The following is a 114,098-nucleotide window of genomic DNA, read 5'->3' on the forward strand; positions in this document are numbered from 1 at the left end:
TGCTCGCTGCGCTGCGCGTGCTCCACGTTGACACCTCCCACGCACACGCTGTCACCGCGTCAATCGAGGGAAATGCCGTTCAGGGTCTATCAGCTACGGACGGGCGGTCTCCCACGCGACGGTGTCGTCGGCGGCGGCGAGTGTGCGCGCTGCCGCTGCGGCCGGCGGGGTGTCGGCGGTCAGGTTGAGCCCGGGCTTGCGGTCCTCGATGGTGAACTGCGAGCGGGTGAAGACCTCGGCGTCCTTCGTCTGCACCTTGCGGACGGTGCGGAAGTCGGCGACCAGGGACTGGCGGGTGATCGTGGTGTTCACGTAACCGCGGAGGTTGTTCTGGAACCGCAGGTGCGGGTTCCACTCGAACCACGGGTGCGAGCCGGTCGCCGAGTCCGCGCCGTCGCCGCCGCTGGTGATCGACGAGCAGACCAGCTCCGACCCCACCGTCCGCGACGTCGGGTCGTCGTAGTCCAGCTTCAGGTCCGCGGCCCAGTGCGCGTGCACGTCACCGGTGAGTACGACGGGGTTGCGCACGCGCGCGTCGACCCAGCCACGGGTGATCCGGTCGCGGGAGGCGACGTACCCGTCCCACGAGTCCATCGAGGTCACCTTCAGCGGCCCCGAGTTGTTGTCTCGCTGGGCGAAGAACACCTGCTGACCGATGATGTCCCACCGTGCCTCCGAACGCCGGAAGCCGTCGATCAGCCACTTCTCCTGCCGCTCGCCGGTGATCGAGCGCTTCGGGTCGACCGCGGCCGGGCAGTCCTTGTAGCCGTCGCCGCAGCCCTGGTCGTCACGGTACTGCCGGGTGTCGAGCATGTGGAACGTTGCCAGCTCACCCCACTTGACCCGCCGGAACAGCTGCAGGTCGATCCCCCGCGGCTTCGACGACGCGCGCAGCGGCATGTTCTCGTAGTACGCCTGGAACGCAGCCGCGCGGCGGGCGAGGAAGCCGTCCTCGGGCTTCTCCGGTGTCTCGTTCGCCCAGTTGTTGTCGAGCTCGTGGTCGTCCCAGACCACCAGCCACGGCGCGACCGCGTGGGCCGCCTGCAGGTCGGCGTCGGTCTTGTACTGCGCGTGCCGCTGCCGGTACGACGCCAGGTCGGTGGTCTCCGGTCCGTCGTGATCGCGGACGTTTCCACCCGGAGCGACGTACGCGCCCTTCGTGTACTCGTACTGGTAGTCGCCGAGGTGGAGCACCAGGTCCGGGTGGTCCTCGGCCAGCCGCCGGTACGCCGTGAACCAGCCGTGCTCGAACTGGGAGCACGAGACGAACGACATCGACAGCTCGCGCGGCGTGGTGCCTCGGGCGGGTGCGGTCAGAGTCCGGCCGGTGCGGGACACGTGGCCCTCGGCGCGGAAGCGGTAGTAGTACTCGCGGCCGGGCTGCAGCCCCTGCACGGTGACGTGGATCGCGTGCGCGTGCTCCGGCCGGGCGACGGCGACACCGGCGCGTACGACGTGATGGAAGTGCGAGTCGGTGGCGACTTGCCACTGGACGGCGTACGCGCGACTCGGCATGCCGCCGAGGCCGTCCGGTGCGACCGGGTCGACAGCGAGGCGGGTCCACAGCACGAACCCGTCGGGCCACGGGTCGCCGCTGGCGATGCCGAGAGTGAACGGGTTCTGCCGGATTGGCGTGGCCGCGGCGGTGGTCGGAGTGCTCAGGACGGTGGTCAGGCCGGCGACGGCCGCAGTGGAAGCCAGACCGGCTTTCAGGACGGATCTACGGGAAGTCTCCATGCGCCCGACCGTTCCCGTTACTGATGTGCGGCGGCTGACATCCAGATGGCCAATGGATGACACAACTGGCTGCGGCGGCGGCCACCTCAGCGGAAGCTGCGGTCGAGGCGGGTTTCCAACCGGTCGAGGGCCTTCTCGGCGGCGGCGCGGACGGTGTGGTCGGGGTCGTCGAGGAGGTCCAGCAAGGCCTCGGCGTGCTCAGCCTCTCCGGCGGCTCCGACGGCTCGGGCGGTGGTGGCACGGACTCGGGGCAGCTCGTAGGTCAGGCCCGGGAGCAGCGCGTCGACGAGTTGGCCGAGCTCGCGTTGCGCGGTGACGCGGGCGACGTGCTCGCGAACGCGCCAGGCCGGGTCGTCGGCGGCTCTGCCGAGTGCATCGACCGCATCCTCGCGCCAGACGTAGAGGAAGATCCGGGCCGCCCAGACGCGGGCCCAGTAGAAGTTGACCGGATCGAGCTTGGCCCATCCCCCGACGATCGGGCCGACCAGCCATTTCAGCTTCTCGACCTCCGTGGTGAACGCCACCTCCGCACTCACCTCGCCGGTCAGTACGGCGATCGCGAAATCGATCACCGCATCCTTGCCGTGCTTCGCACACGACTCGAGGACGATCTCGCGCGGTGGCTGCCGATCGGTCACGGGATCAGTAAACCCCGCCCCACCGACAGTCCCGGCTGACCCGGCACGAGCAATACCAGGCCCGTATCCTGCTACGCGGCCACCGGCAGACACGCCGGCGGCGCACACGCTTGAATCAGCCGGCCACCACGGCCAACTGCGGATGAGCCGGAAAGGAGGATGCGCTTGATGAGTCAAGCGTTCTACTCGCACGCGAGGCTGTACGACCTGATGTTCCCGGGCGGCGGGCCCGCAGTCGACTTCTACCGGGCCGACGCCGATCGGCAAGGCGGGCGCGTATTGGAACTCGGGTGCGGCACCGGGCACAAGCTGATCCCCATCGCGTCCGACGGGCATCCGTGCGTCGGCCTGGACTTCTCGTCAGACATGCTGGCTGAGGCTCAGCGTAAGGCGAACGAGCGCGGTGTAGCGGTGGAATGGATGCAGGGCGACATGCGGGCCTTCGATCTGGACCGCACCTTCGACTTCGTGTTCATCACAGCCAATTCCCTCCTGCATCTGCAGGAGGCTGAGGATCTGGTGAGCTGCTTCCGGTCGGTTCGAAGACACCTGGCACCCGGAGCACGGTTCGTCTTCGATGTATTCAACCCGAGCGTGCGCCTCCTTGCCGAAGCCGATGGCGTGCGGCGCACCCGGGAGTCGTTGTCGTTCATCGACCCTGACCGTGGCAACGTCAGCGTCGATGTCGCTGAGATCTACGACGCGCCCGCGCAAGTTACCCGCGGGACGTGGTACCTCTCGACTGACTCCGAGCCCGACTTCGTCGTCGCACCGCTCGAAATCAGGAGCATCTTCCCGCAGGAGCTGCCGCTGCTCGTCTCGCTCGGCGGCCTTCGGCTCGTCGAGCGCTTCGGCGACTGGTCCGGTCGACCATTTGCCGTGGATACGCCGCTACAACTCTGCATCTGCGAGTCCGCGTGATCGAAGGCGAGAGCACAGTCTCGGTCGCGCGGTTGCGGATCGCGAAGTGCGCTTTCGTGAGCTCTTCGACAGTCATTTCCGCCAACTGCTCGGTTACGCCCTGCGGCGGGTGGGCTCACCCGAGGACGCCCGACCACGTGACCGGCCCCGGCTGCAAGTAGTTCACAGACGAGTACGGCGTACTCCGGTTGAAGGCCGGGGTACGCCGTACTCGTTGGTGTCAGCTGGCGATCAGGGAGCGGAGTACGTACTGCAGGATGCCGCCGTTGCGGTAGTAGTCGGCCTCGCCGGGGGTGTCGATCCGGACCACCGCGTCGAACTCCTTCTCCGACCCGTCGGGCGCGGTCACCTTGACGTGGACTGTGCGCGGGATGGTCCCGTCGTTCAGCTCGGTAACGCCGGTGATGTCGAAGGTCTCCTCACCGGTCAGGCCGAGCGACTCCGCGTTCTCGCCCTCCGGGTACTGCAGCGGCAGCACGCCCATGCCGATCAGGTTCGACCGGTGGATGCGCTCGAAGGACTCGGTGATCACGGCCTTCGCGCCGAGCAACGCCGTACCCTTGGCCGCCCAGTCACGCGACGAACCCGAGCCGTACTCCTTGCCGGCCAGGATCACCAGCGGCGTACCGGCCTCGGCGTACGACTCGGCGGCCTCGTAGATCGAGGTGACCGGCCCGTCGTCCTTGGTGAAGTCGCGGGTGAAGCCGCCCTCGGTGCCGGGCGCGATCTGGTTGCGCAGCCGGATGTTGGCGAACGTGCCCCGGATCATCACCTCGTGGTTGCCGCGGCGGGAACCGTACGAGTTGAAGTCCTTGCGCTCGACCCCGTGCTCGGCCAGGTACTTGCCGGCCGGGCTGTCGGCCTTGATCGAACCGGCCGGGGAGATGTGGTCGGTGGTGACCGAGTCGCCCAGTTTGGCCAGCACCCGGGCACCGGCGATGTCGGTGACCGGCGACGGGTCCTTCGCCATCCCGTCGAAGTACGGAGGCTTGCGCACGTACGTCGACTCCGCGTCCCAGGCGAACGTCTTGCCTTCCGGCGTCGGCAGCGACCGCCAGCGCTCGTCACCGGCGAACACGTCGGCGTAGTCCTTGGTGAACATCTCCTTGTTGATCGAGGAGGCGATCACCTTCTCGACCTCGTCGGCGGCCGGCCAGATGTCCTTCAGGAACACGTCGTTGCCGTCGGTGTCCTTGCCCAGGGCATCGGTCTCGAAGTCGAAGTCCATCGTCCCGGCCAGCGCGTAGGCGATCACCAGCGGCGGGGAGGCGAGGTAGTTCATCTTCACGTCCGGGTTGATCCGGCCCTCGAAGTTGCGGTTGCCGGACAGCACCGACACGACCGCCAGGTCGGCTTCCTGGACGCCGGCCGAGACCTCCTCGGGCAGCGGGCCCGAGTTGCCGATGCAGGTGGTGCAGCCATAACCGACCAGGTGGAAGCCGAGCTTCTCCAGGTACGGCGTGACGCCGGCCTTGTCGTAGTAGTCCGTGACCACCTTCGAGCCGGGCGCGAGCGAGGTCTTCACCCAGGGCTTCGAGGACAGGCCCTTGTCGACGGCGTTCTTCGCCAGCAGTGCGGCGGCGAGCATCACCGACGGGTTCGAGGTGTTGGTGCAGGAGGTGATACTGGCGATCACGACGTGGCCGTGGTCGAGCTCGACCTCCTGGCCGTTCAGGCTGATCATCGTCTTCTTCGACGGCCGGCCATTGGCGCCGTGCGGCACGTGCGGCTCGTCATTCACGTTCCCGTGGCCGTTCGGCGCGTCGCTGGCCGGGAAGCTGCCGATCTCCGACGGGTCGACGTCCAGTTCCTCGGTGGCGTAGTCGGTCAGCTCACCCCGGAACGCCTCCTTCGACTCCGACAGCGCGACGCGGTCCTGCGGCCGCTTCGGACCAGCGATCGACGGTACGACGGTGGACAGGTCCAGCTCGAGGTACTCCGAGAAGCGCGGCTCGACCGACACGTCGTGCCACATGCCCTGCTCCCGGGCGTACGCCTCGACCAGCGCGACGTCGGCGTCGGACCGGCCGGTGAGCCGCAGGTACTCCAGCGTGACGTCGTCGATCGGGAAGATCGCGCAGGTGGAGCCGAACTCCGGGCTCATGTTGCCGATGGTGGCGCGGTTGGCCAGCGGCACCGCCGCCACGCCCTCGCCGTAGAACTCGACGAACTTGCCGACCACACCGTGCTTGCGCAGCTGCTGGGTGATGGTCAGCACCACGTCGGTCGCGGTGGCACCGGCCGGGACCGAGCCGCTCAGCTTGAAGCCGACCACCTTGGGGATCAGCATCGACACCGGCTGGCCGAGCATGGCCGCCTCGGCTTCGATGCCGCCGACGCCCCAGCCCAGCACACCCAGACCATTGACCATCGTGGTGTGGCTGTCCGTGCCCACGCAGGTGTCCGGGTACGCCACGCCGTCGCGAACCATGACCGTCCGGGCCAGGTGCTCGATGTTCACCTGGTGCACGATGCCGGTGCCGGGCGGAACGACCTTGAAGTCGTCGAAGGCGGTCTGGCCCCAGCGGAGGAACTGGTACCGCTCGCCGTTGCGCTGGTACTCGAACTCGACGTTGCGCTCGAACGCATCCTGCCGTCCGAACACGTCGGTGATGACCGAGTGGTCGATGACCAGCTCGGCCGGCGCCAGCGGGTTGATCTTGGTCGGGTCGCCACCCAACTCGGCGACGGCTTCGCGCATGGTGGCCAGGTCGACGACACACGGCACACCGGTGAAGTCCTGCATGATCACCCGGGCCGGGGTGAACTGGATCTCGGTGTCGGGCGCCGCGTTCGGGTCCCAGTTGCCGAGCTTGGTGATGTGCTCGGCGGTGATGTTCGCACCGTCCTCGGTGCGCAGCAGGTTCTCCAGCAGCACCTTGAGCGAGTAGGGCAGCGTCTCCGCTCCCTCGATACCCGCCAACCTGAAGATCTCGTACGACTGTCCGCTGACCTCGAGTGCACCCTTGGCACCGAAGCTGTCGACGCTCGCCATCAACCTGCTCCTCTATCCGGTCCTGTTCCGCTGTGCCCATCCTGCCGAGCGCCCGGCCCGGCCGCGAGGTCAGGTTCCCCTAACCCGCACCCACAAACTCTCTCGACATCAAGATACACGACATCGAGTCACCCCAGCACCCCAATCGACGACCTGTGGACAAACGCCACGGGTCCGGCAGTCACCGCGCGGCGGCCGCGATCCGGGCCGCGAGGTCGTCCAGTTCGTCCAGCAGATCGGCCGCTCCCCAGACCTGATTCCTGGTCCGGTTCGTCAGCGGACGGATCACTCCGGCCTCGTGCAGTCGCTCGATACCGGCGTACACACTGCTGGTCGCACCACCGATCGCCTCCTCGGCCTCGCTCGCCGAGAAGATCGGCGCAGCGATCAGGCCGTCCAGCAAGCGGGACGCCGCACTGCCTCGCCGGGATCCGACCTTCTGCTGCCACGTCGACTGCAACTCGGCGATCCGGGCCGCGGTCACCCGAGACTCGCGCGCGGCGACCGTGGATGCCGCGGTGAACGATCGGATGATCGGCTCGATCCGACCCTCCCGATACGCACCCAGTACGTCGAAGTAGTCGTCGCGTCGTGCCACGAGCGCAGAGGCCAGCGGGACGACCACACGCCGGGTCGCTCCGCGACGACGCAACACGGTGTTGATGAGCGCACGACCGATGCGGCCGTTGCCATCGGTGAACGGGTGCACGGACTCGAACTGGGCGTGCACGACCGCCGCCTGGGCGAGGACCGGCAGATCGGTCCGGTTGGCAAAGACGACCAGGTCGGCCATGTACTCGTCCACGGTCCCCGGTGGCGGCGGCACGTAGACAGCGTTGCGTGGTGAGTGGTCGCTGCCACCGATCCAGTTCTGCATGTCGCGGAAGCGGCCGGCGTACGCATGCTCGTGCGGGTCGTCGACCATCAAGGCGAGGTGGGCCGTCTGGACCATCGCGGTCTCGATGTCGCCACCCTCGTCGACAGAACGGATCAGCGCGGCCAGCGCGGCCGTGGACGCGGCCATCGACGTCGCCGAGGGATTCGACTTGATGCCGTGCAGCGCCCGGGCGAAGTCATCGACCGAAGCATCGATGTGCTCGATCTTCGATGAGGCCACCGACTCGGTCCGCAGCAGGAGCGTCTCCAGCGCCGCGAGCTCGGCACCGTGCGAGTGATCGAGCGCGGCGATCTCGAGCACACACGCTTCCATCGCCCCCACGAGCTCAGGACTCAGTCGTACGTCGCGGTGCCCGATCAGCGGTGGTCGCATCGCAACCACCTCGCTGAGCATGCGGTCCGCCGCCGTACCGCCACGGCTGCGCTGACGCCACGGTCGCACCTCAGGGACGTGCGCCGGCCAGGCCGGATCGACCTCCGCCGGGGAGGTCTGTCCTGAATCCGCTCGGCCGGTCTGCTCGAACTCCACCGTGCTGCCCTCAAGTCGGAACAACGTCGGAGATATTCCGACTTATGCAGTCTAACTCAGAATAACGTCGGGGGTTGTTCCGGGTTGTTCCGACTTGAAGCCTTACTACGACACCTGCGGGAGGACTTCGGCGGCGATGAGGTCGAGGTGGTCGAGGTCTTGGAGGTCCATGATCTGGACGTACTGGCGGGTGGAGCCGACGGCGGCGAACTGACCGAGGCGGTCGACCACCTCGGCGGGGGTGCCGGCAATGGCGCCGGACTTGAGCTCTTCAACGTCGCGGCCGATGGCGGCGGCGCGTTGCTTGACCTGCGCATCGTCCTTGCCGACCACGACGGTGTGGGCAGTGGACAGGGCCAGCGTGTCGGGGTCGCGGTCGATCGCGTCGCAGGCGGCCCGGACGCGCTTGAACAGGGTCTCGGTCTCCTCGACCGAGCGGAAGCCGGCGTTGAACTCGGCCGCGTGCTGTGCGGCGAGGGACGGCGTACGCTTCTTACCCGCGCCGCCGACGATGATCGGCGGGTGCGGCTGCTGGACCGGCTTCGGCAGCGCCGGGGAGTCGGTCAGCTGGTAGTGCGTGCCGTCGAAGTTGTACTTCTCCCCCACCGGCGTGTCCCACAGCCCGGTGATCAGCTCCAACTGCTCGGTGAGCAGGTCGAACCGGCCGGGCGTGTCCGGGAAGTCCAGCCCGTACGCCTTGTGCTCGGCCTCGAACCAGCCGGCCCCGAGCCCGAGCTCCGCGCGGCCGCCGCTCATTTGGTCGACCTGCGCGACGGTGATCGCAAGCACGCCCGGGTTGCGGAACGTCGCGGAACTGACGAGCGTGCCGAGCTTGATCCGCTTGGTCTCACGCGCCAGCCCGGCCAGCGTGACCCACGCGTCGGTGGGTCCGGGCAGACCGTCGTGGTCGCCCATCACCAGGTAGTGGTCCGATCGGAAGAACGCGTCGAACCCGTTCTCTTCGGCTTTGCGTGCCACCGCGAGCTGGTCGTCGTACGAGGCACCTTGCTGGGGTTCGGTGAAGATCCTGAGAAGCATGCGGACAACGCTATCTCGCGGTCGTGTACAGCCTCTCCAGGTACGACGGCTGCCACTCGGGACCGCGGTCGTGCAGTCGCCGGACCAGACCGTGTACGTCGAGCCGCGGCTCCACCGGGTTGTCCCACCAGTCGGGCACCCGGTCGTACCACCGGTCAATCCGCAACGTCCGACCGGCTGCGTCGATCCGGGCGAACAGCCAGCCGCCCTGGTCGGCTGCCGCCTCGCTGATCCAGAGGTCGCCGAGCAGGCCGCTGAGCTTGTCGGCCCCGAACTCCGGGTCGTCCACGTCCGGCGGCTCCAGATCGAACCGGTACGACGGAGCGGCGGGATCAAGCACCTGGACCTGGATGGTGAACCCGGACGGCACCATCGCGGTCCGGGCCCGGCACCACGCGTGCAGAGCCTTGAAAGCGTCGGACTCCTGCGGTCGCGGCCTCGGACGCTCGACCTCGGCCCGCATAGCCTCCTCGATCGACCCCGGCGCCGCCTCGATCCGCGGCCCGTCGGTTCCGACCAGCCCCAACCCAGGGATGGACATCCGCACCGCCGCGGCAACATCTGCGGCCGCCGACAGGTTCACAGGTCCTGGGTGACTCTCCGACTCCCCATCCACCACAGGAATGAAGCTGGTCGGCTCATCGTCGTCAGCATCCGCTGCAAACCGAGCCGCACGCTCGTCATAGGACTCGTACCGCCCCTGTTCCTCGAGCCCAGCCGCGTGCTCCACGGACGTCGCGAAGCGGCTCGGGTCCTCGAACTCGGCCGCGTGCTCCACGGACGTGCCGGAGCGACTCGGGTCCTCAAACTGGGCTGCGTGCTCCACGGTGGGACGGCCCGGGGCGTCGTACCCGAACTCGTCCTCTTCCTGCCCGTCCGGGTGTCCTGGGGAGTCGTAGCCGGTCTCGTCGTCCGCCTGTGGGCCGGGGTGCGCCGGGGCGTCGTACCGGGCCGCGTGCGAAGTGGGCTCGGGGCGAGGCATCGGGTCTGGCTGTGGGGACGGCTCAGGCTCCGGCCAGGGGTTTGGCTCGGGCTCGGGGTGTGGCGCCGGCTGTGGCTCGGGTTCCGGCCATGGCTCGGGCTCCGGCTCCGGAGTGGGCTCTGGGGTGGGTTGAGGGCTCGGCTCGGGCTCGGGCCACGGCCCGGGGTCCGGGCCGGGCATCGGGCCCGGGGTGGGCTCGGGCTCGGGTCCCGGCTGTGGGTACGGGTCGGGGCCCGGCGCGGGCTCGGGGCGGTGCGGGTCGGGCTGGGGCCAGGGGGCCGGGTGCGGCTCGGGTTGGGGCCAAGGCTCGGGGCGGGGTTGCGGCCAGGGCTGAGGTTGAGGGTGAGGCTCAACCTGAGCTTTAGCCGCCGGAGCAGTACCGAAGACCTCGTCCTCCTCGGCGTCCGGATCCACCGGCACGCTGAACCGCAGCGCAGGCGCCGCAGATTCCGCTGCACCCTGCTCCGCTGCACCCTGCTCCGCTGCACCCTGCTCCGCTGCACCCTGCTCCGCTGCACCCTGCTCCGCTGCGCCCTGCTCCGGTGCGCCCTGCTCCGGTGCGCCCTGCTCCGGTGCGCTCTGCTCCGGTGCGCTCTGCTCCGGTGCGCCCTGCTGCGGTGCGCTCTGCTCCGGTGCACCCCGCTCCGATCGGCCCTGCTCGGCACCTGCCACCGGTGCCTCGTCCGACACCACGGGGATCTCCGCAGTGAGGTCGTCCTCAGCGTCATCGAACTGTGCGGCGGTCTCGGCCGCTAAGTCATGGAACCGCCCGGCAGTCGCGGCGGACTCAGCCGCCGACTCGTGGAACCGCCCGGCAGTCGCGGCGGACTCAGCCGCTGACTCGTGGAACCGCCCGGCAGGCGCTCCGGACTCGGCCGCTGTCTCGTCGTCCTGCGCTTCCCGCGCGGCTGCTGCGGTGTTGAACTGCACCGAGGGCTCGGCAGCGGGGTTGTCTCTACGGCGGAGGGGCGGCGGCTGGTCGAAGCGGGCCGCGGGCTCCTGGGGGTGTCTTGGGTGTTCGTCGGACCCGGCGGGGCGCTGGTCGAGGCGGGCGGTCGACTCTTCGAGGTGGGCCAGGCGCTCCTCGACTCCGCCATGGGACTGGTAGGGCCGAGCGGTGTCGAGGCGAGCGGCGGGGGCATCGAACTGGGCAGCCGGGTCGTCACGCCTACCGGGCAGGTTGGCCGGCCCGCCGGCGGGATCGCCGAAGCGAGCGGCTCGCTCCTCGGCGAGAGCGCGAGGTTGGTCGAATCGAGCCGCGGACTCCTCAAGGTGCGCTGGGCCCTCGGCCCCGGCAGGGCTCCGGTCGAACCTGGCGGCGGGCTCTTGAAGGGGTGCTGGGCGCTCGTCGACTCCACCGTGCCGCTGGTGGGGCCGAGCGGCGGGCTCGTCGAAACGAGCGGCTGGTTCCTCGACGCGAGACGGAAAGTGGTCGGGGCGAGGGGCAGGCTCAGCAGGTCGGGTGGTGGGAGGTGCGGGTGGCGGCTGCTGGGCTTCTGGTTGAGCGAAGGGAGCGAACGGGGACGGGCCGGTGAACGATGAGGGCTCGTCTTCTTCGTCGGGTTCGTCGGCGGACTCGGGGTCGAGCACGGCGGCGATCTCGGCGGTCGGGGCGTCGTCGTCCGCGAAGTCGGCGTCCTCGAAATCGGCGTCCGGCGCGGAGGAGGCGGCGCCGGCCTGGTCGACGGATGACTCGGCCGCGAACGACTGGGCCTCGGGCCGGAACGGCTGGCGCTCGGCCTGGAACGCCTGAGCCTCGCTCTGGAACGCCTGGGCCTCGCCCTGGGACGACTGGGCCTCGGGCGGGAACGGCTGGCGCTCGGCCTGGAACGACTCGGGGTCAGCCGGGAACGGCTGGCGGTCGGCCGCGAGCGACTGGGGCTCGGCCGGGAAGGACTGGGGGTCGGGGTGTTCTGGCCGGACGGCGTGGTGGTCGGGGTGGGGGTCGGCTGGGGCGGGGTGGTAGGAGGCGGGGTCTTCGACCCATTCGCCGTTGATCCAGGCGCCGCCTACCCATTCGCGGTCCGGGGTTGCGGGTGAGTCGACCGCGGGCACGACGTCTGCGGTGTCGTCGTCGAACGGGTTGTACTCGCTGGTGGCGTCCTGGTCAGACCACTCCGGTTGTTCGGCGGTTTCCCAGTCCTGCTCCTCGGCAGACGGCGCGTCTTGCTGGTACGCCGCCGCGGCCGGAGCGTCGGCGAACAGGCTCGCGTAGAAGTCCTCCCCCTCGTGCACCCCACCGCCGACACGCGGCGGCTCCGACGAAGGCAGTGCGCCGTACGGCAGACCCCCGCCCATCTCGCCGTCGGGCAGGTACGTGCCCGGCGCAGGACCACCCGGGAACGCATCAACCGAGGGCTCAGGCTCCGGGGCGTCGTCGTGCTTCCGGCGCCGCAGCCAGCCTTGCTTCTTCTCGACCACGCCGTAGTCGTCACTGCGAGCCGGCGGCTCCGCCCGGTACGGCGTCTGCGCATAAGACGCCACCTGAGGCTCCCCAGCAGGCTCAACCGCAGGCTCAGCAGCAGACGCCGCGTAGGGCTCCGGGTAAGGCGCCGCGTTGACCGCCTCGTCTATCGGCTGGCCGGTGAACGGGCTGATGCCGGGCGGGACGACGTACGACTCCTCGTCCTCCGGACCCTCGGATGCTCCAGTCACGACATCTTCAACGACCGAGACCTCGGCTGTGTCAGGTTCGTCAGCCAAAAGTTCCGGGACCGCAACGTTCAGGCTGAAATCCTGCGCCGCGACCACGCCGGCCGGCAGGTCCGGCTGCACTGGCGACCGCGGGTCAATCCCGAACCGGTCGAAGAACTCCCCCAGCACGTCAACGGTGATGTCCCCGGCTCCGGCCGCCCGGATCAGCTGCACCCCGAACGGCACCAACTCGTCCAGCCCGCCGAGGTAGTCGGCCCACTCGGCGACCCACTCGATCATCTCGCCGGCGGCTTCCTCGTCCGACGTGATCCACTGCCCGATCGGCGCGAACCCGTCGTCGACCGGCTGCCACGGATCCCCCTGGTACGACGCCCGCGCCCACGTGCCGTTGAAGGCGCCGTACACGAAGCCCAACTCGCCCCGTGAGATCAGCCGCCGCACGTCCGGCTGCCCGATCCAGTCCGGCGAGCCCGCGAGCAGGTCCGACCCGGCGGTCCGGCTGTGCTGGGTGTGGAACCCGAACAGCACCGACCGCCCGCCCTCGAGCCGGACCATGCGCAGGATGGACGCGGTCTCGTCCTGGTGGTGGTACCCCGACTCGTCGGCGTACCACCGCCGGTCGAACCCGGTGGCATGGGCGACTGCGGCGAGTGCGCACCAGCGGGCGCGCAACTCCTCCGGGTCGTCCAGGTCAACGAGCGGCATCAGGTCTCCAGCGCATCGGAATCCAGGGCCAGAACGCTACCCGAGCCCCCGGACACTCACCACTTCACTGTCCACAGGCTCCAAGATGGCCACGCACTCGATGTGGTGGGTCATCCCGAACAGGTCGAACGCCCGGAGCGACGCGATCCCGTAGCCGAGCGTCCCGAACGTCTTCAGGTCCCGCGCCAGCGCTGCCGGATCACACGCAACGTACGCCACTCGCCGCGGGGTCAGCGCAGCGATCCGCCGTACGACGTCCTTGCCCGCACCCGTCCGCGGCGGGTCCAGCACGACCAGGTCAACGTGCTCCAGCCCCTGCCCGACCGCCGTGTTCAGCACCCGGTCCACGTCCCCCGTCTCCAGCGTCACGTCCGGTAGGTCGTGCAGATTCCGCCGGGCATTGCGAACCGCGTCCTTGTCACCCTCGATGGCCAGCACCGGGCACCCAGCCTCAGCCAGGAAGGCAGCAAACAGCCCGACACCCGAGTACAGGTCCAGCGCCGTCTCCCCCGTCGCAGGCTCCAGTCCACTCAGTACGGCGTCCACCAGCGTCTCCGGAGCGGCAGGGTGCACCTGCCAGAACCCACCGGCCTCAACCCGGAACCGCCGATTGCGCACGACTTCCACCACGCGCCCACCGGGTTCCTCGTCGGTCAGTACGGCGGTCTTGCCCTCGGACGAGACGACAGCCTGCACCGACGTCACGTCCGGCCACCGCTGCCCCAGCACGTCCGGACTGTCCGGGTGCGCGATCAGGCACCTGTCGATCTGGACCAGGTCGTGCGACCGGTGCGCGTACATGCCGGGTCGCCCGTCCACCACGGCGTACCTCATCCGAGTCCGCCAGCCGAGACCGTCGTCGCCCGGGGACTCCATCACCACCGTGCGCTCGATCCCGCCGATCCGCCGCAGCGTGTCCGACACCACGGTGGCCTTCAGCCGCCGCTGCTCCACGATGTTGGAGTGCTGGAAGTCGCAGCCTCCGCACAGCCCCGGCCCGGCGTACGGGCACGGTGGCTCGATCCGCTGCGGTGACGGGGTGAGGACCTGTACGACGTCCGCCCGCAGGTACTTCGCGTTCTGCTCGGTGACGCGCGCGTGGACCAGCTCACCCGGCAACGCGTGCCGGACGAAGACCACCTGCCCCTCATGCCGGGCCACACAGTGTCCCCCGTGCGCTACTGGTCCTACTTCCAGCTCGACTACCGCCCCGACGATGTCCTCGCCTGTCACCGATCTCCTGACGCCTTGCGGGCTCCACGCCGTACCTGGCCTGCCACCCGCTCCTCCCGGTCCTGCCGTTCCTCTGCTGCCTGCGACGAGATCAGCTGGTAAGGAACCGACGTAACCATCACACCAGGTGTGAACAAGAGGCGCCCCTTCAGCCGCAGGGCACTCTGGTTGTGCAGGAGGTGCTCCCACCAGTGGCCGACGACGTACTCGGGGATGTAGACCATCACCACGTCGCGCGGCGACTGCCGCCTGATGTCCCGGACATACTGCAGGATCGGGCGGGTGATCTCCCGGTACGGCGAGGCCAGCCGCTTCAGCGGGATCGGGATACCTCGGGCGTCCCACTCGGCCTGCAGCGTCTCCGACTCCTCCCGGTCGACGTCGACCGTGACCGCCTCGAGCATGTACGGCCGGGCCGCCTTGGCGAAGGCCAGCGCCCGCAGGGTCGGCTTGTGCAGCTTGGACACCAGCACGATCGAGTGCACCCGGGACGGCAGCATCAGCTGCTCGTCACCTTCCGCCGCCATCTGCTTGCTGACCGCGTTGTAGTGCCGGCGGATGCCCTTCATCAGCAGGAACAACACCGCCATCGCGATGATCGCGATGTAGGCGCCGTGGGTGAACTTGGTGAGCAGCACGATCACCAGCACCACGCCGGTCATGGTCAGGCCGATCGCGTTGATCGTCCGGGACCGGTGCATCTGCCGGCGCTTCGCCCCGTCGGTCTCGGTCTTCAGCAACCGGGTCCAGTGCCGGACCATGCCGGTCTGGCTGATCGTGAACGACACGAACACGCCGACGATGTAGAGCTGGATCAGCCGGGTCACCTCGGCGTTGAAGGCAACGATCAGGAGGCTCGCGAACGCGGCCAGGATGATGATGCCGTTGCTGAACGCGAGCCGGTCGCCGCGGGTGTGCAGCTGCCGCGGCAGGTATCCGTCCCGGGCCAGGATCGAGCCGAGCACCGGGAAGCCGTTGAACGCGGTGTTGGCGGCCAGCACCAGGATCACGCCGGTGGCCGCGGCGACCAGGTAGAAGCCTAGTGAGAAGTGGTCGAAGATCCCCTTCGCCAGCTGGCCGATGATCGGGTCCTGGTGGTAGCCGGCCCCGACCGGTACGCCGTCCCGCAGCAGCTGGGTCGCCGGATCCTCGGCGAACCGCACCTTCATCACGTTGGCCAGCGTCACCACGCTGATCACCATCGCGATCGAGATGCAGCCGAGCAGCAGCAGCGTGGTCGCCGCGTTCTTGCTCTTCGGCTTCTTGAACGCGGGCACGCCGTTGCTGATCGCCTCGACACCGGTCAGCGCGGCACACCCGGACGAGAACGCCCGCAGCACCAGGAACCCCATCGCCAGGCCACCCGCCCCGTGCACGAACGGCTCTTCGGCGGCGACGTCGAAGACCGCGGTCTCCGCGTTCGGCAGCGTCCCGAACAGCAGCCGGCCGAACCCGAACGCTGCCATCCCGAGGATCGTGACCATGAAGATGTACGTCGGTACGGCGAAGGCCGCGCCGGACTCGCGGACACCGCGCAGATTCATCGTGGTCAGGAACAGCACCGCGATCACCGCAGCGGTCGCCTGGTGACCCTCCAGCGCCGGGATCGCCGACGCGGCGTACTGGGCGGCCGACGAGATCGACACCGCGACCGTCAGGACGTAGTCGACCAGCAGGGCACTGGCCACCGTCAGACCGGCGGTCGGCCCGAGGTTGACGTTGGCCACCTCGTAGTCGCCGCCACCGGACGGGTAGGCGTGGACGTTCTGCCGGTACGACGCCACCACCACGAGCATCACCAAAGCGACGACGATGGCGACCTTCCACGAGATCGTCAGCGCGGTCAGACCGGCCAGCGACAGGGTCAGGAAGATCTCGTCGGGGGCGTACGCGACCGACGACAGTGCGTCGCTGGCGAAGACCGGCAGAGCGATGCGCTTGGGCAGCAGCGTCTCACCGAGCTGGGTGCTGCGCAGTTTGCGGCCGAGCAGCAGCCTCTTGCCGATATCGCCGAGAGCGGGAGTCACACCGGTGATGTTAGAGGGAGCCCCGGTCCGGTGTAGCGTCTATCCCTGCCGAACCGATGCCAGTGGCCCCACTCGGGGCAAGGAGTGATCACCCAGTGCACGTCGTCATCATGGGCTGCGGCCGCGTCGGGTCGACGCTTGCGAGAACCCTGGAGAAGCGGGGCCACACGGTCGCGATCATCGACCAGGCGGGCGATTCGTTCCGCCGGCTGAGCCCGAACTTCACCGGCCGGACGGTCACCGGTATGGGTTTCGACCGGGAGATCCTGACCGAGGCCGGGATCGAGCAGGCCGAGGCGTTCGCCGCGGTCTCGAACGGCGACAACTCCAACATCCTGGCCGCCCGGGTGGCCCGGGAGACCTTCGGTATCAACAACGTGGTGGCCCGCATCTACGACCCGGGCCGCGCCGAGGTGTACCAGCGGCTCGGCATCCCGACCGTCGGCACCGTGCGCTGGACCGTCGACCAGATGATGCGCCGGCTGCTTCCGGAGGGCTCCGAGCCGGAGTGGCGCGACCCATCCGGCACGGTTCGGCTGGCCGAGGTGCACGTGCACTCCGGATGGGTCGGGCGGGCCGCGTTCGACATCGAGAAGGCCACCGGTGCCCGGGTCGCGTTCCTGACCCGGCTGGGTGAAGGCCTGCTGCCCAAGGCCGACACGGTCATCCAGGAGGGTGACCTGGTCCACGTGGTGATGCTCGAACGGGACGCGGCCGCGATCGAGTCCCAACTCGGCACCAAGCCTGAGGAGCTGTGATGCGGGTAGCCATCGCCGGCGCCGGGAACGTCGGTCGTTCGATCGCCGCCGAGCTGCTGGAGAACGGCCACGAGGTGCTGCTGATCGACAAGGACCCGCGGGCGATCAAGGCCGAGTCGGTGCCGCGGGCCGAGTGGCTGCTCGCCGACGCCTGCGAGCTGTCCTCGCTCGAGGAGGCCGCGCTGCAACGCTGCCAGGTGGCGATCGCCAGCACCGGCGACGACAAGGTCAACCTGGTCGTCTCGCTGCTGGCCAAGACCGAATTCGGCGTTCCCCGGACCGTTGCCCGGGTCAACCATCCGCGGAACGAGTGGATGTTCAACGAGGCCTGGGGTGTGGACGTCTCGGTGTCCACCCCGCGGATCATGTCCGCACTGGTCGAGGAGGCCGTATCGGTCGGCGACCTGGTCCGGCTGTTCACCTTCCGCCAGGGCGACGCGAACCTGGTCGAGCTGACCCTGCCTGAGGACTCCCCGATGATCGGCCTCCGGGTCGGGGACATCGACTGGCCGCTCGACACCGCGCTGGTCGTCATCCTGCGCGAGGGCCGCGTCCTGCGCCCGGACCCGGAAGGCACCCTGGAGCTGAACGACGAACTGTTGTTCGTCGCCGCCGACGAGACCGAGGAACAGCTCGAGGACATGCTCTCGCCGCACCACCGCAAGTAGGAGTAGTCCAAGAAGAGAGCCCGGGCTGTGTGGCCCGGGCTTTCCTATTTCCGGTTCCCGCGGAGCAGGTGGGTGACGTGGTCGCGGGCTTCGTCCCACTTGTCCGGCGGCAGCGATCCACGCAGTACGGCGTACGCGAGCCAGAGTGCGAGTGCGTAGAGCGGCAGGCCCATGCCGACCTTCGCGATGCCGAGGGCGTTCAAGGCGTCGACGAGGTACAGCGGCACCTGGACGATCAGGCGGAGGGCGAAGAGTCCCGCGAACACCAGCGTCGCGCGGGTGAAGCCCTTGAGCATCGCGGGATCCCGGCGCCAGGCCGTGCCGGTCTGGGTGATCACGCCGTACAGGACGCCGAACAGCGGCCAGCGGAACAGCACGGTGAGCGCGTAGAGAGCGAAGTACGCGAGGTTGGTGAAGAAGCCGGGGAGGTAGACGTCCTTGGCGTTGCCGGTGCGGTTCGCGACCCAGGCGGAGATCAGCACGCCGACGAAGCCGCCGGCCACGTTCCGCAGTGGTTGCTTGCGCAGGATCCGCAGTACGGCGACCGCCGCGCCGCACGCGACCGCGACGATCAGCGCGAGACGCAGATCGTGGTCACTGGCGGCATAGACGATCAGGAACGCGATCCAGGGCAGGCCGATGTCGAGCAGCGCCCCCCAGCCACCGAGGGCGTGGAAGAAGTCCTTGTCGGTCGTCTGGGGCTTCGTGGGCTCGGCCGTCTTCGCCCCGTCCGTGTCATCGTCGCCGGTCAGGACGGACTCGGCGGCCTCGACCTCCGGACGCAGCATCTCGACGAGCTTCTCGTCGAGATGTTCGTCCAAGTGGCGGCGCGGGCCATCCTCGGCCTGCGGGTCGTCCTCGACCTCGTCACGGCGCGACGTCGGCTCAGCCATGCGCGGCCTGCGGACGCAGCTCGTAGCGCGGGTTGAACATCACCCGGTCGCCGTCGACCACACCGATTCGCCCCGAGGCAATCAGCTCGGAGCCGGGGTGGATCCCGGCGATCTTGCGCCGGCCGAGCCAGATCAGCTTGACCGTGCCGGTGCCGTCGTACAACTCGCCCTCCAAGGCTGGTACGCCGCCGCGAGGGCTGAACGTGATGGTGCGCAGCGTACCGAACAGCGTGACCATCTCGCGGTCGTGGCAGCCGGTGATCGACCGGGCACCACAGTCCTGCGCGAAGTCCCGGAGAACTTCGGCGTCCTGCTGCTCCCGGTCGCCGGCCAGCCCGCGGAAAGCACGCCGCAACAGGCCCGCGGGTTTGTCGCTACCCATGATTCGAGTGTAGTCCGTCACGCCTCAGCTTCGGCAGCCGGTTCAGCGCCCGGCGGCAGCTGCAACGGCAGCGATTCGCGCACCGCCATCGGCTCGGTCCCGCGGACGACGATGGTGTTGCGCAGCGTCGCCTCCATCGGCGGCGCGGCGTCCGGCTCGACCGCGGCCCGGCCGAGCACAGTGGCCCGAAGCAGCCAGCGCGGACCGTCCACACCGATCACCCGCGAGGTCTGGCTGAAGATCTGGCCGTCCGGGTCCTCGACCGGCACGACGAGCACCAGCTCGGTGCCGAACGGGCCCTCGGTCTCGGTCGCGGTGCCGCCCATCCGGCTCGCCTCGGCGGCGATCTCACGCCGTACCTCGGACCAGATGCCGGTCCGCTTCGGCGCCGCGAACGCGCGCAACTCGAGGGCGGAGTCCTCCAGCACCAGCAGGATCGCCTGCACCTGGCCGGACTGCTCGTCGACCTGCAGCCGCAGCTCCATCCCCGGCTGGCCGGTGATCACGAGGGCACCCAGGTTGATCCGGTCCTCCGCCTCCAGGACGTCGGCGTCAACCTCGGTGGAGTCGAACGGACCGTCGGCCCGCGGTTCCGGCGTACCGGCCTCGTCGGCGAGCGCCTGCTCGTTCTCGACGTCTTCGTTCTTGGCCTTGCGGCGGAAGATCACTGCTCTTGCCCTCTGCTTCTCAAGTGGTCCAGCCTGATTCTTTGACGTACAGCCGCCGTAGTCTCGCGCATCCGTCAGGTCAACGGGCGCACCTGATCAGCGTGTCACATCGCCGAAACCGCCGGTCGAGCCGTGCCCCCCGTCACCGCGGGCCGAGCCCGGCAAGGTGGTCACCTCGACGAACCGCGCCTTCTCCACCTGCTGGATCACCAGCTGCGCGATTCGGTCGCCGCGCCGCAACGTGACCTCGGCATGGGGGTCCAGATTGATCAGGCAGACCTTGATCTCGCCACGGTAGCCCGCATCCACAGTGCCCGGCGCGTTGACGAGCGACACCCCGTGTTTGGCGGCCAGTCCGGAGCGGGGATGCACGAAGGCGGCGTACCCGTCCTGGAGGGCGATCGCGATGCCGGTGCCGACCAGGCCGCGCTCGCCGGGTTTGAGTGTGATGTCACTCGCCGCCACCAGGTCCGCGCCGGCGTCGCCGGGATGGGCGTACGCCGGAAGTGGCAGGTCGGGGTCGAGTCGCTGGATCAGAACCTCGGTCACGAGAGGCGACCTTACCGACGGGCCCGGACCAGCCACATGCCAGGCTGGTCCTGTGGGTACCTATCGCGAAAACCTCAGGGTGCCGGTGTCGTGGTGGATCATCGCCGCCGCCGCGACCGTCACGCTCTTCGTCATCACCGCCGTACCGGTCGGGACGTTCGCCGGCGCCTTGGTCGGCGGCACCGCCCTGCTCCTGCTGGTCCTCTTCTTTCTCCAGTACGGCGGCGCGCGGGTCGAGGTGGACGGTGAGCGGCTCCGGGCCGGGCGGGCCGTGATTGAACGGGCGCACCTGGGCAAGGTCGAGGCGCTGACCGGGGACGACGCGCGGCACGCATTCGGGCGGGACTGCGATCCGAAGGCCTACCTGCTGCTGCGCAGCTACGTCCGGGGCGCGGTCCGGGTCGAGATCACCGATCCGCGCGACCCGGCGCCGTACTGGGTGATCGCCACCCGGCATCCGGACCGGTTGGCAGCAGCGCTGACGGGGAACAGCGTGGCAAGATCCTGACTGTCGGGGACTTGCGTTAGGAGGCTGTTGTGGTCGGAGCGAAGATCGGCTGGAAGCTGGTGCTGGCCGCGTTCACGCTGGTCGTGGGCCTGGTCGCGAACAAGGCGGTCAGTACGGCCTGGAAGGTCGGCTCGGGCGGGAAGCCGCCGAAGGGCGGCCAGGGCGGCTACGCCGAGGTGGTGACCTGGGCGGTCGCGAGCGGGGCCGCGGCGGCGGCCGCCAAGCTGTTCGCCGAGAAGCGCGCGGCGGCGTACTGGCTGAAGTCCACCGGGTACGCACCGCCCGGCTACGAGCAGGACGCCGTCAAGGGCGTCCTGGTCAAGAGCGTCGCCAAGGACAACGACTAAAGACAAAAGCACAACAGCGGGACCGTCCCCAGAAGTCTGGGGGCGGTCCCGCTGCGGTTGATGCCGAAGTAGGGCGCTGGTGTCAGGCTGCGCAATCGCGGCAGATCAGCTGCCCGTTCTTCGTCTCGGCGAGCTGACTGCGGTGGTGAACCAGGAAGCAGCTCGAACAGGTGAACTCGTCGGCCTGGCGCGGGAGGACCCGCACCGCCAGCTCTTCGTGGCTCAGGTCGGCACCGGGCAGCTCGAAGCTCTCCGCGGCCTCGGCCTCGTCCTCGTCGACCTTGCCGGAGTTCTTGTCGTGACGGCGAGTCTTCAGTTCCTCGATCGACTCTTCGGAAGCATCTTCGTCCGTCTTGCGCGGGGCGTCGTAATCAGTCGCCATGGTGTTTCCCTGCCCTCTTCGTACCCGTGGTGTTGCCTGCTGAGCCCTTGAACAGGTACAGCGGCCGAGAAATTCCGCACTGGAATCTTTCGTCCCCCGAAACCCTTGACAGCCAGGCCGGGACCGGCAACAACCGTTCCCGAGGACGGGATTGTGCCCTATGAAGGGCCCTACCCGCGCGTCAGGGTCCACCTTCCGGCCAGCGTGTCGCAACAAATGTCAGGACCGAACACCAGAATGCTCATGGGTGCGCGATACTGCGCACTAATGAGCATACAGGAGCGGTTACGCGCGCAACGGGTCGGTAGCGGCGAGGAGGTCGTGGAGCGGCCCGAACAGCGCCGGGCTGGCCGCGATCGACATTTCCGGCGACACGTCCGCCCCGTTCAGCCCGCCGATGGCCGCGCCGGCCTCGGCGGCGATCAGCGCACCCGCTCCGTAGTCCCACGGATTCAGTCCGCGTTCGTAGACCGCGTCCAGCCGGCCGCAGGCGACGTAGCACAGGTCGATCGCACCGACCCCGATCCGCCGGATGTCGCGGACCTCGGTGATCAACTGCTGGATCACCGCGGCCTGGACCTCCCGCCGGGCCGGGTCGTACCCGAACCCGGTCCCGACCAGGGCCTTGCTCAGCTCGGTGCACCCCGACACTTGGATCGACTTTCCGTCCAGGAACGCGCCGCCGCCCTTGGTCGCGGTGTACACCTCGCCTCTCGGCGCGTCCACGACCACACCGGCCACGGTCTCCCCGTCGTACTCGACCGCGATCGAGACGGCGTACGTCGGGATGTCGTACAGGTAGTTCACCGTGCCGTCGATCGGATCGACCACCCAGCGGACGCCACTGGTGCCGACCACGTCGTCACCCTCCTCGCCGAGGAACGAGTCGTCCGGGCGGGCCTGCAGGACCCGGGCCCGGATCAGCTCCTCCGACTCCCGGTCGACCGCGGTGACCACGTCGGTGACGGTGCTCTTGGTGTCGGCGACCGTGATCGTGCCGCGGCGGCGTTCGACGATCAGCCGCGCCGCCTCCTCCGCCACCTCCACGGCCAGCTTGAGCAGGTCCTGGGGGCTTTCGGTACTCATCCACGTCCTCGCTTCGCTCCGGGCGCGGATGAGGCTCGGAGCGGTCTATGCCTATTGATGAACTCGCTTCGCTCGTTCATGCAGATTCCTTCGCTGGTTGGGTCGGTCGACGCAGGGGTGGGCAGCAGTCGTGACGGCAGTCGTCCCAGGCCGGGCCGAGCTTGCCGACGCAGGGCCGGGCCGGCTCCTCGCCGCGCTCAGCCGCGGCCCGCTCGACGACCAGGTCGCGCAGCATGGCGACGAACTGCGGGTCGGTGCCGGGGGTCGCGGCCCGGGTCATCGGCAGCCGGAGCTTCTCGGCCGTCTGGGCGGCCTCGGTGTCGAGGTCGTAGATGACCTCCATGTGGTCGCTGACGAACCCGATGGGTACGACTGCCACACCCGGTACGCCGTCCGCCGCCAGAGCCTCCAGGTGGTCGTTCACGTCCGGCTCGAGCCACGGCACCTGCGGCGGGCCGGAGCGCGAGCAGTAGACCAGGTCACTCCGGAGGGACTGGCCGGTCCGGCGCTCGATCTCCGTGGTGATCTCCGCCGCCACGTCCAGGTGCCAGTCGACGTACCCGTTGCCGTCCGGTCCGCTGGTCGCGTTCATCGCGGTCGGGATGGAATGCGTCACATAGGCGATCGCCGAGCCCTCGGGCAGCTCGCTGAGCGCCTTCGCGGTCGCCTCGACGAACGAGCCGACGAAGCCGGGGTGGTTCGCGTAGTGCCGAAGCTTGTCGATCCGGGGCGCGTTCGGCACCTGCTTGGCGGCGTCCTCGAGGTTCTCGCGGTACTGCCGGCAGCCCGAGTACGACGGGTAGGCCGAGGTCACGATCACCACGGCCCGGCGGATGCCGTCGTCGGCCATCTGCCGCATGGTGTCGGTCAGGTACGGCGCCCAGTTGCGGTTGCCCCAGTAGATCGGCAGGTCCACCCCGATCTCGTCGAACGACTCCCGCAGCGCCGCGAGCAGGGCGCGGTTCTGGTCGTTGATCGGGCTCTTCCCACCGAACGCGTAGTAGTGCTCCCCGACCTCCTTCAACCGCTCGTCGGGGATCCCCCGGCCCCGCGTCACGTTCTGCAGGAACGGCAGTACGTCGTCCGGCTGCTCGGGCCCCCCGAAGGACAGCAACAGCACCGCGTCGTACGGCGAAGCATCCACTGGCATGCTCCAAGTTTCTCAGTTGAGGCCAGAGCCCGGACCGCCAGGCCATCACAATCGCCCCGGCGCAGCCTGGGTGAGCGCGGGCCGGCGGGTACGCCCGCGGATGTGATGGCGTGGCGGTCCGACCGAATCCCCAGCGGTTAGGGTGTTCCCGGTCCCTCATGCTCAAGCCCTACGTCCATCTCATGCGCCGTCCCGGTGCCAGTGCGTTCTTCACTGCCGGGATCCTCGGGCGTATGCCGATCTCGATGATCGGGCTCGGCATCGTCATCCTGATCGCGCAGGAGAGCGGCTCCTACGGTCTGGCAGGTGCGGTCTCCGGTGTGGCCGTCATCGCGGGCGCGCTGACCGGCCCGATCCAGGGCCGGCTGGTCGACCGGTTCGGGCAGCGCAAGCTGCTGATCATCGGCTCGGTGGTCTGCACGATCGCGCTCGCGGTGTTGCTGGTCGCCGTACGTGCCGACTACGCCACCTGGGTGCTCTACGTGGTGTCGTTCGTTGCCGGTGGCACCCGTCCGCAGGTGGGCTCGTTCGTCCGTGCCCGCTGGACGCACCTCCTCGGCCGTGGCCGGGCGTTGCAGACCGCGTTCGCCCTCGAGGCGGTCGGTGACGAGGTCGTCTTCATCGTAGGCCCGGTGCTGGTCACGGCGCTCGCCACTCAGGTCAGTCCGTACGCCGCTCTGGCCGCAGCCGGCGTACTAGGGCTGGCCGGTGGCATCTGGCTGGCGCTGCTGCGTGCGTCCGACCCACCGGGCCGGGGCAAGTCGGATGGGGCCGAGCAGGCACCACTCCCCTGGGTCTCGATCCTGCTGCTCAGCCTGATCGGTCTCGGCCTCGGCGCGACCCTCGGCGGTGCGGAGGTCGTCACGGTTGCGTTCACCACCGAGAAGGGCCAGGCCAGCATGTCCGGCGTCGTACTGGCCGTGTGGGCGTTCGGCAGCCTGCTGGCGGGTCTCTGGTACGGCTCGGTGCACTGGCGCGCACCGGTCGAGCGCCGCCTGCTGATCGGCACCATCCTGCTCGCGCTGACCCTTGCGCCGCTCCCCTGGGTCGACAGCGTGCTCATGCTGGGCGTCGTCCTGTTCTGCTGCGGGATGACCATCGCGCCGACCATGGTCGCGGTCACCGCCTGTGTCGAGGAGTGGGTGCCGCCGCAGCGCCTCACCGAGGCGATCACCTGGACCGTCACCGGCATCCTCCTCGGTGTGGCCCCTGGCAACGCCGCCGCCGGCCACGCCGTCGACCTGTGGGGTTCGTCCGACGCCTACTGGGTCCCCGTCTGCTTCGGCATCTCCTGCGCCCTGATCGCCGCCGCCTCCATCACCTTCGCCCGCCCGAAGACGAGGTTCGCGCACAACTAGCCTTGTATCTCCTCCGACGGGAGATGTGAGGGTGTGGGCATGGACCACTCGATCGGTGAGCTGGCGCGCCGGGCCGGGGTGACCGTCAAGACGGTGCGGTACTACTCCGACCTCGGCTTGCTGGAGTCACGTCGTACTGCTGCCGGTCACCGCCGGTACGACGCCGGCGCGGTGGCGCGGCTGGAGCTGATCCGGACGTTACGGGGTCTGGGCATCGACCTGGCGATGGTGCGGGCGGTGCTCGAGCAGGAGCGGACGCTCGCCGACGTACTCACGGCACACGCCGAGGCGGTCGCCGTACAGATCCGGACGCTGCAGTTGCAGCACGCGGTGCTGTCAGTGGTCGCCCATCGTCACTCGACGCCAGAGGAGCTCGAACGCATGCATGAACTGACAGCCCGGTCCGCACACGAGCGCCGCGCCTTGATCACGGACTTCCTGACCTCGACCCTCGGCGATGATCCTGACTTCGCCGCGATCCGGCAGAACCTCACGCCCGTGCTCCCCGACGACGCCGAACCTCAGCAGGTCGAGGCTTGGCTGGAGCTGGCGTCGCTGGTCCAGGACGACACCTTCCGCTCCGCCGTACGACGGATGGCCGCCGGGTACCGCACGATCGCAGCGGAAGCCGGTGCGCCGCTCCAGCACGACCCGGAGCTGCGCGACCGGCTGATCGAGCTCCGCCGGACCGAGGCCGGCCCGCGCTGGCACCGCTATCTGGAACTGGTTGCCGTCGTCAACGGCTGGGCCGCGCCGTCACGGATGGCGGGGTAGCGGCGCGTTCCAGCCGCGCCGGATGGCCAGCAGGCGGATGGTGAAGCAGGTGACCGCGCCCACGATCGGCACCCACAGGGCGTCGTAGTCGAGGGCTGCCGCGACGACTACGATGCCGGCGCCGAGGAACGCCGGGGTGGCGTAGATCTCGGCGCGCAGTACGACGGGGACACGGCCGCTGAGGATGTCGCGGATCACGCCGCCGCCGATGGCGGAGATGGTGCCGAGGAGCGCAGCCGAGAGCGGCGACAGACCGTACTCGATCGCTTTCACCGCGCCGGTCACGCAGAACAGCGCGAGGCCGGCCGCGTCGAAGATGTTCACCAGCCGCTCGACCCGGCCGATCCCGGGATGCAGGAAGAACGTGAGCAGCCCGGCCGCGACCGGGACCACCAGGTAGCGCCAGTCCTCCAGCGCGGCCGGCGGGATCGCACCGATCAGCACATCCCGGATGAACCCGCCGCCGAGCCCGGTGACGAGCGCCAGCACCAGGATGCCGAACACGTCGAGCTTCTTGCGTACGCCGACCAGCGCGCCGGTGATCCCGAACACGAAGATCCCGACCAGGTCGAGCGCATGCAGTGCCTCCAGTCCAGTCACAGTCGGCACCGTAAACCACAGGCGACGGGCCGCCCGCGCACTCTATGGTCTGTGGACATGAGTGGAGCGCCCGATGTCGACTACACCGCAACCTCACTGCGACCGGATTGGAACACGCTCCCGCCGATCTTGCACGAATCCCTCGCCGTTGCCCTCGGCAGCGAGGTCGCCGAGGCGGGACCCCCGGTCAGCTCAGGTTTCACCGGCGGGTTCGCCGCACCTGCCCGACTGGCAGACGGTCGCCACGTCTTCATCAAGGCGTCCGACGACACCCTCCACTCCTACCGCGCCTACCAACGCGAAGCCGAGGTAGTCCCCCAGCTGCCAGGTGCCATCCAGGTCCCGGCCATCGTCGCCTCCGCACACGCCAGTGACGGGGACCGTCAGTGGTTCGCCGTCGTGTCCGAGTGGGTGGCGGGCCGCATGCCTGGAGCGCCTTGGACGGCCGGGGACTTCGCGCAGGTGACCGCGACCTGTGAGCGGATCGCGGAGGTGATGGATCCGAGTCCGCTCGACGGACTGCAGAGCTTCCTGAAAGATCTCGACGAGAACGACTCACCGCTGCAGACTCCGGCCCGAATCCTGGCGGACGAGGCACCGCTGCCAACCGGCCTGCAACCGTGGGTGCCGAAGATCCTGCCCGAACTGGTCGACCTGATCCAGCTGGCACCGGAAGCGTTCGCCGGGGAGTCGGCGACGCACGGCGATCTGCGGCCGGACAACATGCTGATCGACGCGGACGGCACCTGCTGGACCTTCGACTGGAACTGGCTCGCCCTCGGGCCACCCTGGATGGACTGGGTCGGTCTGCTGCCGGTCGCACAGCACCACGGCATCGACACGATCGCCGCGATCCACACCAGCCCGCTGACGGACGGCGTACCGGCTGAGTATCTCGATTGCTACATCGCGGCCGTGGCGGCGTACATGATGAAGAACGCCGACGCCCCGCCGCCGTTCGGGTGTACGCCGGCGCTGCGGGAGCACCAGCGGTACTACGCCTGGACCTTCCTCGACTGGCTTGCCGTACGCCGCGGCTGGTGACAGCGCCTACCGTGGACATATGACGAAAGGTCCGACCACGAGGTTCAAGGTCGAGGTGCTGGACGGCGATCGGACGTCCCGGCGTGAGGACGTCGTCGTCACCGAGGAGCCGCTCGAGCTCCGGCTGGAGTGGCCCGGACGGCCGCCCGAGCCGCTGGTGGTGACGATGCGGACGCCCGGCTCCGACTTCGAGCTGGCGGCCGGGTTCTGTCTCGGCGAAGGGTTCGCGGTGCGGCCGGACGCGATCAAGACCGTTGCCTATTGCACCGATGTGAAGCTGACCCGGGAGCAGCAGTTCAACACCGTCACCGTGACGTTCGACGGCCCGCCCGACCGGGAGCCACCACAGCGGTACGGCGTGACGTCGGCAGCGTGCGGGGTCTGCGGTCAGCAAAGCCTGGACGAACTGGCCGAGCGCGACTACGACCCCGTCGACCCGGTGGAAACAAGCGTCGACGTCGTACGACGCCTGCCCGAACTGCTCCGCGAAGGTCAGCCGATGTTCACCCGCACCGGCGGCCTGCACGCGGCCGGCCTGTTCACCGCAGACGGCCGGAAGATCGTGGTGAAGGAAGACGTCGGTCGCCACAACGCCGTCGACAAGGTGGTCGGCTGGACTGTCCTCAACAACCACAGCCGCAAGGGCCTGGTTCTGGTGGTCAGCGGCCGCGCCGGATACGAGATCATCCAGAAAGCAGTCGCCGCTGGGATCGGAATGATCGTGGCGGTGGGCGCACCGTCGAGTCTGGCGGTCGAGCTGGCCCGGCGGTTCAACGTCACGGTGGCCGGCTTCACCCGCGGCGACCGCTGCGTCGTCTACAGCGCGCCGGAGCGGATCACGCGTCCAGCTTGATGAAGGTCGCTTTCGGGACGTACTCGTAGCGGTCCGGCATGCAGGTCAGGATGATGACCTGGCCGTGGTCGCCGGCCCGGCCGAGGAGCGCGCCCATGTCGCGCAGGCGGGCCTTGTCGGACCAGCCGAGGGCGTCGTCGAAGATGACCGGCACACTGTGCTCGCCGGTGCTGACCAGGTGGCTGATCGCCAGCCGGGTGATGATCGCCAACTGCTCCTGCGCACCCGTCGACAGCGCCTCGACCGGCAGCCGCGTGCCATCCAGCTCGCGCTCGGACACGGCGAGGTCGTCGTCCAGCCACACCCGGAACGACGGTCCGTACACACTCCGCCCGAGCGACTCGATCCGGCTCTGCAACGGCTCGGAGTACTTCGTCTGCGCCTCGGACCGATGACGGCTCAACGTCTCGAACACCCGCCGAGCCGCCTCCGCCCGGCGCCGCAGGCTGTCGTGCTCCGACCGTACGGCGGCCAACTCCAGCTCGGCCACGTCGCGTCGCGTCGCCAACCCATCCCGGCCCGACTGCTCCAGCCGCCCCTCGGTCGTCCGCAGCGCGTCACGCAACGTATCCCGCTCGCCCTGCAGCCGCCCAGCCACAGCCAACGCGTCCGCCAACTCACCGGCGACCTGGTCGGCTCCGGCAGCATCGACCTGCTCCTGTACGCCGGTCAGCTCCTCGAGCACCGCCTCGACCTCACTGGTCGCCTCAGCCTCGACTGCGGCGACAGCCTCATCGTCGAGAACACCCCGGGCCACCTCCAACGCCTCAACCGCCGCAGCCAACCGCTCCGCCGCGATTTCCGCCCGCGCCCGCGCGTTCTGCGCCTCCGACCGATCCTCGTCCGCCGCCTTCCGGGCCTGCGCCGCGGCGAACTCCGCGTCGCGCAGCAACCGCTCGGCCTCGGCGAGACCGTCTCGCGCCTCATCGAGCGCGCGCTGCGCGCCGGTCAGATCATCAGGCTCGCTGACCGGAAGCTCGAAGTCGTCGAAGAGCGTGTCGTGCGGCGAGACGAACTCCTCGAACAACGACATCTGACCCGGCACGCCCTCGACCGCGGCCTGCTGGTCCGACAGCTCCTCAGGTTCGTCCGGCCCGAGCCGCGCGGTCAGCACGGCGATCCGCTCCCCCGGATCACCACCAGCCGTCAGCGACCGCTCGGTCCGGCGGGCCTCGTGCAGCTCGGCGGATGCCGTGTCGGCCTTCCGCAGCAGCTCCCTGGCGGCCGCGACATCCTTCACGCCCGCCTTCTTCAGCAGGTCCTTCTCGCGCCGGACCGCGTCGTCCACCCGCGACCGCAGCGTCGCCGCTTCCCCGCCGGCCCGGACCGTCACCTCGACCTGCCCCGGTACGCCGACCACCAACTCACCGGAGACCAGCAGCTCGGCCGATTCGTCGAAGCCCAGTTCCGCCGGTACACCACCCGAGCCCGCATCGAGCCCGGTCCCCGACAACTCGACCGGCTCGGCACCAAGGCGTCGTACCGACACTTCCGGTACGCCGGCCGCCAGCGCGGCGCGGGCCTCGACGACCGCGGCGTGTGCGTCCTCCAACGCGGCGACCAGCGCGTCGTCGACCTTGATCCGGTCCAGGATCGTCCCGGCCGCGGCGATCCGGGCACGTACGTCGACCAGCTCGGTCTGCTGACCGAGCAGTCGGTCCAGCTCGGCGCGGTCCATCAACTCCGAGACGCGGCGTTCCGCTTCCTGGACGTCGGTACGACGGGCGTCCTTGAGCTCGACCACCTCGGCCAGTGCCGCCTCGGCCGCGTGCACCATGTCGGCCGCGGTCTTGGCGACCGTCTCGGCATCGGTACGGCGCTCGATCAGTTCGGCGTCGGTCTTGGTGAACCGTTCGACCTCATCGAGCAGCCGTTCCCGCTCGACCCGGGTCCGGGTGTGGTTCTCCAGCCGGGCGCGGGCAGTCTCGGCGCGGGACTTCACCGAGTCGCGGCGAAGCAGGATCTCGTCGGTCGCCTTCTTGCGTTCGCGCAGTTCCTCGACCGAGGTGAGGTGGTCGGTGAGCCGGTTCGCGACGTCGTCGAGGTCGAGCGCCAGCCGCTCGGCGCGACGGATGTCCTGCTGGACCTCCTCCATCGCCTTCAGCGCCTGGGCCGCAGTGAGCTCGGCGGCGACGACGGCCTTCTCGGACCTGGCGAAATCACCGGTTGCTCGACCGCCGCGCGTCCAGTAGCGCAGGTACTCGTGCTCGACCGCTGTCACGAGCGGCATCGACGCACCGTCGACCGGCGTACCCGACTCCGCTGTCACCGCAGTGATGAGCGGCTCAGCATCCGCGGGTGTGGGCAGCACCAACGACTGGCCCTGGCTGACCATCAGGGTCTGCCACAGCACCGGGTCGACGTGTTGGTGGAAGAGCCGCTCCGCCTCGTTGTGCGCCTCGCGGCCGGTCCACGACATGCGACGGCCGTCGAAGTCGACGACGGTCAGCTCGGTGGAGCGGTTCTTCAGCCAGCTCTTGGTGTAGGTCAGCTCTTTGCTGCCGAGACTGAGCTCGACCGTCACCTCGGGTCCGACGTCCTGGCCGACCGGCTGGATGTCGCGGATCCGGGTCGACTTCGAGTCGTCCGGCAGGTCGAAGATCAGGCCGAACGCCTCGACCAGGCTGGACTTGCCGACCTCGTTGTCGCCGACGACCACGGTGGTGCCGAGGGCGGGCAGCCGAACGGTACGGTCCTTGACGCCGCGGAAGTCCCGCAGCGTCAGACTGTGCAACCTCATCCGGCGTCCCGAGCCAGTCTGTGCATCAACGACAGTGCCGCCCCGGCACCCTCGTCACCGGCGGCCAGCGCCTGCCGCAACTCCTCCATCGCCGCCCGGGCCGGGCCGCTCAACTGCAACGCGTCCAGGTCGGCCGCGTCGGGCGCCGGCCGGACGGTCCAGAACTTCGCCCACCGCTCGACACTGGCGAACACCTCACCCTGCGCGTCGATCATGGCGTCGAGCCGGCTCAGCAACGGCAGCGCCAACGAACCGTCGCCGGCGAGCCGGACATAGGTCCGCTCCTTCTCCGGCAACTCCGCGAACCAATCCTCCAGTCCCTGCAGCGATTCCTCGTCGAACAGTTCGGCGCGATGGTCGACCATGTGCCAGGCGCCGACCCGCACCGGCTCGACCTCGATCTCGCCGCCGCCGACGGTCACCTTGAGCACGTTGCCCGGATCGTCCTCCTCGGGCGACGTGACCTCCTGCGTCCCGGAGAACCAGATCCGCTCGGTCACCTGCGTCGTCGAGTGCCGGTCGCCGAGACCGACGTACTGCAGCCGTCCGTCGGCAACCGCCGCTTCCAGGGCTGCCTGATCGATCGTCGGCACGTCGGACATGCCGCCACTGAGACTGGTCAGCTGACCGTGCGCGAGCAGGATCCGCGTCGTACCGGCTACGGGCTTCAGGTCGGCGTACCCGGGGGCTGCCGGGTCTGACAGCGGGCGCCGCGAACGCCAGGGCGCGCCGACGATCTCGACACCGGGCATGATCTCCAGCGGCGTGGTGTCGGTCAGGACGGTCACATGCTCGGGCGCGTGTGCCTGCCACTGCGCCGACGTCCAGAGCGAGCCGGGCTCGAGGGCGTCGTGGTTGCCCGGCAGCAGGACGACCGGGACCGGGATCCGCTTGAGTGCTTCACAAGCACGCAAGATGGTCTGCCGCTCGACCTGGTTGTGCTCGAACACGTCGCCGGTGACGACCACGAAGGCCGCTCCGGTGCTGGTTGCGACGTCACCGATCCGCGCGACAGCATCCAGCCGGGCCTGACCCCACCGGGCCTGACCGTCCGGCCCCAGGAACCGGCGCATCATCCCCAGCTGCCAGTCCGAACTGTGCAGAAACGTGATCGACTCTTCCATCGCGGTCAGAACGCTAACCTGCGCCACCGACAACCGCCCAACCCAACACACCCCAACCCCCACACCGCCCACACTCCGGACAGCCGGATGAGAGGGTCAGAGGGTGGAGACGGAGCGATTGCGGCTACGCCGGTTCACGGCAGCGGACGCCGGATTACTCGTCGAGCTGGATTCCGATCCCGAGGTGATGCGGTTCCTGACCGGGCAGCCGACGCCACCGGACGAGGTCGAGAAGGTCGTTCTGCCGGCGATCCTGCGGTTGTACGACGAGCATCCGGGCCTGGGCACGTTCGCCGCCGAGCAGAAGTCCGACGGGGCGTTCATCGGGTGGTTCGGCCTCCTGCCGACCGCCGCACCGGCGACCGTGGACGTCGGGTACCGGCTGAATCGGACCGCGTGGGGCAAGGGGTATGCGACCGAAGGCACGAAGGCGCTGATCGACAAGGCGTTCGGGGAGCTCGGGATGGACCACGTGATCGCGGACACGATGGCGGTCAACCACCGGTCCCGGGCGGTGATGCGCCGGTCCGGCCTGCGGTTCGTCCGGATCTTCCACGAACACTTCGACGATCCGCTGCCCGGCACCGAGTTCGGCGAGGTCGAGTACGCCGTCGACCGCCGTACCTGGGAAGCTGGACAACGTGCCTGACGATCAACGCCCGTACGCCGTCCTGGACATCGACGCGACGCTGTCCGACACCAGTGAGCGGATCCACTTCCTGCAGACGCGGCCGAAGGACTGGGACTCGTTCTTCGCGCATGCCAAGGAGGACGCGGTCCTGGACGAAGGGCTCGCGGTCGCGACCACGCTGGCGGCCGACCACGAGATCGTCTACCTGACCGGCCGGCCCGAGCGGCTGCGGCGGGACACGCTGAAGTGGCTGAAGGACAACGGCTTCCCGGACGGGAAGATGTACATGCGCGGGAACACCGACCGGCGCCCGTCGATGACGATGAAACTCGGCCGGCTGAAGCGGCTGGCCGAGGACCGTCCGGTCGCCGTCCTGGTCGACGACGACGTGAAGGTGTGCGCGGCCGCCGAGAAGGCCGGCTACTCGGTGATGAGGGCCGACTGGGGACTCGATGCCGAGACCCAGCCGACCCTCTTCGAGGCCCAGGAGAAAGAGGGCCGTACGTAGCTACTTACTGAGCCCGACGATCAGCACGTTCGGGTACGGCGGGCAACGGCGCCGCCACCGCGATCAGGATCAGCAGGCCCACGATCACGACACCTGCGCGTGCACTCCGATCCCGACGTACCAGGCGCAACGCCTGCCGGGTCGGTGAAACGGTCCCGGCGACCGACGAACTCACAAGCACTCCCGACAGATCGAACCCAGGCAACGCACAGGCAGCCGGCAAACGTTAGGCCGCATCCTCCCACCACCGGAGGACCATCCCGAGTCGTGAGAATTCCAACCCAGGAACTCGGGATTCAGATAGTGAGTACGCTCCGCTCGTGGACCACGAACTGCGGATCGATGACCGAGTGCTGCGCTACTGCCTGTACGGCGATCCGGCGGGCCCGCCGGTGGTGTCCCTTGGCGGTTCCCCGAGCACCCGCTGGAAGCGGCCGGACGCCGTGCGGACCATCGAGGAATCCGGCCTGTGCCTGCTCATCCCCGACCGCCCCGGTTACGGCGGCTCGACCAGACAGCCGGGTCGCACGGTGGCCGATGTGGCCACTGATGTGCAAGCACTGGCCGACGCCCACAACTGGGACCGCTTCGCACTCACCGGCGGATCGGGCGGCGGCCCACACGCTCTGGCCTGTGCGGCCCTTCTCCCCGCTCGCGTCACGCGCTGCGCGGTCAGTGGGGGCATCACGCCGCCGCTCGTGGACGGACCCGAGCCGGGCGAGGACGAGGCGGACCCACGGCGAAACCGCACGTCCTGGTTGGCCGCTCGCGGCGAGGAACACATCCGGCCCCTGTTCGAGGAGGCCACCCGAAGGATCATGTCGGCGGTCGAAGCCGGCGGACCGGAGATTCCGCCCGACCCACACTCCCCTGCGCCGCCGGCACCACCTGCCCGTGACGACGCGGACGCGATGGCCCGGCTCACCGCGACCTTCGTCACGAGCCACGACGGTTGGGTGGACGACAACATCGCCTTCGCGACCGACTGGGGATTCCGCCTCGCCGACGTACGTGTCCCGACCAGCGTCTGGTTCGGTTCCGGCGACGACCGCGCCCAGAGGTACGCCGACCTCCTCGCAGCCGAGCTCCCGCACGCCGAACTCGTGCCGTACGCCGGCGGCCACATCCAGCCCGCCCCCGCCTACCGCAATCTCCTGCTTTGGCTTCAGAGCGGCAACCGATAGCGGCTCACCCAGGTCGGGCCGTCGCTGTCGCGCTGACCGGGAGCGCCGCCGACCGGTACGTCGCCTTGGTGCTGGAACCCTCGCGACTCGTAGTAGGACCTGAGCCGACTGTTGGAACTGACGCAGTCGAGGCGGAGATACCCACACCCGAGGGCACGACTGGTGGCGACGGCCCAGTCGAGCAGAGCCGCACCCAGGCCGGTCGCCGAGCGACGGACGGCCAGCTGACGGCCGGTCCGTCCGGTGACCTCCGCCAACTCGGTCAGGGAGACCTGCTGGCGTTCGCCGGCGACGCACCGCACAGCTACCACACGAAAGACAGCTCGGCTGACGTCACAGTGGTCATCGCTTCGCCTGTCCAGGCCTGAAACCCGCTGGCAGCCCAACGGTCGTTGGCCGGACACTGGGGTGATGGTGAACGACGCGGTAGAGGTCGCACGACAGCTGGTGACAGAGCAGTACCCGGACGCGCGGGCGGCGTGGCTGGGTGGGAGCGTCGTACGGGGTGATGCCTCCGCGACGTCTGATCTGGACATCACTGTGCTGCTCAGTGGCCCACCGGCGCCGATGCGACGGTCGCTCGAGTACGGCGGTTGGCCGGTCGAGCTGTTCGTGCACACCGAGGACTCGGTGGCGCACTTCTGCGCCAAGGACCAGCAGCGCTGGCAGCCGACCATGATGCGCCTCGTCGGCGAGTCGATCGTGCTGGTCGACACCGACGGATCCGGAGCGCGGCTGCAGCAGGAGTGCCTTGCGGTGGTCGCGGCCGGCCCTCGGGCGTTGACGACCGCGGAGCTGGACCTGCTGCGCTACATGATCACCAACCTGCTGGACGACCTCGCTGACGCGTCGACCGACGACGTACGCACAGCCGTCGCGTCAGTGCTCTGGCAGGACGCCGCCAGACTGCTGCTCACCGGCTCGCGGCACTGGTCCGGCACGGGCAAGGGCCTGCTGCGGGAGCTCAACGCGTACGACGAGCAGCACGGGACCGACCACGCTCGGGTGCTGATTGCCGGCTTACGAGACACCGATGTACTGGTCGAGGAGGTGCAAAGCATCCTCGACCAGTACGGCGGGCGACTGTTCGCCGGGTTCGAGCTGGCCGCTCAGCCGGTCTGACACCTCACTCGGCGTCGATCAGCTGCCAGTCGCGGCGCTTGGGTAGCAGGCGGACGGCGATCACTGCGATCACCGCACCGAGCAGGAAGCCCGGGATCGTCCAGCGCCAGCCGGTGAACGCACTGGTCGAGGCAGTCTGAGTCGCAGCGGACTCCGCGGGCGGTTCGGCCGCCTGCGCCGACGGGTCTTCGGCTTGCTGACCGAAGAAGGTCGGCCCGCCCCACGACGGCACACCGTTGCGTTCGGTGTTCAGCAGCCCCAGGGAGCCGAGGAGCTTGACCAGGGTGGCTGAGTCGGTGGCGTGGTGCCAGGTGGGATTCTCCGGCAGCGATGAGCCGTCCATCGATGCTCTGGTGGCGATCCAGGCCCCACCGGGCGCGTCCGGATAGATGATGTCGATGCGCCACACCGACATGTCGTGGATCATCCAGGTGGCACGGACGAACCGGCCGGAATCATGGCTCCCGTCACGGGGCACGTTGCGCGATCCATTGATCTGCGTCAGCCGTTGGAGGGCGGCGTACTGCTGATCCTCGTAGCCGACGGCAATCACCTTCGGCGGGCTGCTGAGGAGCACACTGGTCGGACCGCCGGCGTGGGCGGGGGTGGCGCCGAGGGCGGCGACGGCGAGCAGGGCGACGAACAGAGCAAGAGTACGGCGGACCATGGCAGCTCTCCCTGAGAACGAGGACTCACCCCAGGTACACCGCCGACGGCTACGAGGTTCCCTGCGCGAGTTGCACCGCCCGCGCCTTGTCGGCGACGCCTTCGAGACGGAAGGTGACTCCGGCACGCACCCAGACCAACGTGGGGCCTGCTACGCGTACTCGGCGCTCGACTCCGGCGGTGTCGACCAGCACGAGCTCATGCGGTGTGTCGAACCAGTAGCCGTTGATCTCCGGTACGTGCTCCAGGGTCCGGTAGTACTTCTTGAAGTACAGCGGCGACACCTCGGCCCGGAACTGCTCCAGGCGTACGCCGTCCCACCCGATCGCCACGAACGCCGGTGACGCCTCAACACCCTTCGGCGCACCGAGCTCACTGGGCAGAGCCGGCTTGAACCCAGCGACCCGCTCCGCCTCCTCCAACGACAGCTGACCGGTCACAGCGGGTGGTGCGGGCGCAGTGGTCGGACCAGTCCCGACAGGTTGGGCGCGCACTCCCCCGATGTTGAGCCACTCCGCCACCGTGGCGCGGACAGGTGGTGTCGCCACTGCACCCGCGACCAGGACCAGGAACAGGGCCAGGAACGTCCGCCAGCGGTCCCGTAGCGAGCGCCGTACGGGCAGGTCAGCTACCCGGGTCAGCACTGCAGCCGTCAGGCCCTCGTCGACAGGAGGTACGACGGCAGAACGCCCGAGAGCCCGTAGCTCGTCGTCCAAGCTCATCGCTGCACCTCCTTGTCAGGTAGCGAATCCCGTAGGCGTCCCAGTGCACGGTGCAGGCGGGACTTGACCGTCCCACGCGGCCAGCCGAGCACCACAGCTGTCTCCTGCTCGTCCAGGTCCAACAGGTAGCGGCAGGTCACCACCAGCCGGAAGGTCTCCGGCAACGAGCGCACAGCCTCCAGCAGCTCCCGCCGCCGCTCCAGCGACACAGCGTGCTCCGCAGGGTCCAGTACGACGTCGAGCGGAGCAGCCAACTCCTCACGGTGGGACCGGCGACTGCGCGACCGCAGAACGTTCCGCGTCTCGTTGGCCACGATCCGCAGCAACCAAGGCCGGAAGGCCGCTCCGGTCCGGAAGCTCCCGAGGGCCCGGTACGCCTTCACGAACGACTCCTGCACCACGTCATCGGCGTCCGCACCGGCGCCGAGGAAGACCGCCGTACGCTTCGCCACCTGGGCGTGCAGCACCACCAGCTCGCCGTACGCGGCAGATTCCCCACCACGCACCCGAGCCACGATCGCCGCCTCGTCCGCCTGGCTGATCGCTCCTCCTGTCCGCACTGACGCGTTGCTGACATTGTCACTACACCGCGGGTGATCCGATGGTTCCGTGACATAGGGTCGATTTCGTGCCAGAAGTCGACGCGAGTTTCCTCGCCCTTCCCCGTCATGAGCTTGCCGAAGCCGCCCTGCAGCGGGCCAAGGACCTCGGTGCCACCTTCACCGAGTTCCGGCTCGAGCGGATCCGGTCGGAGTCCATCGCGCTGCGCGACAGCCAGCTGGAGAACGCCAAGGACGACGAGGACCTCGGCCTCGCGGTCCGGGTCATCCACGACGGCACGTGGGGCTTCGCCGCCGGGGTCGCGCTGACCAAGGACGAGGCCGTCCAGGTCGTCGAGCAGGCGGTGAACATGGCCCAGGTGTCCCGGCCGATCAACGCCGAGACCATCGAGCTCGCCGACGAGCCCGTCTACACCGACGTCAGCTGGACCTCGTCGTACGAGATCGACCCGTTCGCCCTGCCGCGGGCCGAGAAGGTCGCGCTGCTGACCGACTACAGCGACCGGCTGCTGCAGGCCGAAGGCGTCGCGCACGTCAGTGTCCACGTCGCCTCGGTCCACGAGTGCAAGTACTACGCGAACTCCGCGGGTACGTCGTACACGCAGCAGCGGGTCCGGATCGGGCCGAAGATCACCGCGTTCGCGGTCGACGCCGAGACCGGGCGGTTCGACTCGATGAGCTCCTGCGCGCCGCCGGCCGGGCGCGGCTGGGAGTACCTGACCGGCACCGGCTGGAACTGGGACGAGGAACTGGCCCAGATCCCCGGCTGGCTGGCCGAGAAGATGGCCGCGCCGACCGTCGACGCCGGCACGTATGACGTCGTCATCGACCCGACCAACCTGTGGCTCACCATCCACGAGTCGATCGGCCACGCCACCGAGCTCGACCGCGCCCTCGGCTACGAGGCGAACTACGCCGGCACCAGCTTCGCCACCACCGACAAGCTCGGCACGCTGAAGTACGGCTCGCCGATCATGCACGTGACCGGCGACCGCACCGCCGAGCACGGCCTGTCCACCGTCGGGTACGACGACGAGGGTGTGGCCGGCCAGCAGTGGGACCTGGTCAAGGACGGCGTCCTGGTCGGCTACCAGGTCGACCGCCGGATGGCGAAGGTCAACGAGGAGCTCCTGGGTACGCCGCGCTCCAACGGCTGTGCGTACGCCGACTCGTCCGGTCACATCCCGATCCAGCGGATGGCGAACGTGTCGCTGCAGCCGGCCGCCGACGGTCCGTCCACCGCGGAGCTGATCTCCCGGGTGGAGGACGGCATCTACATCGTCGGCGACAAGTCCTGGTCGATCGACATGCAGCGGTACAACTTCCAGTTCACCGGCCAGCGGTTCTACAAGATCACCGACGGCAAGCTGGACGGTCAGCTCCGCGATGTCGCCTACCAGGCGACCACCACCGACTTCTGGGGCTCGATGGAGGCCGTCGGCGGTCCGCAGACGTACGTCCTCGGCGGCGCGCTCAACTGCGGCAAGGCCCAGCCCGCGCAGTCCGGGGCCGTCAGCCACGGCTGTCCGTCCGCCCTGTTCCGCAGCGTCCGCATTCTCAACACCACGCAGGAGGCCGGCCGGTGACGACCGCCATTCAGCTCACCCCGCAGGACACCATCGAGCGGGGTCTCGCCCTGGCCGCGGCCGAGGGCGCCGACGGCTGCGTCGTCATCGTCGCCGAGAGCTCCAGCACCAACCTGCGCTGGGCCAACAACACCCTCACCACCAACGGCGCGATGCGCGGCTCCAGCGTGACCGTGATCGCGACGGTCGGAGCCGGCGAGGGTACGGCGGCCGGCGTGGTCGGCCGGTCCTCGGTGACCGACGCGTCGTTGCGCGAGATCGTGTCGGCCGCGGTGGCGACCGCACGGGCGTCGAGCCCGGCCGAGGACGCCCGCCCGCTAGTCGGCGGCGCTGTTGGCACCGACTGGGACGAGGAGCCCGAGGAGACGTCGGTCAGCGTCTACGAGAAGTTCGCACCGGCACTGGGCGAGACGCTCAAGCGGGCCGGCAACGAGAACCGCTGGCTCTACGGCTTCGCCGACCACCAGGTCATCACCCTGTACGTCGGTTCGTCCACCGGACTGCGGTTGCGACAGGCACTCCCCCGCGGGTTCGTCACCGCGACCGGCAAGTCGGGCGACCTGAGCCAGTCCGCATGGGTCGGCGCCGCCACCCGCGACTTCTCCGACATCGACGCGCACGCGATAGACGCCGAACTGACCCGTCGGCTCGGCTGGGCGAGCCGGACCGTCTCCGTCGAGGCCGGCCGGCACGCCACGGTATTGCCACCAGCCGCGGTTGCGGACCTCACGACGTACCTCTTCTGGTGCCTTGACGGGCGGGAAGCGTTCGAGGGGCGCAGCGTCTTCGCCAAACCGCCAGGTGGAACGCGCGTCGGCGAGGTGCTGACGTCGCAGCCGGTCACCCTGCGATCGGATCCGCAACTGCCCGGGCTGGAGACGTTCCCGTTCGCGGTGGCGCGGTCGTCCGGCGGTTCGTCGAGCGTCTTCGACAACGGCCTCACGCTGACCGCGACGGACTGGATCCGTGGCGGCAAGCTCGAGTCGCTGATGACGAGCCGGCACACCGCCGACCTGACCGGCGCCTCGACCGCCACGCCGGACATCGACAACTACATCCTGTCGGTCGACGGCGCGACCGGCACGACCGACGACCTCGTCGCGGGGCTCGACAACGGGCTGCTGCTGACCTGCCTGTGGTACATCCGGATGGTCGACCCGCAGACGCTGCTGCTCACCGGACTCACCCGGGACGGTGTGTACCTGGTCGAGAACGGCGAGGTGACCGGTGCCGTCAACAACTTCCGGTTCAACGAGAGTCCGGTCGACCTGCTGGCCCGATTCACCGCGGCCGGCGCGACGGTGCCGTCGTTCTCGCGCGAGTGGGGTGACGACTTCTCCCGGACCGCGACGCCGCCGCTGCTCGTCCCGGACTTCAACATGTCGAGTGTCAGCCAGGCCAGCTGACCTTTATCCACAGGGCAGCGAAACGCCCCGCGAACCGGCGTTGTTCTCGCCAGGTCCGCGGGGCGTTGGCCTGGATCAGACCGTCGGGTAGCCCGGCTCGGCAGGACCCGCACCCGGCTGGCCGAAGCGCTCCGCGGCCTTCGGGTCGGGACCGTACTGGTTGTCACCGGCCGTGCCCTCCTGGGCAGCGAGCACGATGAACCAGATGAAACCGACACACGGGATCAGGTTGATCAGGATCCACCAGCCGCTGCGGTTGGTGTCGTGCATCCGCCGGATCGCGACACCGATGGACGGCAGCAGCACCGCGAGGCTGTAGATCGTGGACAGCCAGCCACTGCTGCTGCCGCCGCCGAAGTCCGTGCCGATGATCCGGTCCAGGATGCCCAGGATGATCGAGATGATCACGTTGAAGAGTACGAACATCCAGTACTCTTTGCGCCGGGCCCGCCCGTCGAACACGGCGTATTTCTTGAGGACGTCGATGTACCACTGCATTGCTGTTTCTCCGATGGTCGAAGGTGAGACGCGGACTGAGCCTGTCGGAACCGGTCGGGTTCGTCAATGCAACTTTTCGCTTTGGTGACCACACCGCAATCTGCCGCGCCGTAGCTAGAGTGAACTTCACCTTTTCGGAATCGGGTACTTCTAGAGCCGGCTTCAGCTTCCCGGTGGAGAGTACGGAATCAGCTTGCAGGGCTGGGTTTCGCGAGCGCGACCCGCCACAGCCGGCGCGACCCTTCCTGGTACGGCGTCGTGTCGTCGACCCGCCAGCGGTCGGCCAGTTCGTGGATCAGCGCCTCGTCGAAGAACCGGCCGGCGAAACCGTCGTGCACCGACAACCCGTCCGCCAGTTCCTGCCAGTGTCCGGAACACGGATCGTCGGCCGACCACACGGCGTACACGAAGATTCCGCCGGGCCGCAGGACGCGGTGGATCTCGCCGACGAGTGACCGCAGTTCGGCGCGGGAGAAGGCCATGTTGAGCAGGATGTTCGCGAACACCGCGTTGACGGTCGCGTCGGCCGGTGGCAGCGGATCGCGGACATCGTGCAGCGCCGCGGTGACCCGGTCATCGAGTCCTTCACGCTGCGCTTCCAGCCGCAGCTGGTCGAGCGCGGACTCACTGAAGTCGGTGGCGTGCACGCTGAAACCCTGCTGTGCCAGGAAGAACGCGTCACGACCCTGTCCGGCGCCGACCTCGAGAACATCATCGATGCCTGCGGCACCGAATGCCTCGGCCGCCCATCGCGCCGCCGCGGACGGCTCGGTCCCGTGCAGGTGCGGATGGTGCTTGTACGCCGTCTGCCAACGTTCCTGCTGAGCCCTCGCGAGCTCGACATGCCCAGTGTTCATGTTGCTCCCCGTGTTCGTCACGCCGGTCTGGACGACCGGCAGACCCGCAGCAGCCTACGTCACGAATTGAGTAGACGTACTCACGCGGCCACGCGTTCCTGCTCGGGATAGTGAGGTGAGACTCAGGAGGAATGCCATGAACGCGCATGTCACCGCCCCCTTCCAGTGCCCGGCTTGTCACACACTGCTACACCTCTCAGTGCAAGCAGGCCCACAACCTGCGCCGCCACCCCCGTTGCCGCAGGCACCTCCTTTCCCACCACCAGCCCCCGTCTATCCACCGGCACCGGTCTATCCGCCGGCTCCCCCACGCGGCATCTCCGCACCGCCTGGACCTGCTCCTACACCGGCACCTCGGCCGCAGCCGGTCCGCCGGCCAGCTGCGAGCTTCCAGCCTCTCCCGCCGCCACCTCAGCCGGTACGGCGCGCGGCACCGCCGCGCCGTCGCCTGAGTCCGCAGGCGACGCTGCTCAGCCTCGGCGTACTCCTTCTCCTCGCAGCCGGCGTCACCTTCCTCGCGGTCAACTGGGACAGCCTCCCGGTCACCGCACAGGCCGGCATCATCGGCCTGCTCGCCGCCCTGGCCTTCGCCGGCTCGATCCCCGCGAGCCATAGCTCCCTCGCCGCATCGGCCGAAGCCCTCGCCATCCTCGGCTGCGGTCTGCTCACCGTCGACCTGTACGGCGCACGAGCCCTGGGACTCATCTCGAAGGATGCCGTCGACAACCTCACCTACAGCGCGATCGTCTTCGGGACCGTTGCCCTGATCAACCTCCTGATGACCCGGCTGGCGCCGAAGGTGGTCACGTACGGCGTCACCACGGTCATCGCGGGCCAACTGCCACTGCCGCTGATCCTGATCGACCGGGTCAGCCTGCCTTGGCTGCTCGCCGCTCTGCTCGCGCAGGTTGTCGTCACCCTCGTCCTGTCCGCCAAGGGCACGGCGATCGTCCGTCGTACCGGCGCCATCACCTCGGCTGTCGTGTTCTGCGGCATCCTCGTCACCGGCATGCTGCGGACCTTCTCGGGTCTGCTGACCAGGTACTCCGTCGACTACCGCGACTTCACCGCTACATCGTTCACGCACGCGGCACTCATGACCGTGATCGCCACCACCGCGGTCGTCTGCGTCGCCGCAATCACCGGCATCATGATCCTGCGGAAGCGACCACTCCCCTCGTCCATCACACCGGGACTCGGCGAAGCCGTCTGCGCGGCCGCGGCCGGCTTCGTGATTGCCACATGCCTTCCGCAGCTCCCCGGCCCGGGTCGCTGGCTGACCACCGGCCTCGCCACGGCGCTCGCGATCACGGTGATCCTGCGCAACCGCCGTACCGGAATGGTTTCGTTGATCCTGCACGTGGCGACCATCACTGTTGCCTTGGTCAACCTGCTGTTCTGCCTGTGGCGGGCCGACGTACGGCAACTCGGCTTCATCGCCGGCATCGTCGCCGTACTGGCCGTCTTCGCCGCGGTGCGCAAGGCGGTCGATGCGGTCCCGGCCGCCGGGGTCGCGAGCCTGAGCGCGCAGTTCGCGATCGTGCTGTTCACCATCGACGAGTTCATCAGCCTGTGGGCCGGCGCAGTCAGCCTCGCCCTGGTCGGCGCGTGCGGGATCGGTCTCGCCTGCCGGTACGTCGGCCGGCCGCTGGAACGAGTGTTGATGTGCTCGTCGGCGAGCGCCGTACTGGTGGCCGAGATCATCGCGGCGATGGTGTCCGCCGACGCCGGCACCGGTGTCGTCCTCACCATCGCCGCCGCGCCATTGGTTGCGTACGGCATGATTCCGGCCCGCCGCGTGGCGTTGCTGGTGGCCGGGCTGCTGCTGATCGTCGCGAACACCGCGTTCGTCCTGGCGGCCGGCGGGACGACGATCGAGTGGTTCACGGTGCCGCCGGCGATCGTGATGGTCGCGATCGGCGTCCTCGCCTGGCGCGACCAGCCGAGCTGGGTCTACCTCGGCCCGGGCCTGCTGATCGGTCTGGTGCCCTCGGCACTGATTGCCGATGGCAACGACAACTGGATCCGGGTGACGTGCGTGGTGGCCGCCGCGCTGGTGGTGATCGTGCTCGGTGCCCAGCTCGGGCTCCAGGCACCTTTCGTGATCGGCGCCGCCGTCCTGGCGAAGATCGGCATCTGGCAGTTCATCGAGGTCGCACCGTTGATCCCTCGCTGGATCACCCTCGGCGCCGCCGGCACCATCCTCCTCGCCGTAGGAGCAACCTACGAACGCCGCCTAACCCAAGCCAAACAAGCCGCTCGATGGCTGTCGGCGTTGCGGTGACGCGCGCGGACGGTTTCCCCCGCGGCCCCGTGATCCGCATACTTGGGTCGAGGAGACCGCGACCCGGGGGCCGGATGACGAACCGCAGCGACAAGCAGACCGCGGATGTGCTGCTGCTTGCCAGCGTGCTCGAGAAGTTGCGGACCCATGACGGACTGACCATCGCCCGGCTGCACGCCAACCGGAGCGGGATCGCGGCACCGTTGATGGACCTCGCCGCGACCCGCCGGTTCGCCACCGTGCACGAGCTGGATCTCGCCTCCGCCGCCTTCGACCTAGTCGCCAACTGCGTTCGCGACGACCTGCACGGCACCCAACAGATCGTCGCGGACGCGATTCTGGCCCTCGGCCTGCACCGTGACGCGTATCCGCACGCCGGCATCGACAAGCGGATCGCGCAGTCGCTGTACAGCACGTCCCTCGGCCGACGCCGGGAGACTCTGCTCAACCACTGGCACCGTCTGCACCAGGCACTGGGACAGCAGCCGGGCGAGGCCCCGAGCGACCGAGCCCTCCGCGGTACGACGGAGCCAGCCGTACTGCGCGAGCTCGCCAACCAACTCATCCGCCGCGACATCTACTCGGTCGGCTCGAAGACCGTGACGATGATGGACGCGGCCCCGGCCTCCGCTGTTCCATCGGCCGGCCGGGTGATCGTGGTCGGCGGCGCGGTGATGGACGCGACCTTCCGGACCAGGACCTTGCCCGCGCCGGAGACGTCGAGCGAGGCGTACAGCTTCGATCTGTCCCCCGGCGGCAAGGGCTTGAACCAGGCGGTCGCGGCCGCGCGGCTCGGTCTGCAGACGTCGATCATCGCCGCCGTCGCCGACGACAGGTTCGGTGAGGAGATCGTCCAGTACCTGCAGGGTGAAGGCGTCGACACGTCGCTGATCAAGCGAGTGCGCGGCGGCCGTACGCCGTTCACCGGGGTGTTCGAGAAAGAACTCGGTGACAGCATCGCGGTCAACTGGCGAAACCAGGCCGAGGTGTTTCTGGCGCGGGAAGACATCGACGACCGGCGCGAGCAGTTGACCGGGTGCGACGCCTTGCTGATGACGTTCGAGGTTCCGCGCGAGACCATGCAGCACACGCTGGCCGTGGCCCACCGTGATCCGAGCAGCCGGCCGCTGGCGATCGTCACGCCCGGTCAGCCGTACGAGGACGAGCGCATCTCGCGAGACACCTTCGAGCTGATCGACTACCTCGTGGCGCACCCCTGGGAACTGGGGAGCTTCGCCCCGCAAGGGCTCGCTCCGTTCGACCCGGACCCGGTCGCACGGAATCTGCTCTCCTTCGGCGTCGAGACGCTGTGCATGCTGGTCAACGGCGGCTGCACGGTCTACTCCGGCCCTGCGCACGACGTCATCAGCGTGCCGACGATCCCCTCGATCTACAAGGAGTCGTGGGCAGCCCGGGACGCGTTCTGCGCGGCCCTCGCGGCCAAGCTGATCGAGAACGACCGCACATTCTCCGGCTCGGTCGCGATCTGGGCCGCTGCCGCAATGTCCTGTGCCACCGCCGACTTCCCGCTCTCCAACTCCATGCCCGACCGCAAACGCATCGACTCCCTCATCGCCCGCTCGCCGTTCATAGTCAACGGCGGCGTCACATAGAGGCCCTTAACCGAGCCGACTCCTGGCACCGGCGACGCGCGGACATCCAACCTGCCGATGGATCCTCGCACATACTGAAATTCCCGCCTAGCTACTTAAAACGGGGGAACGGATGTCCGATCCACATTCGGCAGGGTCACCAAGCCTCTCACACCTGGCCATGAGCTTCCGTTTCCTGCGGAAGGGCGCGGGTCTTACGCCTGCCCGGATCGACATGCAAGCAGAAGCCGAGCCATTGCTTCGTCTGCCGGCAGTCCGAAGCCACGCGCTCGCGCGGAGCGACCCACCCACGGCCGTCATTCAAGTCATCACGGAATGCGTTCAATTGCTTCCGCACATGACTGACAGGCTCGTCGCGGACACCGTGCTCGGTCTACGGATGTACGCTGCGGTCTACGAGTCGCAGGAGGGGATCACCCAACAGATGATCCGTCGACTCCAGGACGATGCGGTGACCACGCGGCGAAGGGCGTTGCTGCTCCATTGGGCAACTCTTCATCGAGCGTTAGGTGCTGACCCTGCCTATCAGAAGCCGAGTGAGCGCAAGCTCCGGGGCACAATCGAGACCAGGGTTTTCCACGATTTGATCCGGCTCCTGCTGAACCGTTCTCGGGACACCAGATCCCGGCCACCACTGGGTGCTTCACCGTCGGTCGGCAGAGTGGTCGTGATCGGCGGCGTGGCGATCGATCACATCTGGCACGTAGAGCAGATCCCCGAGGCCGAGACGTCGACACTCGCGGAGGGCTACGTACGAGCACCGGGCGGGAAAGGGGTCAGTCAAGCCGTTGCCGCAGCCCGGATGGGACTCGACGTCTCTTTGGTCGCGGCGATCACCAATGACAACGACAGCTATGAAATCCTGGATCATTTGGAGCAGGAGGGGGTCGACACATCGCGGATGCAGCGCATTCCCGACCTGACGACTCCGCAGACCTGCATCAACGAGAAGCCTCGCGGCGACAGCAACGCTGCTGTCTGGCGGAGCAACGTCCAACTGGACCTGAATCATCTTGCGAAGCACGCCGACGCGATGTCCAGTTGCGATGTCCTGATGGTGACATTTGAGATCCCAAAGCCAGTTCTCTATGAGACACTGCAACTCGTGGGGAAGCCTGGGAAACAGTCGCCGATAGCAATCGTAACCCCCGGACAGCCGTACTCTGACGGCTACCTCCCGATCGATAACCTCGGCCAGATCGACTATCTCGTCGCACATTGGTGGGAGTTGCAGAAATTTGCAAACTCTGCCGGGATGGGACGTGATCCGGAGAAATTCAGCAAAGACCTGGTCGGCCGCGGACTCAAGTCATTGTGCCTACTGGAGGGCCGAGACAGCACCATTTACACCGGGACCGCCGTGCGACAGATCTCGGCAGCTTTAACAGGCCATCTCAAGGAGTCCTCCATCGCCCGGGACGTGTTCTGCGCCGCTCTAGCGTTCTGCGCGGTCGGCGAGCGCTATACCCGCGGCGCCGCTCCGGCAGTGTCCACGGCACGTGGCGACTCCGCTATCCGATGGGCGAGTGCGGCGATGGGCGCCTTTGCGAAGGACTACCGTGACCGCGAGAGCCTGATTCCGACCACACCGAAGGTGCCACGGGTGGAGCGGGAGTTGCGAGAGTTATCAGAACGCAACATGAGCTAGGACGCCCACCTCCGTTTGGCTGCCAAAAGGCAGCTGGGTCGGCCTCGGGAGATGCTGAACGGAGACTTCGACCCCAGAAGCTTGGATCGTCGCCGGCCAAAAATCACGGCTGACTCACCAAAAGCCCCGAGGTTCAATCGTCCTGAGATCAAGTTCCAGCACCCACAATGTCGTCGAGCAGCTGGAACCTCGCGACCGATCGGATGTGTGATTCAGGATCGAGGGACGCCATGGCCGGGAACCATGCACTTGTTTTGGCTCTGATTGCCTTTGCCGTCTACAACGTCATCAAGTATCTGAAGCAGATTCTCGTCGCTCTCGCGACTGCTGTGATCGCCTTCGCCGGGTTCGGGGCAGTCAGCTTCTTCGAGACGGTTCACGACGAACTCAAGCCGGCCGCTGCAACGGTCAGTCTTCCAGGATTCGCGGCGCAACCAATGGTCTTGCATCGACACTGACACCGAACCATCGCAATTGCGGCCGATCGGCGCACAGCCGGTCGGCCGCTGGTCTGTTCACCTCAGCTCGACCGGGTCGCAGTGGCGAAGCGCAGGCGAACAGTCGCCAGCGGCGAACTGAGTCGAATCCGGTACTTCAACTTCTTGAACCGTTTCCACACCAGGTCGCGCTTCAGGTCTCCGTAGGACAACTGACTGATGGCCTTGTACTCGATCGATCGACGCTTCAGGCTGTCATGGCTTTCGCAGCGCACGGCCTCGCCCTTGAACACGTCGAACTGATCACAGGTCAGGTCGACGACCCAGCATTCTGGTGATGACGACCCTTTGATCTCCACCCAGCAATGGTCGGCCAATGTCTCGTCGAGAGAGACGACTTCCCCGTAGCAGTAGGTAGCTTCGATCTCGGGCTGCCACTGACGGAGTTTGTGCAGCAACCAGGCCGACGTCACTCCGCACTGCCCCCGCGACACAGGCTTGCCATCGATACGCGTGAACGCGAAGTCGGGGTGGATGGTGCGCGGCGACCAAGCCTTGGAGAGCAGGGTTCGGTACGTGTGCAACAGGTCGTCCGGAATCGGCCACAACGGCACAGTGCGGGACGACTGATCGTCGACCGGGACATGGTCCGCGGTCGCTACAGATGCAGGCACATCGTCGACAAACGTCACGCCACGGGCTCCATCCAGCAGGTCGGCCACCTGCCGACGGCACAGTCTGGCATGAGTGTCGCGCTTAGTGAAAGCATCACTACTTCTCGTGGTCGGCGTGTCGGGCAGGCGAGGGCAACTTGCCGTCACGACTTCGCCAGGCGCAGCTACTCCCCCGAGTCACCTGAACCAGGCCGTGCCGAATGTTCCTATGGTGCATTCCATCGGGTTTCTGCCCCCGTTGGCAAGCGCAACCCCGGCCGGCCGAGCAGAATCTTCGCCTCACTGCGATTCGGCAGTCCGCCCGAGGCTGTAGACCTCGTCGTCCAGAGACTCGAAACGCTGCCAGACCGGCTGTGCCGGCAACTGATCGATCGTCAGACGCTCGATGGCGTCGTACCGAATCCCGCGGCGAGCCAGTGATCGACGGTCCTCGCAAATGTACTTACCTTGTCGCGTCCGGAGAGCCATATCGACGACCAGGCTGCCGCCCTCGCCACCGCCGACTTCCACCCACGAATGGCTTGGCGGGCGCGAGAAGACACGATCCGCGCAAGCGACGTGCCCAGAGCAGTAGACCGCGTGGGCCTGGAACTGACGCTTCAGCTCGCGCACGAGCCAAATGGAACTCGAGGCGCACTGACCATTGCAGCTCATCGACGGGGAGCACTCGGCTGCAGCACAAGCCTGTGCGGTCTGCGGCGACCACACGTTTTCCAGCATCTGTTCCAGATCGTGCAGCGATGATGCGAGCCCCAGGGGCGCAGGCGACAGGACGTCCCCAACGGTGGCACCGGTCTTTCCCCAGTAGTCGTCGTCAGAGATTCGAACGAGGGATTTCACCTCGTTCAAAGAACCTTGGGAGATTCGATCCAGTCCTCGCGCCATGAGAACGTTCGGTGGCGTGTCGACGCGCGACAGCCGCGCGTTCCTGCCGAGCCGCCGGGTTGCGTACTGGCCTCGGTGATCATAGCTATAGGCAACCGGAGCTGTCGCGAACGGACGAAACCCGGACGCGCGATAAACGGACCCGTTGAAGCCGAGGAGCGGATTGTAGGCCGTGAGCATGATGCGGGCTCCGGTCACCCGGCGTACGGACCGGATCAGATGTTTGACCATCATGCTCATGACGTTGGCCGGCAACCCCGGCAGCCCGTACATCCGGGTCAGCACGACGACGTCCTCGAACCGATAGCCGCCGATGAGTCCTTCGAGCATGTACGACCGGTCGCACGGCGACACGGCAATGTAGGCCATCGGCAACTCGGCGTCCGGCAGAAAGACCCCATAGTGGAGGTGAGTGTCGCCTCGGATCGACCGCAGATAATGCAGGGAGGACTGATACTCGTTGCCCACACTCGGTTTGATCCGGTCGACCCGCAGCGGCAGGCTCGGACCGTCGACGGCATCCAGCCGAAGATCCCGCCGGCCTTGGTAGTCGGCCTGATTCAGCAACTTCATGTTCGCGCCGAGAGCAGTGATCCGCTCGTGCAGATCGATCGCAACCGCTCGTTCGAGCGCGGGCTGCAGAATCGACTCAACTGCGTCCGCAGACGTTTCCGGCGTCAATAGCCCAGGGTCGACGGACGGCAGGTGCAGGCGTATTTGCCGCTCCAACTCACCGGATCGGATACCAGCCTCCGCCGCCGTACGACGGATGGCTCCGTCATTCGCCGTGATGCAGTCTTCGAATCGATTGTCTGCTTCCGGTTGGGCCAGCCCTCCGTCTGCTGCAGCAAACGTTTGAGGTGCCGCCGGTCCCGCCGGAAGCTGCACTTGATCATGAGCCATACCCCGCTGCGCCTCCCGCGCCGAGCACTGGCTACTGACACCGAACCGTCGTTTCGGTCAAACGACTGGCTGATGAAATGCTCGGGATTCAAGAATACCGCTTTTTCGGCGGCTACCAGGGACGGAGCGGTGCGACAGGGCTCGCTTCCGACAACGGATTGGGGATGGTGCCGGTGGACGGGATCGGTGGGCGGGTGCCCAGATCGGTGTAGCCGAGGGTTAGGCGGTAGCCGTTCAAGGGGTAGCGGGTGAAGGTTTGGGCTAGGAGGGCGGTGGCCTCGAGGCGGTCGGCGTACTGGGGGTGGTGGTTGGCGTAGAGCTCTACTTCGCCTCGGGTCAGGCCCCAGAACTCTTCGGGGGTGAGGAGGTTGGTTTCGGAGAGGAGGTCGGCCAGGGGGTTGAGGACGCCTAGGAGGAGGGCGTCGACGAGGTACTGGCGGAGGATGTGCCAGGGTTTGCGGGGGAGGACGCGGGCGTGGGAGTCGGGTTCGGGGCCTCGGGCAACTATCTCGTCGGTGGAGATGTTGATGTCGTCTACTAGGTCTTTGATGACTACTCGGGTGGGGAGGCCTTCGGGGTTGCAGATGACGGCTAGGTTTTCGCCGTGGGGGTTTACGGTGATGCCGTAGTGGTGCATCAGGTGGAGTAGGGGGCGGAGTAGGGCGGACAGCAGGTGCGAGACCCACTCGCGGGGTTCGGCGCCGGATTTCTCGATGAGGGTTTGGACGAGTGGACACTCGGGAGTTGTGTGTAGTACGGCGGCCAGCGCCCACGCCGACTCGTTCGGGAGCAGTCGCGGATCGAGGGGATCGCGCCAGATGCAGCCGAGCGTTTCGGTCCACTGATAAGGGATCCCAGGCGCACTCGAGAGCTGTGGATGCCGAACGGTGACGGACGCAACCTCACCAAGGAGTTCGGTGCCGAGCCGGCTGAGCACCTCGTCCCGAGACCACAGGCCGCGCAGCCACTGGGTGATCATCGGCGCCGCCAGCGTGCAGTGCTCGGGGATGCCGCGATACACCGAGGTGTTCAGGATCTTCAGCGGCAGCTTCACCTGGTACCGCAAGGGCTGGGAGATGTTCACCATCGTCCGGATCGACTGTGTCGGCAGATAGTCGTCCGGCCCCTCCCCCAGTACGACGATCTCCCCGCTGGCCAACTCACGCGCCCACTGCGTCCGTACGACGTGGTCCAACTGCCACGGATGACAAGGCAGCCACACATACGAGTCCGGATCGACAAGCTGACCCCGGAAGGCCTCCAACACATCAGGGCCCAGCTCACGCCCGATCACCGAGTGCTCCGACAGGTCCGGCGTACCGCGGAACTCGGCAAGCCCACGACGTGCGGCGAGCCAGACCAGTCGCAACGGTGTGCGTGCCTCAGGCGCATAACGCAAGCTGTCCTCGGCCGAGAACCCCAGCCGGCCCTTGTTTGCCACCAGCAACGGATGCCCGGTCAGGTGCCCTTCCAGCCGACTGTGGTGCAGGCCCAGCAGCTCAGACCGGTCCACAGCGCTAGTAGCCATCCGTACGTCGGCCGCCAACGTGCTGGCCAACTCCGCCACGTACCCGGCCACGGTGGACCCGTCCAGCCCCAGTACGTCGGCCGCGTCGACCAGGAACTGCACCGGGTCAGTCGCGACCTCGCTCTCGTCGTTGCCCAGGATCCCGGCGGTCGTACGGCGTATCGAGTCAGGAGCCACCCGCCAACTCCCGAACGCGCCCCGGGTCGCCGTGAAAGTGTAGGCCACGGCCCCGAGGTCGAGGCGATTGTCGACCGGCTGCAGCAGGTTCTCCGTGCAGAACTGGGAGATGAGCTTCGCCAGCAGCTCGGAGGAGCAGCGAGTCCAGACACTCATCCGGGGATGGCGAAGCTGGTAAACGCCGTGGACTTCGGCAGGCGGAACACCTCACGCCCGGCGACCGCGTTCAGGATCGTGGCGTTGCGGATGGCCCCTATACCGAGGTCTGGTGCCGCGACACCATGACTGTGCAGGTCAGCGTTCGATACGAACAGCCGGCCAGTCAGCCCGTCGTCGGTCTCGACACTGTGGTCCCTGTTGATCACCCAGCGCCCTGCCGCGTCTCGTCGTACGCGATCTTCCAGCGCGGTCATGAAGGGCAGTGGACGGTTGCGGTAACCAGTCGCCGCTACCACCGCGTCGCAGAAGTGCTGGAAGTTCTTGCCGCTGTCCGAGTGGTGCAGCGTCAGTTCGATGCCGTCCGCACGAGCCACAGCAGACACCACGGCTACACCGCACTGCAGCTCCACCGGCGCGACTGATGCAGCACCGAGATCACGCTGGTAGAGAACGTCGTGGATGTCGTCCAGTGTGTCCGACGAGATGCCCTTGTAGTGCCGCCACTGCTCCTTGACCAGCTTGTCGCGTGCCGACTCGTCCAGTGCGTGGAAGTAGTCGACGTACGACGGCGTGGTCATCTCCAGGACCAGCTTCGAGTAGTCCAGCGGCGCGAACGACGGCGTACGCGTCAGCCAGGACACTGCCGGACCACCCTCGGCATTGGCACGCAGCAGGTCGAGTGCGCACTCCGCACCCGACTGCCCCGAGCCGACGACAGTCACTCGTCCTGCGCGCAGGAGGTCGTCCCGCCGGAACAGGTAGTCGGCAGAGTGCAGGAAGCGCTCCTCCGGCAGTCCGGCAAGTGCAGCCGGTACGGCGGGCTCAGTGCCGACTCCGACGACCAGATGGCGGGCTGCAAAGGTCTCAATAGCCTCACCCCGCTCCACGGTCAGCTCGAACACCGAGCCGTCCCAGGACACGTCCCTGACGTGGTGACCGAAGTGCAACGAGTCGAGCTGCGCCGCACACCAGCGCAGGTAGGCCTCGTACTCCCGCCGGGTCGGGTGGAACTTCTCCCGCACGTAGAACTGATACAGCCGGTCGTTGTCGCGCAGGTACGACAGGAACGACAGCGGGTGCGCTGGCTCGACCAAGCTGACCAGGTCGGCCAGGAACGATACCTGCAGCATCGCGTCGTCGAACATCAGGCCGCGGTGCCAGGTGAACTCCGGGCGGCTGTCCAGCACCGCGATGCGAACGTCGTCCACGCCGTCGGCCAGTGCGGCCAGTCCGAGGTTGAACGGCCCGCAGCCGATCGCGATTACGTCATAAGGGGCGGTACTCATGTCATGCCTCCACGGTCCGGGTGCGGACCATCAGTAGTGCGGTCTTCTCGGGGAGCTGTAGCTCCCCCTGCCCGACGAACCCGGCCGCGGCGAACGCGCGGACGGACTGCGTGTTGTCGATGTCGGGCTCGGCGACGACCCGGCGGCAGTCCGGGTCGCTCCCCAGCAAGGCGTCGCTGAGCGCTCGCAGCAGTCGGCGTCCGAGCCCGCGGCCCACCCGCGTGACATCGCCGATGGCGACGTGGACTCCCCAGTCGTTCTCGTCACTCGGGTAGTACTCGGCCAACCGGTCGTGCCTCACCCGGTAGAGCTCGACGTACCCGAAGTCCTCCGCGTCGACCGCGGCCACACAAGGGATCGAGTGCTCCCCCGCGGTCTGCTCGCTGAGCTCCTGCGCCCACCGCTCCACCGACCAGTCCTGATGCCACCACTGGCGGATGTGCGGCTGTGCCATCCACCACGCGATCTTCGCGGCGTCCTCAGCGCGGGCGGGTCGCAGGTCGAAGCCGCTGTCGAGATGCAACATCGGCCCGACCTCACACTGCACGGTCACCTGGCCGGAGTGGGTTGGGGATGTCTATGTAGACCGACTGCGCGTCCAGCGGCGCGATCACCTCGTCGATTCCGCGCAGCCGCGTCAGCATGTTCGCCTTGCACGGCAGTGTGTCGGCTTCGAGCCACCTACGAGCCAGCCGATCACCTTCAGGCCCGGCGGCCTTCAGCAACGGCAGCGCCAGCGTCAGCCGGTCACGCACCACACCAAGCAACGAGTCCTCGTCTGCAATCCCGTCGTAAGCCAGACACCCCACCACGGCCAAGGCTTGGTTGTGCAACAGGTAGTAGGTCAGGCGATCGTCGACAATCGCATCATCGACAACCGCCAACGTCGAATCCCGCAACCCGGTCACAGCCAGCAGCCCACGCAGGTACGACGACGCCAAGTAGTACCCCTGGTTGTCGCGGTAAGCCCCACCCTTGATCCGCCCAGCACCGTCCAGTCGCACCAGCGTGTTCTGCTGGTGTGCTTCCAGGCCGATGCCCGTCTCGGCGTACAGGTGCAGCATCGGCACCAGCACGCTGTCGATGTACGTCGCCACCCAGCCGGCTGGGTCCTCAGCGGCGTACTCACTCAAACGGCTGATCCCACCGGGCCGTGGCGCGACCAGACCGGCCAGACACGCGTAGCTGTCGACGTCGGCGGGCACCTCCCGTACAGCGACGTCCAGGCCGGTCAGCGTCGGACCGCTCTCGTCCAAGGCCACCCACGCCGGATCACGGACGATGGTGAAGCGCGGGTGTGAGGTCGCCGTACCGGCGTTGTACGCGGCATCCAGCAGCCTGTTGATCTCCAGACCGCGGCGCAGCTCGGTCGGCGTCGACTCACGTCGAGAGTTCGTGATGCGCAGACCCAGTGACAGCTTGAGCATCACCGGCAGGTCCGGGTGGTACACGGTTCGCAGACTCGAGGTCGGATACCACTGCGCTCCCTGCGGACCGAGCGCCTTGACGCGACCCGCAGAGATCAGCTCGGCCACCCGCGGGCGCTGGGCCACCGCAGCGGCCTGCCACGGGTGTGCCGGGATCAGCACCCGGCCGGCCGACGGAGTGATGCCGGCCAGCGCGCCCATCAGCTGCAGGGCGTCCAGTCCCTGCAGTGACGGCGCGCCGGCCACCTGGTCCGACGACACCAGCTCGGCGTCGGCTTCGAACCAGTGCACCGCGAAGCGGCCACCGAGCTCCGGCGAGTACGCCGCCAGTTCGTCACCGCTCAGTCCGTCCCGGCTCTTCGGCGCCGGGTGGTTCAGATGACCGAACAGCAGGGCCTGCTCGACCTCCAAGAAGCGACCCGGGCCGCGCTCGCCGTCGGCTTCGGCGACGAAGCGCTCGACGTTGCGCACCGACTCGGCCGTCCGGGCGGCAAGATCCTCGACCTCAGCGGGATCCGCGCCGGTCGACAACAACCTCACCAGGTCCTTCGGCGCCGGCGGCACCCCATCCACCAGTACGTCGGTGAACTGGTGCAGGCCGGTCCGGGAGGCGTGCTCGACCCGCACCGCAACGGTCGACTCGCCGACCCCGAAGGTCAGCGGTCCGACCGCGACGGGGACGGACGACTCCCGGGTGTAGCACCGCAGGATCGCGTTGAGGTGGGCAGCAACCGCTGTCGAGGTCATGGGGCCTCCCGGCCTGGACTGAGGAGCGGAGGGAGCGAAGCGACCGGAGCGACGAGGGAAGGACGGGAGACCAAGCCCCAGGACCACGCCGGCGCCGGAGGCCCGGCCGTATGTACAGTCACGCCGCTCCTTCGCCACTCTCTGCCCGGACGTCGAGGCCGGTGGCCACGACCTGATCGAGCAGGTCCTCGATGTCCGAAGCGGTGGCGTTCGGGTTCAGCAGCGTCAGCTTCAACGCGACCGCCGCCGGGCGACCGCCGCGGGCCGGGAGCTTGGTCCGGCCGATCAGCACCCGCCCGGACGTCAGCAACCGGCGCCGGACCTCACCCTGGACGGCATCGACGTCGGCCGGCTCCAGGCCCTGCCCGGCGACCCGGAACAACACCGTGGTCAGGGTCACCGGCGCCAGCAACTCAAGGTTGCTGTCGGCAACGACTCTGGCCGCGGCGGCGTGCGCGAGCTCGTGGCAGGTGTCGAGCATCTTGCCCAGTCCGGCCCGCCCGTATGCCGTCAAAGTGGTCGCGACTTTCACCGCGTCCGGGCGGCGCGTGGTCTGCAGGCTCCGGCCGAGCAGTCCGTCCAGACCGGAGTCGATGTCGTCGGCCGGGTTGAGGTAGTCGACCGAGCGGCCGAAGGAGGCGAACCGGCGCTTGTCCGCCACCAGCAGCACGCTGGTCGCGGCCGGCTGCCAGCCGATCTTGTGCAGGTCGAGCGTGACCGAGTCCGCATGCGACAGGTCGGCCAGCAGCGGCGCGAGCTGCTCGGAGAACAGCGCACCGAATCCGTACGCCGCGTCCACGTGCACCCAGGCGCCGTGCTGCCGGGCCAGTGCCGCGATCGGCGCGATCGGGTCGACCGATCCGTAGTCCGTCGTACCGGCCGTCGCGACCACCGCGACCGGGGTCCGGCCCGGCTTGGCGAGCTCGTCGGCCAGGACGTCGGTGCGCATCCGGAAGTTCTCGTCGGAGGCGATGGTGACCGCGGCCTCCTCCCCGAGCCCGAGGGCGGCACAGGCTCGCTGAACCGAGAAGTGGGCCAGCTCGGAGCAGAACACGACCGGGTGGTCGAGTCCCTGCAGGCCGTTGCGCCGTACGTCGACACCGAGGGCGGCGGCCGCACTGTCACGGGCGATCAGTACGGCGAGCAAGTTCGAGATCGACCCGCCTGGCGTGAGTACGCCGTCCGCCTCGGGACCGAATCCGGCCAGCCCGGCCAGGGACTTCACCACCCACTGCTCGATCGCCAGCGTCGCCGGACCCGAGTCGTAGGTGTCCATCGACGCGTTGCTCGCGGACGCCAGCGCATCCGCATCCACCGCCACCTGAAGAACCGGCGGTTGCAGATGAGCCGCCGCGTGCGGGTGGCTCAGATCGATCCCGTGCTCCTCGAGCAGCCCGGCGATCAGGTCCAACGCGGCCGATTCGCCGACGCCCGTCGAGGGGATCCGAGGTTCCCCCAGTACGTCAGAGGTCCGCCGCAGCACGTCGGCGGGCGTCCCGGCCGGCAGCGGCCCACGGCCGGGATCAGAAACGGTCGAGGCCATCGGCCACGAGGTGAACGGGCTGCGTGCCGGGGCGGGCAGCGCAGTCAGACGCGCGGGTTGCGGCATCCAGATCTCCCGAAGAAGTTGTTAGGTAAGCCTTAGTAAGGCACGCCTAACTTAGTCTGGGAGCGCAGTACCGTGTCAACTCCGGTGCGTGGCGGTCCAACCACTGGAAAGCCCAACCCCTGCAAGCGAATCAACGATCGACGCCGTCAAGGCCGGTGCAAATGTGGCGAGCTTCACGTACCCAGCACCCGCGCCACTCCCGACCGCGGTATCTTCCCACCCCGATCCCGGCCGAACCCCGGGTCGCAGAGCCGGGGTGGACGAGGTCAGTCGCGCTGGGCCCAGTGCGGGCCGACGGACCAGCCGAGCAGCCGTCGTCCGCCGCCAGACATCCGCCCGGATCCGTCGAAGCGCCCGCCCTCGATGACCGCCTCCAAACCGTCGACGGCCGGCGCGAACCGCGGCCCGAGCACGGCCGCCCGATCGCGAAGCCGCGCCAGCGACTCCCGCTGCACCGCCGGCTCGCAGAAGCTCAGGAAGAAGATCGCCTGCCGCCACGCGTAAGCCGCGTTCTTGATCGTCTGCAAGCCGCTCACCCAGTTGAGCGCAGGCTGCGACATCCGACGTACCAGCCAGACGAACGAACGGTCCGCGAGCTCGCCCCCGGCATCGCGCGCCCAGCCGATCAGCTCCAGCGCATCGACCAGCACCGCAAGGTTCTGGGTGGTGAGGATCTGGCTCTGTTCCAGTACGACGCCATTGCTCGCGACGTAGCCCTTGCCATCCCCGGTCCGCGCCTCCTGGGATCGCCGGACGCACAACTGGGCGAAGTCCTCGGCGGTGGACTTGCGCCAGCGCTTCCGGGTCACACCGGCAGCCGGCCAGTCCTCGGGGAGGTCGTAGTACCCGCCGTACAGCGTGCCGCTCAACACACGGCTGGCGATCGTCGCGGCGTCTCGCCACTTGGTCGTGAATGTCCCCATGAAGATGTCCGCCGCGACCTCCTCGACCAGCGGCAGCCGGAGACCTGCCTGGTTCGTGAGCGCACTCAGCTCCCGCAGCAGCGGATTCGGCAGGATCGCTTGTGGGAACGCCCCGAGTGCGAGGACGGTCGTCTCCCGCAGCGACTGGTCGGCGGCCCGAGCCGCCTGCCCACGTCGTGCGCGGAACGGCGCGACCGCGGCGATCCACGGCAGCTCGTCGAACCGGACCTGGTGCTCGAGGTTGAGCAGCAGGAGGCTCCGGCGTCGCCGGAACGCGGCGTATGCCCGCGCGTACGCCGAGGCCAGTGCGCTGTCGTCGATGTTCGCGGCGATCAACTGGGACGTGATCTGTGGCAGCACCCGCGCGAGCACCTCGCCGGACGGGATCACCCCGCGATCCACCAGCTCACCAACCGGCGCCTCCAAAGCGCGCGCGGCCTTGGCCACCAGGTGGGGCGGAATCGGATACCCCGGCGATGCCACCGACGCTTCGTCCTCGCTGACGTCCGCCGCTATCGGGTCGAGCGACGGAAGCCCGCCGTCATCGGGATAGCTGTCCATCCGAGCGCTCAGCACCCGGGACAGGGCGGCGTACGTCGGCCGAGCGGCCACGGCAGCCTGAGTCGCCCGCAACGCGGCGCGGGTTTGGGATCGCGGTGCACCGTGGGCGGTGATCGTGTTGGCCAGCGCCCGACGGATCCAGCCGACTTCGCGACCGGTCAGCGCCGCACTGTCGTCCGGGCAGCGCTCGAGGGCGGACCGAAGCCGCGTGAAGTTGCTCCTCGCGTGCCGATGCGCGTCCGAGCTGTGATGGCTCTCGGCTGCCGCCCGGTAGTCGTCGAGCCACTGCCGGCGTCGCTCCGACCAGTCTGCCGGCCACACTGTGCACGGCCATCCACCTACGACGGTGGAGCCGGCTACCTCGGGCAGCTCGTCCTCGACCGTCTCGCACCACAGCTCCACAAGCCTGTCGTACAACGGGTTCCAGACTCGCAATGTCTCCAGCATCGCGGCGATCGGAGGCCGCACGGTTGCCTGCCGCAACGAGTCTCTGACCTCGCCGACCGGCTGGAGCCGGACCACCGCACCGGACGGCACCGGCGTCACCTCGAACCGTGGCGTGAACCGCAGCCGATGCATCAGCGGCCGCAGCTCGGCAACCAGGTCGAGAGCTGCCGCGTCACGGCCGTGCTCGAGCAGCCACGCGACCACCAGCAACGCTGCTTCCTCGGGTACGTCGACCCGGTACCGGCCGGTGCGCAACGCGTCGAGAAGCTCGGCCAGTCCGTCATCGCCGAGGTACCAGAGGTTCAGGCGCTCACGATCCGAGTCACCCGGTGCATCGACAGGAACCGACCGAAGCCGCTCGAGCTCGTCGTCCCGCAGCGCCGTCTCGGCGAGGTACCGTCCGGTCGCGAATCCGCCGTGCGCGACCTCCAGAGTCACCCATGCCGGGGTGTCCGCCACCGGCGTACGCGAACCGATCGTGAGGCGTCCGGTCGCGATCCCGTCGAGCACAGCACGCCACATCTCCGCGCGGCCGGCCGCCCGTCGACGTACGCCGGCATCGTCAGCGGCGAGCGCCCGCTGGAATGCACGCTGCAGCTGGCCCACCGCGTAGGCGGGCGACGCCGTTACCTCTGCCTCGTCCGGCACAAGACACCCCGTTCCCTCGACCAGACTTGGACATGGAGGCAGGACTCGAACCTGCGCCCTCCCGGTAAGCAGCCGGGTGATCTACCCCTGATCTACTCCATGCAATGCGCCACAGCGTAACCACGCACCAGCGCACCACGCGACCCTATTCCAGCTCCCTGTGGACAACATTCACGGCGATCCGATGCAACCGGCCGGGCTCGGCGTGCATCTATACGGAAGACGTCGAAGGGGGGACGCAGCATGACGAGTCGGGCGGCGAACCTGCGTGGGATGTACCTCCGCGGAACCGTGCAGATCGGCTTCACCGCTGTCGTCACGGGTGCGATCGGCTGGATCGCGGGGTGGCGGCACGGCCACAGCCTGGTCACCATCGGGCTGGCCGTGTACCTGGCCAGTCTCTTCACCCGCGGCGTCAGCCTGCAGCGTACGTTGGGGACCTTCGAGGCGGTGCGCAGTCGACGGAGCAGCGGCGAGGAAGCCCTGACCCACGCGGCCGGCGCCGTGCACCACTACCGCAAACTCGCGGCCAAACGCCCTGACGAGCGCGAGCGTCTGGCCCAGATGCTCGAGGCCCAGTGGCACCTGCTCAACGAGCTCGGGAAGCACGAGGACGCGTTGCCCGTGGCACGCGAGGCCGTGGAGACGTGCCGTCTGGTCGCGGCGACGGATCCGGGCTACGACGAGCGACTGTCCACGACGCTCCACAATCTCGCCGTCACGTTGGAGAGACTGGAACACACCGACGAGGTGCCTGCTGTCCTGGAGGAAGCGATCGCCGCGAGGCGCCGGGTCATCGCGCGGCACGATCGACTGCTGGCGACGAGTCTCTTCAACCTGGCGCTCATCCACCGTCGGCGCCGTGAATGGCAGTCGGCGCTGCCGCCGGTGGAGGAGGCTGCGGCCATTGGCCGACGGCTGGCTGTGGAGGATCCTGACCAGCACGAGGCGGCCGCGGACAGCGCCCGCAGCCTGACCGGTGTCCTGGATCGCCTGGACCGGCCTGAGGACGCACTCGAGGCGGCTCGGGAATGGGCCGGCCACGAACGCGCGCTGACCAGCGTCCGGGCCGACCGGGCACCCGAGCTCGCCACGGCACTCTTCGCCCTCGGCAGCCTGCTCGTCGACGCGAACCGTCCGGACGAGGCGAGGACCCTGTTGCTGGAGTCGCTCGAGATCCGCCGGCGATTGGCGGCGGAGGACGCGGCGCACCGAGTCACGCTCGCCGAGGAGTGCAGCACGATCGGGCAGCGCCTCGGGGCCATCGCGGACTACGAGGAGGCACTGGCCGTCCTGCGCGAAGGCCTGGACATCCGCCGCGCGCTGGCGGACGCGGATACCGCTCACACCGACGACCTGGCGCGCGAGCTCACGCACTCGGCCCGGTGCGCCAGGTCGTACCACGAACCGGAACTGGCCCGTCAACTCGCCGCCGAGGCTCTGGCTGTCTGCCGCGAACACCCCGACTCGACGACCAGCCACGCCCTCCTCCTAGCTCTGCAGGAGTTGTCGGCCGCACACCAGCACCTCGGCGAGTTCGAACCTGCTGTGGCACTCGGCGAGGAGGTCCTGACGTTGCTGGATGAGCTGATCGCCGACAACCCCAGTTATCTCGCCACCATGCTCACCGAACTGGAGCAGCACGCGGTCCTGCGGCATCGGGTGGGGCGGCCCCAGGACGCACGCCGTACCGAACTGCGCGGCGTCGGGATCTGGGAGCAGCACAACAGTGACGCCGATCGGTGAACCGGCTGATCAGAGGGCGTAGGGAGTCCGGGTCAGGACGAAGGTGGCGATGTTCAGGTGGGTGATCTGGTCGCCGTCGCGGACCACGCGGAGCTTTTCGCCGGCCAGGTAGCCGTCTCGGCCCTGGTAGAGGTCGGGTCCCAGGGGTGAGAGACGGGTGGTGAGGCCGCCGGTGAGGTGGAGGATGCCGCCGGAGACAGTCATGGTGAGCGGCGTGTTGCCCCAGAACCAGTGGCCCAGCAACTCGGTGCCCTGGGCAAGGGTCGGTTCCGGGACCCATTCCTGCGGCAGTACCGGCTCGTGGTCAACCAGGACACGAAGGAGGTCTGGGGGCAGGGAGGCGACGCGGCCGTAGGTGGCGTTGCCCAACGTTACGGCGCCGATCCGCCGGAGTCGGTCAATGAAGAGTCCGGCGAGGAAGCCGGGCATCGATCCGGTGTGACCGATCAGGAGGTAGGGGTCGTCGGCGATCAGGCGGAGGCCGAGACCGTACGACGCGGTCAGCCCTTCCCGTGGATCGGCGGCCGACGGGGCCGCCATCTCCTCGACCGTGTCCCGGCTGAGCACCTCGTAGACCGGGTCGATCCAGAACATCGCGTACTTCGCCAGGTCCTCGATCGTGCTCCACAGCTGGCCGGCCGGCGCCATCGCACCCGCGTCGTACGCCGGCTCCGGGACGAGCTGACCGCTGAACGGATGCACCGAGAACCCCTGCGCTGTCACACCCGACGGGAAGTACGACGTACGCCGCATCTCCAACGGGTCGAGAATGCGCTCCCGCACCAGGTCGAGCCAGGACGCACCGCGCAGCCGGGCGACGAGCTCACCGAGCAACGCGTAGCCGAGGTTCGAGTAGTGGTGCCGGCGATCGGCCGGACCGGCGGCCTGCGACTCGTCCATCGCCGCGGTCAGCTGGTCGAAGGAGACCCCCGGATTGCGTTCCCACCACGGGCCTTCCGGCTCGGCGTTCATCCCGCCGGAGTGCGCGAGCAAGTGCCGGATCGTCCTGTCCCCGAACGCGATCCCGGGCAGATGCTTGCCCACGGCATCGTTCAGCCCGAGCAACCCGTCGTCGCGGCACTGCAGGACCAGGATCGCGGTCAGCGTCTTGGTGATCGACCCGATCCGGTACTGCACGTCCGGACCGGGTGCACTGCCGTCCGCCGTGGCGAACTGCCCGCGCGACCCGGTCCACACCAGCGAACCGTCCCGGACCAGCCCGGCGTTGACCGACGGCAACTTCCATTCGCTCTGCGCCGCCGCGATCTCGGCGTACAGAGCGTCGGCGGTTTCAGGTCGAACTGAAGTCACTCAAAAGCCTCCGGGGACGGGCAGGAGCAGATCAGGTTGCGGTCGCCGTACGCACCGTCGATCCGGCGGACCGGCGGCCAGTACTTCGTCGCGCGGTCGACCGAGCGCGGGAACGCGGCCTCCTCGCGAGTGTAGGCGTGCTCCCACTTGTCGTTGATCACCGACTCGGCAGTGTGCGGCGCGTTCACCAGCGGGTTGTCGGCGGCCGGCCACTCCCCCGCCGCGACCCGGTCGATCTCGTGCCGGATCGCGATCATCGCGTCGCAGAACCGGTCGAGCTCACCGAGATCCTCGGACTCGGTCGGCTCGACCATCAGCGTGCCGGCCACCGGGAACGACATCGTCGGCGCGTGGAAGCCGTAGTCGATCAGCCGCTTCGCGACGTCGTCGACGCTGATCCCGGTCTCCTTCGTCATCGGCCGCAGGTCGAGGATGCACTCGTGCGCGACCAGGCCGTTCTCGCCCGTGTACAGCACCGGGAAGACGTCCTCGAGCCGCTTCGCCACGTAGTTGGCCGTGAGTACGGCGGCCTTGGTGGCGGCCGTCAGACCCTCGGCACCCATCATCCGGATGTACGCCCACGAGATCGCCAGGACACCGGCGGACCCGAACGGCGCCGCGCTGATCGGGCCGACACCGGACTCCGGTCCGGCCTGGTCAAGCAGCGGGTGGTTCGGCAGGTACGGCGCCAGATGCGCGGCCACCGCCACCGGCCCGACGCCCGGACCGCCACCACCGTGCGGGATGCAGAAGGTCTTGTGCAGGTTCAAGTGGCTGACGTCGCCGCCGAACTCACCGGGCTTGGCCAGCCCGAGCAGGGCGTTCAGGTTCGCGCCGTCGACGTACACCTGGCCGCCGTGGTCGTGGACGATCCGGCAGACCTCGGTGACGCTCTCCTCGTACACACCGTGCGTGGACGGGTAGGTGATCATGATCGCGGCCAGCTTCGCCGCGTGCTCGGATGCCTTCGCCCGCAGGTCGTCCAGGTCGATCGTGCCGTCGTCGTTGCCCTTGACAACGACCACCTTCATCCCGGCCATGACCGCGGAGGCGGCGTTGGTGCCGTGCGCGCTGGCCGGGATCAGGCAGACCGTGCGGTCCTCGTCACCCCGGGCCAGGTGGTACCCGCGGATCGCGAGCAGACCGGCCAGCTCACCCTGCGAGCCGGCGTTCGGCTGGATCGACACCTTCGCGTACCCGGTCACCTCGGCCAGCCAGCGCTCCAGCTGACCGATCAGCTTCACATAGCCGGCCGCGTCCTCGATCGGCGCGAACGGGTGCAGGTCCGCGAACTCCGGCCAGGTGACCGGCTCCATCTCGGTGGTCGCGTTCAGCTTCATCGTGCAGGAACCGAGCGGGATCATGCCGCGATCCAGCGCGTAGTCCTTGTCGGACAGCTTGCGCAGGTACCGCAGCATCGCCGTCTCCGACCGGTGCGTGTTGAACACCGGGTGGGACAGGTAGTCCGTCGTACGGCGTACTGCCTCGGGCAGCGCGGTCGTGCTGAGCGAACCGTCGTACCGGACATCGAAGGCGTCGCAGACCGAGCGCAGGGCGTGCGCGTCGGTCTTCTCGTCGCAGGAGATGCCGACGTGGTCCGCGTCGACGAGCCGGAGCCAGACGCCGTTCTGCCGGGCGGCGTCGACCACATCCGCGGCACGGCCCGGCACACGCGCGAGCACGGTGTCGAAGAAGCTGTCGTGGACGACCTCGACACCGCCTTCACGCAGTGACGCGGCCAGCTTGCCGGCGGAGTCGTGGACGCGTTCGGCGATCGCCTTCAGGCCGTCCGGGCCGTGGTAGACGGCGTACATCGACGCGACCACGGCCAGCAGGACCTGCGCCGTACAGATGTTGGACGTCGCCTTCTCACGCCGGATGTGCTGCTCGCGGGTCTGCAGCGCGAGCCGGTACGCCGGCGAGCCGTCGGAGTCCACCGAGACACCGACCAGGCGACCCGGCAACGACCGCTCGAGGCCGGTGCGGACCGACATGAAGCCCGCGTGCGGACCGCCGTAGAACAGGGGTACGCCGAAGCGCTGCGACGACCCGATCACGATGTCGGCGCCGGCCTCAGCCGGTGCCTCGAGCAACGTCAGGGCGAGCAGGTCCGACGCGACCGCGACCAGGGTGTCGCGCTCGTGCGCGGCAGCGATCAGCGGCTTGAGGTCGCGGACCACGCCACCGGAGCCCGGGTACTGCACCAGGAAGCCGAAGAAGTCGCCCTCGGGCAGACCGTCGGTGGTGTCGGCGACCACGACCTCGATGCCGAGCGCCTCGGCCCTGGTCTGGACCACCGCGATGGTCTGGGCGAAGCAGTCCGCGTCGACCAGGAACCGGTCCGACTTGCTCTTCTTGTTCGACCGGTGCGCCAGCGTCATCGCCTCGGCGGCCGCGGTGCCCTCGTCGAGCAGTGACGCGTTGGCGGTCGGCAGGCCGGTGAGGTCGGAGACCACGGTCTGGAAGTTCAGCAGCGCCTCGAGCCGGCCTTGGGAGATCTCCGGCTGGTACGGCGTGTAGGCCGTGTACCAGGCCGGGTTCTCGACCAGGCGGCGGACGATGACGGACGGGGTGAAGGTGCCGTAGTAGCCCTGGCCGATCATCGAGGTGGCGACGTCGTTCCGGGCGGCGAGCTGTCGGAGCTCGTGCAGCGCGTCCACCTCGGAGGCCGGTTCGGGCAGCCGGAGGGCCTCGGCGGACCGGATCGACGCGGGGACGGCGGCATCCACCAGCGCGTCGACGTCGTCGTACCCGAGCAGCTGGACCATCCGCGCGACCTCGTCCGGGCGCGGCCCGATGTGTCGGTCGGCAAAAATTGCTGAGAATTCGGTCATCGAGAGGCTCCGTTGCTGACAGTGCTACCGGTCGCCTCCCCCTCTGTCACGCGGTGCACGCTCCAGAGTCGCCTGTGGCACTCGGTCCATGGGCCTGAGAGGTTCCGGGGAGGAATTGCCCCTTCGGCGCCCGGCGAACGGGTCTCTCCCGAATGCTGTGTACGGCGCTTCCGAGGCTATCAGGAATCCTCGAACAGTTCGGGCAGCAGGCCCCGCGCGACCGGTCGGGCGGCCTCGACCTGCCCCTGGGTGGCCGACGCCATCGGCCAGCGGACCCGGGTACCGACGTCGGCCCAGTCACCGACCGCGGCCAGGAACTTGTCCAGCGCCGGATTGGACAGGCCGGCCTTCTGCAGCGGAGCGACGTGCTGCTCGAAGAACTCCCCGATCCGCCGCTCGACGTCGAGCGACCCCGACGATCTGACCGCGCCGTTCGGCGAGAGTGCCGCGACATTGGAGTAGCTGCCGTGTGCACCGAGTAGCGACATACTCGCCAGAAAGTGACCCGGCACGAAGATCGACAACCCGGACTTGGTTGCCTGCTCGAACCATTGCTTGTCCCCACCGGCCGTCTTCAGTCCGATCAGACTCGGTACGGCGGCCGCCAGCCTGCTCAGCAGCTCAGGGCCGACCCGGGTCTTGGCGTGCGGCGGGTTGTAGAGAACGAGCGGTACGTCGCCGGCCGTGTCCGCCACGCGACGCAGGAAGTCCAGCACCTCCTGATCGTTCAGCGGTAACCAGTCGGGCAGGATCACCTGGATCGCACCTGGGTCGAGCGCGGCTGCCCGTCGTACCCGCTCCAACTGAAGCTGCGCCGACGGGTGGCTCGCACCGATCTGGAACGGCTTGCCAGTGGCCGCGAGTACGTCGTTGATCCGGTCGAACTCGGGCTCGGTCAGGGTCTGGAACTCCCCCGCTGTGCCATGGGCGTAGAGACCATCGAGCTCGGTGCCGGCCAGGGTGGCCGCCTGGGCCTCCAGCCGGTGGAAGTCGATCGAGTCGTCGGCGTTCAGCGGCAACAACAAAGTCGCCCACACACCGCGCAGCGATTCGGCGGTGAGTGGGCGCACAGTGTGGACAGTGAGATCAGCCGGTCATCCGCGCGCGGCGGCGGGCGGCGAGCTCGTCGTTGGCGTGGCTGTCGCCGTCGTCGTGACCGTCGGCGCGCTCGGTGGGGAGCTCGGACAGCGAGCCCTCGACCTCACGCCAGACGCCGCCGAGGGCGATACCGAACACGCCCTGGCCGCCGGCCAGCAGGTCGATCACCTCGTCCGGCGAGGTGCACATGTAGACCGAGGCACCGTCGCTCATCAGGGTGATCTGGGTCAGGTCGTCGATCCCGCGCTTGCTCAGGTGCGCGATCGCGGTCCGGATCTGCTGCAGCGAGATCCCGGCGTCGAGCAGCCGCTTGATCACTTTCAGCAACAGAACGTCACGGAAACCGTACAAGCGTTGCGTCCCCGAGCCGGTGGCCGGGCGGACGGACGGGGAGACCAGGCCGGTCCGGGCCCAGTAGTCGAGCTGACGGTAGGTGATCCCGGCCGCGGCACATGCCGTCGGACCGCGGAACCCGACATCCTCCGGCATCGGCCGCAGGTCGTCGTCGAAGAGCAGACCCTGCACGCCGGCAGTAGCGACCGCCTCGGCGTGTGCGTCGGACGTCGACTGCGCCGTCAGATCCGTGTCGCCGGTGCGTGTCACGCCTGAGCCTCCCTGGGTACCGACTGGAACGGGTCACATCCGTGGAGTGACAACACCCCACAACTCCTTCAAGGTAAGCCGCCGATCAGGGAGGGTCAACGATCACAGCCCTCCCCCGAGAGCGTGTCGCAATCCCGACCTCAATCGTTACCTGCCGTGCCTTGTACCAGACCGTTCAAATCTGCCGATGTGTTTCAGGTCTTGTCGAAGTCCTCAGGAGTCACCTGGTCGAGGAACTCGCGGAACCGCTCGACCTCTTCTTCCTCCTCCACCTCGTCGGTGCCGGTCGACTCACTGTCCGGGACCGGGATGCCGGCCTCGGCCAGGATCTCCTCGGTGCAGAACACCGGTGTCCCGGTGCGCAGCGCCAGCGCGATCGAGTCCGACGGCCGCGCGGAGATCTCGGTCTTGTCGTCGAACACCAGGATCGCCTCGAACACGCCGTCGGTCAGGTTCACGATCCGGACCTGACTGAGCGTGTGCCCGAGCACCCGGATGGTCTCGGCGAACAGGTCGTGGGTCAGCGGCCGGGGCGGCTCCATGCCCTGTTGGGCGAAAGCGATCGCACTCGCCTCGGCCGCACCGATCCAGATCGGCAGATACCGCTCTCCGCCGACCTCCCGGAGCAGCACGATCGGCTGACTCGAGGGCATCTCAACCCGGACTCCGACCACGTCGACTTCGCGCACGTCTTCAGCCTACTCCGCGGGGCAGCCCCGGGCAGGCCCGCGGGTGCGCCGGTGGATAACTCAGGCTCAGCGTGGCAGGCGGGAGCGGACCAGGGCCGCGTGCAGGCGGACGGCCAGGGCGGCCAGTTCCTCGGTCTTCTCGGTACGGCGGGGGCCGGTGACCTGCTCGATCAGGCCGGCCTCGCGGTCGGCCGCCGTACGGAACGGGCGCAGGTGGCGCGGCTCGATCCCGTACCGGGCGAACTCACCGGCCAACGTGGCGACCAGGAGCGCGTCCCCGTCGTAGTGGTTGCCGCGGGCCACCACCAGCCCGTGGTTCTCCACCTGGTCCAGCAACTCGGCCGGGATGTCGGCCGCGGCCCGGAGCTCCTCCCGGGTCAGCCTCAGCTCGGTGCCATAGGCACCGAAGTCCTCGGCGACCGGCAGACCGGGTGGCTCCGGCAACGAACTCGGCGCCACCGGCGGACCGCCGGCCGACGGGCGCAGGCCGCGGTCCATCGCGGCGAGGTGTTCCTTGATGACCTTCAGCGGCAGGTACTGGTCGCGCTGCGCGGTCAGGACGTAACGCAGCCGCTCGACGTCGGCGGCGCTGAACTTGCGGTAGCCCGACGCGGTCCGGGCCGGCGCCACCAGCCCCTCGGCCTCGAGGAACCGGATCTTGGAGATGGTGACGTCGGCGAACTCGGCCTGCAGGAACTGCAGCACCTCACCGATGCCGCGGCCTTCGACCGACTGCTCAGGCCTGGCCACTGGCGTAGTACACCAGGCGGTACTTGCCGATCTGGACCTCGTCGCCGTTGTTCAGCTGGACCTCGTCGATCCGGTCGCGGTTCACGTAGGTGCCGTTCAGGCTGCCGACGTCGCGGACCTTGACGCCGTACGCGTCCCGGCGGAACTCCGCGTGCCGGCGGGACACGGTCACGTCGTCGAGGAAGATGTCGCTGTCCGGGTGGCGGCCGGCGGTGACCACGTCGACGTCGAGCAGGAAGCGGCTGCCCGCGTTCGGCCCGCGCTGGACGATCAGCAGGGCGGACCCGGCCGGCAGTGCGCCGACCGCGGCCTCGTCGTCGGCCGACAGCGGCTCACCGGTGCGCTCCGGCTCCGGCTCGACGCCGATCGGGGTGAGCATCGCGGTGTCGGTGACACCGGGGGTCGGCGGGGTTGCCGCCGGGCGGTCCGCGCCAGGGAGCATCGCTCCGCACTGCGAGCAGAACCGGCTGCCCTCGGAGTTCTCGTGCCCGCACTGGTTGCAGAACGGCATGCTGTGATCCTCCCGATCGCCGGCGGTCCGGCGACGTTTTTGATAGACCCCGTATGAACAAGTGTGGACTCAGAACCGCGGACCTCAACCCTCTACCAGCGGTTGAGGTCCGGCCAACCTATCAGTTCGGACCAGGCCGGCTCCGGGCGGTTCTGCTCAGGTCTGGTCGAGCTGGCCCTGGTAGGTCTCGGCGTCCATCAGCGCCTCGACCTCCTCGGGGTCCTCGACGTCGATGTCGAGCAGCCAGCCCTCGCCGTACGGGTCGGTGTTGACCAGGTCCGGCTGGTCGGCGAGCGCCTCGTTCACCGCGGTCACGGTGCCGTTGACCGGGGCGAACAGGTCGCTCACGCTCTTGGTCGACTCCAGCTCGCCGCAGGCGTCACCGGCCCGCACCTTGCTGCCGACCTCGGGCAGCTGCACGTAGACGATGTCGCCGAGCGCGTCCTGCGCGAAGTCGGTGATACCGACCCGCACCGGGGCCTCGCCGTCGGCCTTCACCCACTCGTGCTCGGCCGTGTACTTCAGGTCTTCGGGGTACACCTTCGTCCTCTTTCGCTCAAAGCACAGCTAGTTGGTCAGGCGCTGGGCTACTTGGTCGGGCTGGGCGCCGGGCGAGCGTAACGATGCTCCTCGGGCGCGTGCAAGGCGGTGATCTGGACCAGCGGGAGCTCGGTCACCTCGGCCGTCCCGCCCACCTGCGGGCCGGTCACCTCGCTGACCAGGCCGCCGGGGAAGTTGGCCGCCTCGGCCAGGTTGTGCGACTCACCGATCGCCTCGATCACGTACGGCGAGTTGACCTTCTGACCGTCGATCCGGATACCGGGTGCGTCGTCGACGAGGTCGGTACTGGCGACCACCCGGACCGAGCCGTTGATCTGGATCGCCTCGGCACCGGCGTCGCGCAGTTCCTCGATCGCGTCCAGCAGGTTGCTCGACGTCATCTTGCTGTCGGGGTCGTTCAGCGTGATCCGGACGCCCGGCCCCTGCGCGGGCAGCGTGCCGGCCAGGATGCCGAGCACCCGGACCTGCGCCTCGGCCTGCTCGCGGGCGGTCTGCGCCTTGTCCGCGCTGGACGACAGCGAGTTCTTCCGCTCCTCCAGCTCGGTGATCTCGCTCTCCAGCCGGCGGGTGTTCTGGCCCAGGCCGTCGAGGATCGCGATCAGGTCCTCGCGGCGGGCGTTCTGGTAGCCGTCGTCGGCCCGGTTCACCCGGACCTGGACGACCGCCATACACGCGACCAGCGCGAGCACGACCGCCACGATCGCCTGACCGCGGGACGGTTTGAACCCGGCCTTGAGCCGGCGCAGCGCCAGGTTCGGCGTGCGCGGCTTCTTCGGCTGCGGCATCGGCGTCGGCTCGTCCGGATGCGGCGCCTCGACCGGATCGGGCTTCGGATCGGGTGTCGGGCCGGCCTTCGAGTCGGGAGTCGGGTCGGGCTTCGGGTCGGGTGTCGGGTCGGGTTTGTCGTCGCTCATGTCAGGCCCTGAAGACGTGCCGTCGGATCGCGGCCATGTTGGTGAAGATGCGGATGCCCAGGACGACGACCACGCCGGTGGACAGCTGGGAGCCGACACCGAGCTGGTCGCCCAGGTAGACGATCAGTGCGGCGATCAGCACGTTGGAGATGAACGAGACGACGAACACCTTGTCGTCGAAGATTCCGTCCAGGAACGCCCGGAGGGCCCCGAACACCGCATCGAGGGCGGCGACGACGGCGATCGGAAGGTACGGCTGGGCCCACTCCGGGACGTCGGGCGCGACCAGCAGGCCGATCACGACACCGATCACCAGTCCGAGTACGGCGATCATCTCGGTCCACTCACCTTCGCGTAGCGCAACGCGATGGTCGCATCGGCGGGCACCAGCAAGGATTCCTCCGTCGTGATCGTCATCCGGACATCGAAGTTGCTGACCAGGTACTGCACCCACTGACCGCCCGAGCTCTGTGCGAACCGGGCCGGCATGGTCGCGTTGTCCCCGATCGCGAGCACTGTGTACGGCGGGTTGAGCGAGCTGTAGTCGACCGTGATCGCGCTGCCGGCGCCGCGGATCGCGGTCATCGAGGTGAGCCGGTGACCGTTCACCGAGATCGCCTCCGCGCCGGCCGTCCACAGTCCGTTGACCAGCTGTTGCAGGTCGACGTCGAGCAGGCGCCCTTCCTTGTCGGCGTCCTTCGCGTCGTCGACCACGGCCTTGATCCCTGGCCCGGCGACAGCGATCGCGCCGGTCTGCAGCTCCAGGGTGTCCAGCTGCTGCTGCAGCGCGGCACCCGAGCTGGTGTTGCTCAGTCCGCTGGCCTGCAACCGCCGTACCTCGTCCGCCAGCTGAGCCTGCCGGGTGCGCATGGTGCTCAGCCGGGTGTCGGCCTGGTTGATGCGGGTGATCAGCTCTTTGCGCTGCTTCTCCGCCTCGGGCGCGCTGCGGTAGTTCTGCGAGGCCGCGACGGCCAGCAGGAACCCGAGCACGAGGGTCGCGGCCACCAGCATCGCGCGGTGCCGGGTGCGGGCCGGCTTGTCCTGCTTCGGACGGGTGCGGGCGGCGACGGCGTACCCCTCGTCGAGCGGGTGGGCCATCAGGTTGTTCAGCAGCGACATGGAGGCGTCGACACGCCGCGGCTTGGGTGGGCCTTCCTTCGGTGGGGCTTGCTGAGTCACGGGTCTACCCGGCCGGGTCGTTGATCGGTTTCACCGTTTGGACGAGGTGGCGCAGCTGGACGAAGTACAGGACGCCGGCCCAGTAGTACAGCCCGGTCCCCCAGATCGCGAACGCCCAGCCGAACACCCGCGCGAGCAGGTTGAGAGTGCTGTCGCCGTCACCCAGCAGGAGCAGCGGGAACGCGTACAGCAAGCAGAACGTGGCCGACTTGCCGAGGAAGTGCACCGGCAGCGCGTTGAAGCCGCGGCGGTGCAGAGCGGGCAGGGTGAAGATCAGCAGCAGGTCGCGCAACGGCAGCGCGATCGCCAGCCACCACGGGATGATGTCGCGCAGCGCCAGGCCGATCACGGTGGCGAAGATGTAGAGCCGGTCCGCGACCGGGTCGAGCATCTGGCCGAGCCGGGTGGTCTGGTTCATCCGCCGGGCGATCTGCCCGTCGGCCCAGTCGGTGAACCCGGAGATGGCGAGCACCAGCAGCGCCCAACCGTCCTCCTCCGGACCGAGGATCAACCACAGGAACAGTGGCACCCCCAGCAACCGGAGGAAGCTGAGCGCGTTCGGGATCGTCAGTACCCGGTCGGACACTTCCAATTCCGGCACGCGACCCCTCCCTCTCTCACCCTGGATACCCGTCGTAACTGTACTTGGGCCCCTCGACAGGTTTACGCCCGGCCACTCCGGGGCAGCCCCAGCTTTCCCCTGATACCAGAACGCCCCCGCCCCGTTCCCGCTACGCCTGCTACGAACCAGTGACCCGATCGATATCCAAGGGTGATGCTTGCCCCCGGTTTACGCTGAACTGAACGGGAGGAGAGCTGGTGAAGTTCCTGGTGCTGATCTACGGCAACCCGGAGTCCCGCAAGGTCTGGGACTCGCTGAGCGACGAGCAGAAGCGGGAGGGGATGGCCGGCTACACCGCGTTGCACGAGGCACTCTCCGCGAGCGGCGAACTCGTGGCCTCGGAGTCACTCGACGACCCCGACGCCACGGTGCAGGTGCGGATCCGCGGCGACCAGGTGATGACCACCGACGGTCCGTTCGCCGAGGTGAAGGAGCAACTGGCCGGGTTCTACCTGCTCGACTGCGAGAGCATGGAGCGTGCGGTCGAGATCGTTCCGCAGATCCCGGAAGCGCCGTTCAGCATCGTCGAGATCCGCCCCGTCCGGGACCTCGGCGCCCTGATGTGATGGTCGAGGAGCTGCTGCGAGAGCTGGCTCCGCAGGTGCTCGGCCGGTTGGTCCGGCGGTACGGCGACTTCGACGCGTGCGAGGACGCCGTACAGGAGGCTATGCTGGCCGCATCGCAGCAGTGGCCGGCGGACGGCGTACCGGACAATCCGCGCAGCTGGCTGATCACAGTCGCGTCGCGCCGGCGGATCGAGGTACTGCGGAGTGAGGCGGCTCGGGTACGGCGGGAATCGGCGGTCGCATCGGAGCCCGTCCCGGAGCCGGCGCCGGTGGTCGACGATTCGCTCACCTTGCTGATGCTGTGCTGTCACCCGGCGCTGACGCCGCAGTCGCAGGTCGCGCTGACGCTGCGGGCGGTCGGCGGGCTGACCACCGGTGAGATCGCCCGGGGGTTTCTGGTGCCGGAGGCAACGATCGGGCAGCGGATCAGCCGGGCGAAGGCGAAGCTGCACGGTGCCCGGTTCGCGATGCCGCCCGCCGCGGAGCTGCCGTCGCGGCTGGCCGCCGTACTGCATGTGCTGTATCTGATCTTCAACGAGGGGTACACCGCGTCATCCGGATCGTCGCTGCACCGGGTCGAGCTGAGCACGGAGGCGATCCGGCTGACCCGGCAGTTGCGGTCGGAGTTGCCGGCCGAGGGTGAGGTCGCCGGGCTGCTGGCGTTGATGCTGCTGACGGACGCGCGACGGCCGGCCCGTACGACGGCCGACGGCGCGCTGGTGCCGTTGCCGGAGCAGGACCGGTCGTTGTGGGATGCCGAGGCGATTGCCGAGGGCACCGAGTTGATCGCCTCGACGTTGCGCACGGCACCGGTCGGGCCGTATCAGTTGCAGGCCGCGATCGCCGCCGTACACGACGAGGCCCGGCAGGCCGAGGCCACCGACTGGCGGCAGATCCTGATGCTGTACGAACTCCTCGAGTCGACCGCGCCCGGCCCGATGGTCACCCTCAACCGCATCGTCGCGGTCGCGATGGTCCATGGCCCTGCTCGCGGGCTCGCTCTCCTCGACGATGTGGATCCGGCCTTGAAGGACCATCACCGGCTGGCCGCCGTACGCGCGCATCTGCTGGAACTGTCCGGTGACCTTCCCGCTGCCCGCTCTGCCTACCAGCAGGCCGCGCGCCGTACCGACAGCGTGCCCGAACAGCGCTATCTGCAGTCCCGGGCTGACGCTCTCTAGCTCTCCCAGGTGGCTGCTCGCCGGCTGGAACCTACCGCTCGACGGAGACGGTGGGGGTGGCGGTGCGGCGGCGGTGGTAATCCCAGGTGACCAGGGCCAGGAGCGGAGGCCAGGCGATGAGGGGTACGTACCAGACCAGGACGTCGAAGTCCGGGACGTGACAGCCGGGCGGGAGGGGCTTCAGAGGGCCGTCGACGATGTGGAACTGCTGATTGAGCAGGAAGTAGGCGACGAGGAGGCCGACCAGGGCTGCGCCGGTCCCGGCGACTGCGGTCACGCCGCGGACAGGGACGACCCGCCCACCGACGACCGGTATCCAGCGCGGGAAGACTTCCCCCCACGGCCGCACGAGGCCGATCGTGAGGAGACCCAGGGCGAACGAGCCGAGCGACAGGAAGGTCAGGTAGATCTCGATACCGCCGCCTTGCATGCAAGCGTTGTCCTGTTGTCCGGCCCACGTGTCGATGACCAGGTGCGTTCGCCAAGCCGCCGACGGCAGGATGCACAGCGGCACCGCATATGCGGCGGCGGTGATCCACCATCGCGGTGCAGCTCGCTGGATGTTCACGCCCACTCCTTGTCTCTGTCGCTTCGACCGTAGACATCAGCGCATCGGCCCTGAATCACTCGCGAGAGCGAACTGCCTCCCTCGCCCGGGTGGTTGCGCGCTCGCTAGCTGTTCCAGGTGGTGGCGCGCTCGGCGAAGTACTCGGGTGTGCTGTGCACCGGGATGACGCACAGGAGGTGGCCGCCAGGTGCCCGGAGGGTGTGACAGCCCTGCCAGCTCGACACTTCGACCGCACCGAGTCCGACGAGCCGTGCGACCTCGGCGGCGACGTCGTCGGTCTCGATATCCAGGTGGTACCGGGGCTCGTCGTCCACCGACTGCACTGCCGTCACGTACCCAGGCACTGCGTTCTCGAGCCTGGTGAACTGCGGCTCCCCCGACGGGGTGGCCGTCTCCACGCCCAGTGCACTCGCCCAGAACTCAGTCGCCTTGCCGACCTCGTCCCGCCGTACGTCGATGAGGAAGGTGGACACCCTGCTCCTGTGCATGCCCCCAACCTAGCCAGACAATCATCCGGTGCAGAGTCCCGAGGCTGAGTACGACGCCCTGACCGACCGCGTCGCGTCCTTGTATGAACAGGGCGCCTACGGGCAGGCCCTGGCCGCCCTGGACCAGGCCGACGACGCGCTCCAACCCTGGTTGGCCGAACTGACCCACCTCCGCGCGTGCTTCCTCGCCGTACTCGGTCAGCCGGACCAGGCCCTGGCCGCACTCCAGTCCGCCGCCACCGCCGGCGCCTGGTGGGACGAATCGCTCCTGACCGAGGACGACGACCTGACCAGTCTGCAGAGCCTCCCGGGTTTCGCCGACCTGCTGTCGTTGTCCGGCGAGCGGCGCGCAGCTTCCGTCAGTGCCAGCGCCAAGCCGGTTGTTCTGCTGCCGAGCGGTGAGGTGCGGGGTGTGGTGGTTGCTCTGCATGGGGCGGGGCAGCGGGCTACGCATGCGGCCCGCGACTGGGCGAGCGCGACGTCGCTCGGCTATGCGCTGGTGTGTGTGGAGTCGTCGCAGCTCATGTCTCCGATGTACCGGACCTGGCCCGACCCGGAGCGCTCTCGTGACGACGTTGCCCGGGCACTCGCCCAGCTGCCGACAGAACTGGAGTCTGTAGAGGTCATTGCTGCCGGCTTCTCTGCAGGTGGTCGGGTAGCACTCGACTGGGCGCTCATTGCGCAACCACGGCCGGTCGCCGGCGTCGTCGTACTGGCTCCTGCTCTTCGTCAACTGCCTTCGGAGGCGTCGGGTGCGCTGGAGCCGGCGGTGGTGTTGATGGGGACGGACGACGAGCTGCGCGAGGTCGTGGAGGAGGCCGGCGAGCAACTGCGCGGCCTCGGCGTCTCGGTGGAGTGGCTGCCTGGGGTGGGCCATGAGTTCCCGGCGGACTTTGCTGATCTCCTCTCGCGGGTGCTGTTCCGGAAGTAGACCGTCCGGAACTGGAGCTAGCCTGCCGGTCATGAGCAGGCTGAAAGCGATGACGCCGATCGAGGCGGAGCAGTTGACCGTCGTACCCGCGAACGAGGCGTCATGGGCGGACCTCCAGGCGATCTTCGGGATCGCCGACGCGGGGCATTGCCAATGCCAGCGGTTCAAGATCCGCGGCTGGATCTGGCGCGACTCCACCCAGGACGAGCGGACCGCGATGCTCCAGGACCAGACCGTGTGCGGCGACCCCGACTCGCCGTCGACGAGCGGCTTGGTCGGGTACGTCGACGGCGAACCGGCCGGGTGGGTCGCGGTCGAGCCACGGACGGCGTACCCGAAACTCCGCACCTCCCGCATCCCGTGGACCGACCGCTCCGAGGACAAGGACGACGACAGCGTCTGGTCGGTCACCTGCATGGTCGTACGCAAGGGCTACCGCGGCCGCGGCCTCACCTATCTACTGGCGCGCGCGACCATCGACCACGCCCGCACCCGCGGCGCCCGCGCGCTCGAGGCCTATCCGATGGTCACCCAGGCGGGCAAGCAGATCACCTGGGGCGAACTCCACGTCGGCCCGCACCAGGCCTTCGAAGAAGCCGGCTTCAAGGAGATCACCCGGCCGACCGTTCGCCGCACCGTCATGCGCATCGACTTCTGACCTCTCCGGCCCTCCTCGGAACCTCGGCCCGGTGCCAGCGTGTCTATACGGTGAGGGCGACGGGGAGATCGGGTGGGCATGAGCAGGGACGACTTCAGCGAGTACGTGGCGGCGCGCTGGCCCAGTCTGGTGCGCTCCGCGGTGCTCCTGGGGTGCACGCACGCCGAAGCTCAGGACCTCGTCCAGACCGCTCTGGAACGGTGCCTGATGAAGTGGGGCAAAGTGCAGGCGGCCGATGACCGGGATGCCTACGTTCACCGAGTTCTGATCAACATCTTCCTCTCCGGGCGACGCCGCCGCTGGACAAGTGAGAAGCCGACGGCCACTCTCCCCGAACAGGCCGGCAGCGACCACACGACCAGCATCGACGACGCCGACGCCGTCATGCGTGCCCTCGACCGACTGCCCAGCGACCAACGCACCGCGGTGGTACTGCGGTACTACGCCCACCTGAGCGAACAGCAGATGGCCTCGGTGCTGGACGTTGCCGCAGGCACCGTGAAGAGCCGCCTGTCCAGAGCCGTGAAGACGCTGGCCCAGGACCCAGACCTGGCAGAACTGCGGGGATCCCGATGATCGAAACCAAGCTGACCGAACTCCTCGAACGCGCCGGGGAACGGACCGACGTCGGGCCGGCCCCGATCGAGCTGATGCACGCGCGCGTCACCCGGCGCCGTCGCCGTCGCACTGTCGCGGTCTCCGTAGCTGCTGCGGTCGCGGTGGTGGCTGCGGTCGGCGGAACCGCATTGCTTGTGAGGCCTGGCGCGAGTCCTGAGGTCTCCCCTCCGCCGGTCGCGTCCGCCAGCCCGGGCGTCGTATCCGCGGACATGCGTCTGGTCGGGCTCGGGCACGCGGCCATCGCCGTACCCAAGGCTTGGGGTACGAATCAGACGCATTGCCTGACTCCGTACCGGGACACGGCCATCCTCAGGCGGGACCCCCACTTGTGTGCGACGCCCCGTCCCTTGGGGGTCGAGAGTGTGGATGTTGGGCGCGGCAGGCCGACGATCTTCGACCTCACCGCCGACGAAATCATCGAGATCGACGGAGTGCGCGCCGAACGCCGGCACACGACCTGCGTCTCGGGGAACGTCTACCAGGTCAGGACGTGCTCGGGCGGGGTCCGCATTCCGTCGCTGGATGTCTGGTTCTGGGCGGAGTCGTCCACGAACGCCGAGGAGGTCGACCGCATCCTCGAGCGGATCCGGATCGTTCCCGATCAGGTCGGCGTACCGGATCTCTACTCGTTGGGAACGAACGGGCAGGGACCGACCGGCGAGGCGTATGCGGCCGTACTCCGCAAGCTGGGCCTGAAATCTACGATCCGAACCATCAAGTCCCCCAGCTACACTCCCGGCCAACTCATGGCCGTCTCCCCCGTCGCCGGCACGATGCTCCCCGTCGGCGCCACCGTCATCCTTACCGTCGTCGCCCCCTGACTCGCGGCGCGGGCCGTTCTCAGTGGGATTCCAGGATGGTCAGGTCGCGGTTGGCGAAGCGGTAGTGCTCGCATTCCTCGTCCATCAGGACGCCGAGGCATTCGGCGACCGGGCGTTCTTCCTCTGGATAGCCGGGCGCTGGCGGTCGCAGGCAGAGCCGTCCGAGCTCGGCGTCGGTCAGACCATCGAGTACGCCGTGCACCACCGCCACCCGATCCGCGCGCGCTTCGAGCACTTCGGCGTACGACGGCTTGGCGTCGAGCTCCATGCCGAGCGCCGTGGCATCCGCGGGAGCGTAGGCGGTCTGCGGCAGCGCGAGTGGGTGGAACGGCCTCTCCTCGTCGAGGATCGTGCGGCTCACCCAGGAGTCGGTGATGTAGACGAGGTGGCGCAGCGTCTCGACGTACGACCACTCGTCGGCGACCCGCTCGTGGCGGACGGACTCGGGCAGCCGCTCGGCGCGGGCGGTCAGCTCGGACCACAGCCGCTCGATCGTGGTCCACAGCGCGCGGAAGTCGTCCGCGTTCCGCACGTTCCGCAGTTGCACCCGCTCGGGATGCCGGCGGTCGAGCTCGGCCTCGACGTACTCGGTGACGTCGATCCCATTGACGACCAGGTTGCTGACATACCCCGAGATGTCGACGTCGATCAGACACCCGTCGACGATCTTCGCCTGGCTCAGATCACAGTCGACGAACCGCGTACCCCGCAGATCCCCGACCATGAAGGTCGCCCCACGAAACCTGTCATTCGCACCATCGTCGTGATACCCGGCCGACCACCGATGCGGCCCAAACTGCGCTTCGTCATCCACCCCGCCATTCTCACCCAGCCCACCGACAGTTCCCCTCACCTCGGCACAGGCGGTTGGGCGGCCGCGCGCCACGCCCACCCGGCTCGACCCCAGCTCCCCCAACTGCTCCCACCCTCTCACCCAGCCAAACCACCCACCCACACGTCGCTCGACCCAGCTCCCACCGCCAACAGCTGACTGCGCCCTCCCACCCCCGACTGGTGTCTCAGTTCCACTGCGGCTCACCATCAAGGCTCAGCCCCCGGCGTAGTCGCGGAGATGTTGCACCACGGCCTTGCCCGGGTGAGGTCTATGTCATCGCGGTACAGCGCGGAGATCGCACCAGTGGCAGGAAGAGTCACCGCTTCGACCTCTGCTGTGGACTCACCTTGCCGGTCCACCGGAGTGCCTGCCTCGCCTGGGATGAGTCCATCGTCCGTCGCCTCACCGGTACAGATGTCAACGGCGCCGGCCCGGCGTTGACCGTTCATGCGTCTCGGTTTGGTTGTGGAGCACGGTGGGTGCCGGTGGGGTCGACGTGGAAGGCGAACCCGTTGGGGGTGAGCCACTCCAGCGTCCTGGGATCGAGGCGGCGCACCTTCCGACCGTGGGTCTTCACCCTGTGCGGGAAACGGCGCAGGGGTGCCAGGTTTGCCGGGGTGGTTTGGCCGGGTGGACCGAGGGGGTCGTAGGGCTCGATGTGGTCCAGATCCATCGCGGCGTGGGTTTCGCGAGTGCCGTACGGGAACAGTTCCACCGGGTGGGTCAGCTTGACGCGTTCGCGGATCCGGTCGGGGATCTCGTAGGCATCGACACTGACCGCGTCATTGAGGTCGATGACCGGCTTCACCACGTACGGCCCGTGGCCGACGAGCTCGCTCAGCTGTGATGCGAGCAGTGGGCCGAGGTCTTCGACCCGGAGGACGCCGGTGCCGGTGGCCAGGGTGTGGTCGGTGAGGTGTACGTAGATCTCGGTCTGCCCAGCGCGCAGCCTGCCGCCCGATCGCGGGTTGGTGTGCGCGTCGTGCCTGATCTGGGCAAGCCGTGCATCGAGCGCGCGGCGCGCCTCGGCATCGAGGGCCTCGCCGTCGTCGTCGTGGTCGAGCCGCAGGCCGGGGTCGAACGGCTCGACCGGGTCCTTGAACGGGGTGTCGAGCGGGTCGGGGAGATCGCTGTGGCTGGGGTGCGGGGCGTCGCGGTCGGCTTCGTCGTCCAGGCCAGGTTCTGCCCAGTCCTCCAGCAGACCCTCGTCAACCGAGTAGGCACCGTGGTCCGCGCCTCCTCGTGCACGCCGACCGCACTCAGCACCACCCGGCTCGGCTGTTGACGCCTTGTGGCGAGCAGAAGCCGGGTCGGCGGTCGACAGATCACCGCGGTCGGACACCCGGCAAGAGGCTGGCGCACTGGAGCGGTCGGCGCTCGATGAGGTCCCGCGCTCGGTGGCCGCGTCGGCCGTTGGACCAACGCCTCGACGGGCCGCGTGGGCTGTCCGGGCGGTGGTCGAGGCCGTGCTCGGGGCGGTGTTCTGGTCCGTGGTCGTGCCGGCAGTGGAGGCGGAGCCTTGATCGGTGGCCGGATCGGCGGTCGGAGCGGTGCTCTGCTCCTTGTCCATGCCCGCACCTGGGCCGGTGTCTCGACCGGCGACCGTAGGGGCTGCTCGCCTGGCGCCGTCATCGGTGGTTGCTTCGGCGGCTGTGTCGGTCGTTTGGGTGCCGCCGCTGCCTGTGTCTGCTGGCGGTCCGGGAGGGGCCGGCCGGGCGTTCAGGAGCTTGTGGGCTTGGTGGAGGAGCTCTTCGGTGTAGCGGGGGTCGGCGATGATGCCGACCGCGTCCGCGCGACGGGACTGCAGCGGGTTGGTGTCGCCAAGAACCTTCAACGCTTCGGCGATGCTGCCGATGCGGGCGTTGAACCGGATCGCGTCGCCGGTGCCGGTGCGGATGTGGATCCTTTTGGTGCCGTGTTCGTCGGAGCGGGCCAGGTAGACGCCGCGTTCGCGGGCCTTCTCGGCGGCCTTCTTGCGGGCGGCGTCGGGGTCGGCGTGGTTCTTGGCGGCGTCGACGATCTTGTCCAGCCGGATCGGGGTGAGCGAATCGACCACCCGGCAGACTCGCCGGTCGACGGACCGGGCGGCGTCTTCGGACAGGTCGAGGCAGGCGGTGGCGATCTTGCGCGCCTTCCACGGGGTCGCCTGCCCGGCCTGGACGCGGGCCCAGGTGAGCGGGAGGCGGTGGCGCAGTGCGAGTGCTTGGCCGATGAAGTCGGCGGCCGCACCGGCCGAGATGCCGAGCATGACGCCGAACTCGGCCGGGGCGAATTCGGCGATCTCGGGGCAGCCGTCGCCGCCCAGGACGATGGCGCGTTCGCGGCCGTCGCTGGTGGAGCGGCCGGGGCGGTGTTCGGGGCGGGTGGGGCTGGTGTCGGGGTGGTGGCGGTCGGCGTAGGTCTGGGCGTGTTCGAGGAGTCGGGTGTCGAGGCGGTTGGCCTCGGCGCGGTGTTCGGCGGCCGACTCCAGCAGGTCGGGCGTCGACAGCGTCGTCAGATCTCCTTCGAACATGTGTTTGATTCTACGCCATCTAGAGCGGCGATCCAAACCCACAGAAACCCCAAAGTCCTTATTCACAAGGGGAAACGTCACACTCCCGGCCGCGCGAGGAGCGGGTATACATCAGCGCCCAAACTCCGCGGTGGTGATGGCGGTCGCGGTCCGCGGCGGCAACCCGCGGTCGCCAGGGTCCCCGGGGTCCCGGGGTCCCGGGGTCCCGGGGTCGCCGGGGTCCCGTATTCCACACCGACCAGGCAGCGCAGGTGAATGCACCGCCGGAATTTTCCAGGGCGCCTGCACGGGCGCCTGCACCCGACTCGGCATCCCCCAAAAGACGGCAACGAGCCAGAACAATGCCCAGGCAGCATGAGTGACCTATGGTTTCCCGCACACCGAGCTGAGCTCGTCCTCGGCGGCGTCAAGGCCAGCCCTCCGGGTAACCTCGGCCAGCCTTGCCCCCAAGCCGCGCAGGAAGGCGACCCGGGCCGCAATCCGGCGAGCCCCGTCAGGCAGCCAGCGAGAAGCCCGCAGGAAGCCGGCATCCGAAAGTGGCCTCAGGGGATTGCTGTCGCCCGCACGTGGAGTCCTGTTAGTCGTAGGTGGCTTCGGCTTGCCAGGTGGTTTGGTGGAGAGTGAAGAGCCAGGCTCGGGTGTCGGCGGTGGTGAATTGGAAGCGGGCTCGGCGGGAATCGGGGCGTGGATCCCACCAGCGTTCGTCGACGAGCCAGGGGCCTGCCCAGGCGGTGATGGGGTGGAGCTTGTTGCTGTCGGCAACTCCAGGGTCGGCAACTCCAGGGTCGGCTACTCCAGGGTCGGGGGCGAGGCGGAAGGCGGTGGGGGTGCCGGAGAGGGCGCCGCGGGCGCTGACGGAGACCTGGCTGCCGTCCTCGGCGAGGACCTGGGCGGGCAGCGGCGTGGGGAAGATGGTGGTGGGCGCGAGCGTGGGCCAGCGCGGGTCGGCGGAGCTGATCGAGCCCGGCCACGGCTGATCCACCGGATGGGCCGGCACCGGGCGGTCGCCCCACGGGATCAGGGTCTGCCGCTCGGCGGACCCGCGACCGCCGCCGATCACCACCGACGCGACGGCACCATGACCGAGCATGCTCTGGACTCGCGACAGCGCCCGGTGGATCCGCTCGTCCGGCCCACCTCCCCACAGCCCTTCGACATGCGCACCGACCGGGTCGACCTGTTCAGGAATGAGTCGGAGCCGTACGACGGGGGACGTCAGCTCGCTGGTCGCCGTACCACTCCCCTGTAGCTGCCAGCGGACCCGATCCACTACGTCGGCGGCGGTGAACCAGCGTGGATGCAACCACTCCCGCTCGTGGATCCGGCCGGACTCGGTACCGGCCTCGACCCGCAGCGTCGTACAGACCAGGCCGAGCTCGGTCAGCCGGGCGATCAGTTCGTCGGCGACCGACCGGACCGCGAAGGCGACCTGGTCGACCCGGTCCACCGCCGGCTCGAAGTCGAGGATGCGGATGAGCTCCGGCGGCACCTCGCGGCCGACCACCGAACGTTCGTCGTACCCGCAGGCCAGCCGGTGCGCGAACGCGCCGTCGGGACCGAACCGGGTCAGCACCTCGGTGGGAGACAACTGCGCGAACGCACCCAGCGACCGCAGCCCGAGCCGGCGGAGTAGGTCGGCGAGTGTCGGCTGCTCGAGCGTGTCGACACTGAAAGGCGCCAGGAACTCCGCGGACTCCCCCGGCGGGACCACCAGGATCCGTGTCTGTGCCGGACTCGACCGGGCCGCCTGCTCGGCGGCGAACGGGCCATCGGCGACCCCCACCCGGCCCCCCGGTACGTCGAACGTCTCGAGCCGGTCGAGGAGCTTCTCCGCCGCCGCGGGCTCGCTGCCGTAGAACCGGGTCGGACCGCGCGCCTTCAACGCGCACATGCCCGGTCGGATCACCTGGATGCCGGGGATGAGCGCCTCCAGGCAGCCGATCACCGGGTCGAACGCGCGGGCGTCAATCACCGGGTCGTACTTCAGAACGACGAGCTCCGGGCACCGCGACTGCGCGTCCCGGGCGCGCAGACCGCGGCGCACCCCTCCGGCCCGGGCGGCGGCGGAGGTGGCGAGCACCTTGCCCTTCTCCAGAATGGCGATGGGCTCGTCCGGGGAGCGTCCGGCCGCCACCGCAGCCGCTGTCACCGGCCAGTCGGGCACCCAGACCACCATCGTGCGAGTCAGTCCGCGACCACCCATCAGCCCACCGCCTCGTCCTGCCAATGCGGCTCGCCGAGTGGACCAACCGAGCCGTGTGGATCAACCGAGCCGTGTGGATCAACCGAGCGGACCTGATCAGCCGATTCGACCGAGCGGATGGTGCCGTCCGGTCCGGGGAGCCAGAGCTGGTGCTTGCGTTGGCGTACGGCGGCGCGCCGGCCCGTCACCACGACCGTCGCCTGTCTGGCGGCAAGCATGCCTTCGCCGGACCCCAAACCGGTCCAGGTGTTGCTCTCCACCTCCAGGCGCGCCTCGCTCCCCGGCCAGGAGCCGACCGCGATCAGCACCGCACCCCGAGTCCGCAGGCGCGCGGCGAGCCGGGACGCCTCCCCCGGTGTCACCTCACCCGGCGGACGGACGACCACCACGGTCAGAGCATCGACCAGTGCGGCGACGACGTTGAGCCAGTCGTGCTCCGGATCCGGCACCAGGACCAGGCGTTCCAGGTCCACCCCGAGCCCACGCGCCGCCTCCGCTCCGAACGACGGCAGCCCGACCACCCCGCACCACGCACCCTCCGCGGACGGACCGGCCATCATCGCCATCACCAACGCGGACGAACCGCGCACGGAGTACGCCGACCCGCCGCGCAGCCCGGCGCCGGCCAGCAACTCGGAGACCGCCGGCAGAGTGGGCAGCACCCGATCCACACTCGCGGTATCCAACGCCTGCTGCACCCGCACCTCGGTGGTCCGCGGCGCCGGCACCAGCCGTCTCAGCTCCGCAGGCCCTGCTGTCACCACAGAGCCGAGCTCCCCCGAGTCTGCGGTGAGGCTCAGATGGGCGGGATCGAGGTCAGCGGTGGAGTGGTCGGCGAGGGTGATGCGGGCTGAGGGGGTCAGGCGGCGTACGGCAGGGTCGCTGCCGTACGTGGAGTCGGCGGCTTCCTCCAGGTCGCGGAGGCGGGCGGCCTTCTGCGCCTTGGCTCGGGCGAGCAACATCCGCGCCTGGTCCAGCGTCGTGACCGCCGGCCCCGATCGCGCTCGATCTACTGCGGATGTCCCCGTCATGAATCCATGTTCGAACACCTGTTCGAACATGTCAATGCGGTCGTCACAGCCCGCCGGAAGACTAAAGTCACCGCATGCGACGGGTCGATCATCCACGGCTGATCGCCGCGCTCCGCCAGGTCGAGGACAGTATCGACGAGGCCTGGTGGCGGTTCTGCGCCGAGTCCGGGATCACAGCCGGTACGGCGGACGAGCGCGAGCTGGCCGAGGTCGTCCTGCAGGACACCTCCGAGTTCGACTGGCGGATCGTGGACGGCGCGCTCAAGCAGCTGACCTGCCCCGACTGTGGCTCCGGCCTCGGCGCCGGACCGATCGGTTGTGCGAGCTGTGACCAGGCCAACGGCTTCCGGTTCGCCGCCCGCGAGACCGACCGCCCCGACGTACCACCGGGCAACGAGCACGCCATCCGGGTCTCCTCCGCCGTGGCCCGGACCAGGCACAGGTACTCACCACGAGCCCGTGCCGGCTACGAGCTCTACCTTCCCGACCTGCTCGAAGGCGCACTCCCGACGACCCCACAGGCACAGCGCACGAAGGCTCTCATCAACCAGCTCACCGACGACCAGCTGGAGCAGCTCCTCACCCCAGCCGACCTGCAACCGAAGCGCGTCTGACGGACTGCATAGGGTGGAGTCATGCCGAGGACTATTGCCACCAACACCAAGGTCGGGGTCGACAAGCTGCTGGAGTTCGTGCGGCCCCGTCACCACATGCTGCTGATCACCACTCGCGCGGACGGTACGCCGCAGGCGTCGCCGGTGTCGGGTGGTGTCGACAACGAGGGCCGCATCGTCATCTCGTCGTACCCGGAGCGAGCCAAGAGCACCAACGTGGAGCGGGACCCGCGGACGAGTGTCGTAGTGCTGTCGGACGACTGGAACGGCCCGTGGGTCCAGGTGGACGGCACTGGCGAAGTGATCCAGCTGCCGGACGCAGTGGAGCCACTGGTCGACTACTACCGCTCCATCTCCGGCGAGCACCCTGACTGGGACGAGTACCGCGAGGCCATGCGCACCCAGGGCAAGTGCCTGATCCGCATCACCCCGGAGCGCTGGGGTCCGGTCGCGACAGGTGGCTTCCCAGCCCGCCTGGCCGACTGAATGCGCACAGCGCTCGTAGTACAAGCGCACCCGGACGACGAGGTGTTCGCCACCGGTGCTGCTACCGCATTGCTGAGTGATGCGGGGTGGAACGTAGTCATGCGGGTTGCCACGCAAGGGATCGGCGACGCAGCAGACAAGCTCCAAGCGTCCTGCGACTTGCTAGGCATCGACGAGTGGGACTGGCTGAGCACAAAGGACCGTTGGATCGACGACGGCGGCTCAGCTGGTCCAAACACTCTGGCGAGTGCTGAGCTCAGTGAGGTCGCTCATGAGGTCGAGAGGGCCATCAGCGAAGTCAGACCGCAACTGGTGCTAACCGTCGGCAGAGACGGACTCACCGGTCACCCGGACCACATAGCCATCTCAAAAGCCGTGCAACAGCAGCCGTGTCACGCGTTGGGAGCACGGCTGCGAGCGCAAGACGTGCAGGCAGGCCACCAACACCTTCAGCAACTGCTGCCGGGCGAGCAGGTCGGCTCAGGCCTCGTCACCGGATGTACGACGCCGCTGCTAGAGCTCACCGGCACACCAGAGATCGCCGTACGACGCCGGAAGGCCTTGGACCAGTACTACGACGGTCTCGGTACGACGGACATCCCAGAGCTGGTCACGACGTACGGCAGACGCGGCGACTCCCTACTGCTTCGGGCAGTCTTCGACGCGGCCGGCTGGCACTGCGATCGCTTCGAGGTTCTCAGCTCTTCTGGTAGCGACGCTCCATCGTTTCCGTGATGCGCTGCATCGCACCCTCGAGGTGTTCGCGCAGCGCGGCTTCCGCACCGGCTTCGTCGTGCGCAACACAGGCGTCGAGGATGGCCTGGTGCTCACGCCGCGTCTGCTCGATCCGCGCCTTGGTCTGGCGGGAGCCGAAGCGGTAGCGCTCACTGTTCTGCCACACGGGCTCGATCGCGCGCGGCAGCCAGCGCGACCCGCCGGACCGGTAGATCGCGAAGTGAAACTCGGTGTGCGCCTGCCGGGAGGCGATGTTGTCGCCGGCCTTCGAAAGCCGGACGTGCTCGGCCAACGCGGCCCTGGCCAAGGTGGCGTCCGATTCGGAGAAGCGCGTCGCCGCGGCCCGTACGGCGAGGGACTCCAGTGCCAGCCGGGTCTGGTGTGTGTCGCGCAGGTCTTCCATCGACAACTCGCGCACCCACGCACCCTTGTGCGGCACGATCTCGACCAGCCCGAGCGCCTGCATCCGCCGCAGCCCTTCGCGGATCGGCATCTGGCTCATGTCCAGCCGCTTGGCGAGCTCCTCCAGCCGCAGCGCCGTACCACTCGGGAGTTCACCGGACAGGATGAGTTCGTGCAGTTCGGCCGCAGCCTCCTCGGCGAGAGTACGACGGCCGGTCGGTCCCCCGGGCGTGAGCTCGAGTCGTCGGGTCATAGGGTGCGGGCTGCCTCTCTCCTCCACTGCACAACTCTGGGAGGTAACCGTAGCGGGCAGCAGGTGATCTGGGGCACTTCGACAACAGATTGCCTAGTGGAGACTTGCGCAACACCGATTGGTCTAGTCCAGCAGTCCAAACAGGCAAGTCGCTAGAACGCCGTCAGATCAAGGAGAACCCGGCGATCGGCTGCGCTGCGATCAAGTGCGTCACCGACTCGATCGGCAGGCAACACGTCGACGGGCGGGCTCAGCTGCGCAGGTGCCACGTCAGCCAGCGCCTGGCTGACTGCACCGGGCTCGATGACGGTTCGCTGCACGTTCACCGGCAGTATCCGCAGGTCCCGCCCGATCAACTGATGCAGGTCGATGGTGGTGAATTCACCAGCCTTGTAACCCAGTACGGCGACCCGCCCGCCCGGAGTGATGTGTCCCAGCACCCCACTGGTCACCGGACCGCCCACAGTGTCGATCGCCGCGTCACACCACGGCAGCTCACGTCCGATCTGGCCCAACTCATCCACCCGCACGATCTGGTCGACCAACGGGGCCACCACGTCCACGGACTCGCCGAGCCGCGCCAGCCCGATCACCTTCGCCGCACCGGCCGATCGTGCGACTGCGGCGGACAGACAACCGACCAGGCTGGTGATCCCGGTGATCACGACAGTCTCACCTTCCAGTACGCCGGCAACCCGTCGTACTGCGGTGTGGGCCGTGAGAGCAGGTGTCAGCAGCGCCAGGGCGGCAGCAGGATCCAGTCCGGCCGGCAGACGATGTACGGCGGCGTCCGGCACGACGGCGTACCGACCCCAGAGGCCGGGCCTGGTCACACCGACTCCTTCGCCCCGGATCACCACCGGAGTCCCGGCTTCGAGGACCGATGAAGCGACCACGACGCCGACGCCCTCGGATCCCAGGACGAAGGGTTGCGTGGGCTGTTTGCCGGTGAGCACCGACCTGTCGGCCTGAGTGACCGCGGCCAGCCGCATCTCGACCAGCGTCTCGTCCGGTCCGGCAACCACCTCGAGCTCCTCGGCCTTCACCTGCTGACCTGGCCCGTGACAGCGCAGCACCGCCCCCGTGCGCGACTTCATCTCTCCACCCCGTTCATCCACATTTGATATCTGATCACATGCAAGTCCTGACAAAAACCCCGTCTCACGGCGCGACGACCTCCTTCGCCAGCGGCGCGGTCAGCTCACCGGCCGCCACCGCCCGCGCGGAGGACACCGAATCGCTGCCCATCGGGAACGGCCAGTCGCTGCCGGCCAGCACCCGATCGGCCCCGAAGGTCGAGCCGAGCAACTCCAGTACGGCGTCGTCGTGCACCAGATCGTCGACGTAGAACCGGCGCAACGCGTCCGCCACCGGCAACGACGGCGGTTCGATCCCCGGCCGGGCCGTGTCGATCCCCCGCTGCCACCGGCCGGCCAACGCCGCCGTCACACCACCCCCATGGCACAGGCAGAACCGGATCCCCGGAAACCGCCCCGGCACATCCGCGAAGACGAGGCTGGCCGCGGCCAGCCCGGTCTCGTACGGATTGCCCAACAGATTCGTCAAGTAGAACGACTCAAGCCGCTTGTCGTCACTGTGACCCGGGTGGATCAGCGTGAAGGCCTCAACCGCGTGCAGCACCTGCCACACCGCGTCCAGCCCTTCGTAGCTCGGCGTACCAAGAGCATAGCCACTGAAGACGCCCTCACCAGCAAGAGATGCCGCAACCGCCGGTGCCTCCGGGTCGAGCAGTGGTAGCTGGCCCAGCACGCGTAGCTGAGGTGTCGCGAGCTCACGTAGCCCCTGGTTCACCAGCTCGGCCCACTCGACACCAGCGTCGTACCGGAACAGTGCGGGCGGTACGGACACCACAGCACCGTCCAACTCCTGCTCCGCAACCCAATGCAGCAGCGCGGCCGGGTCCGCCAGGCGCCGCAAAGGCAGCCGCTGTCCGTCCACGACCAGCGAGCCGCTGTCGACGGACAGCCCGAACTCACCCTTGTGCGCCGCGGACAGCACAGTGGGTGGGATCAGGTGGGTGTGGACGTCCCAACCGGCCATGTCAGCGGGCGTCCTCGTCGTTGTCGTAGAAGGACGGCCGCTCCGGGTAGTGCGGCCCGTCGTACACCTCCAGCAGCACAGAGGTCTCCTGAGCGAGCGTCGGCCCGTGCACGACTCCCTTGGGGTTCCAGTAGAAGCTGCCCTTGGTCAGCGTCGTCCCGGTCGGCAGGTACACGTACCGCCCGGACAGGCAGAACATGAACTGGTTCGACGCGTGCTTGTGTTCCGACGGGATCCCAGAGCCCTTCTCGAACCGCACCAGCGCTATCGATGCCTCGGTCTCCGGGTCACGCCACAGCATCTTGTGGGACAGCCCGGCCAACGACTTGTCCACCCACTCCAGGTCTTCCGTCTGCAGCAGTACCTCGCGCAACGGCTCGTCAAAGCCGGTCATGGGGCCTCCCGGGGTACAGGCCGACCGGTGATCCCGGTGTACAGCTCCTCAGCCACACCAGCTCGCAGCGGAGCGACAGCGGCGATGTGCCCGTCGGGCCGAACCAGTACGACGCTCTCCGGCGGTACGCCGTACCTGTTCGTGGCAACGCTCCCCGGGTCGAACAGGGCGCGGTCACGCAGACCGGAGTCGTGCGGCGCGTCCCACCGGGATACGGCGTAGTGCTGCAACGCAGGTGAGTCGTTGACCGGGATGTCCGGCCTCCGTCGTACGTCGGTGAAGTACAGCGCAACGAACGACTGCCGGCACAGCTCGTGGATGGTCACCCGGCCGGAGGGACCCTGCAGCTGAAGGTCCGGCGCCCGGTCACCAGCTCGTACGGTCGGTGGTTCGGCAGTCGTGGCCACCATCGACCAGTCCCCTTCGCCGTCCACGTCCAACCGCACGCTCAGGAGGGTCCGTGTGTACGCCGTCGCCCAGTCACTGCCCGACGCCGTCACGGAACCGCGTTGGTGGGACATATACTTGCGAGCCGCCTCGGCCATCTCACCGGACCCGTTCACCGCCACCGGCCGCTGCTCCTGCTCGTAACCGTCCAGGAGCGTCTCGTCCGCCCAGCCTCGCAGTACCCAGGCCAGCCGCCACGGCAGGTTGGACGCGTCCAGCGCACCCGTGTTCAGACCCAACGCCCACATCGGTGTGATCAGGTGGGCCGCGTCGCCCATCAGGAACACTTTGCGGTCCACCGACCACTGGTCCGCGACCCGGTGGTGCACGTTGTAGACGACCGAGCCGAGCAGCTCGATCCGGTCCACCTCGCCGATGAACTGCTTCACCTTCACCAGCAGGTCCTCGTCCCCCGGCGGCTCGGCACCCGGGCCGAGCGGGAACAGGAACCGCCAGTTGTCCGGCTGCCGGATCAGCACCATCCACTCGGACCGGTCCGCGAAGTACGCCAGGTACGGGTAGTCGCGCGCGTTGTCGACGTCCAGGTCGACCACGACGTCGATCAGCATGTACCGCTCCGGCAGGGTCTCCCCCACGACGGTCACGCCGAGCGCATCCCGCACCTTGCTTCGGCCGCCGTCACACGCGAGCAGGTGCGACGCCTCGATCTCAAGCGGCCCATCCGGCGTCTCCACCTGCAGCACAACCCGGTCGTCCTGTACGTCGAACGACTGCAGCCGATGCCGGGTCAGCACCGGCTGGTTCAGGGCGGCCGCGAGGATCGGCTCCATCTTCTGCTGGGGCAGGTTGATCACGAACGGGAACTGCGTGTCGTTGACCAGTTCGGCCAGTCGCACCGAGGCCCGCGGCGTGTTGGTGGCCCTGTCGATGTCACCGATCTCGTCGATCCGCAGTCCGGCGGCCAGGATCTCGTCCACCGCGCCGTACCGGTTCCAGATCTCCAGTGTCCGGCTCAGCGTCGTACCGGCCTTGGTATCCGAGGACAGGACGGCGTCCTCCTCGAGCAGCACGTACGGTACGCCGTAGTGCTCCAGGCCGAGTGCCGTCGTCAGGCCGATCGGCCCGGCACCCACTACGGCGACGGGCAGCTGGTCAGCAGTCACTCATCACTCCGTAAAGGTCTTCAGCTTCGCGAACGCACGCTCACGGGTCAGCACTGACCCGGTCATCGCGGCCGCATCGGACAGCAGATACAGCAACGGACCGACCACGTCCTCGGGGTCTCCGACACCAATGGTGTTCTGCCAGTGCTCCCGGTCCGCACCGGCGTTCGCTCCTCGGAACTGCTCGGTGTCGATCACGCCCGGCGCGGCCACGTTCACGCGCACCCGGTGCTCGGCAACTTCGGCGGCAAGTGACTTGGCGAAGGCGATCAGCGCAGCCTTGCTGGACGCGTACGCCGCCGCACCGGCGTACCCGGTGACAGCCATGCCCGACGTGAACACGACCACCGATCCGGACCGCCGCGACACCATGTGCGGTACGACGGCCTGGCACGCCCACACCACACCGTCGAGATTCACCTGCAGCGTCCGGGTCCACTCGGCCGGATCCATCTCCAGCACCGACGACCGCGGCTGCACAGCAGCTCCGGCGACCAGTCCGTCGATCCGCCCGTAGCGCTCGACGACAGCCGCCACAGCCGCCTCGACAGCGACCCGATCCGCCACGTCCACCTCGACGAAGTCGACCTCGGCAGCCGCGTCCAAGGGCTTCACCACGTCGAAGATCACCGCAGTACCACCGCAAGCCGTCACGGCCTGCGCCAGCGCCGCTCCGATGCCCTGCGCGCCGCCTGTGATCACCACGACCTCACCGGTCGCGTCGAAGCTCACCTTCATGACGTCTCCTTCTGCTTCGACGGGCCGTGCTGATCCCCCTCGGCCCGCCTCGTCATGGTCTCGGTGATCCGCTGGAACGCGCCGGCCAAGTGGTTGCGCAGGGCCCGCTCAGCCGCGTCCGGGTCGCGCGCCACACACGCGTCCAGGATGGCCTGGTGCTCCGCACGGTTCCGCTCGATCAGGAACGCGGTGGGCCGGCTGCCGAACCTGTACCGCTCACTGTTCTGCCACACCGGCTCGATGGCCCGGGCGAGCCACTGCGACCCACCGGCCCGGTAGATGGCGAAGTGGAAGTCCGCATGCGCCTGCCGAGCACCCACCGAGTCCTCGGCCCGCGACAACCGCAGGTGTTCGGCCAGTGCAGCCGCTGCCGTCTGCAGGTCCTCGTCGCTGAACTGCTCCGCAGCAGCCCGTACGGCGAGGCTCTCAAGGGCGAGCCTGGTCTCGTGCGTGTCCCGCAGGTCGTCCAGCGACAGATCCCGGACCCAGGCACCCCGGTGCGGGATGATCTCGACCAGTCCGAGAGCCTCCAGCCTGCGGAGCCCTTCCCGGATCGGCATCTGGCTCATCTCCAGCCGACTCGCCAGCTCGACCAGGCGCAACGGCGTACCGCTGGGCAACTCTCCAGACAGGATGAGCTGGTGCAACTCGGCGGCAGCGTGTTCGGCGAGCGTACGACGCCCTCCCCGGCCACCACCTGGCAGCAGCTCCAACGGCCCGCTCATGCCCGAGCCACCCGGTTGCGGAGTTCACCGATCTTGTCGGCCCGGGTGACGACCACATCACCCTCCTGCAGGAACACCTGCGGCTCCCGGGCGTTGCCGATGCCGGCCGGCGTACCGGTGAGCAGCAGGTCGCCAGGGCGCAGTGTCATGCCGAAGGAGAGCTCACTGATGAGAGTGGCGACGTCGTAGGCCATCTGCTTGGTAGAGGCGTCCTGCCGTACCTCACCGTTGACCAGGCACTGCAATCGCACGTCCTGCGGATCACCCAGCTCGTCAGCGGTCACGATCCACGGACCGAGCGGCATGGTGTTGTCGATGCTCTTGCCCTTCAGCCACTGCCCACCGTGCGCCCGCTGCAGGTCCCGCTGCGACACGTCGTTGGCCAAGGTGTAGCCCCAGACATGGTCCAACGCCTCATCGACGGGGATGTTGCGACCGGCCTTGCCGATCACCAGCGCCAGCTCCGCCTCGTAGTCCCACTTGGCCGAGATCGCCGGGTCCCAGGCGATATCGTCGTACGGGCCGATCACCACGTCCGGGCCCTTGGTGAAGAACGTCGGGTGCTCCGGCCGGTCGACGTCCTGGCCCTCGCGCTTGCCTCGGCTCTCCTCGAAATGGTCCCAGTAGTTCCACCCGGTGCACAGGATGTCCCGCCGGAACCGCCGCAGCGGCGGACGCAGAATCCCTTCGCTGTAAGGAACCCTCTCGTCGCCAACGGCAACGTCACCAGAGATCACCGATGTCAGGTCAGGTGCCGACAGCAACAGAACGGAATCCCCGTCGAGCACGCCCGGCCGCTCGCGGCCGGCGTGCTCCACCATCACGTACCGCATCTCAGGTCCACTCGACGCCACGCATGCGAATCACCCCTCACTCATCCACGTCCTCGCTTCGCTCCGGGCGCGGATGAGGCACCGAGCGATCTGTGCTTGATGATGAACTCGCTTCGCTCGTTCATGTGATCACCGCGATCGCGTTGATCTCGATCAGATAGTCAGGATGTGCGAGCTTGCTGACCTCGACCATGGTCGAGGCCGGCAGCGGTTCGGCGAAGTACTCCGCCCGGATCTCGTGAATCCTGGCGAAGTCCTCCATGTTGCGCACGTACACATCCACCCGGCAGACGTCCGCGAGCGTGCCGCCGGCCGCGCGGACCGCGGCCTGCACGTTCTCGCACACCTGCCGGGTCTGCTCCCGGATGTCGCCGACGCCGGCGATCGTGCCGTCCGGACGGCGCGCGGTCATCCCGGAGACGAACACCAGCCGCCCGGTCGCCTCGATCACGGTGGCCTGTGAGAACACCCCGTTCGGCGAGTGCAACTCGGTGGTCGAAACCTGTGTCTTCGGCATCAGTCGAGCACCCCTCCGGCCGGAACGACGGCCCCGACCGCCCGTGCGGCAGCCAGCAGACCGTCCAGCCCCGACCTCTCGATCAGTACGCCGTGACGCCGCTGGTGTGCGGCCCGTTCCGCCTCGATCTCCCCCGGCAGGTACAGCCGGCTCACGCCTGGTGCGGTCGCACTGCCACGAACCCGCGCGGCCAGCCCGGACGAGCGACGCCGGAAGCTCTCGACCCCGCCGAGCAGTTCCGGGTCGATCGCCAGGAAGAGATGCGCGCAGTCGTTCGGCGCGTCCGGCTCCCGGTACAGCGGCCGCACCTGGTCGCCCCAGCCGCCGCCGCTCAGTACGCCGGTCAGTACGTCGATCATCAGCGCCAGCCCGAAGCCCTTGTGCCCGGCGGCCGGCAGCAGCATCCCGAGGACCGCTTCCTCGGCGTCGGTGGTCGGCGTCCCGGACGGGTCGGTCGCCCACGTGTCCGGGATCGGCCGGCCGGCCGACGCCGCCAGCCGAATCTTGCCCAGCGCAACAGCCGACAGGGCCATGTCGAGCACGATCTCCACCCCGGCCGAGGTCGGGACCGCGATCGCCAGCGGGTTGTTGCCGACGATCCGCTCGGCCCCGCCGGGAGCCGGCATCAGCGGCGTGGTGTTGGACATCGCGACCCCGACACAGCCCGCCTGGCCGGCCTGCATGGCCCACCGGCTGGCCGCGCCGAAGTGGTGCGCGTTGCGGACCGACACCAGGCCGATCCCGTACCGGCCGGCCCGGTCGATCGCGTGTCCCATCGCCTGCGGACTGGACAGCTGGCCCATCCCGCCGCGCGCGTCCACGACCAGGGCGGCGCCGGCGTCGTACAGGATGTCGAGCTCGCGTTCCCGGGTGACACCGCCGGCGTTGAGGCGCTCGACGTACATCGGGACGAGCATGACGCCGTGCGAACTCACTCCGCGTAAGTCCGCCTCGACGAGGGCCGCGGCGATCTTGGCGGAGTCGGACGGGTCGAAGCCGAGGGCGCTGAAGACGGCCGAGACGGTGGCCTCCAACCACGCGGGTCGGACCAGCACCCGGCGGTCCGCATCGGAGGCTTGGGCGGTCATCGGGCCTCCCGGCCTGGACTGAGGAGTGCAGGGAGCCCGGTCATGGGGCCTTCCGGCCTGGACTGAGGAGCGGAGGGAGCGAAGCGACTGGAGTGACGAGGGAAGGCCGGGAGCCAAAGCCCCATGACCCGCCGCGCCGGAGGCGCAGCCAAATGCACTGCGACCGGAGTGACGAGGGAAGGCCGGGAGCCAAGGCCCGATGACCCTGCCGGCGCCGGAGGCCCGGCCAAATGCACGGTCATCGGGTCTCCTGCGCCCAGGGCACGAGCAGGTGCTCCAGCAGGACCAGCCCGTAGAACAAGATGATGCTCATGATGCTGAGCAGCGTGATCGCGGCGAAGGCCAGCGCGGTGTCGGCACTCGCACCGGACTGCTGGATCACGTACCCCAGTCCCTGGGTGGCGCCGACGAACTCGGCGATCACCGAACCGATCACGGCCAGCGAGATCGCCACCTTCATCCCGGTGAAGATCTGCGGCATCGCGTACCGCAGCCGCAGCTTGAAGAACTCCTGCGTCCGGCTCGCGTTCAGCGACCGGAGCAGCTCGACCAGCTCGAGCGGCGTCGACTTCATCCCCTGCGCGGTCGAGATGACGATCGGGAAGAAGCAGACCAGCAGCACCATCACCACCTTCGGCCACTGCCCGAACCCCATCCAGACCACCAGCAGCGGCGCGATCGCGATCTTCGGGATCGCGTTCACCATCAGCAGCAGTGGGTAGACCAGCCGCTCCAGGATCACCGAGCGGACGATCAGCAGCGCGATCGGCACCCCGAGCACGATCGCGAGCAGGAAGCCCTCGACCGTCTCCAGGAACGACGTCGCGGTGTGCTGCAGCAGGTACGCCGGATCGTCGAAGAACTTCACCACCACGTCGTACGGGCTCGGCAGCAGGTACGACTCGATCGAGAAGACGATCGTGGCCAGCCACCACAGCGCGATCGCACCGGCCAGGCCGAGGATCGGCAGCAGTACCGCCGCGGTCGGCGACGTCGTGAGCCAGGAGCGCCGCTTCACTGCCGCACCTCGTCGACCGGCTGAGACTCCTTCTCCGCCAGCAAACCGTGCAGCAGGCCGCTGATCTGCGCGACCTCGGTCAGGTGCGCGTTCTGGCCGAGACTGCGCGGCCGCGGGATGTCGATGTCGACGACTTCACGCAATCGGCCCGGCCGCGGCGTCAGCACGACCACCCGGTCGGCGAGTAGGACGGCCTCCTCGATCGAGTGGGTGACGAACACGATCGTGGTGGACAGCTCCATCTTGATCCGCTGCAACTCCTCGGACAGCTCGGTCCGGGTGAGCGCGTCGAGCGCGGAGAACGGCTCGTCCATCAACATCACCTGCGGGTCGCGGATCAGCGAGCGGCACAACGACACCCGCTGCTGCATCCCACCCGACAGCTCGTGCGGCAGCCGCCGCTCGAACCCGGTCAGCCCGACCAGCTCGAGCAGTGCGTGGGCCCGGTCCCGGTACGTCTTCCGGCCCCGGTCGCCCTCGCCGCCGTCGATCTCGATCGGCAGCATTACGTTCGACAGCACCGACCGCCACGGCAGCAGCGCCGGCCGCTGGAACATGAACGACACGTCCCGGCGCGGCCCGGTGACCGGTTCCCCGGCCACCGTGACCGTGCCGGACGTCGGCGGCAGCAGGCCGGCGATCAGCCGGAGCAGGGTGGACTTGCCACACCCGGACCGGCCGATCAGCGTGACGAACTCGTTCGGCCGGACGTGCAGGTCGATCTCCTCGAGGGCGGTTACCCGGCCCTCGCGTCCGTCGAAGACCTGCCCCACACCGTCCAGCCGAATCATCGAGTGGGCTCAGCCCTTCGGCGCGAGGTCGACCGTGACGACGTCGGCCAGCTTGACCGAACCGGCCGGCTGGATCGCCTTCGACTCGTCCAGCAGTTTGATGATCGTCTGCACCCGGTCCGGGTCGACCGCGCCCAGCGCGTCCTTGAACAGCGGCGGCTTGATGTACGGCTTCATCAGGTTCAGCTCCGCGGTGGCCACCGCGAGGTCGGTCTCCGGTACGTACTTCTTCAGGATCGCGGCCGCCGCGGCCGGGTCGTCGTACGTGTCCTGCAGGCCCTTGAACAGCGCCGTCGTGAACTTCTTCACCTGGTCCGGGTGGTCCTTGGCCATGTCCGAACGGGTGATGATCGCGTTGCCGTAGAGGTCCGGCAGCTTGTCGCCGTACGGGAGGGTGAGCACCTTCTTCTTCGCCGCCTTCTCCACCAGCGGTACGCCGACCACGAACTGGCCGATGCCGTCCACCTTGTTGGAGGCGAGCAACTGTGGCAGCGCCGGCGGCGGCGACGGCACGAACGTGACCGACTCGGGGTCGATGCCGATCGCCTTGGCGTAGACCGGGAACATCACCTGGTTGGTCGAGCCCGGCTGGTCACCGATCCGCTTGCCGACCAGATCCTGCGGCTTGCTGATGGTGCCGCCCTCGAGCGAGACGATCGCGGCCATCGAGCGCTGGTGGATCATCCCGACCGTGGTGATCGGCAACTTCTGCTTGCCCAGGGTGATGACCGTGCCGGTGAAGTCACCGATGCCGTAGTCGGCCTGGCCGCCGGCGACCAGTTTCATCACGTCGACCGTGCCCGAGCCCTTGTTGATGGTGACGTCGAAGCCGGCGTCCTTGAAGTAGCCCTTGTCCAGGGCGACGTACGCGTAAGCCTCACGACCGAAGGCGTTGAACGAGGTCAGATAGCTGACCTTCTGGAGACCCGAGTCCTGACTCTCACCTTCGTTGCTGTTATTGCACGCACTGACCAGGGCGAGCCCCAGGACCGCTATCAAGGCGACAGCGGAACGCCTCAACCTCATATCGACCTCTCTCCTCCGATATTTGATCAAACATCAAATATGGAAAGGTGGTCAATCGGGTCCCCGGGGACTTCACGGTGACTTTACGTCCACCGCACCGGTCCCCTCAGAGCCCGCTTGCCACCCGTCCTGGAGCCGTTCCCCATACCTGTCCGCACCGGACGGGCATCCCGCCCCGACCACAGACCGTACCCGTCCGGACAGCAGATCGCGACGTTCACCGGCTCCGACCCCGTCCTTCCCGCGTCAAATTTGTGTAAACCCACCGTAGTGAGTGATCCACCCCACGTGTCCGCCGCTCAGTCAAGGGTTAACCGTCACACGCCGTTCCCTCCGGGGAGGGAGGTGGGTGGGACCGGGGTTTGGGACGATATGAGGGTGGTGGACGGGCTGGTGCGCGGGTCGGCGGCTTCCGGGCGCGGCAGGACGCGCCCGGCGGGCCGGTTCGCGTCGTACCTGGTGCGGGGTGTCACCTGCCTGGGCCGGGCGTCGACGTACCTGCGCTGGGTCTACCTGCTGCTCGGGGCGGCGCTGGTGCTGGCGTTCATCCTGGTCGACAGCGCGCTGGGTGCCCTCGCGCAGGAGCTCGACCTGCCGGCCGTCGTCAGCGGCATCCTGATCGCGATCCTCGTCGCCGGACCGCCGATCGCGCTCGGCACCCTGCCCGCGGTCCGCGAGGTCGAGGGCATCGCGGTCGAGTCGCTGCTCGGCGTCCGATTCGAGGAACGCCCGCTCGGCCCGGCCCGCACCTGGGCGCAACGCCGCCGTACGGCGACCTGGTTCTGCCTGCACCTGGTCACCGGCGGCATCGTCGGCACCCTCAGCACGATCGTCTTCGGCGTCGGCGCGGTGTTGCTCGCGGCACCTTTCCGCTCCCCCGGCCGGCACGAGTTGGTCCCGGACATCTCGTACCAGATCAAGGGTGGCTGGTCCGATCTCTGGATGCCGGCCGTCGCCCTGGCCGGGATCGTCGCGCTGTTCATCCTGTCCGCCGCCGTCGGCGCGCTGCTGGCCTACCTCGCCCCGCGGGTCCTCGGTCCGACGCCGGCGGAGCGTATCGAGCTGCTCGAGCGCCGTACGGCGACGCTTGCCGAGCGCAACCGTCTGGCCCGGGAGCTGCACGACAGTGTCGGGCACGCACTGAGCCTGGTCACCATCCAGGCGGCCGCGGCACGCCGGGTCCTGGCGACCGATCCGGAGTTCGCCGAGACCGCGCTGGCGGCGATGGAGACCTCGGCCCGCAACGCGCTGGCCGACCTCGATCACGTCCTCGGCCTGCTGCGGGACGACCGGCGGCCCGGTTCGCAGATCGCACCGCAGGCGACATTGGACGAGCTCCCCCGGCTGGTCGACGCCACCAGAGCCGGCGGGATCACCGTCGAGGTCCACAGCGACGGCGACCTGGGTGAGCTTCCGGCGGCGGTGTCGCGGGAGGCGTACCGCATCGTCCAGGAGGGCCTGACCAACGCGATCCGGCACGCGGGCCGTCCGGACGACGAGCTCACGGTCGACCTGTCGATCCGGCTGGACGCGTCCGGGCTGCGGCTCGAGCTGACCAATCCGGTCAGCAGCGGCTCCGACCATTCCGGCGGTGGGCGCGGCCTGGCCGGTATCCGTGAAAGAGTCGCCGTACTGCGTGGCACCGTGGACGCCGGCCTGGACGGGAACGTGTGGCGGCTCGCGGTGACACTGCCGGTCGCTGTGACGACGAAGGGATGAGATGAACCTGTCGGTGGTCGTGGTCGACGACGAGCCGCTGATCCGCAGCGGGCTGCGCGCCATCATCAACGCCGAACCCGACCTCACGGTCGTCGGTGAGGCCGGCGACGGCGCGGAGGTACTGCCGGTCGTCCGTCGTACCGGCGCCGACGTCGTACTGATGGACGTCCGGATGCCGGCGGTCGACGGCATCCAGGCGACCCGGCTGCTGCTGGAGAGCCTCGACCCAGCGCCGCGCGTGCTGGTGGTGACGACGTTCGAGAACGACGACTATGTGTACGACGCTCTGCGCGCTGGCGCGTCCGGGTTCCTGCTGAAACGAACACCGCCGGACGACATCATCGCTGCGATCCGGACGGTCGCAAGCAGCGAGTCACTGCTCTTCCCCGAGGCGATCCGGGCGCTGGCGCTCGCGCACGTGGGCGAACAGCCGTCGCGTCCGGCCGGCCTGGACGAGTTTCAGCTGACGGATCGCGAGCAGGAGGTACTGCGCCTGATGGCCAAGGGGCTGTCGAACGCCGAGATCGCGGAGGAGCTGATCCTCGGCCTGCAGACGGTCAAGACGCACGTCGCGAACGTGCTCGCGAAGCTCAACGCCCGGGACCGCACCCAGGCCGTGATCCGCGCCTACGAGTCAGGCTTCGTCCCGCTGCACTAGCAGTCGTCGACCGCGTCGTCGGCCAGGTCACAGGCGTTATGGACCGGGTCGATCGCGTTGGCCTTCATCGCCACCCGCTGCAGCAACAGGCGGAAGCTGGAGCGTTCGGCCTGGTCGAGGCTGCCCAGGACCTCGTCCTCGGCCGTGGACAGGCGTCGCTCCATCTCGCAGAGCACTTCCTTGCCCTGGTCCGTCGGCACGATCAACCGCGCCCGCCGGTCGGCCGGGTCCGCCTGCCGCTGCACGAGGTCCGCCTTCTCCAGGTCGTCCAGCAGGTAGGTCATCACCGTCCGGTCCACCGCGAGCTGCGCGGCCAGGTCGAGTTGCCGTCGCGGCCCCTCGGCGACGGTCGTCGCCAGCACCTGGTAGCCCCGCGGGCCGCCTGGCACGTCCTCCAGCGCCGCGGCGGCCGCCTTGGCGTACCGACGGAACACGACGCCCAGCGCCCAGCCCAGGTCCGACTCGACCGGGGCGCCACTGGCAACCTGCGGCTCCACGCCGCCGGCACCCCGGCGCGCCACCTCGCGGGCGATCCGGCCTTTGACGTCCGGCGGAGTACTGGTCATGTCCCCATCGTACGTGGTGTACGCCACCTGGAATACGATCTGACTTGAAGATGTTCTGTCCGACAGACTATCTTCAGAACAGCTCGATTCGAGCGCCCCCTCATGAATGATGGAGACAACTGAGATGACGACCCTGCTACGTGTCGACGCCAGCATCCGGCTGGACGGATCGGTCAGCCGTGCCCTGGCGGACAGCGCCGAGGCTGCCTGGAAGGCAGAACACCCGGACGGCGTCGTGGTCCGGCGCGACCTCGGTCTGCACCCGCTCCCGGCGAACGCCTGGCCGACCCTCGTGGCGGCCAAGCTCGGCGCCGAGACCGACTCCAGCCTCGCCGAGGCCGCCGCGCTCGCCGAGGAACTCGCCACCGAGATCAAGAACGCCGACGCGGTCCTGCTCGCCGTACCGCTCTACAACTACGGCATCGCCCAGCACGTGAAGACCTGGATCGACCTGCTGCTGATCGACCCCGAGCTGGTCTACGGGCCCAGCCCGGTCGCCGGCCGGCCGGTGATCTTGACGCTCGCCCGCGGCGGCGGCTACAGCCCAGGCACCCCGAAGCACGGCTGGGACCACGCCACGCCGTACCTGGAGCGCGTCTTCGGCGACGTCCTCGGCATGAACATCCGCACCGCCGTCGCAGAGCTCACCCTCGCCCCGGTCACCCCCGGGATGGAGGAGCTCATCGACGCCTCCAAGGTCTCCGAGTCCGAGGCCCACGTCACCGCCGAGCAGCACGGCGCCGTGGTGGCTCGCGAACTCACCGGCAACGCCGCCGCCTGACGTCGACCGGGTGGTGGTGCCGAGCTCGAGCCGGCATCACTCAGCCGACCCGCCAGGTGGACAGCGTGACCGACAGCGTGACGATCGCCGGCTCCGGCAGTACGGCGACCTTGGCCGCGAGTTCGCGATAGTTCAGATGCCGCGCGCTCGGTGTCATCAGCACCAACTGCTCGACCGCGGTCCGGTCGAGTCGCATCACCGATTCGACCACCTCACTGCCGATCTGGTCGAACTTCCCGGCCAGTGACTCCTGCAGGCGTCGTTCCTTCTCTTCATCGACCTTCACCAGCCCGAGTACGCCGACCAGCTCGGCCAGGTGCTCCTGGTTGGGCGTCACCACGAGCAGCGTGCCGCCTGGCGCGAGTACGCGGGCCATCTCGGCGGCATTGCGCGGGGCGAACACGTTCAGCATCAGCTGCGCCGAGTCGTCGAGCAACGGCAACTCCTGCCACGCGTCGCACACCACCGACCCGATCCGCGGGTCCACCTTGGCTGCCCGCCGAGCGGCGTACCGGGAGACATCGAGCGCGATCCCCCGCCGGCCGGGCGCCGCGCCGACGACTCCGGCCAGGTAGTACGCCGTACCCGCTCCGACTTCGACGACCAGCTCCTCGCCGTCGACCTGCAGGCCGTTGGACGCAGCGGTCAGGATCAGGGCGTCGCGGATGGGCGCGTAGTGGCGGCCGCCGAGGAAGACGGTACGGGCGCCGATCATCCCGGCCGAGTCGCCCTCGATCCCGGTCGATGCCGAGGGCAATAGATTGAGGTAGCCCTGCTTGGCCAGGTCGTACGAGTGGCCGCGCGGGCACCGCGCCGTACGGTCGTTCAGTGCGAGCGCGTCACCGCAGACGGGACATCGCAGTACGGCGACCAGGTCGGCATCCACCGAGCCATTGTCTCAGCCGTTGATGTCCCGGCTGGTGATGCGGGCCCAGGCGGCGGCGTAGAAGACGGCGAGATAGGCGCCCTGGAGGAGCAGGTTGCGGCCGATCGCGTCCCAGTACGGCGGGTCGCGCAACAGGTCGGCGAACGACGGCCAGCCGTAGATCAGCAGCCAGGGGTGGATCACGTCGATCTGCGGAATCGCACCGAGGATCCCGGACACGATGAAGGCGCCGAAGGTGGCCGCCATCGCCGCCAGCGGGGTCGACGTCAGCGACGACACGAACAACCCGATACCGGCCAGCCCGAGCATCGAGAGCGCGATCAGTACGGCGATGCCGAGCGCGCGCACCAACCCGTCGGCCAGCGAGACCGTCGTCCCGGAGAGAAGAAGTACGTCGCCGACCGGGAACAGCACCACACCGGCGATCAGCCCGGACAGCCAGATGACCATCGTCGCGGCCAGGCAGAACACGGCGAGCGCGACCATCTTCGCGGCGAGCAACCGGGATCGGCCGGCCGGAGCGGTGAGCAGGTTGCGGAACGTGCCCAGGCTCGACTCACCGGCGAGGGACTCCCCCGACACCACCGTCACGGCGGTGGGCAGGAAGAACGGCAGCGAGATCGCGAGGCTGGCGACGATCAAGAACAGCCCGTTCCCGGCGACCTGACCGAGGAACCCCTCGGCGTCCCCCTCGGACCCGGACAGCTTGATCGCCACACCGATCATCACCGGAACCGCGGCGAGTACGGCGAGCAGCACCCAGGTCCGGGCCCGCCCGAACACCAGGTGCAGCTCGGACTTGAAGAGGGCCAACGTATGACGACCAGCGCTGGGCCGGACCTGCGACAGCTCGCTGGGCGACAGCTCGCCGGGCGACAGCTCGCCGGGCGACAGCTCGCCGGGCGACAGCTCACTGGGCGACAGCTCACTCGGCGACATCGAAACCTTCTCCGGTGAGGGCCACGAAGGCGTCTTCGAGGCTGGGTCGTTCCAGGCCGAAGCCGTGGATGCGGACGTCGGCGGCGACCAGGGCGGCGGCGAACTTGTCGATCGGGAGCTCACCGGCGTCACCTTCGACGGTCTCGGCCGTCGTCTTCAGGTCGGTGACTCCGAGGCTCTTCAGTGTCTCGGCGGCCTGGCCGACGTCCGGCGTACGGACGACCAACCGGGGACGGAGCTCGGAGCGGAGCTCGGCGACGGTGGACTGGCGGACGAGGCGGCCGCGGCTCATCACGGCGGCGTGGGTGCAGACCTGCTCGACCTCGGCCAGCAGATGGGTCGAGGTGAAGATCGTGGTGCCGTCGCTCGCGAGTTCCTGGATCAGGTGGCGGACCTCGCGGGTGCCTTGCGGATCGAGGCCGTTGGTCGGCTCGTCGAGGACGAGCAGTTCGCGGCGCTGCATCAGTGCGACCGCGATGGCCAGCCGTTGCCGCATGCCGAGCGAATAGGCGCGCACCTTCTTGTTCGCCGCGTTGGACAGGCCGACGCGCTCGAGCGCCTGCCCTGCGCGTGCCTTCCGCGTGCGGGGGTCGGCCGTCCGGTCCGCCGCGTCGAACCGGAGCAGATTCGCCTGCCCGGTCCAGAACGGATAGAACGCCGGACCCTCGACCAGCGCACCGACCCGCGGCAGCACCCGCAGCTGGGCCTTCGGCATCGACTCCCCCAGCAGCTCGACCGATCCCGCCGTCGGCGAGATCAGTCCGAGCATCATCCGGATGGTCGTCGTCTTCCCGGAACCGTTCGGCCCGAGGAACCCGAACACGCTCCCGGCCGGCACCTCGAGGTCGACCGCGTCCACCGCGACCTGCCCGCCTCTGAACCGCTTGGTCAGCCCCCGTGTCACCACAGGCGGCGAGGAGGGGCTTGCCACGGCTAGCGCGGCGCCTTCGGTGCGGCGGCGACCAGAGTGTCCGGGCTGACCATGCCGACCAGGACCCGGCCGTCATCGGTGATCAGGGCGTTGACCATCTTGCTGGTCAGGATCTTGCCAGTGCCCCAGGAACCCTCGACGGTCCGGGCGTTCGCGAGCAACTGACCGACCGGCCCGGTGCGCGCAATGTTCACGTCGCGGAACGCGACCACGGTCTCCCAGCCCTCGCCGATCGTCGTCGGCTTGTCGTCACCGGCCGGTGTGGCCGGCTTCTCCGTGCTCTTCGGCGGCTTGACCGGAGTCGGGACCTGCCGGTGGGCCGGCACCTTCTCCTCCTTCACGGTCACACCCTTCGGTGGGGTGAACGCGAACGTGCTCGCCGCCGGTACGTCGAACGACACCGAGGAGAAGCCGAGTTGCACGGCCGGGTCCGACCCGGTGCGCGGCATCACCGTCACCTCGAGCGGAACCCAGTTCTTCGAGTCGATCGCCAGCGTGACCGAACCGACCGTGGACTTGTCGGTCTTCGGCACCAGGCGCAGCTTGTACGCGTCCCGGCCGGCGACCTTCTCGGTCCCGCTCACCTCGACCTTGGTGGTCGGGTCGATCGCGTCCAGGAACTTCTTCGCCATGGCCTGCGGGTCGTAGGACTCCGGCTTGGCCTCGGGCTTGCTCGGCCGCTGGGTCCGGGCCGGCAGGGTCAGCTTGACGGCCTCGCGCTCGGAGGAGTCGTAGGCCCAGGCGGTCTTGCCGTCGGTCGTCCAGACCCGCTCGGCCATGTTGTCGAGGACGGCGACGCGTGCCTTGTTCGGGCTCGCGAAGGCGACCCTGGCGGTGTGCTCGCCGGTCAGCAGGTCGGGGATCTGGTTACCGCCCTCGACCCCGGGCAGCGCGGGCAGGCCGAGGTCCGCGGCGGACCGGACGGTGCCGCTCAGTCCGTCGACCTTCGCCGTCTGAACGTTGGTCAGCAGCTCCTGCGCGGTGATGTCGGGGAGATTGGGTGACGCGTCCGCAACCACTGGTCCGAGCGTGCCCACCCCCGCGACCACTGCGACTGCTGCGACCGGTACCAACCACCGTCGACTGCGCTGCGCTGTCCCCATGGGTCAAGACTCGCACCGTGACCGGGCGGAACCAAGTGCTCTCAGGGTCACTTCACCCAAAAGAGGGAGGAGGGTGTACGACGAGCGCAGTACGCCAGGCGTACGACGTACTGCGCTCGGTGGATGTCACCGGCTCTGGAGCGCGTCCAGAGCAACTGTCATCGCGGCGGCCACGCGGAAGTCCATGCGGTTGTCCTGGACGGTGATCCGGTAGCGGTCGCGGACGGACATTTTACGCTCGACCGACAGGACCGGCTGTGCCGTTGCCTGGTCGGTGAAGTCGAAGTGGAAGATGAACGGCAGCGGGATCTCGCCGATGAACGGCACGAAGTCCCAGAGCCGGCGGACGATCGCGATCGTCGGGTTACGCTCCGTGCCGCTCGCGTGCAGGTGACCGCTGGACAGCAGCCAGCTGGACCGCAGCAGGCTCTTGCCGAACTCCTTCTTGAACCAGCCGATCGGCTGCCCGTTCGCGTCCAGCACGTCGTAGCCGGAGCCGAGGTCGATCGTCTTGCGCGCCTTGAACGAGAACACCTGCTGCGACTTGGTGTCGTCGGTGTAGAAGGTGACCTGCTCCTTGAAGGCCATCCGCTTCTGCTGCGCGAACGCCAGCACCTGCCCGTCCGTGCCGTCGGGGTTGGTGGCGATCAGCTCGTACTTGTTCGCCATCATGGTGATCCGCTGCTTCATCGAGAACGCGGGCACGTACATGGCTGCTTGATCGTGGCTGGGGCCCTGCGGTGGAACGGTCATACAGACGAGTCTGTCACCCCGACCAGGCCACTCCACACGCAAGGGCACCGGCCCGTAGCCCGCGTGCCAGCCCATCAGCCAGCTCTGACTGCTCTACTACCTGTACGGCGAGCTGCCCGACCCCCTGCATCGCCAGATCGCGTGCCACCTCGACACCTAGCTCGACTGCCTCCACCGGCGTACGCGCGGGCCGCCAGAGCACTCCGAAGTCAGCCACCGGCTTGTCAGGTCCCAGCTGGACGACGAGCGCATCGGCCTGGCCCAGGTACTCCGCTGGGTCACCACCCACGACCACTCGCACCCGCTGCCGGCCGGCAGCACCCAGTGCGTTCACACCGGCGTTTGCCGCGTCCTCCTCGATGGACGTGGCGCCTCGCTGGCCCCACTGCTCGTGGTGGACGGCCCACGCGAGTGGACGACGTGCAGCCCAACCAGTCCGCACCAACTCGGGTGCAGCCGCGAACTCCTCCACGTGCCCGACGCAGAGGTAGCCGACTAGCTCTACATGTGCCGGAAGATCTAGTACGGCCGCAACCTCACCGGGCTCGAAGAAGGAGACCCAGCCGACTCCGAGCCCTTCGGCACGTGCGGCAAGCCAGAGGTTCTGGATAGCAATGGCTGCCGAGAACCAGGTCGTCCGCGGATCCGCATGCCGGCCCAGGACGTGCCTGCCGCCGCGGCCGGGGTCGCAGGTGACCGCGATGTTCAGTGGAGTGTCGAGGATGGCCTCGATCTTCAGCCCGTCGAACGCCTGCCGCCGGTCGGGCGGAAGCGACGCTGCGAACGCGTCACGCTGGGCAGTAGCGAGGTCGTGCACCTTCCGGCGCGTGGCGACGTCGCGGATCAGCAGGAAGTCCCACGGCTGGCTGAGCCCCACACTCGGTGCCCGGTGTGCGGACTCCAGCACCCGGATGAGTGCGTCGTCCGCGATCGGCTGGCTCACGAACCCCCGCCGTACGTCCCGGCGCTCGGCCAGCACCCGGTGCACCACGTCGCGCTCGTTCGGCGGGTAGCCAGGTGCAGCAGGGAGTCGCCCAACCGCTGCGGTCGCGTTGATGGAGCGGCGCTTGGTCACCACTAGTTCTGCGCCGGTGAGGAGGACCGCTGCCTCGGCAACGCTTGGCGTGCCTTTGAGTTGCTCGACCTGGTCGCTCGGCGTCGGCACAGGCTGACGCGCCAGCTCAGCAGTCGGCGCGGTGTGGAGGTCTGCATTGAGGTAGGCCACCAACCGCTGCAGCCCGGGCTCGCTCTCTCGGCCGTCGACGGTGACCACCGTCCGCACGACTCCCCCGCCAACTGCAGCCAGCGCGGCGTCGACCAGCTCGCGAAGTTCGCGGTACGACGTACCGGATCGCAGTCCGACGCCGACGACCAGGTTCACTTCTCCATCCCGGCGTGAATGCGGGCGGCCGCTACCAGACGTGCTGGCACGTCGGGGGTCGCCGTCCAATGCAGATGCAGGTACGACGCGTGCACCCGGGGCTGGGTGACTCCTTCGACCCCGCCTGGGAGGTACCAGGCCGGATCCACCTCGGTGTCGAGGTCGATCGTCGTACGGTGAAACTCGTGTCCTCGGACGCGCCGGCCTTCGTCGAAGAACGCGGTCGCGGTCGCGGCGATCGCCGTACGGTAGCCGAGGGTCAGGCTGCCGGTCATCCGGCCGGTCGCGGCGAGGACGCCGGTCATCGGGTGGCCGTCCAGCTCGCGGCAGAGGTACAGCAGGCCGGCGCACTCCGCGATGACTGGAAGGCCGGCCGCGATCTCGGTGGCCACCTGACGGCGGAGCTTGACGTTGGCGGACAGGGCTTCCGCGTGCAGCTCGGGGAAGCCACCACCCAGGTACAACGCTGATGTCGCTTCAGGCAGTGGGTCGGACAGCGGATCGAAGGTGACGACATCGGCGCCGGTGGCAACGAGCAGCTCGGTCGTCTCGGTGTAGCGGAACGAGAACACCGGGCCGCCGGCAACCGCCACGACCGGTCGACCTTCCGCTGCGGGCACTTCTGTCGCCGGATCCCACACCTCCGTGTGGACCTCCATCGCGGCGCGGGCAGCGGCGACGAAGGCCTCGAGGTCAACGCCCTTCCGGACCAGGTCGGCCGCTGCCTCGACGGCCGCGGCTGCCTGTTCGCGCTGTTCGTCGGCGGGGACCAGACCGAGGTGACGGCTGGGCACGGTCAGGCGGGTGTCCCGTCGGAGTACGCCGAGAACCGGTACGCCGGTCGGCGCGACACCGGCCCGGACCTCAGCCTCGTGCCGGTCCGAGCCGACCTTGTTCAGGATCACGCCGACGATCCGCACCTCGGTGTCGAAGGCAACGAAACCGTTGACGACAGCACCGACACTGCGACCCGCCGCGGACGCATCGACGACGAGTACGACGGGTGCCTTGAGCAACTTCGAGACGTGGGCCGTGGACGCATACCCCTCGGTCCCGAGTGCGCCATCGTACAGGCCCATCACGCCTTCGACGACGGCCAGGTCCGCACCCTCGGCGCCGTGCGCGAACAGTGGCGCGACGCGCTCCTCGCCTTGCAGCATGGGGTCGAGGTTCCGCCCCGGCCGCCCGGTCGCGACCGCGTGGAAGCCGGGGTCGATGTAGTCGGGGCCGACCTTGAAGCCGGCGACCGTGTGCCCGGCCTGCCGGAGCGCCGCCATCAGGCCGACGGCGACGGTTGTCTTCCCGGCTCCCGAGGCGGGCGCCGCGACCACCACCCGTGGGATCACCACTCGATGCCCTTCTGGCCCTTCTGGCCGGCGTCCATCGGGTGCTTGACCTTGGTCATCTCGGTCACCAGATCGGCGGCGTCGATCAGTCGCTGATCGGCGTTGCGGCCGGTGATGACGACGTACTGGTGACCCGGCCGGTTGACCAGAGTTTCCACCACCTCGTCGACGTCGACCCAGCCCCACTTCATCGGGTAGGTGAACTCGTCGAGCACGTAGAGGTCATGCGTCTCGGCCTTGATCCGCCGCTGGATCTCGTGCCAGCCCTCGAGTGCGTCGGCGGCGTGGTCCTCCTCGGTGCCGGCCTTACGCGACCAGCTCCAGCCCTCGCCCATCTTGTGCCACTCGACCGGCCCGCCCTGCCCCGTTGCCTCATGCAACTGACCCAAGGCCTTGAAGGCACCCTCCTCGCCGACCTTCCACTTCGCGCTCTTGACGAACTGGAACACGCCGATGTTCCAGCCCTGATTCCAGCCGCGCAGCGCCATCCCGAAGGCGGCCGTCGACTTTCCCTTCATCTCGCCGGTGTGCACCATCAGCAACGGCCGGTTCCGCCGCTGCCGGGTGGTCAGGCCGTCCTGCGGCACCACACTCGGCTGCCCTTTCGGCATCAGGCAACCCTCCGCTCGGTCACCGTGCGGACGAGATTGCCGGCGGCAACGTCACCGAGATCGAGGTACTCCGCACCGAGATCCGCGGCGAGCTCCGCGGCCAACCCGAGCCGGACGCCGCGATGCGGTTCGCAGTCGACGACGACCGTGGCGATTCCTTGCTGGGCAAGCCATCCGGCTGCCTGGCGGGCGCGCGGGAAGGCGTTGTCGCCGTGCGTCGCCCGGCCGTCGGTGACGAGCACGAGCAGGGGTCGGCGGCGTGCGTCGCGGATGGCGGCGATGCGTAGCACTTCGGCGGTTTGGAGCAGACCTTCGGCGAGAGGGGTGCGACCGCCGGTGGGGAGCGCTTCAAGACGTCGTACGGCGGTCTCGACGCTGCCTGTCGGTGGCAGCGCGACCGTGGCGGCGGCGCCGGCGAAGGTGACGAGGCCGACGGTGTCGCGGCGCTGGTACGCGTCGAGGAGGAGCGAGACGATCGCTGTCTTCACCTCGCCCATGCGCTTCTTGGTGCCCATCGAACCGGAGGCGTCGACGGCGAAAAGGACGAGATTGCCCTCGCGGCCTTCGCGTACAGTCAGCCGAACATCCTCCGGTCTCACCGCAAGCCCTGGTCCGCTCCTACCCCTGACCTGCTGATGGGGTGCCGCCGACCGGATGGTCGCCAACAGGTGCGGCCGACCAGACTCCCGCCCGATCCGCGGCCGGTCGCCCACCACGCGGCCTACATCGGTGATCGCCCGAGACCGTCGGCCCGCGACTCCCGCACCGGCGGACTGGACGCTCAGCAGGCGAGCTTTGTACGGCTCGGAACTCCCGACAACGTCACCAGCCGGCGCCGGACCCGTCGTACCCGATGCACGTTCATGGTCATCAGCAGAATCAGCACCAGACTCATCCGGGTCCACGCCCCCACCCGGGCCACCATCTGGGCCACCGTCCGGATCGTCGTCGGGGTCTGCGGGTGGGGTGCTGTTGTTGATGGCCTCTTCGAGTTGGTCGTCGTCCAGGCCCGGCGCGTCGAAGGGGTTGCGGCGCTTGCGATGTGGCAGTGCGAGCTTGGCTGCCGCACGGACATCATCCACCTCGACGACCGTCCGACCGGACCAGGCTGCGTGGGCGACCGCCGTACGTGCGGTGACGAGGTCGGCCCGCATCCCGTCGACGTCGAAGGACGCGCAGATCTCGGCGATCTGGCGCAGGGCCGAGTCGGTCAGGATCACCTCGGACAAGAGGTCGCGGGCTTTGACGATCCGCTCGGCGAGTTCGCGTTGTGCTCCGTCGTACCGCGTGGTGAAGCCCGGCGGATCGGCCTCGTAGCTGAGGCGGGCGCGTATGACCTCGACGCGGACGGCCGGGTCACGACTGGCGACGACGTCGACGGTCAGGCCAAAGCGGTCGAGGAGTTGCGGGCGGAGCTCGCCCTCCTCCGGGTTCATCGTGCCGACCAGGACGAAACGCGCCGGGTGGGTGACGGACACGCCGTCGCGCTCGACGGTCGCGCGGCCCATCGCGGCGGCGTCGAGCAGTACGTCGACCAGGTGGTCGTGCAGCAGGTTGACCTCGTCGACGTACAGGAGCCCGCGATGCGAAGCAGCCAGCAGACCGGGCTCGTACGCCGTGACGCCCTCGGCCAATGCGCGTTCGAGATGCAGAGAGCCGAGCACGCGATCCTCGGTCGCGCCGACCGGCAGCTCGACCAGACGGGCGGCGCGGGTGAGCGGCGCGTCCGATGCTTGATGCGGACCGTCCGGGCAGGTGGGGTCCGGATGATCGGGATCGCACGAGAACCGGCACCCGGGTACGACGTCGACCGGCGGGAGGATCTCCGTCAGCGCGCGGACCGCGGTCGACTTGGCGGTGCCCTTCTCGCCACGGATCAGTACGCCGCCGATCGCGGGCGAGATGGCCGCCAGGATCAACGCGAGCTGCAGATCCTCCATCCCGACCACCGCCGTGAACGGAAATCCAGAGGCAGTGCCGGAGGTGGTTGGAGCAGGCCGCATCGGCGGGATCCCTTCGTCGAGCGGGTGTCCACGCCCGCTTCGGCAACTGGTACGCCGTACCGCGGAGATCGCAGTCCGGCGGACGGACGCGGATGTCCTGGCTTCCGGGCCGCCCGTCGAACGCGTGGCCCGGTCACAGTGGCGGGACCGCCCCGGACTCCTGGCTCCCGCCAGTCACCGGTGTTCCTCCACAACCGTCGGCCCGATCATGGCACACCCCGCCCCCACCCTCAGCGACGCGGTTCACACCCCGCGGCTCGTGAGGAGCTCTACTCCGGCGCCGAGTCGTGGATCTCAGTCGCCGCGATCGCCGGATTGCGACCGAAATCCACGATTGAAACGATCGTCCCCTACGACGGCGGGTGTTGACTGGTGCGCATGGGGGTTGTGCGGGGTCTTTTGGCTGGGCGGGATGCTGAGCTGCGGCTGCTCGGCGAGGTGATGCGCCGAGCGATGGATGGCGTTCCGCGCGCGGTTGTCATTCACGGTGAGGCCGGCATCGGGAAGACCCGGCTGGCACGGGAGGCGTTCCGGGATCCGAAGCAGACCGTGCTCTGGGGATCCTGTGTGCGTTTCGGCGGCGCATCTGTTCCGTTCGCGCCGATCACCGGCGTACTGCAGGACTGGCTGACTCGGGCGTCGTCCGAGGAGCGGACCGAAGTGCTCGCCGGCATCGACGGGCTGGGCGCCTTACTGCCCGCACTCGGAAGCAGCGACGGACCTGACAGTCTCGACACGACGAGGCTGCCGGTGCTGGTCGATCTGGTGCTGAATCGGATCGCGGTACGGCGGCCGACGGTCGTGGTCGTGGATGATCTGCAGTGGGCCGATGTCGCCTCGCTCGACGTGTTGTCGTACCTGATCGCGGGTTTCCGCGACCAGCGACTCGTCCTGATCGCGACCTGCCGGACCGAGGAACGACCCGAAGGACATCCGCTGCACGGCTGGCTGGCGGATATGCGCCGGATGCCGCTGTTCGACGAGATCGCCTTGGAGCCGTTGGATCTGGATGCCGCGAGCAGTCAGATCGAAGGACTCCTCGGCAAGACACCCGACATCGGACTGGTCAGCGAGGTTCTCGCCCGGTCGGACGGCAACCCGTACCTGATCGAACTGATGGTGCGTGACCTGTCCGGCTCGGAGCACACCCTGCCCGCGACCGTACCGGCAGCACTCCGCGAAGCCCTGCTCGCCGCCTGGCACCGGTTGTCCGAACACGCCCGCCTGATCACCAGGATCCTGGCCGTCGGCGGCCGCCCGACGTCGGCCGCCGTACTGACTGAGGTCGCAGCCGGGCAGGGGCTCAAGGCGGACCTGATCGGCGCCCAACTATTGGAGGCGCAGGACCGCGGCGTGGTGACCAGTGCCGACGGGGGCGGCTGGTGGTTCCGGCACCCGCTGCTTGCCGACGTCCTGTACGACGGTCTGTCGCCTGATCAAGCCGTTGAGCTCCACGCCGCGTACATCCGCGTACTCGAGGCACAGCCCGCCGACGCGTCAGCGGCCGAACTGGCGGCCCATCACGAGAAGACCGGCAACATCGACGCGACCTACCACTGGTCGCTCGTCGCGGCGGACGAGGCGGCCCGGTTGCGAGCATCGACTGAGGTGGCGATCCAGCTCCGCCGGGCGTGTGATCTCTGGGCGACGGTGTCGCCCGCCATCCGAGGGTCAACAGACGACAGGATCGGGCTACTACGACGTGCGAGCGTGGCGTGCGGGCGAGCCGGTTGGCCGAAAGTCGTGGTGGCGTTCCTCAGCGAGGCCCTGAGCCTGGTGGACAGAACTCGAGACCCAGGGCTGGCCTGCGGTCTGCTCGTCGCGTTGGCCCACGCTCGCTGGCAATCGACAACGCCCGAATTGCCAGACCTGGAAGAGCTCCACGAAGCGATCGCGATGACCGACGATCTCCTGGACAGCCCGGAACGAGCTCTTGCCTTCGCCGACCTCTCCGAGATCGAGGGAATGTACGGCATCCCGGGCGAATTGGTCCATGCGGAGG

Annotated in this window: 107 protein-coding genes, 1 tRNA gene, 1 pseudogene and 2 riboswitches (1 of these 111 running past the window's edge); of the genes and pseudogenes, 34 read left to right on the forward strand and 75 right to left on the reverse strand. The window is 68.6% G+C overall.

Annotated elements, in window-relative coordinates:
- Nucleotides 1-93: 93 nt before the first annotated feature.
- Together EV652_RS25680 and EV652_RS45430 are read right to left on the reverse strand one after the other, a co-directional pair.
- Nucleotides 94-1,737: an alkaline phosphatase D family protein gene (locus tag EV652_RS25680; protein WP_132211802.1), complete on the reverse strand. Its 1,644-nt coding sequence runs from the start codon at nt 1,735-1,737 to the stop codon at nt 94-96.
- Between the two features lie 86 nt (nt 1,738-1,823).
- Complete coding sequence (locus tag EV652_RS45430; protein ID WP_132211803.1) at nt 1,824-2,375, reverse strand: HEAT repeat domain-containing protein; 552 nt, start codon at nt 2,373-2,375, stop codon at nt 1,824-1,826.
- Nucleotides 2,376-2,534: 159 nt separating this feature from the next.
- On the opposite strand from EV652_RS45430, the gene EV652_RS25690 reads away from it, so the two are divergent.
- A complete protein-coding gene (locus EV652_RS25690) occupies nt 2,535-3,296 on the forward strand; it encodes a class I SAM-dependent methyltransferase (protein ID WP_242002000.1) in 762 nt (253 codons plus the stop codon).
- 220 nt (nt 3,297-3,516) lie between these two features.
- Here the strand turns inward: EV652_RS25690 and acnA are convergent, their stop codons facing one another.
- From acnA to EV652_RS25720, 6 genes are all read right to left on the reverse strand, one after another.
- A complete protein-coding gene (acnA, locus tag EV652_RS25695) occupies nt 3,517-6,291 on the reverse strand; it encodes an aconitate hydratase AcnA (protein ID WP_132211805.1) in 2,775 nt (924 codons plus the stop codon).
- A 181-nt stretch (nt 6,292-6,472) separates the two neighbouring features.
- Entirely contained in the window at nt 6,473-7,717 is a 1,245-nt protein-coding gene (locus EV652_RS25700; RefSeq protein WP_242002001.1) for a Fic family protein, read from the reverse strand.
- A 105-nt stretch (nt 7,718-7,822) separates the two neighbouring features.
- Complete coding sequence (locus tag EV652_RS25705; protein ID WP_132211806.1) at nt 7,823-8,755, reverse strand: LLM class F420-dependent oxidoreductase; 933 nt, start codon at nt 8,753-8,755, stop codon at nt 7,823-7,825.
- A gap of 10 nt (nt 8,756-8,765) precedes the next feature.
- Nucleotides 8,766-13,097, reverse strand: a complete 4,332-nt coding sequence (locus EV652_RS25710; protein WP_132211807.1) for a hypothetical protein — start codon at nt 13,095-13,097, stop codon at nt 8,766-8,768.
- 36 nt (nt 13,098-13,133) lie between these two features.
- A complete protein-coding gene (locus EV652_RS25715; protein WP_132211808.1) occupies nt 13,134-14,330 on the reverse strand; it encodes a class I SAM-dependent RNA methyltransferase in 1,197 nt (398 codons plus the stop codon).
- On the reverse strand, nt 14,327-16,357 hold the full coding sequence (locus EV652_RS25720; protein ID WP_132211809.1) for an APC family permease: 2,031 nt from the start codon (nt 16,355-16,357) through the stop codon (nt 14,327-14,329). The genes EV652_RS25715 and EV652_RS25720 overlap by 4 nt, the downstream gene beginning before the upstream one ends.
- 95 nt (nt 16,358-16,452) lie before the next feature.
- Between EV652_RS25720 and EV652_RS25725 the strand changes: the two genes are divergently transcribed.
- Together EV652_RS25725 and EV652_RS25730 are read left to right on the forward strand one after the other, a co-directional pair.
- Nucleotides 16,453-17,115, forward strand: a complete 663-nt coding sequence (locus EV652_RS25725; protein ID WP_132211810.1) for a potassium channel family protein — start codon at nt 16,453-16,455, stop codon at nt 17,113-17,115.
- Complete coding sequence (locus tag EV652_RS25730) at nt 17,115-17,783, forward strand: potassium channel family protein (RefSeq protein ID WP_132211811.1); 669 nt, start codon at nt 17,115-17,117, stop codon at nt 17,781-17,783. Before EV652_RS25725 ends, EV652_RS25730 begins: the two co-directional genes overlap by 1 nt.
- Nucleotides 17,784-17,827: 44 nt before the next feature.
- Here EV652_RS25730 and EV652_RS25735 read toward each other — a convergent pair whose 3' ends face one another.
- The 4 genes from EV652_RS25735 to dut form a co-directional block, all read right to left on the reverse strand.
- Nucleotides 17,828-18,676: a DUF3159 domain-containing protein gene (locus EV652_RS25735; RefSeq protein WP_132211812.1), complete on the reverse strand. Its 849-nt coding sequence runs from the start codon at nt 18,674-18,676 to the stop codon at nt 17,828-17,830.
- Entirely contained in the window at nt 18,669-19,058 is a 390-nt protein-coding gene (locus EV652_RS25740; protein WP_132211813.1) for an OB-fold nucleic acid binding domain-containing protein, read from the reverse strand. The genes EV652_RS25735 and EV652_RS25740 overlap by 8 nt, the downstream gene beginning before the upstream one ends.
- A gap of 17 nt (nt 19,059-19,075) precedes the next feature.
- Complete coding sequence (locus EV652_RS25745; RefSeq protein WP_132211814.1) at nt 19,076-19,726, reverse strand: DUF3710 domain-containing protein; 651 nt, start codon at nt 19,724-19,726, stop codon at nt 19,076-19,078.
- 96 nt (nt 19,727-19,822) lie between these two features.
- On the reverse strand, nt 19,823-20,275 hold the full coding sequence (gene dut / locus EV652_RS25750; RefSeq protein ID WP_132211815.1) for a dUTP diphosphatase: 453 nt from the start codon (nt 20,273-20,275) through the stop codon (nt 19,823-19,825).
- A gap of 52 nt (nt 20,276-20,327) precedes the next feature.
- Between dut and EV652_RS25755 the strand changes: the two genes are divergently transcribed.
- Together EV652_RS25755 and EV652_RS25760 are read left to right on the forward strand one after the other, a co-directional pair.
- A complete protein-coding gene (locus EV652_RS25755; RefSeq protein ID WP_242002002.1) occupies nt 20,328-20,783 on the forward strand; it encodes a DUF3093 domain-containing protein in 456 nt (151 codons plus the stop codon).
- 29 nt (nt 20,784-20,812) lie between these two features.
- The gene (locus EV652_RS25760; RefSeq protein ID WP_132211817.1) at nt 20,813-21,130 is read left to right on the forward strand and encodes a DUF4235 domain-containing protein; all 318 of its coding nucleotides are present in this window, start codon (nt 20,813-20,815) and stop codon (nt 21,128-21,130) included.
- Between the two features lie 82 nt (nt 21,131-21,212).
- On the opposite strand, the gene EV652_RS25765 is transcribed toward EV652_RS25760, so the two are convergent.
- The 3 genes from EV652_RS25765 to EV652_RS25775 form a co-directional block, all read right to left on the reverse strand.
- Entirely contained in the window at nt 21,213-21,512 is a 300-nt protein-coding gene (locus EV652_RS25765) for a DUF4193 domain-containing protein (protein ID WP_130379292.1), read from the reverse strand.
- A gap of 285 nt (nt 21,513-21,797) precedes the next feature.
- Nucleotides 21,798-22,598 (reverse strand): inositol monophosphatase family protein, encoded by an 801-nt coding sequence (locus tag EV652_RS25770; protein WP_132211818.1) that lies wholly within the window; start codon nt 22,596-22,598, stop codon nt 21,798-21,800.
- Between the two features lie 76 nt (nt 22,599-22,674).
- Nucleotides 22,675-23,748, reverse strand: coding sequence for a ferrochelatase (locus EV652_RS25775; protein ID WP_132211819.1), 1,074 nt, complete (start codon nt 23,746-23,748; stop codon nt 22,675-22,677).
- A gap of 182 nt (nt 23,749-23,930) precedes the next feature.
- Here EV652_RS25775 and EV652_RS25780 point away from each other — a divergent pair, with 182 nt between their 5' ends.
- Together EV652_RS25780 and EV652_RS25785 are read left to right on the forward strand one after the other, a co-directional pair.
- Nucleotides 23,931-25,106: an MFS transporter gene (locus EV652_RS25780; RefSeq protein ID WP_255512632.1), complete on the forward strand. Its 1,176-nt coding sequence runs from the start codon at nt 23,931-23,933 to the stop codon at nt 25,104-25,106.
- A gap of 39 nt (nt 25,107-25,145) precedes the next feature.
- A complete protein-coding gene (locus EV652_RS25785) occupies nt 25,146-25,880 on the forward strand; it encodes a MerR family transcriptional regulator (protein ID WP_132211821.1) in 735 nt (244 codons plus the stop codon).
- On the opposite strand, the gene EV652_RS25790 is transcribed toward EV652_RS25785, so the two are convergent.
- Nucleotides 25,863-26,480: a trimeric intracellular cation channel family protein gene (locus EV652_RS25790; protein WP_242002004.1), complete on the reverse strand. Its 618-nt coding sequence runs from the start codon at nt 26,478-26,480 to the stop codon at nt 25,863-25,865. The two genes, EV652_RS25785 and EV652_RS25790, sit on opposite strands and share 18 nt — an antisense overlap.
- A 57-nt stretch (nt 26,481-26,537) precedes the next feature.
- Here EV652_RS25790 and EV652_RS25795 point away from each other — a divergent pair, with 57 nt between their 5' ends.
- Nucleotides 26,538-27,524: a phosphotransferase family protein gene (locus tag EV652_RS25795; protein WP_132211822.1), complete on the forward strand. Its 987-nt coding sequence runs from the start codon at nt 26,538-26,540 to the stop codon at nt 27,522-27,524.
- 19 nt (nt 27,525-27,543) lie between these two features.
- Complete coding sequence (fdhD, locus tag EV652_RS25800) at nt 27,544-28,377, forward strand: formate dehydrogenase accessory sulfurtransferase FdhD (protein WP_132211823.1); 834 nt, start codon at nt 27,544-27,546, stop codon at nt 28,375-28,377.
- Here the strand turns inward: fdhD and EV652_RS46050 are convergent.
- Both EV652_RS46050 and EV652_RS25810 read right to left on the reverse strand, forming a co-directional pair.
- Entirely contained in the window at nt 28,361-31,117 is a 2,757-nt protein-coding gene (locus tag EV652_RS46050) for an AAA family ATPase (protein ID WP_132211824.1), read from the reverse strand. The two genes, fdhD and EV652_RS46050, sit on opposite strands and share 17 nt — an antisense overlap.
- Nucleotides 31,114-32,241 (reverse strand): metallophosphoesterase family protein, encoded by a 1,128-nt coding sequence (locus EV652_RS25810; protein ID WP_132211825.1) that lies wholly within the window; start codon nt 32,239-32,241, stop codon nt 31,114-31,116. Before EV652_RS25810 ends, EV652_RS46050 begins: the two co-directional genes overlap by 4 nt.
- Nucleotides 32,242-32,344: 103 nt before the next feature.
- On the opposite strand from EV652_RS25810, the gene EV652_RS25815 reads away from it, so the two are divergent.
- Entirely contained in the window at nt 32,345-32,890 is a 546-nt protein-coding gene (locus EV652_RS25815) for a GNAT family N-acetyltransferase (RefSeq protein ID WP_132211826.1), read from the forward strand.
- A complete protein-coding gene (locus EV652_RS25820; RefSeq protein WP_132211827.1) occupies nt 32,883-33,380 on the forward strand; it encodes a phosphatase domain-containing protein in 498 nt (165 codons plus the stop codon). The genes EV652_RS25815 and EV652_RS25820 overlap by 8 nt, the downstream gene beginning before the upstream one ends.
- 4 nt (nt 33,381-33,384) lie before the next feature.
- On the opposite strand, the gene EV652_RS25825 is transcribed toward EV652_RS25820, so the two are convergent.
- Nucleotides 33,385-33,555, reverse strand: a complete 171-nt coding sequence (locus tag EV652_RS25825) for a hypothetical protein (RefSeq protein ID WP_132211828.1) — start codon at nt 33,553-33,555, stop codon at nt 33,385-33,387.
- Nucleotides 33,556-33,700: 145 nt separating this feature from the next.
- Between EV652_RS25825 and EV652_RS25830 the strand changes: the two genes are divergently transcribed.
- Nucleotides 33,701-34,564 carry an alpha/beta hydrolase gene (locus tag EV652_RS25830; protein ID WP_132211829.1) on the forward strand — a complete coding sequence of 288 codons (864 nt, stop codon included), beginning with the start codon at nt 33,701-33,703 and terminating at the stop codon, nt 34,562-34,564.
- Here the strand turns inward: EV652_RS25830 and EV652_RS25835 are convergent.
- Nucleotides 34,546-34,875 carry a GNAT family N-acetyltransferase gene (locus EV652_RS25835; protein WP_132211830.1) on the reverse strand — a complete coding sequence of 110 codons (330 nt, stop codon included), beginning with the start codon at nt 34,873-34,875 and terminating at the stop codon, nt 34,546-34,548. The two genes, EV652_RS25830 and EV652_RS25835, sit on opposite strands and share 19 nt — an antisense overlap.
- Nucleotides 34,876-34,975: 100 nt before the next feature.
- Between EV652_RS25835 and EV652_RS25840 the strand changes: the two genes are divergently transcribed.
- Nucleotides 34,976-35,686 (forward strand): nucleotidyltransferase domain-containing protein, encoded by a 711-nt coding sequence (locus EV652_RS25840; RefSeq protein WP_132211831.1) that lies wholly within the window; start codon nt 34,976-34,978, stop codon nt 35,684-35,686.
- 4 nt (nt 35,687-35,690) lie between these two features.
- On the opposite strand, the gene EV652_RS25845 is transcribed toward EV652_RS25840, so the two are convergent.
- From EV652_RS25845 to EV652_RS25855, 3 genes are read right to left on the reverse strand one after another with little or no spacing between them, the layout of a single operon-like run.
- Nucleotides 35,691-36,353 (reverse strand): hypothetical protein, encoded by a 663-nt coding sequence (locus EV652_RS25845; protein ID WP_132211832.1) that lies wholly within the window; start codon nt 36,351-36,353, stop codon nt 35,691-35,693.
- Nucleotides 36,354-36,402: 49 nt separating this feature from the next.
- Nucleotides 36,403-37,074: a hypothetical protein gene (locus EV652_RS25850; RefSeq protein ID WP_132211833.1), complete on the reverse strand. Its 672-nt coding sequence runs from the start codon at nt 37,072-37,074 to the stop codon at nt 36,403-36,405.
- Nucleotides 37,071-37,634 carry an RNA polymerase sigma factor gene (locus EV652_RS25855; protein WP_242002005.1) on the reverse strand — a complete coding sequence of 188 codons (564 nt, stop codon included), beginning with the start codon at nt 37,632-37,634 and terminating at the stop codon, nt 37,071-37,073. Before EV652_RS25855 ends, EV652_RS25850 begins: the two co-directional genes overlap by 4 nt.
- A gap of 68 nt (nt 37,635-37,702) precedes the next feature.
- Here EV652_RS25855 and EV652_RS25860 point away from each other — a divergent pair, with 68 nt between their 5' ends.
- A complete protein-coding gene (locus EV652_RS25860; protein ID WP_132211834.1) occupies nt 37,703-39,220 on the forward strand; it encodes a TldD/PmbA family protein in 1,518 nt (505 codons plus the stop codon).
- Entirely contained in the window at nt 39,217-40,626 is a 1,410-nt protein-coding gene (locus EV652_RS25865) for a metallopeptidase TldD-related protein (protein ID WP_132211835.1), read from the forward strand. Before EV652_RS25860 ends, EV652_RS25865 begins: the two co-directional genes overlap by 4 nt.
- Nucleotides 40,627-40,701: 75 nt before the next feature.
- Here EV652_RS25865 and EV652_RS25870 read toward each other — a convergent pair whose 3' ends face one another.
- Both EV652_RS25870 and EV652_RS25875 read right to left on the reverse strand, forming a co-directional pair.
- The gene (locus EV652_RS25870) at nt 40,702-41,124 is read right to left on the reverse strand and encodes a DUF805 domain-containing protein (RefSeq protein ID WP_132211836.1); all 423 of its coding nucleotides are present in this window, start codon (nt 41,122-41,124) and stop codon (nt 40,702-40,704) included.
- Between the two features lie 188 nt (nt 41,125-41,312).
- Nucleotides 41,313-41,981 carry a class I SAM-dependent methyltransferase gene (locus EV652_RS25875; protein WP_132211837.1) on the reverse strand — a complete coding sequence of 223 codons (669 nt, stop codon included), beginning with the start codon at nt 41,979-41,981 and terminating at the stop codon, nt 41,313-41,315.
- Between the two features lie 136 nt (nt 41,982-42,117).
- Between EV652_RS25875 and EV652_RS25880 the strand changes: the two genes are divergently transcribed.
- The 4 genes from EV652_RS25880 (at nt 42,118) to EV652_RS25895 (ending at nt 47,984) form a co-directional block, all read left to right on the forward strand.
- Nucleotides 42,118-44,265 carry an SCO7613 C-terminal domain-containing membrane protein gene (locus tag EV652_RS25880; protein WP_255512629.1) on the forward strand — a complete coding sequence of 716 codons (2,148 nt, stop codon included), beginning with the start codon at nt 42,118-42,120 and terminating at the stop codon, nt 44,263-44,265.
- 74 nt (nt 44,266-44,339) lie between these two features.
- Entirely contained in the window at nt 44,340-45,878 is a 1,539-nt protein-coding gene (locus tag EV652_RS25885; RefSeq protein WP_158441246.1) for a PfkB family carbohydrate kinase, read from the forward strand.
- 160 nt (nt 45,879-46,038) lie between these two features.
- Complete coding sequence (locus EV652_RS25890) at nt 46,039-47,526, forward strand: PfkB family carbohydrate kinase (RefSeq protein ID WP_158441247.1); 1,488 nt, start codon at nt 46,039-46,041, stop codon at nt 47,524-47,526.
- Nucleotides 47,527-47,756: 230 nt separating this feature from the next.
- Nucleotides 47,757-47,984, forward strand: coding sequence for a hypothetical protein (locus EV652_RS25895; protein WP_132211840.1), 228 nt, complete (start codon nt 47,757-47,759; stop codon nt 47,982-47,984).
- A 62-nt stretch (nt 47,985-48,046) separates the two neighbouring features.
- Here the strand turns inward: EV652_RS25895 and EV652_RS25900 are convergent, their stop codons facing one another.
- The 9 genes from EV652_RS25900 to EV652_RS25940 all read right to left on the reverse strand — a co-directional run bounded on the left by EV652_RS25900 (nt 48,047) and on the right by EV652_RS25940 (nt 60,039).
- On the reverse strand, nt 48,047-48,685 hold the full coding sequence (locus EV652_RS25900) for a hypothetical protein (RefSeq protein WP_132211841.1): 639 nt from the start codon (nt 48,683-48,685) through the stop codon (nt 48,047-48,049).
- A 231-nt stretch (nt 48,686-48,916) separates the two neighbouring features.
- Entirely contained in the window at nt 48,917-50,425 is a 1,509-nt protein-coding gene (locus tag EV652_RS25905) for a Mom family adenine methylcarbamoylation protein (RefSeq protein ID WP_158441248.1), read from the reverse strand.
- A 112-nt stretch (nt 50,426-50,537) separates the two neighbouring features.
- Nucleotides 50,538-52,286: an IucA/IucC family protein gene (locus EV652_RS25910; RefSeq protein ID WP_132211843.1), complete on the reverse strand. Its 1,749-nt coding sequence runs from the start codon at nt 52,284-52,286 to the stop codon at nt 50,538-50,540.
- Entirely contained in the window at nt 52,283-53,575 is a 1,293-nt protein-coding gene (locus tag EV652_RS25915; RefSeq protein ID WP_132211844.1) for a lysine N(6)-hydroxylase/L-ornithine N(5)-oxygenase family protein, read from the reverse strand. The genes EV652_RS25910 and EV652_RS25915 overlap by 4 nt, the downstream gene beginning before the upstream one ends.
- 1 nt (nt 53,576) lies before the next feature.
- Complete coding sequence (locus EV652_RS25920) at nt 53,577-54,101, reverse strand: GNAT family N-acetyltransferase (protein WP_242002006.1); 525 nt, start codon at nt 54,099-54,101, stop codon at nt 53,577-53,579.
- Between the two features lie 10 nt (nt 54,102-54,111).
- On the reverse strand, nt 54,112-55,749 hold the full coding sequence (locus EV652_RS25925) for an IucA/IucC family protein (RefSeq protein ID WP_132211845.1): 1,638 nt from the start codon (nt 55,747-55,749) through the stop codon (nt 54,112-54,114).
- 118 nt (nt 55,750-55,867) lie between these two features.
- Nucleotides 55,868-57,358, reverse strand: coding sequence for a pyridoxal phosphate-dependent decarboxylase family protein (locus tag EV652_RS25930; RefSeq protein ID WP_132211846.1), 1,491 nt, complete (start codon nt 57,356-57,358; stop codon nt 55,868-55,870).
- 266 nt (nt 57,359-57,624) lie between these two features.
- Nucleotides 57,625-59,937 carry a hypothetical protein gene (locus EV652_RS25935; protein WP_132211847.1) on the reverse strand — a complete coding sequence of 771 codons (2,313 nt, stop codon included), beginning with the start codon at nt 59,935-59,937 and terminating at the stop codon, nt 57,625-57,627.
- 27 nt (nt 59,938-59,964) lie between these two features.
- Nucleotides 59,965-60,039: transfer RNA gene (locus EV652_RS25940), tRNA-Ser, on the reverse strand.
- 141 nt (nt 60,040-60,180) lie between these two features.
- On the opposite strand from EV652_RS25940, the gene EV652_RS25945 reads away from it, so the two are divergent.
- Nucleotides 60,181-61,683, forward strand: a complete 1,503-nt coding sequence (locus tag EV652_RS25945) for a tetratricopeptide repeat protein (protein ID WP_132211848.1) — start codon at nt 60,181-60,183, stop codon at nt 61,681-61,683.
- Nucleotides 61,684-61,692: 9 nt separating this feature from the next.
- Here the strand turns inward: EV652_RS25945 and EV652_RS25950 are convergent, their stop codons facing one another.
- The 12 genes from EV652_RS25950 to clsA form a co-directional block, all read right to left on the reverse strand.
- Nucleotides 61,693-62,994: a serine hydrolase domain-containing protein gene (locus EV652_RS25950; protein ID WP_132211849.1), complete on the reverse strand. Its 1,302-nt coding sequence runs from the start codon at nt 62,992-62,994 to the stop codon at nt 61,693-61,695.
- Nucleotides 62,991-65,828: an aminomethyl-transferring glycine dehydrogenase gene (gcvP, locus tag EV652_RS25955; RefSeq protein WP_132211850.1), complete on the reverse strand. Its 2,838-nt coding sequence runs from the start codon at nt 65,826-65,828 to the stop codon at nt 62,991-62,993. The genes EV652_RS25950 and gcvP overlap by 4 nt, the downstream gene beginning before the upstream one ends.
- 72 nt (nt 65,829-65,900) lie before the next feature.
- A riboswitch (glycine riboswitch) is annotated at nt 65,901-65,989 on the reverse strand.
- Between the two features lie 18 nt (nt 65,990-66,007).
- A complete protein-coding gene (locus EV652_RS25960) occupies nt 66,008-66,898 on the reverse strand; it encodes a dihydrodipicolinate synthase family protein (protein ID WP_132211851.1) in 891 nt (296 codons plus the stop codon).
- A 16-nt stretch (nt 66,899-66,914) separates the two neighbouring features.
- Complete coding sequence (locus EV652_RS25965) at nt 66,915-67,529, reverse strand: MerR family transcriptional regulator (protein ID WP_132211852.1); 615 nt, start codon at nt 67,527-67,529, stop codon at nt 66,915-66,917.
- 194 nt (nt 67,530-67,723) lie between these two features.
- Entirely contained in the window at nt 67,724-68,218 is a 495-nt protein-coding gene (locus EV652_RS25970) for a bifunctional nuclease family protein (RefSeq protein ID WP_132211853.1), read from the reverse strand.
- Between the two features lie 66 nt (nt 68,219-68,284).
- Entirely contained in the window at nt 68,285-68,968 is a 684-nt protein-coding gene (gene ftsR / locus EV652_RS25975) for a transcriptional regulator FtsR (RefSeq protein WP_132211854.1), read from the reverse strand.
- A complete protein-coding gene (locus EV652_RS25980; protein ID WP_132211855.1) occupies nt 68,955-69,479 on the reverse strand; it encodes a zinc-ribbon and FHA domain-containing protein in 525 nt (174 codons plus the stop codon). The genes ftsR and EV652_RS25980 overlap by 14 nt, the downstream gene beginning before the upstream one ends.
- Nucleotides 69,480-69,635: 156 nt before the next feature.
- Nucleotides 69,636-70,019: a glycine cleavage system protein GcvH gene (gcvH, locus tag EV652_RS25985; RefSeq protein ID WP_132211856.1), complete on the reverse strand. Its 384-nt coding sequence runs from the start codon at nt 70,017-70,019 to the stop codon at nt 69,636-69,638.
- Between the two features lie 47 nt (nt 70,020-70,066).
- On the reverse strand, nt 70,067-70,954 hold the full coding sequence (locus EV652_RS25990) for a DUF881 domain-containing protein (protein WP_132211857.1): 888 nt from the start codon (nt 70,952-70,954) through the stop codon (nt 70,067-70,069).
- A gap of 1 nt (nt 70,955) precedes the next feature.
- Complete coding sequence (locus EV652_RS25995; RefSeq protein ID WP_132211858.1) at nt 70,956-71,288, reverse strand: small basic family protein; 333 nt, start codon at nt 71,286-71,288, stop codon at nt 70,956-70,958.
- Nucleotides 71,285-72,133, reverse strand: a complete 849-nt coding sequence (locus EV652_RS26000) for a DUF881 domain-containing protein (protein ID WP_242002007.1) — start codon at nt 72,131-72,133, stop codon at nt 71,285-71,287. Before EV652_RS26000 ends, EV652_RS25995 begins: the two co-directional genes overlap by 4 nt.
- Nucleotides 72,134-72,137: 4 nt before the next feature.
- Complete coding sequence (gene clsA, locus EV652_RS26005; protein WP_132211859.1) at nt 72,138-72,734, reverse strand: cardiolipin synthase ClsA; 597 nt, start codon at nt 72,732-72,734, stop codon at nt 72,138-72,140.
- A gap of 218 nt (nt 72,735-72,952) precedes the next feature.
- Here clsA and EV652_RS26010 point away from each other — a divergent pair, with 218 nt between their 5' ends.
- Nucleotides 72,953-73,321 carry a YciI family protein gene (locus EV652_RS26010; RefSeq protein WP_132211860.1) on the forward strand — a complete coding sequence of 123 codons (369 nt, stop codon included), beginning with the start codon at nt 72,953-72,955 and terminating at the stop codon, nt 73,319-73,321.
- Nucleotides 73,321-74,502: an RNA polymerase sigma factor gene (locus tag EV652_RS26015; protein WP_132211861.1), complete on the forward strand. Its 1,182-nt coding sequence runs from the start codon at nt 73,321-73,323 to the stop codon at nt 74,500-74,502. Before EV652_RS26010 ends, EV652_RS26015 begins: the two co-directional genes overlap by 1 nt.
- A 31-nt stretch (nt 74,503-74,533) precedes the next feature.
- On the opposite strand, the gene EV652_RS26020 is transcribed toward EV652_RS26015, so the two are convergent.
- Together EV652_RS26020 and EV652_RS26025 are read right to left on the reverse strand one after the other, a co-directional pair.
- Complete coding sequence (locus EV652_RS26020) at nt 74,534-75,070, reverse strand: hypothetical protein (protein ID WP_132211862.1); 537 nt, start codon at nt 75,068-75,070, stop codon at nt 74,534-74,536.
- A gap of 104 nt (nt 75,071-75,174) precedes the next feature.
- Nucleotides 75,175-75,558, reverse strand: coding sequence for a VOC family protein (locus EV652_RS26025; protein ID WP_132211863.1), 384 nt, complete (start codon nt 75,556-75,558; stop codon nt 75,175-75,177).
- 28 nt (nt 75,559-75,586) lie between these two features.
- On the opposite strand from EV652_RS26025, the gene EV652_RS26030 reads away from it, so the two are divergent.
- From EV652_RS26030 to EV652_RS26045, 4 genes are all read left to right on the forward strand, one after another.
- A complete protein-coding gene (locus tag EV652_RS26030) occupies nt 75,587-76,489 on the forward strand; it encodes an alpha/beta hydrolase (RefSeq protein ID WP_132211864.1) in 903 nt (300 codons plus the stop codon).
- Between the two features lie 31 nt (nt 76,490-76,520).
- Nucleotides 76,521-77,147, forward strand: a complete 627-nt coding sequence (locus EV652_RS26035) for a GNAT family N-acetyltransferase (RefSeq protein ID WP_132211865.1) — start codon at nt 76,521-76,523, stop codon at nt 77,145-77,147.
- Nucleotides 77,148-77,225: 78 nt separating this feature from the next.
- Nucleotides 77,226-77,723 (forward strand): SigE family RNA polymerase sigma factor, encoded by a 498-nt coding sequence (locus tag EV652_RS26040; RefSeq protein WP_132211866.1) that lies wholly within the window; start codon nt 77,226-77,228, stop codon nt 77,721-77,723.
- On the forward strand, nt 77,720-78,586 hold the full coding sequence (locus EV652_RS26045) for a PASTA domain-containing protein (protein ID WP_132211867.1): 867 nt from the start codon (nt 77,720-77,722) through the stop codon (nt 78,584-78,586). Before EV652_RS26040 ends, EV652_RS26045 begins: the two co-directional genes overlap by 4 nt.
- A 19-nt stretch (nt 78,587-78,605) precedes the next feature.
- Here EV652_RS26045 and EV652_RS26050 read toward each other — a convergent pair whose 3' ends face one another.
- From EV652_RS26050 to imuA', 4 genes are all read right to left on the reverse strand, one after another.
- Nucleotides 78,606-79,400 (reverse strand): DinB family protein, encoded by a 795-nt coding sequence (locus EV652_RS26050; protein WP_242002008.1) that lies wholly within the window; start codon nt 79,398-79,400, stop codon nt 78,606-78,608.
- 466 nt (nt 79,401-79,866) lie between these two features.
- Complete coding sequence (locus tag EV652_RS26055) at nt 79,867-81,933, reverse strand: hypothetical protein (RefSeq protein WP_132211868.1); 2,067 nt, start codon at nt 81,931-81,933, stop codon at nt 79,867-79,869.
- A gap of 577 nt (nt 81,934-82,510) precedes the next feature.
- Complete coding sequence (locus EV652_RS26060; RefSeq protein WP_242002009.1) at nt 82,511-84,109, reverse strand: DNA polymerase Y family protein; 1,599 nt, start codon at nt 84,107-84,109, stop codon at nt 82,511-82,513.
- A gap of 26 nt (nt 84,110-84,135) precedes the next feature.
- Nucleotides 84,136-85,167, reverse strand: a complete 1,032-nt coding sequence (imuA', locus tag EV652_RS26065; RefSeq protein WP_242002010.1) for a DnaE2-dependent mutagenesis accessory factor ImuA' — start codon at nt 85,165-85,167, stop codon at nt 84,136-84,138.
- A gap of 74 nt (nt 85,168-85,241) precedes the next feature.
- Here imuA' and EV652_RS26070 point away from each other — a divergent pair, with 74 nt between their 5' ends.
- From EV652_RS26070 to EV652_RS45435, 4 genes and pseudogenes are all read left to right on the forward strand, one after another.
- The gene (locus EV652_RS26070) at nt 85,242-85,781 is read left to right on the forward strand and encodes a hypothetical protein (protein ID WP_132211869.1); all 540 of its coding nucleotides are present in this window, start codon (nt 85,242-85,244) and stop codon (nt 85,779-85,781) included.
- 21 nt (nt 85,782-85,802) lie between these two features.
- The gene (locus EV652_RS26075; protein WP_132211870.1) at nt 85,803-86,267 is read left to right on the forward strand and encodes a PPOX class F420-dependent oxidoreductase; all 465 of its coding nucleotides are present in this window, start codon (nt 85,803-85,805) and stop codon (nt 86,265-86,267) included.
- Nucleotides 86,268-86,639: pseudogene (locus EV652_RS46220) on the forward strand (PIG-L deacetylase family protein); the annotation flags it as partial.
- A gap of 54 nt (nt 86,640-86,693) precedes the next feature.
- Nucleotides 86,694-87,002, forward strand: coding sequence for a hypothetical protein (locus EV652_RS45435; protein ID WP_242002011.1), 309 nt, complete (start codon nt 86,694-86,696; stop codon nt 87,000-87,002).
- On the opposite strand, the gene EV652_RS26085 is transcribed toward EV652_RS45435, so the two are convergent.
- From EV652_RS26085 to EV652_RS26145, 13 genes are all read right to left on the reverse strand, one after another.
- Nucleotides 86,965-87,657 carry a GntR family transcriptional regulator gene (locus tag EV652_RS26085; RefSeq protein ID WP_132211872.1) on the reverse strand — a complete coding sequence of 231 codons (693 nt, stop codon included), beginning with the start codon at nt 87,655-87,657 and terminating at the stop codon, nt 86,965-86,967. The two genes, EV652_RS45435 and EV652_RS26085, sit on opposite strands and share 38 nt — an antisense overlap.
- Nucleotides 87,658-87,809: 152 nt before the next feature.
- A complete protein-coding gene (locus EV652_RS26090) occupies nt 87,810-88,754 on the reverse strand; it encodes an alcohol dehydrogenase catalytic domain-containing protein (RefSeq protein ID WP_132211873.1) in 945 nt (314 codons plus the stop codon).
- A 64-nt stretch (nt 88,755-88,818) separates the two neighbouring features.
- Entirely contained in the window at nt 88,819-89,718 is a 900-nt protein-coding gene (locus tag EV652_RS26095) for an amidohydrolase family protein (RefSeq protein WP_132211874.1), read from the reverse strand.
- A gap of 1 nt (nt 89,719) precedes the next feature.
- Nucleotides 89,720-90,112: a cupin domain-containing protein gene (locus EV652_RS26100; RefSeq protein ID WP_132211875.1), complete on the reverse strand. Its 393-nt coding sequence runs from the start codon at nt 90,110-90,112 to the stop codon at nt 89,720-89,722.
- Complete coding sequence (locus EV652_RS26105; protein ID WP_132211876.1) at nt 90,109-91,683, reverse strand: FAD-dependent monooxygenase; 1,575 nt, start codon at nt 91,681-91,683, stop codon at nt 90,109-90,111. Before EV652_RS26105 ends, EV652_RS26100 begins: the two co-directional genes overlap by 4 nt.
- Before the next feature lie 3 nt (nt 91,684-91,686).
- On the reverse strand, nt 91,687-92,421 hold the full coding sequence (locus tag EV652_RS26110) for an SDR family NAD(P)-dependent oxidoreductase (protein ID WP_132211877.1): 735 nt from the start codon (nt 92,419-92,421) through the stop codon (nt 91,687-91,689).
- Entirely contained in the window at nt 92,418-93,146 is a 729-nt protein-coding gene (locus EV652_RS26115; protein ID WP_132211878.1) for a GntR family transcriptional regulator, read from the reverse strand. The genes EV652_RS26110 and EV652_RS26115 overlap by 4 nt, the downstream gene beginning before the upstream one ends.
- Nucleotides 93,143-93,979, reverse strand: coding sequence for a fumarylacetoacetate hydrolase family protein (locus EV652_RS26120; RefSeq protein WP_132211879.1), 837 nt, complete (start codon nt 93,977-93,979; stop codon nt 93,143-93,145). The genes EV652_RS26115 and EV652_RS26120 overlap by 4 nt, the downstream gene beginning before the upstream one ends.
- A gap of 121 nt (nt 93,980-94,100) precedes the next feature.
- Nucleotides 94,101-94,496 carry a RidA family protein gene (locus EV652_RS26125; RefSeq protein WP_132211880.1) on the reverse strand — a complete coding sequence of 132 codons (396 nt, stop codon included), beginning with the start codon at nt 94,494-94,496 and terminating at the stop codon, nt 94,101-94,103.
- On the reverse strand, nt 94,496-95,584 hold the full coding sequence (locus EV652_RS26130) for an Ldh family oxidoreductase (RefSeq protein WP_132211881.1): 1,089 nt from the start codon (nt 95,582-95,584) through the stop codon (nt 94,496-94,498). Before EV652_RS26130 ends, EV652_RS26125 begins: the two co-directional genes overlap by 1 nt.
- Before the next feature lie 238 nt (nt 95,585-95,822).
- On the reverse strand, nt 95,823-96,602 hold the full coding sequence (locus EV652_RS26135; RefSeq protein WP_132211882.1) for an ABC transporter permease: 780 nt from the start codon (nt 96,600-96,602) through the stop codon (nt 95,823-95,825).
- Entirely contained in the window at nt 96,599-97,393 is a 795-nt protein-coding gene (locus EV652_RS26140; protein WP_132211883.1) for an ABC transporter ATP-binding protein, read from the reverse strand. Before EV652_RS26140 ends, EV652_RS26135 begins: the two co-directional genes overlap by 4 nt.
- Nucleotides 97,394-97,402: 9 nt before the next feature.
- A complete protein-coding gene (locus EV652_RS26145; RefSeq protein ID WP_132211884.1) occupies nt 97,403-98,419 on the reverse strand; it encodes an ABC transporter substrate-binding protein in 1,017 nt (338 codons plus the stop codon).
- A gap of 378 nt (nt 98,420-98,797) precedes the next feature.
- On the opposite strand from EV652_RS26145, the gene EV652_RS26150 reads away from it, so the two are divergent.
- A complete protein-coding gene (locus EV652_RS26150) occupies nt 98,798-100,138 on the forward strand; it encodes a sensor histidine kinase (RefSeq protein WP_242002012.1) in 1,341 nt (446 codons plus the stop codon).
- Between the two features lies 1 nt (nt 100,139).
- On the forward strand, nt 100,140-100,796 hold the full coding sequence (locus EV652_RS26155; protein ID WP_132211886.1) for a response regulator transcription factor: 657 nt from the start codon (nt 100,140-100,142) through the stop codon (nt 100,794-100,796).
- Here the strand turns inward: EV652_RS26155 and EV652_RS26160 are convergent.
- A complete protein-coding gene (locus tag EV652_RS26160; protein WP_132211887.1) occupies nt 100,793-101,362 on the reverse strand; it encodes a MarR family winged helix-turn-helix transcriptional regulator in 570 nt (189 codons plus the stop codon). The two genes, EV652_RS26155 and EV652_RS26160, sit on opposite strands and share 4 nt — an antisense overlap.
- A gap of 124 nt (nt 101,363-101,486) precedes the next feature.
- Here EV652_RS26160 and EV652_RS26165 point away from each other — a divergent pair, with 124 nt between their 5' ends.
- Entirely contained in the window at nt 101,487-102,143 is a 657-nt protein-coding gene (locus EV652_RS26165) for an FMN-dependent NADH-azoreductase (RefSeq protein WP_132211888.1), read from the forward strand.
- Between the two features lie 40 nt (nt 102,144-102,183).
- Here EV652_RS26165 and EV652_RS26170 read toward each other — a convergent pair whose 3' ends face one another.
- The 9 genes from EV652_RS26170 to EV652_RS26210 all read right to left on the reverse strand — a co-directional run bounded on the left by EV652_RS26170 (nt 102,184) and on the right by EV652_RS26210 (nt 112,096).
- A complete protein-coding gene (locus EV652_RS26170) occupies nt 102,184-103,029 on the reverse strand; it encodes a putative RNA methyltransferase (RefSeq protein ID WP_132211889.1) in 846 nt (281 codons plus the stop codon).
- Between the two features lie 12 nt (nt 103,030-103,041).
- A complete protein-coding gene (locus tag EV652_RS26175) occupies nt 103,042-103,968 on the reverse strand; it encodes an ABC transporter permease (RefSeq protein WP_132211890.1) in 927 nt (308 codons plus the stop codon).
- Nucleotides 103,955-104,875 carry an ABC transporter ATP-binding protein gene (locus EV652_RS26180; RefSeq protein ID WP_242002013.1) on the reverse strand — a complete coding sequence of 307 codons (921 nt, stop codon included), beginning with the start codon at nt 104,873-104,875 and terminating at the stop codon, nt 103,955-103,957. The genes EV652_RS26175 and EV652_RS26180 overlap by 14 nt, the downstream gene beginning before the upstream one ends.
- Nucleotides 104,876-104,901: 26 nt before the next feature.
- Nucleotides 104,902-106,002: a LolA family protein gene (locus EV652_RS26185; protein WP_132211891.1), complete on the reverse strand. Its 1,101-nt coding sequence runs from the start codon at nt 106,000-106,002 to the stop codon at nt 104,902-104,904.
- A gap of 126 nt (nt 106,003-106,128) precedes the next feature.
- On the reverse strand, nt 106,129-106,755 hold the full coding sequence (locus EV652_RS26190) for an LURP-one-related family protein (RefSeq protein WP_242002014.1): 627 nt from the start codon (nt 106,753-106,755) through the stop codon (nt 106,129-106,131).
- Nucleotides 106,756-106,768: 13 nt separating this feature from the next.
- Complete coding sequence (gene bluB, locus EV652_RS26195) at nt 106,769-108,136, reverse strand: 5,6-dimethylbenzimidazole synthase (RefSeq protein ID WP_132211892.1); 1,368 nt, start codon at nt 108,134-108,136, stop codon at nt 106,769-106,771.
- Nucleotides 108,133-109,485: a cobyrinic acid a,c-diamide synthase CobB gene (locus EV652_RS26200; RefSeq protein ID WP_242002015.1), complete on the reverse strand. Its 1,353-nt coding sequence runs from the start codon at nt 109,483-109,485 to the stop codon at nt 108,133-108,135. The genes bluB and EV652_RS26200 overlap by 4 nt, the downstream gene beginning before the upstream one ends.
- A complete protein-coding gene (gene cobO / locus EV652_RS26205; protein WP_132211893.1) occupies nt 109,479-110,093 on the reverse strand; it encodes a cob(I)yrinic acid a,c-diamide adenosyltransferase in 615 nt (204 codons plus the stop codon). Before cobO ends, EV652_RS26200 begins: the two co-directional genes overlap by 7 nt.
- Nucleotides 110,093-112,096: a putative cobaltochelatase gene (locus EV652_RS26210; protein ID WP_132211894.1), complete on the reverse strand. Its 2,004-nt coding sequence runs from the start codon at nt 112,094-112,096 to the stop codon at nt 110,093-110,095. Before EV652_RS26210 ends, cobO begins: the two co-directional genes overlap by 1 nt.
- 70 nt (nt 112,097-112,166) lie before the next feature.
- A riboswitch (cobalamin riboswitch) is annotated at nt 112,167-112,307 on the reverse strand.
- Between the two features lie 167 nt (nt 112,308-112,474).
- Here EV652_RS26210 and EV652_RS46055 point away from each other — a divergent pair.
- Nucleotides 112,475-114,098, forward strand: the 5' portion of a protein-coding gene (locus EV652_RS46055) for a helix-turn-helix transcriptional regulator (RefSeq protein ID WP_132211895.1). 1,301 nt of this gene lie beyond the right edge of the window; the window shows 1,624 of its 2,925 coding nt (coding positions 1-1,624); it begins with the start codon at nt 112,475-112,477; the stop codon falls past the right edge of the window.

It is taken from the genome of Kribbella steppae (assembly GCF_004342025.1).
GTDB classification, from domain to species: Bacteria; Actinomycetota; Actinomycetes; order Propionibacteriales; family Kribbellaceae; genus Kribbella; species Kribbella steppae.

Excerpts from the sequence above, each read along its gene's own strand:
- EV652_RS25680 (WP_132211802.1), bottom strand. The coding sequence starts at position 1,737 with ATGGAGACTTCCCGTAGATCCGTCCTGAAAGCCGGTCTGGCTTCCACT.
- EV652_RS25690 (WP_242002000.1), top strand. The coding sequence starts at position 2,535 with ATGCGCTTGATGAGTCAAGCGTTCTACTCGCACGCGAGGCTGTACGAC.
- acnA (WP_132211805.1), bottom strand. The coding sequence starts at position 6,291 with ATGGCGAGCGTCGACAGCTTCGGTGCCAAGGGTGCACTCGAGGTCAGC.
- EV652_RS25705 (WP_132211806.1), bottom strand. The coding sequence starts at position 8,755 with ATGCTTCTCAGGATCTTCACCGAACCCCAGCAAGGTGCCTCGTACGAC.
- EV652_RS25710 (WP_132211807.1), bottom strand. The coding sequence starts at position 13,097 with ATGCCGCTCGTTGACCTGGACGACCCGGAGGAGTTGCGCGCCCGCTGG.
- EV652_RS25730 (WP_132211811.1), top strand. The coding sequence starts at position 17,115 with ATGCGGGTAGCCATCGCCGGCGCCGGGAACGTCGGTCGTTCGATCGCC.
- EV652_RS25735 (WP_132211812.1), bottom strand. The coding sequence starts at position 18,676 with ATGGCTGAGCCGACGTCGCGCCGTGACGAGGTCGAGGACGACCCGCAG.
- EV652_RS25740 (WP_132211813.1), bottom strand. The coding sequence starts at position 19,058 with ATGGGTAGCGACAAACCCGCGGGCCTGTTGCGGCGTGCTTTCCGCGGG.
- EV652_RS25765 (WP_130379292.1), bottom strand. The coding sequence starts at position 21,512 with ATGGCGACTGATTACGACGCCCCGCGCAAGACGGACGAAGATGCTTCC.
- EV652_RS25770 (WP_132211818.1), bottom strand. The coding sequence starts at position 22,598 with ATGAGTACCGAAAGCCCCCAGGACCTGCTCAAGCTGGCCGTGGAGGTG.
- EV652_RS25775 (WP_132211819.1), bottom strand. The coding sequence starts at position 23,748 with ATGCCAGTGGATGCTTCGCCGTACGACGCGGTGCTGTTGCTGTCCTTC.
- EV652_RS25780 (WP_255512632.1), top strand. The coding sequence starts at position 23,931 with ATGCGCCGTCCCGGTGCCAGTGCGTTCTTCACTGCCGGGATCCTCGGG.
- EV652_RS25785 (WP_132211821.1), top strand. The coding sequence starts at position 25,146 with ATGGACCACTCGATCGGTGAGCTGGCGCGCCGGGCCGGGGTGACCGTC.
- EV652_RS25795 (WP_132211822.1), top strand. The coding sequence starts at position 26,538 with ATGAGTGGAGCGCCCGATGTCGACTACACCGCAACCTCACTGCGACCG.
- fdhD (WP_132211823.1), top strand. The coding sequence starts at position 27,544 with ATGACGAAAGGTCCGACCACGAGGTTCAAGGTCGAGGTGCTGGACGGC.
- EV652_RS46050 (WP_132211824.1), bottom strand. The coding sequence starts at position 31,117 with ATGAGGTTGCACAGTCTGACGCTGCGGGACTTCCGCGGCGTCAAGGAC.
- EV652_RS25810 (WP_132211825.1), bottom strand. The coding sequence starts at position 32,241 with ATGGAAGAGTCGATCACGTTTCTGCACAGTTCGGACTGGCAGCTGGGG.
- EV652_RS25840 (WP_132211831.1), top strand. The coding sequence starts at position 34,976 with ATGGTGAACGACGCGGTAGAGGTCGCACGACAGCTGGTGACAGAGCAG.
- EV652_RS25845 (WP_132211832.1), bottom strand. The coding sequence starts at position 36,353 with ATGGTCCGCCGTACTCTTGCTCTGTTCGTCGCCCTGCTCGCCGTCGCC.
- EV652_RS25850 (WP_132211833.1), bottom strand. The coding sequence starts at position 37,074 with ATGAGCTTGGACGACGAGCTACGGGCTCTCGGGCGTTCTGCCGTCGTA.
- EV652_RS25870 (WP_132211836.1), bottom strand. The coding sequence starts at position 41,124 with ATGCAGTGGTACATCGACGTCCTCAAGAAATACGCCGTGTTCGACGGG.
- EV652_RS25875 (WP_132211837.1), bottom strand. The coding sequence starts at position 41,981 with ATGAACACTGGGCATGTCGAGCTCGCGAGGGCTCAGCAGGAACGTTGG.
- EV652_RS25880 (WP_255512629.1), top strand. The coding sequence starts at position 42,118 with ATGAACGCGCATGTCACCGCCCCCTTCCAGTGCCCGGCTTGTCACACA.
- EV652_RS25885 (WP_158441246.1), top strand. The coding sequence starts at position 44,340 with ATGACGAACCGCAGCGACAAGCAGACCGCGGATGTGCTGCTGCTTGCC.
- EV652_RS25890 (WP_158441247.1), top strand. The coding sequence starts at position 46,039 with ATGAGCTTCCGTTTCCTGCGGAAGGGCGCGGGTCTTACGCCTGCCCGG.
- EV652_RS25895 (WP_132211840.1), top strand. The coding sequence starts at position 47,757 with ATGGCCGGGAACCATGCACTTGTTTTGGCTCTGATTGCCTTTGCCGTC.
- EV652_RS25905 (WP_158441248.1), bottom strand. The coding sequence starts at position 50,425 with ATGGCTCATGATCAAGTGCAGCTTCCGGCGGGACCGGCGGCACCTCAA.
- EV652_RS25910 (WP_132211843.1), bottom strand. The coding sequence starts at position 52,286 with ATGAGTGTCTGGACTCGCTGCTCCTCCGAGCTGCTGGCGAAGCTCATC.
- EV652_RS25915 (WP_132211844.1), bottom strand. The coding sequence starts at position 53,575 with ATGAGTACCGCCCCTTATGACGTAATCGCGATCGGCTGCGGGCCGTTC.
- EV652_RS25920 (WP_242002006.1), bottom strand. The coding sequence starts at position 54,101 with ATGTTGCATCTCGACAGCGGCTTCGACCTGCGACCCGCCCGCGCTGAG.
- EV652_RS25925 (WP_132211845.1), bottom strand. The coding sequence starts at position 55,749 with ATGACCTCGACAGCGGTTGCTGCCCACCTCAACGCGATCCTGCGGTGC.
- EV652_RS25930 (WP_132211846.1), bottom strand. The coding sequence starts at position 57,358 with ATGCCGCAACCCGCGCGTCTGACTGCGCTGCCCGCCCCGGCACGCAGC.
- EV652_RS25945 (WP_132211848.1), top strand. The coding sequence starts at position 60,181 with ATGACGAGTCGGGCGGCGAACCTGCGTGGGATGTACCTCCGCGGAACC.
- gcvP (WP_132211850.1), bottom strand. The coding sequence starts at position 65,828 with ATGACCGAATTCTCAGCAATTTTTGCCGACCGACACATCGGGCCGCGC.
- EV652_RS25980 (WP_132211855.1), bottom strand. The coding sequence starts at position 69,479 with ATGCCGTTCTGCAACCAGTGCGGGCACGAGAACTCCGAGGGCAGCCGG.
- EV652_RS25990 (WP_132211857.1), bottom strand. The coding sequence starts at position 70,954 with ATGAGCGACGACAAACCCGACCCGACACCCGACCCGAAGCCCGACCCG.
- EV652_RS25995 (WP_132211858.1), bottom strand. The coding sequence starts at position 71,288 with ATGATCGCCGTACTCGGACTGGTGATCGGTGTCGTGATCGGCCTGCTG.
- EV652_RS26015 (WP_132211861.1), top strand. The coding sequence starts at position 73,321 with ATGGTCGAGGAGCTGCTGCGAGAGCTGGCTCCGCAGGTGCTCGGCCGG.
- EV652_RS26025 (WP_132211863.1), bottom strand. The coding sequence starts at position 75,558 with ATGCACAGGAGCAGGGTGTCCACCTTCCTCATCGACGTACGGCGGGAC.
- EV652_RS26035 (WP_132211865.1), top strand. The coding sequence starts at position 76,521 with ATGAGCAGGCTGAAAGCGATGACGCCGATCGAGGCGGAGCAGTTGACC.
- EV652_RS26040 (WP_132211866.1), top strand. The coding sequence starts at position 77,226 with ATGAGCAGGGACGACTTCAGCGAGTACGTGGCGGCGCGCTGGCCCAGT.
- EV652_RS26045 (WP_132211867.1), top strand. The coding sequence starts at position 77,720 with ATGATCGAAACCAAGCTGACCGAACTCCTCGAACGCGCCGGGGAACGG.
- EV652_RS26055 (WP_132211868.1), bottom strand. The coding sequence starts at position 81,933 with ATGTTCGAAGGAGATCTGACGACGCTGTCGACGCCCGACCTGCTGGAG.
- EV652_RS26060 (WP_242002009.1), bottom strand. The coding sequence starts at position 84,109 with ATGGTGGTCTGGGTGCCCGACTGGCCGGTGACAGCGGCTGCGGTGGCG.
- imuA' (WP_242002010.1), bottom strand. The coding sequence starts at position 85,167 with ATGACGGGGACATCCGCAGTAGATCGAGCGCGATCGGGGCCGGCGGTC.
- EV652_RS26070 (WP_132211869.1), top strand. The coding sequence starts at position 85,242 with ATGCGACGGGTCGATCATCCACGGCTGATCGCCGCGCTCCGCCAGGTC.
- EV652_RS26075 (WP_132211870.1), top strand. The coding sequence starts at position 85,803 with ATGCCGAGGACTATTGCCACCAACACCAAGGTCGGGGTCGACAAGCTG.
- EV652_RS26085 (WP_132211872.1), bottom strand. The coding sequence starts at position 87,657 with ATGACCCGACGACTCGAGCTCACGCCCGGGGGACCGACCGGCCGTCGT.
- EV652_RS26090 (WP_132211873.1), bottom strand. The coding sequence starts at position 88,754 with ATGAAGTCGCGCACGGGGGCGGTGCTGCGCTGTCACGGGCCAGGTCAG.
- EV652_RS26095 (WP_132211874.1), bottom strand. The coding sequence starts at position 89,718 with ATGGCCGGTTGGGACGTCCACACCCACCTGATCCCACCCACTGTGCTG.
- EV652_RS26100 (WP_132211875.1), bottom strand. The coding sequence starts at position 90,112 with ATGACCGGCTTTGACGAGCCGTTGCGCGAGGTACTGCTGCAGACGGAA.
- EV652_RS26110 (WP_132211877.1), bottom strand. The coding sequence starts at position 92,421 with ATGAAGGTGAGCTTCGACGCGACCGGTGAGGTCGTGGTGATCACAGGC.
- EV652_RS26115 (WP_132211878.1), bottom strand. The coding sequence starts at position 93,146 with ATGAGCGGGCCGTTGGAGCTGCTGCCAGGTGGTGGCCGGGGAGGGCGT.
- EV652_RS26120 (WP_132211879.1), bottom strand. The coding sequence starts at position 93,979 with ATGCGGTACGTGATGGTGGAGCACGCCGGCCGCGAGCGGCCGGGCGTG.
- EV652_RS26125 (WP_132211880.1), bottom strand. The coding sequence starts at position 94,496 with ATGCCGAAGACACAGGTTTCGACCACCGAGTTGCACTCGCCGAACGGG.
- EV652_RS26130 (WP_132211881.1), bottom strand. The coding sequence starts at position 95,584 with ATGACCGCCCAAGCCTCCGATGCGGACCGCCGGGTGCTGGTCCGACCC.
- EV652_RS26140 (WP_132211883.1), bottom strand. The coding sequence starts at position 97,393 with ATGATTCGGCTGGACGGTGTGGGGCAGGTCTTCGACGGACGCGAGGGC.
- EV652_RS26145 (WP_132211884.1), bottom strand. The coding sequence starts at position 98,419 with ATGAGGTTGAGGCGTTCCGCTGTCGCCTTGATAGCGGTCCTGGGGCTC.
- EV652_RS26155 (WP_132211886.1), top strand. The coding sequence starts at position 100,140 with ATGAACCTGTCGGTGGTCGTGGTCGACGACGAGCCGCTGATCCGCAGC.
- EV652_RS26160 (WP_132211887.1), bottom strand. The coding sequence starts at position 101,362 with ATGACCAGTACTCCGCCGGACGTCAAAGGCCGGATCGCCCGCGAGGTG.
- EV652_RS26165 (WP_132211888.1), top strand. The coding sequence starts at position 101,487 with ATGACGACCCTGCTACGTGTCGACGCCAGCATCCGGCTGGACGGATCG.
- EV652_RS26175 (WP_132211890.1), bottom strand. The coding sequence starts at position 103,968 with ATGTCGCCGAGTGAGCTGTCGCCCAGTGAGCTGTCGCCCGGCGAGCTG.
- EV652_RS26185 (WP_132211891.1), bottom strand. The coding sequence starts at position 106,002 with ATGGGGACAGCGCAGCGCAGTCGACGGTGGTTGGTACCGGTCGCAGCA.
- EV652_RS26190 (WP_242002014.1), bottom strand. The coding sequence starts at position 106,755 with ATGACCGTTCCACCGCAGGGCCCCAGCCACGATCAAGCAGCCATGTAC.
- cobO (WP_132211893.1), bottom strand. The coding sequence starts at position 110,093 with ATGCCGAAAGGGCAGCCGAGTGTGGTGCCGCAGGACGGCCTGACCACC.
- EV652_RS26210 (WP_132211894.1), bottom strand. The coding sequence starts at position 112,096 with ATGCGGCCTGCTCCAACCACCTCCGGCACTGCCTCTGGATTTCCGTTC.